Origin of the sequence: Nostoc sp. DedQUE09 (assembly GCF_034530915.1) — a bacterium.
Classification (GTDB): Bacteria; Cyanobacteriota; Cyanobacteriia; order Cyanobacteriales; family Nostocaceae; genus Nostoc.
In genome coordinates, this window is sequence record NZ_JAVRCE010000002.1 from 67,490 (window position 1) to 182,832 (window position 115,343).

At 40.8% G+C, this 115,343-nt stretch carries 68 protein-coding genes and 1 tRNA gene (1 of these 69 cut by a window edge); 47 read left to right on the forward strand and 22 right to left on the reverse strand.

What is annotated here, in order from left to right:
• The 5 genes from RMY27_RS01635 to RMY27_RS01655 all read left to right on the forward strand — a co-directional run.
• On the forward strand, positions 1 to 1,717 hold a 1,717-nt coding region (locus RMY27_RS01635), incomplete at its 5' end, for a DUF4114 domain-containing protein (RefSeq protein ID WP_322659880.1).
• A 542-nt stretch (positions 1,718 to 2,259) separates the two neighbouring features.
• Complete coding sequence (locus tag RMY27_RS01640; protein WP_322659882.1) at positions 2,260 to 4,734, forward strand: putative Ig domain-containing protein; 2,475 nt, start codon at positions 2,260 to 2,262, stop codon at positions 4,732 to 4,734.
• An 815-nt stretch (positions 4,735 to 5,549) separates the two neighbouring features.
• Positions 5,550 to 8,561: a peptidase domain-containing ABC transporter gene (locus RMY27_RS01645; protein ID WP_322659884.1), complete on the forward strand. Its 3,012-nt coding sequence runs from the start codon at positions 5,550 to 5,552 to the stop codon at positions 8,559 to 8,561.
• Positions 8,562 to 8,674: 113 nt separating this feature from the next.
• On the forward strand, positions 8,675 to 10,258 hold the full coding sequence (locus tag RMY27_RS01650; protein ID WP_322659886.1) for an HlyD family efflux transporter periplasmic adaptor subunit: 1,584 nt from the start codon (positions 8,675 to 8,677) through the stop codon (positions 10,256 to 10,258).
• Between the two features lie 108 nt (positions 10,259 to 10,366).
• The gene (locus RMY27_RS01655) at positions 10,367 to 10,864 is read left to right on the forward strand and encodes a DUF427 domain-containing protein (protein ID WP_322659888.1); all 498 of its coding nucleotides are present in this window, start codon (positions 10,367 to 10,369) and stop codon (positions 10,862 to 10,864) included.
• A 319-nt stretch (positions 10,865 to 11,183) separates the two neighbouring features.
• Here RMY27_RS01655 and RMY27_RS01660 read toward each other — a convergent pair whose 3' ends face one another.
• A complete protein-coding gene (locus RMY27_RS01660) occupies positions 11,184 to 12,176 on the reverse strand; it encodes a metal ABC transporter solute-binding protein, Zn/Mn family (RefSeq protein WP_322659889.1) in 993 nt (330 codons plus the stop codon).
• Between the two features lie 763 nt (positions 12,177 to 12,939).
• Between RMY27_RS01660 and RMY27_RS01665 the strand changes: the two genes are divergently transcribed.
• The 6 genes from RMY27_RS01665 (at position 12,940) to RMY27_RS01690 (ending at position 17,984) form a co-directional block, all read left to right on the forward strand.
• Entirely contained in the window at positions 12,940 to 13,275 is a 336-nt protein-coding gene (locus RMY27_RS01665; RefSeq protein ID WP_322659890.1) for a hypothetical protein, read from the forward strand.
• Positions 13,276 to 13,733: 458 nt separating this feature from the next.
• Positions 13,734 to 14,084, forward strand: coding sequence for a YtxH domain-containing protein (locus tag RMY27_RS01670; RefSeq protein WP_099101749.1), 351 nt, complete (start codon positions 13,734 to 13,736; stop codon positions 14,082 to 14,084).
• An 11-nt stretch (positions 14,085 to 14,095) separates the two neighbouring features.
• Positions 14,096 to 14,635 carry a DUF948 domain-containing protein gene (locus tag RMY27_RS01675; protein WP_322659893.1) on the forward strand — a complete coding sequence of 180 codons (540 nt, stop codon included), beginning with the start codon at positions 14,096 to 14,098 and terminating at the stop codon, positions 14,633 to 14,635.
• 286 nt (positions 14,636 to 14,921) lie between these two features.
• On the forward strand, positions 14,922 to 15,731 hold the full coding sequence (locus RMY27_RS01680) for a TPM domain-containing protein (RefSeq protein WP_322659894.1): 810 nt from the start codon (positions 14,922 to 14,924) through the stop codon (positions 15,729 to 15,731).
• A gap of 109 nt (positions 15,732 to 15,840) precedes the next feature.
• On the forward strand, positions 15,841 to 16,470 hold the full coding sequence (locus RMY27_RS01685) for a precorrin-8X methylmutase (protein WP_322659896.1): 630 nt from the start codon (positions 15,841 to 15,843) through the stop codon (positions 16,468 to 16,470).
• A gap of 101 nt (positions 16,471 to 16,571) precedes the next feature.
• On the forward strand, positions 16,572 to 17,984 hold the full coding sequence (locus RMY27_RS01690; protein ID WP_322659898.1) for a right-handed parallel beta-helix repeat-containing protein: 1,413 nt from the start codon (positions 16,572 to 16,574) through the stop codon (positions 17,982 to 17,984).
• A gap of 226 nt (positions 17,985 to 18,210) precedes the next feature.
• On the opposite strand, the gene RMY27_RS01695 is transcribed toward RMY27_RS01690, so the two are convergent.
• From RMY27_RS01695 to RMY27_RS01710, 4 genes are all read right to left on the reverse strand, one after another.
• Positions 18,211 to 18,897, reverse strand: coding sequence for a phosphate ABC transporter permease (locus RMY27_RS01695; protein ID WP_194041464.1), 687 nt, complete (start codon positions 18,895 to 18,897; stop codon positions 18,211 to 18,213).
• Positions 18,898 to 18,929: 32 nt separating this feature from the next.
• The gene (gene dapB, locus RMY27_RS01700; protein ID WP_322659900.1) at positions 18,930 to 19,766 is read right to left on the reverse strand and encodes a 4-hydroxy-tetrahydrodipicolinate reductase; all 837 of its coding nucleotides are present in this window, start codon (positions 19,764 to 19,766) and stop codon (positions 18,930 to 18,932) included.
• Between the two features lie 500 nt (positions 19,767 to 20,266).
• Complete coding sequence (gene panB, locus RMY27_RS01705; protein ID WP_322659901.1) at positions 20,267 to 21,037, reverse strand: 3-methyl-2-oxobutanoate hydroxymethyltransferase; 771 nt, start codon at positions 21,035 to 21,037, stop codon at positions 20,267 to 20,269.
• A gap of 117 nt (positions 21,038 to 21,154) precedes the next feature.
• Complete coding sequence (locus RMY27_RS01710; protein ID WP_322659903.1) at positions 21,155 to 22,261, reverse strand: ligand-binding sensor domain-containing protein; 1,107 nt, start codon at positions 22,259 to 22,261, stop codon at positions 21,155 to 21,157.
• 929 nt (positions 22,262 to 23,190) lie between these two features.
• Between RMY27_RS01710 and RMY27_RS01715 the strand changes: the two genes are divergently transcribed.
• The 5 genes from RMY27_RS01715 to RMY27_RS01735 all read left to right on the forward strand — a co-directional run bounded on the left by RMY27_RS01715 (position 23,191) and on the right by RMY27_RS01735 (position 27,284).
• Positions 23,191 to 24,621 (forward strand): form I ribulose bisphosphate carboxylase large subunit, encoded by a 1,431-nt coding sequence (locus RMY27_RS01715; protein WP_100900845.1) that lies wholly within the window; start codon positions 23,191 to 23,193, stop codon positions 24,619 to 24,621.
• Positions 24,622 to 24,758: 137 nt separating this feature from the next.
• Positions 24,759 to 25,169, forward strand: a complete 411-nt coding sequence (rcbX, locus tag RMY27_RS01720; RefSeq protein WP_322659905.1) for a RuBisCO chaperone RbcX — start codon at positions 24,759 to 24,761, stop codon at positions 25,167 to 25,169.
• Positions 25,170 to 25,214: 45 nt separating this feature from the next.
• The gene (locus tag RMY27_RS01725) at positions 25,215 to 25,544 is read left to right on the forward strand and encodes a ribulose bisphosphate carboxylase small subunit (protein ID WP_322659907.1); all 330 of its coding nucleotides are present in this window, start codon (positions 25,215 to 25,217) and stop codon (positions 25,542 to 25,544) included.
• 422 nt (positions 25,545 to 25,966) lie between these two features.
• Positions 25,967 to 26,512: a photosystem II reaction center PsbP gene (gene psbP / locus RMY27_RS01730; protein ID WP_292857689.1), complete on the forward strand. Its 546-nt coding sequence runs from the start codon at positions 25,967 to 25,969 to the stop codon at positions 26,510 to 26,512.
• Positions 26,513 to 26,687: 175 nt separating this feature from the next.
• Positions 26,688 to 27,284, forward strand: coding sequence for a nucleoside triphosphate pyrophosphatase (locus RMY27_RS01735; protein ID WP_322659910.1), 597 nt, complete (start codon positions 26,688 to 26,690; stop codon positions 27,282 to 27,284).
• A gap of 94 nt (positions 27,285 to 27,378) precedes the next feature.
• On the opposite strand, the gene RMY27_RS01740 is transcribed toward RMY27_RS01735, so the two are convergent.
• Positions 27,379 to 27,609, reverse strand: a complete 231-nt coding sequence (locus RMY27_RS01740) for a hypothetical protein (RefSeq protein ID WP_322659912.1) — start codon at positions 27,607 to 27,609, stop codon at positions 27,379 to 27,381.
• Between the two features lie 201 nt (positions 27,610 to 27,810).
• On the opposite strand from RMY27_RS01740, the gene RMY27_RS01745 reads away from it, so the two are divergent.
• The 4 genes from RMY27_RS01745 (at position 27,811) to RMY27_RS01760 (ending at position 33,028) form a co-directional block, all read left to right on the forward strand.
• A complete protein-coding gene (locus RMY27_RS01745) occupies positions 27,811 to 28,548 on the forward strand; it encodes a phycocyanobilin:ferredoxin oxidoreductase (protein WP_322659914.1) in 738 nt (245 codons plus the stop codon).
• 896 nt (positions 28,549 to 29,444) lie between these two features.
• On the forward strand, positions 29,445 to 30,869 hold the full coding sequence (locus RMY27_RS01750; RefSeq protein ID WP_322659916.1) for an HlyD family efflux transporter periplasmic adaptor subunit: 1,425 nt from the start codon (positions 29,445 to 29,447) through the stop codon (positions 30,867 to 30,869).
• A 168-nt stretch (positions 30,870 to 31,037) separates the two neighbouring features.
• Positions 31,038 to 32,192, forward strand: coding sequence for an ABC transporter permease DevC (gene devC / locus RMY27_RS01755; RefSeq protein WP_322659918.1), 1,155 nt, complete (start codon positions 31,038 to 31,040; stop codon positions 32,190 to 32,192).
• Between the two features lie 128 nt (positions 32,193 to 32,320).
• Positions 32,321 to 33,028 carry a DevA family ABC transporter ATP-binding protein gene (locus tag RMY27_RS01760; RefSeq protein ID WP_322660100.1) on the forward strand — a complete coding sequence of 236 codons (708 nt, stop codon included), beginning with the start codon at positions 32,321 to 32,323 and terminating at the stop codon, positions 33,026 to 33,028.
• 140 nt (positions 33,029 to 33,168) lie between these two features.
• On the opposite strand, the gene RMY27_RS01765 is transcribed toward RMY27_RS01760, so the two are convergent.
• A complete protein-coding gene (locus RMY27_RS01765; protein WP_322659920.1) occupies positions 33,169 to 34,395 on the reverse strand; it encodes a hypothetical protein in 1,227 nt (408 codons plus the stop codon).
• A gap of 367 nt (positions 34,396 to 34,762) precedes the next feature.
• Between RMY27_RS01765 and RMY27_RS01770 the strand changes: the two genes are divergently transcribed.
• Together RMY27_RS01770 and RMY27_RS01775 are read left to right on the forward strand one after the other, a co-directional pair.
• Positions 34,763 to 35,353, forward strand: coding sequence for a chromophore lyase CpcT/CpeT (locus RMY27_RS01770; RefSeq protein ID WP_322659922.1), 591 nt, complete (start codon positions 34,763 to 34,765; stop codon positions 35,351 to 35,353).
• A gap of 232 nt (positions 35,354 to 35,585) precedes the next feature.
• Positions 35,586 to 35,656: transfer RNA gene (locus RMY27_RS01775), tRNA-Cys, on the forward strand.
• Between the two features lie 206 nt (positions 35,657 to 35,862).
• Here the strand turns inward: RMY27_RS01775 and RMY27_RS01780 are convergent.
• A complete protein-coding gene (locus RMY27_RS01780) occupies positions 35,863 to 36,048 on the reverse strand; it encodes a hypothetical protein (protein ID WP_322659924.1) in 186 nt (61 codons plus the stop codon).
• Positions 36,049 to 36,185: 137 nt separating this feature from the next.
• Between RMY27_RS01780 and RMY27_RS01785 the strand changes: the two genes are divergently transcribed.
• The 3 genes from RMY27_RS01785 to RMY27_RS01795 all read left to right on the forward strand — a co-directional run bounded on the left by RMY27_RS01785 (position 36,186) and on the right by RMY27_RS01795 (position 41,636).
• Complete coding sequence (locus RMY27_RS01785; RefSeq protein ID WP_322659925.1) at positions 36,186 to 37,046, forward strand: Tab2/Atab2 family RNA-binding protein; 861 nt, start codon at positions 36,186 to 36,188, stop codon at positions 37,044 to 37,046.
• 375 nt (positions 37,047 to 37,421) lie between these two features.
• Entirely contained in the window at positions 37,422 to 38,735 is a 1,314-nt protein-coding gene (locus tag RMY27_RS01790; protein WP_322659927.1) for a TldD/PmbA family protein, read from the forward strand.
• A gap of 252 nt (positions 38,736 to 38,987) precedes the next feature.
• Positions 38,988 to 41,636, forward strand: coding sequence for a chloride channel protein (locus RMY27_RS01795; protein WP_322659929.1), 2,649 nt, complete (start codon positions 38,988 to 38,990; stop codon positions 41,634 to 41,636).
• An 85-nt stretch (positions 41,637 to 41,721) separates the two neighbouring features.
• On the opposite strand, the gene RMY27_RS01800 is transcribed toward RMY27_RS01795, so the two are convergent.
• The 5 genes from RMY27_RS01800 to RMY27_RS01820 all read right to left on the reverse strand — a co-directional run bounded on the left by RMY27_RS01800 (position 41,722) and on the right by RMY27_RS01820 (position 47,246).
• Positions 41,722 to 42,228, reverse strand: coding sequence for an ester cyclase (locus RMY27_RS01800; RefSeq protein WP_322659931.1), 507 nt, complete (start codon positions 42,226 to 42,228; stop codon positions 41,722 to 41,724).
• 77 nt (positions 42,229 to 42,305) lie between these two features.
• Positions 42,306 to 42,497 carry a hypothetical protein gene (locus RMY27_RS01805; RefSeq protein ID WP_322659933.1) on the reverse strand — a complete coding sequence of 64 codons (192 nt, stop codon included), beginning with the start codon at positions 42,495 to 42,497 and terminating at the stop codon, positions 42,306 to 42,308.
• Positions 42,498 to 42,526: 29 nt separating this feature from the next.
• Positions 42,527 to 43,672: a glycosyltransferase gene (locus RMY27_RS01810; protein ID WP_322659934.1), complete on the reverse strand. Its 1,146-nt coding sequence runs from the start codon at positions 43,670 to 43,672 to the stop codon at positions 42,527 to 42,529.
• A complete protein-coding gene (locus RMY27_RS01815) occupies positions 43,669 to 44,931 on the reverse strand; it encodes an O-antigen ligase family protein (protein ID WP_322659936.1) in 1,263 nt (420 codons plus the stop codon). The genes RMY27_RS01810 and RMY27_RS01815 overlap by 4 nt, the downstream gene beginning before the upstream one ends.
• Positions 44,932 to 45,185: 254 nt before the next feature.
• On the reverse strand, positions 45,186 to 47,246 hold the full coding sequence (locus tag RMY27_RS01820) for a serine/threonine-protein kinase (protein WP_322659937.1): 2,061 nt from the start codon (positions 47,244 to 47,246) through the stop codon (positions 45,186 to 45,188).
• 545 nt (positions 47,247 to 47,791) lie between these two features.
• On the opposite strand from RMY27_RS01820, the gene RMY27_RS01825 reads away from it, so the two are divergent.
• A complete protein-coding gene (locus RMY27_RS01825) occupies positions 47,792 to 49,036 on the forward strand; it encodes a peptidase (RefSeq protein ID WP_322659939.1) in 1,245 nt (414 codons plus the stop codon).
• A gap of 228 nt (positions 49,037 to 49,264) precedes the next feature.
• Here the strand turns inward: RMY27_RS01825 and RMY27_RS01830 are convergent, their stop codons facing one another.
• From RMY27_RS01830 to RMY27_RS01845, 4 genes are all read right to left on the reverse strand, one after another.
• Positions 49,265 to 50,452: a glycosyltransferase family protein gene (locus RMY27_RS01830; RefSeq protein ID WP_322659941.1), complete on the reverse strand. Its 1,188-nt coding sequence runs from the start codon at positions 50,450 to 50,452 to the stop codon at positions 49,265 to 49,267.
• A gap of 128 nt (positions 50,453 to 50,580) precedes the next feature.
• The gene (locus RMY27_RS01835) at positions 50,581 to 50,766 is read right to left on the reverse strand and encodes a hypothetical protein (protein WP_322659943.1); all 186 of its coding nucleotides are present in this window, start codon (positions 50,764 to 50,766) and stop codon (positions 50,581 to 50,583) included.
• Between the two features lie 43 nt (positions 50,767 to 50,809).
• Positions 50,810 to 51,292, reverse strand: coding sequence for a glycosyltransferase (locus RMY27_RS01840; protein WP_322659945.1), 483 nt, complete (start codon positions 51,290 to 51,292; stop codon positions 50,810 to 50,812).
• 34 nt (positions 51,293 to 51,326) lie between these two features.
• Complete coding sequence (locus tag RMY27_RS01845) at positions 51,327 to 51,728, reverse strand: hypothetical protein (RefSeq protein WP_322659946.1); 402 nt, start codon at positions 51,726 to 51,728, stop codon at positions 51,327 to 51,329.
• A 362-nt stretch (positions 51,729 to 52,090) separates the two neighbouring features.
• Between RMY27_RS01845 and RMY27_RS01850 the strand changes: the two genes are divergently transcribed.
• From RMY27_RS01850 to RMY27_RS01860, 3 genes are all read left to right on the forward strand, one after another.
• Positions 52,091 to 52,714 carry a 4Fe-4S single cluster domain-containing protein gene (locus RMY27_RS01850; RefSeq protein WP_322659948.1) on the forward strand — a complete coding sequence of 208 codons (624 nt, stop codon included), beginning with the start codon at positions 52,091 to 52,093 and terminating at the stop codon, positions 52,712 to 52,714.
• A gap of 438 nt (positions 52,715 to 53,152) precedes the next feature.
• Positions 53,153 to 54,169, forward strand: a complete 1,017-nt coding sequence (locus tag RMY27_RS01855; RefSeq protein ID WP_322659950.1) for an iron ABC transporter permease — start codon at positions 53,153 to 53,155, stop codon at positions 54,167 to 54,169.
• A gap of 210 nt (positions 54,170 to 54,379) precedes the next feature.
• Positions 54,380 to 55,777 (forward strand): ATP-binding protein, encoded by a 1,398-nt coding sequence (locus tag RMY27_RS01860; RefSeq protein ID WP_322659952.1) that lies wholly within the window; start codon positions 54,380 to 54,382, stop codon positions 55,775 to 55,777.
• Positions 55,778 to 55,901: 124 nt separating this feature from the next.
• On the opposite strand, the gene RMY27_RS01865 is transcribed toward RMY27_RS01860, so the two are convergent.
• From RMY27_RS01865 to RMY27_RS01885, 5 genes are all read right to left on the reverse strand, one after another.
• Entirely contained in the window at positions 55,902 to 56,120 is a 219-nt protein-coding gene (locus RMY27_RS01865; RefSeq protein WP_322659954.1) for a hypothetical protein, read from the reverse strand.
• A 657-nt stretch (positions 56,121 to 56,777) separates the two neighbouring features.
• Positions 56,778 to 58,235 carry an alpha-amylase gene (locus tag RMY27_RS01870; RefSeq protein ID WP_322659956.1) on the reverse strand — a complete coding sequence of 486 codons (1,458 nt, stop codon included), beginning with the start codon at positions 58,233 to 58,235 and terminating at the stop codon, positions 56,778 to 56,780.
• A 284-nt stretch (positions 58,236 to 58,519) separates the two neighbouring features.
• Positions 58,520 to 59,365, reverse strand: coding sequence for an alpha/beta hydrolase (locus RMY27_RS01875; RefSeq protein ID WP_322659958.1), 846 nt, complete (start codon positions 59,363 to 59,365; stop codon positions 58,520 to 58,522).
• Between the two features lie 396 nt (positions 59,366 to 59,761).
• On the reverse strand, positions 59,762 to 60,583 hold the full coding sequence (locus tag RMY27_RS01880) for an ABC transporter ATP-binding protein (protein WP_416212303.1): 822 nt from the start codon (positions 60,581 to 60,583) through the stop codon (positions 59,762 to 59,764).
• A gap of 998 nt (positions 60,584 to 61,581) precedes the next feature.
• Positions 61,582 to 61,809, reverse strand: coding sequence for an MbtH family protein (locus tag RMY27_RS01885; protein ID WP_322659960.1), 228 nt, complete (start codon positions 61,807 to 61,809; stop codon positions 61,582 to 61,584).
• Between the two features lie 1,078 nt (positions 61,810 to 62,887).
• On the opposite strand from RMY27_RS01885, the gene RMY27_RS01890 reads away from it, so the two are divergent.
• The 18 genes from RMY27_RS01890 to RMY27_RS01975 all read left to right on the forward strand — a co-directional run.
• Positions 62,888 to 63,118: a hypothetical protein gene (locus RMY27_RS01890; protein WP_322659962.1), complete on the forward strand. Its 231-nt coding sequence runs from the start codon at positions 62,888 to 62,890 to the stop codon at positions 63,116 to 63,118.
• 224 nt (positions 63,119 to 63,342) lie between these two features.
• Positions 63,343 to 64,203 (forward strand): aspartyl/asparaginyl beta-hydroxylase domain-containing protein, encoded by an 861-nt coding sequence (locus RMY27_RS01895; RefSeq protein WP_322659964.1) that lies wholly within the window; start codon positions 63,343 to 63,345, stop codon positions 64,201 to 64,203.
• Positions 64,204 to 64,465: 262 nt separating this feature from the next.
• On the forward strand, positions 64,466 to 71,041 hold the full coding sequence (locus RMY27_RS01900; RefSeq protein WP_322659965.1) for a non-ribosomal peptide synthetase: 6,576 nt from the start codon (positions 64,466 to 64,468) through the stop codon (positions 71,039 to 71,041).
• A gap of 27 nt (positions 71,042 to 71,068) precedes the next feature.
• Positions 71,069 to 72,037, forward strand: coding sequence for a cupin-like domain-containing protein (locus RMY27_RS01905; RefSeq protein WP_322659967.1), 969 nt, complete (start codon positions 71,069 to 71,071; stop codon positions 72,035 to 72,037).
• Between the two features lie 35 nt (positions 72,038 to 72,072).
• On the forward strand, positions 72,073 to 77,946 hold the full coding sequence (locus RMY27_RS01910) for a polyketide synthase (protein ID WP_322659969.1): 5,874 nt from the start codon (positions 72,073 to 72,075) through the stop codon (positions 77,944 to 77,946).
• 64 nt (positions 77,947 to 78,010) lie between these two features.
• On the forward strand, positions 78,011 to 78,865 hold the full coding sequence (locus RMY27_RS01915; protein WP_322659971.1) for a 3-hydroxyacyl-CoA dehydrogenase family protein: 855 nt from the start codon (positions 78,011 to 78,013) through the stop codon (positions 78,863 to 78,865).
• A gap of 17 nt (positions 78,866 to 78,882) precedes the next feature.
• A complete protein-coding gene (locus RMY27_RS01920; RefSeq protein ID WP_322659974.1) occupies positions 78,883 to 79,134 on the forward strand; it encodes an acyl carrier protein in 252 nt (83 codons plus the stop codon).
• The gene (locus tag RMY27_RS01925) at positions 79,131 to 80,315 is read left to right on the forward strand and encodes an acyl-CoA dehydrogenase family protein (protein WP_322659976.1); all 1,185 of its coding nucleotides are present in this window, start codon (positions 79,131 to 79,133) and stop codon (positions 80,313 to 80,315) included. The genes RMY27_RS01920 and RMY27_RS01925 overlap by 4 nt, the downstream gene beginning before the upstream one ends.
• A gap of 3 nt (positions 80,316 to 80,318) precedes the next feature.
• Positions 80,319 to 81,389, forward strand: a complete 1,071-nt coding sequence (locus RMY27_RS01930) for an HAD-IIIC family phosphatase (RefSeq protein ID WP_322659978.1) — start codon at positions 80,319 to 80,321, stop codon at positions 81,387 to 81,389.
• Positions 81,390 to 81,425: 36 nt separating this feature from the next.
• Entirely contained in the window at positions 81,426 to 86,192 is a 4,767-nt protein-coding gene (locus tag RMY27_RS01935; protein ID WP_322659980.1) for a non-ribosomal peptide synthetase, read from the forward strand.
• A 14-nt stretch (positions 86,193 to 86,206) separates the two neighbouring features.
• The gene (locus tag RMY27_RS01940; protein ID WP_322659982.1) at positions 86,207 to 92,737 is read left to right on the forward strand and encodes a non-ribosomal peptide synthetase; all 6,531 of its coding nucleotides are present in this window, start codon (positions 86,207 to 86,209) and stop codon (positions 92,735 to 92,737) included.
• A 615-nt stretch (positions 92,738 to 93,352) separates the two neighbouring features.
• Entirely contained in the window at positions 93,353 to 96,016 is a 2,664-nt protein-coding gene (locus RMY27_RS01945) for a TonB-dependent siderophore receptor (protein ID WP_322659984.1), read from the forward strand.
• 84 nt (positions 96,017 to 96,100) lie between these two features.
• Positions 96,101 to 96,439, forward strand: a complete 339-nt coding sequence (locus RMY27_RS01950) for a hypothetical protein (RefSeq protein WP_322659986.1) — start codon at positions 96,101 to 96,103, stop codon at positions 96,437 to 96,439.
• A gap of 896 nt (positions 96,440 to 97,335) precedes the next feature.
• Entirely contained in the window at positions 97,336 to 103,407 is a 6,072-nt protein-coding gene (locus RMY27_RS01955) for a type I polyketide synthase (protein WP_322659989.1), read from the forward strand.
• Positions 103,408 to 103,424: 17 nt separating this feature from the next.
• Entirely contained in the window at positions 103,425 to 106,748 is a 3,324-nt protein-coding gene (locus tag RMY27_RS01960; protein WP_322659991.1) for an amino acid adenylation domain-containing protein, read from the forward strand.
• A gap of 116 nt (positions 106,749 to 106,864) precedes the next feature.
• Positions 106,865 to 108,526: a pyridoxal-dependent aspartate 1-decarboxylase PanP gene (panP, locus tag RMY27_RS01965; protein ID WP_322659993.1), complete on the forward strand. Its 1,662-nt coding sequence runs from the start codon at positions 106,865 to 106,867 to the stop codon at positions 108,524 to 108,526.
• 60 nt (positions 108,527 to 108,586) lie between these two features.
• The gene (locus RMY27_RS01970) at positions 108,587 to 113,284 is read left to right on the forward strand and encodes a type I polyketide synthase (protein ID WP_322659995.1); all 4,698 of its coding nucleotides are present in this window, start codon (positions 108,587 to 108,589) and stop codon (positions 113,282 to 113,284) included.
• Between the two features lie 33 nt (positions 113,285 to 113,317).
• Positions 113,318 to 115,343: the 5' end (the start) of a polyketide synthase gene (locus RMY27_RS01975; RefSeq protein WP_322659997.1), read on the forward strand. Its footprint extends 2,624 nt past the window's final position; 2,026 of the gene's 4,650 nt are visible here — the first part of the coding sequence; the start codon lies at positions 113,318 to 113,320; its stop codon lies off the right edge, out of view.

The window sequence follows — 115,343 nt, forward strand, 5'->3', positions numbered from 1 at the left end:
GGTTGTTGCTAACTCCACTGACAACAATGTGTCGCTACTACTAAATAATTCCAATTTTGACCCCACAGACTTGATGTTGAGTGCTACTAGTGTTGATGAGAATGTAGTTGCAAGTGCTGAAATTGGCACTTTCACCACCACTGACCCAGACACTGATGACCAGCACACCTATAGTTTAATCGCGGGTACTGGCGATGCTGATAACGCCCTATTCAGCATTGTTGACAATAGCCTACAAATAATTAATTCTCCCAACTTTGAAAGCAAATCAACTTATAATATTCGGGTAGCTAGTACAGACCTTGGTGGACTCTCCTTTGAGAAAGAGTTAGTTATCAATGTCAAGGATCTCAACGAAAAGCCCACAGACTTGATATTTAGCGCTATCAACAATGATGATGACGATGACGATGACGATAATAGTAGTGGTGATGGAGATGATAACGACGATGATGATAACAAAATCATTGGTCTTTTCACCACTACTGACTCAGACCAAAACGATAAACACACTTACAGTTTAGTAACGGGTGCTGGCGATACTGACAATAATGCATTCATCATTGAGGGAGATAGCTTAAAAATTAAATCTGACGCGACTAAATCTAGTTATAAAGTTCGTGTCCGCACAACTGACCTTGCTGGACTTTCTTTTGATAAAGAGTTGGATGTTAATATTGATAGCTTTGGATCTACTACAAATACCCAGACAACAACAATTTTCCAGCTTGTCAATATTACTCAGAATATCTTTATTGTCAACAGTAAAGTTAAGGGTAAAAAAGGAAAGCTATCTCTTAAGATTAAAAACAACAACGCTAAAGAGGTGAATGAACTCTGTGTATTTGCCGTTGACGATGAAGAAGGTAAAATCAACGGCATAGCCCCTGGTTCAGAGGGCTATACCAAAGTCGCTCTAGAGCGTTCAAAGGTAATTTTATCCTCCATTGCTAAACTACCCAAGGGTTTTAAGAACGACGACTTGAAAAATATTTTAGAATTTGAGTCTGGTACTAAACTCAGATTCTATCTGGTATCTAACAGTACTACTCAGGCTGTACTGTCTGGAAAAACTTCTTTCTCAAGTGTCGTTTTTTCCTCTGCTACAAGTAACAGCACGCAAGAGGAAGGGTTTTCTCTCAACTTCCAGGATTTCGTTGTGACGGTTCAGACAACAGAAGAAGAAGTATCTTTAGGTACTGGTTTACAAGGTAAATATCAAGGTGAACTGCTTGATTTACGAAGTGTGACACAATCAGTATCAGCTGAGTTTGCAGTTAACAGAGAAGCATCTTACAACAACTTTGTTGGCTTCTATCAGGTAGCTGATGAGAATGGTGGTATTGACACTAATGGTGATGGCACAGCAGATATCCTTGTTGGACAGGCTGGTTACGCTGAAGCCGCTGTGCGTGGGCGTGTTGGAGGCATTGACTTGGCAGTGGACAACCAAGGCACTGCAAATTACACTGGCGCTTTCGGGCCGAACTCTTTGTTTGCACCATTTATTATTGTGGATGGTAAACCCGATGCTATTCTCAATGGCAATGACAACAAGAAAGTTTATTTCTCATTCTTGGGTGCTAACTCAGATAAGCTAGATCACATTCGACTGTTGGGAAATAACACCTTTGGTTTTGAAGATTTAGCCAATGGTGGTGATAAAGATTACAACGATATGATTGTACAAATAAATTTGAGTGTCAATCTTGCCTAGATCAAAGGCGAGTAATTACTTAGAAAAATAATACAACCTCATCCCGGTTAAGGGGTGAGGTTCTTTTCTGCATGGTGATTACATGGACTCATATATGTATAAATGCGATCGCCAATAAAACCTTTGCATCAGTCCTAAACCTGTGCATCAGCGTGTTACAGGCATTTTTTGACGGTGAATAACCAAAAGACAGTTAATTACACTGCAACTTTCAAAGCTGATTCTCTGTTTGCGTCATTTATTATTATTGATGGTATGGTAATATCGAGCCGAAAGTTTAGGCAGTATATTTACTGAAGTTTACCATTAGCTTTTTATATTTATATTAGGATTCCGATTTAATTTTTGAAAACATCCTGAGACTGAAAAGCCGATTTTATCAGGATTTTATCTAAAATCTTGTTCAGATATCAAATATGATTCTTATATCAGTTTAATAATTGACTCCTTGGCTATGCCAAAAAAATCCTGCTTCTACGTGATTTCCAGGATATAGCACACAACGGCTGCAACGAAAAAACTATTAATTAATAAGAGTAATTATGTCAGACACCATCTCGATGGCGATCGCTACCCAATCAACTCAAGATTTGTATGAGCCAATACCTGCTACTCACTTAGTTTTCATCGACTCACAGGTTGAGAACTACCAATGTCTAGTAGCAGGTGTATTGCCGAATACCTCTGTTGTAGTCTTAGACCCTGACCAGAATGGCATTGAACAAATTAGCCAAGTGCTGGCAACTCATCGGGAAATCAATACCCTACACATTGTTTCTCACGGCGCACCAGGGCAAGTCTACCTGGGGAACAGTCAACTCAGCTACGAAACCCTCAACCATTATGCTTGGCAACTCATGGACTGGGCAAATGTTTTGAGTGCAGATGCACAACTACTATTGTATGGTTGTGAAGTTGGGCAAACAGAGCAAGGTAAAGCATTTGTACAGCGCCTGAGTGAATTCACAGGTGCAGTAGTAGCGGCATCTGATAACTTAACGGGGAGTACTGCATTAGGTGGTGACTGGGAACTGGAAGTTTCTACGAAGGCAATTGTTCCTACTCTGGCGTTTCAGCCAAAAGTAATGGCAGCCTACGCTTCAGTACTAAGTGTTCCAGTGGTAGCGAATGCAATTCAAGATCAAGAAGCCACCGAAGAGATACTCTTCAACTTCACCGTCCCAGCTGACACCTTTAGTGATGCAGATGTCGGTGATATCCTCACCTACACTGCAACTCTGCCCGACGATACGCCTTTGCCGAATGGGTTGAAGTTCAATGCTGTTACCAGGACTTTCAGTGGTACTCCTGAGAATCAGGACGTAGGTAGTATAAACATCAAAGTTACCGCTACAGATACTACTGCAAATCAAGCCAGTGATGTGTTTAAAATCACGATCAATAATGTCAACGATCCTCCTGTCTTGGTAAAAGAAATTGCAGACCAACAAGCCACTCAAGGTATTCTCTTCACCTTCACTGTACCAGATGACACTTTCACCGATCCAGATGTCGGAGATACCCTTACCTACACTGCAACTCTGCCCGACGATACGCCTTTGCCGAAAGGGTTGAAGTTCGATACTGCTACCAGGACTTTCAGTGGCACTCCTGAGAATCAGGACGTAGGTAGTATAAACATCAAAGTTACCGCTCAGGATGTTACTGGAGAGCAAGTCAGTGATGTGTTTAAAATCACGATCAATAATGTTAACGATCCTCCTGTCTTGCTAAAAGAAATTGCAGACCAACAAGTTACCGAAGACACACTTTTCAACTTCACTGTCCCAGATGACACCTTTAGTGATGCGGATGTAGGTGACATTCTCACCTACACTGCAACCCTGGAAAATGATGACCTACTACCTACTTGGTTGAACTTCAATCCTACTACCCTTACCTTCAGTGGTACTCCTGAGAATGAGGACGTAGGTAGTTTGAACATCAAAGTCACAGCTAAGGATGTTGCAGGAGAGCAAGCCAGTGATCTGTTTCAACTTGCGGTTGCTGACGATACTCCTGTAGTGACAATTACAGGCGATATCTTTAGTGTCAAGACTAAGTTGAACATTAAAAGTGATAAAGCAAAACTCTCAGTCAATATTAAAAACAACACCTCTTCAGAGGTGAATGAACTAAATGTATTTGCTGTTGACGATGAAGAAGGTAGGATTAACGGCATAGCCCCTGGTGCAGAAGGCTATACGCAAGCGGCTCTTTTGCGTTCAAAGGTAGTTTTCTCCGCTCTTGCCAATCTGCCTAATGGTTTTAATCCTGCCGACCTGAAAAACATTTTAGAATTCGACTCTGATACCAAGCTCAGATTTTATCTGGTATCCAACAGTACTACTCAAGCTGTACTGTCTGGAAAAACCCCCTTCTCAAGTGTGCTTTTTTCCTCAGGTACAAATAACAACATAGAAGATCAAGGGTTTTCTCTTAATTTTCAGAATTTGGTAGTGAATATTCAGCCAACCAATCAAGAGGTATCTTTGGGTACTGGTCTGCAAGGCGAATATCAAGGCGAACTGATTGATTTACGGAGTGTGACACAATCGGTAACAGCTGAGTTTCAAGTCAACAGAGAGGCATCTTACAATAACTTTGTCGGCTTCTATCAGGTGGCTGATGAAAATGGTGGTATTGACACCAACGGTGATGGCACAGCAGACATTCTCGTTGGTCAGGCTGGCTACGCCGAAGCTGCTGTGCGTGGGCGTGTTGCAGGCATTGACTTGGCGGTGGGCAACCAAGGTACTGCAAATTACACTGGCGCTTTCGAGCCGAATTCTTTGTTTGCACCATTTATTATTGTGGATGGCACACCTGATACGATTCTCAATGGCAATGGCAATAAAAATGTTTACTTCACATTCTTGGGTGCTAATTCAGATCGGGTAGATCACATTCGGCTGTTAGGAAATAACACCTTTGGTTTTGAAGATTTAGCAAATGGTGGTGACAAAGATTACAACGATGTGATTGTGCAGGTCAATTTGAGTGCTAATCTTGCCTAGTATCGAAGGCGAGTAATTACTTAGAAAAATAAAACAACCTCATCCCGGTTGCGGCATGAGGTTATTTTATGCGTGGTGATTAAATGGACTCGCTATTAATTAAACTAGTAAATTTACTGAAGGCAGTTATTGTCTTTACTTCATAAATTTAATAGTTGATTCTTCTAGGGTGACAAACAATCTTCCCTTTTACTTTTCCGGTTAATTTTTATTAAATTAAGCTAGCAAAAAAGTGATGGAGAATTATTTCATAATCAGGTATAGGTGATGTTTAACGAGGAAAGCTCCTGTTTGCTGCCATTATTGATATTGTCAATCCTTGTATTTAAGAATTTGTAAAAAATAATTCAGAAAATTAAAGTTTTTTTTATTACATAATTCTTAACTAGGGTATTTACTTAGGAAAGCATCTGTGATACTTTCATGTTGATTATCATAAAGTAAAATATACATCTCTAAATTTAACAGCCATGTTTATGTATTTTAGTTTGATGATGAGTATCGATGTTGCATAGTTGCAATCCTCAATATTGAGTTTAGTTTTGTATAAATTATGTAGCGTTAACCAAGTGATAACTTGTCTTCAATCTATTTACAGTATGCTTTATTTTGAAAAATGCGTAACAATCGTAACCGTGTGATATGAATACAGGCCTGCAATTAGATTCAATTACCCTGTGTGCTGTTACACATTTAAACACCTACATTCCCCAGAAGTCTTGTCACTGCTGGCATAAAACCAAACACTGCCACTGTTAGTAAAAGAGATACTCCCTAATATTTTCGACTTAATTCCTCACTTTAACTTGTTTTATATGACTTATATTAAGAACACTTTTCCCGAATTTCTCACTACCCTAGAAGGGTTTGAGAAATTGCCGGATGGAGCGATCGCTAATCTATCAGAACAACTGCAAGCCTGGCGCTATCGTATAGGCCAGAAAATCATCGGTAAAGAAAGTCTCCCGGAACACATCACCATCATTTATGAGGGACAAGTGCGGCTGTTGGGATACGATCCCCAGACGCAATTGCCAATCACCCTAAAATTACTGCAACCTGGGGAAATTATCGGTGAAATTGGTTTGTTGCGCAATGTCGCCTGTGAAACAGCGATCGCTTCCACCGAAGTAGTATGTTTAACCTTGAGTGCATCAGCATATTTTAGCTTCCTAGCTTCATACCCAGCTTTTGCCGAAGCTCGCAAAAACCGCAGTTATTTGGTAGAAGTTTTCGATATTCTCAGTTCCTATTGGCAAAAACAAGCGATCGCCACTTTAAATTTCAGAGAATTGGCAGAAAAAGCCTTACCCCAAGCGAAAATATATTATCTCCCTTCAGGAAAAACTCCATTTAACCAACTGGATAGCAAAAGCGTTTGGTTTGTGAGTGGCGGTGGTACAGTCACGAATTTTTCACCTGGCGATCGCCTAGAACCAGACGATGACAGAGATAAAATTCAGGTCATCGGTCAAAACCCCGCACGCTTGCTTGGTATACATCCGTCAGATTTGCTCTTAGAAGATAGTCATGAAATAGAACTTGCAATAACTGAAACCAGAGTAGATAGAGATAGCGCTGACGACTTAGATATTATTCCCTACGCATCAGACGAAATAGTTCCACAACCAGCCCCCCAAAACTCAAAGAATTCGTCAAAACAAAAATACCCATTTTTTGGCGGTAAAGGAGAATTAAATTCAACCTTCGCCTGCTTCCAAATGATCGCGAAGCACCTAGAAATGCCGTTTCGTCGCGAGGTGGTTCGCCGCATCTTAACTGAGCAAATCAAACGTCAAGGGACTATATCGTTTCAAGTTACTGCTTACCTGGCAGAGTTAATTGGACTGAAGGCGCAGTTGATAGAGTTACCAGTCGCTTCAGTCACGCGCATTCCGACACCTGCGCTAATTCGCTACGGTGATAATTTTGCCGTTTTATATGAAGTAGATGCCAATACCGTGGTTGTGGGTGTTCCATCCAAAGGAATTGTGCGCTGCAAACCTGCTCAATTGGTTGAACAATTAGATGTCGATCCAACTGACTTTCCGCCCAAAGTTAGGGTATTACTGCTGAGTGCTACCAACCAAACACCCCAAGAACGCTTTAGTTTACGGTGGTTTCTGCCCTATTTGTCAAAGCACCGTCGAGTTTTAATAGAAGTCTTTATCGCTTCCTTTTTCGTGCAGTTGGCAGCGTTGGCAAATCCGCTAGTCGTTCAGTTAATTATCGACAAAGTTATCACTCAAAATAGTATTGGCACACTACATATTTTGGGGATTTTGCTATTAGTAGTTGGGCTATTTGAAGCAGTACTAACTACCTTACGAACCTACTTATTTGTCGATACCACGAACCGGATCGATATGGGTTTAGGGTCGCAAATCATTGACCACTTACTACGTCTACCGTTGCGCTATTTTGAACGCCGACCAGTGGGTGAACTTTCCACTCGTATTAACGAACTAGAAAATATCCGCCAATTCCTCACGGGTACTGCTTTAACAGTGGGGTTGGACGCTCTGTTCTCAGTAGTTTATATCGGTGTGATGCTGATTTATAGTTGGCAACTTACCTTAGTCGGCTTAAGCACAATTCCTGTGTTTGTCGTGATCACCTTAATTGCTTCTCCCACTATTAGCAGACAGTTACGTGCCAAGGCCGAACGCAACGCCGAAACTCAATCTTATTTAGTGGAGGTGATGTCAGGCATTCAAACAGTAAAAGCGCAAAATATCGAATTGCGATCGCGCTTTTCCTGGCAAGAGCGTTACGCCCGATTTGTCGCCGCTGGTTTTAAAACAGTTGTGACTTCTACCCTTGCTAACTCTACTAGCAACTTTCTCAACAAACTCAGCAGCTTACTAGTTTTGTGGGTAGGAGCTTATTTAGTACTGCAACAAGAATTAACTTTAGGCGAATTAATTGCCTTTAGGATTATATCGGGTTATGTCACCAGCCCAATATTACGTTTAGCTCAACTCTGGCAAAGCTTCCAAGAAACTGCCTTGTCTCTAGAGCGTTTAAGCGATATTGTCGATACCCCACAAGAAGCAGAAACAGACCGCTACAATATACCTTTACCTTCAATCAAGGGAGCAGTGAAATATGAAAATGTTTCCTTTCGGTTTGGCACAAGTGGTCCTCTGCAACTTTCTAATGTCAACCTGGAATTTGCGCCAGGTAAATTTATCGGCATTGTCGGGCAAAGTGGATCTGGTAAAAGTACGATGATGAAATTACTGCTGAGACTTTACGAAACTGAGTCTGGCAGAATTTTGATTGATGGTTATGATATCGCCAAAGTAGAACTTTATTCGTTGCGACGACAAATTGGCGTAGTTCCTCAAGAGACATTATTGTTTGACGGCAGTGTTCAGGAAAATATTGCCCTAACCAATCCCGATGCCACAACCGAAGAAATTATCGAAGCGGCTCAGGTTGCGTGCGCCCACGAGTTTATCATGAACTTACCAAACGGTTACAACACGCGGGTGGGAGAACGGGGTTCTGCACTTTCAGGTGGACAACGACAAAGAATTGCGATCGCTCGTTCAGTTTTACAACGACCAAAATTATTAGTTTTAGACGAAGCAACTAGCGCATTAGACTATCCCACAGAACGGCAAATATGTCTCAACTTAGCCAAAGCATTCAAGGGCGATACAGTATTTTTTATTACCCACCGACTGAACACCGTAAGTAATGCAGACATGATTGTTGTGATGGATAACAGCAGGGTTATAGAACAAGGTAGCCATCAAGAATTAATGGCTACCAAGGGTCATTATTATTACCTGTACCAGCAACAAGATGTAAACTTGTAATTAGTCATTCTTGAGGGCAAAGGTTTTTGGCATCGGGAAACATTGCCCACCCTACAAAAAATTCAAAATCGTTCGACTAAACGCTCACGACAAGTCCAAAACCCAAAATCGTTATGACTCAACTTAATGGGAATCATCTCAACGGCAATCACAAAAACGGTAATCACAAAAATGGAGTGAAGCACGATTCACAGGTACTGACAAAACAACAAAAAGCTGCTCAAGAGTCTTTTACTAATTTAAACAATCAGGAATTTGAGCAATCTATTGTTTTGCGCCAATCTCCAATTTGGTCGCGTACAATCATGATGACACTAGTGGGGCTAGCGTGCTTTGGTATTGCTTGGACTTATTTTGCAAAAATTGAACAAGTAGTGCCAGCAACCGGGCAATTAAAACCCCAAGGAACAGTCAAAGAAGTTCAGGCTCCTGTGAGCGGAGTGGTGAAAACAGTTAATGTAAAAGATGGACAAGAAGTAAAGCCAGGTGATTTACTGCTAACTTTTGATTCCATAGCCTCTGTTGCCGAATTAAATTCTTTGAATAAAATTCGCCTTGCATTAATGAAAGAAAACCAGATTTATCGCCGATTGATGAATGCAAGTACTGCCAATGGATCTGAACTGTTATATTTGCGTGGTAATTTGCCGCAAGAAACTGCTTTTCTGTTGAAAAGTCGGGCAGCATTAGTAGCAGAAAATGAATTATTCCGCACTCAATTAAAAAATTCTGGTCAAGATTCTAGACTAGGAATTGATGAACAACAACTTCTACGAGTTGCCAAACAGGAATTAGACTCTCGATCTTCCGCAGCACGATTAGAAGTAGAAAAGATCAAAAAACAACTGATTCAAAATCAAATTAAGCTGGAAGATAGTAAATCAAGTTTAGCCATTCAAGAAGGAATTTTAACTAAGCTGAAGATATTAGCAGAAGAAGGTGGGATTTCTCAACTTCAGTATCTCAATCAGCAACAAGAAGTTCAAAACCGTACAGCAGAAGTAGCGCAGCTAGGTGAGGAACTGAAACGTCTCCAGTTTGATATCGAAAAAGGACAACAAGAGTTAAGCAATACGGTGGCTGTTTCTGATAAAAACATTTTGGATAAGATAGCTGAGAACAAACAGCAGATTGCCACAATTGATAGCCAATTCATGAAAGTTGTGCTGGAAAATGAGCAGCGTTTGGCAGATGTCAATAGTAAAATCTCTCAATCACAGTTAAACGTTAAATATCAAGAACTTCGCGCACCTGTAGCTGGAGCAGTTTTCGATTTGCAAGCAAAAAATCCTGGATTTGTCGCCACTCCAACTACAAAACTGTTGCAAATTGTCCCTAAAGAAAACTATATCGCTGAAGTTTTCATAACTAACAAAGATATTGGGTTTGTGCGAAAAGGTATGAAAGTAGATGTCAGAATTGACTCTTTTCCTTACAGCGAGTTTGGTGATATTAAGGGAGAAGTGACTGGGATAGGTTCAGACGCATTACCCCCAGACGAAACCCATCAGTTTTACAGATTTCCGGCAAAAGTCTCATTAGATAAACAATCCCTAGTCATTAAGGGCAAAAAAGTTAACCTGCAATCAGGTATGTCCATTAGTGCCAATATAAAAGTGCGCGAAGAACGGACTGTGCTTAGTTTATTCACTGAGTTGTTTACCAAGCAAGTTGATGCTCTTAAACAGGTACGATGAAAAGGGTTGAGTTAAAAACCGCAGTGACTTCACGAGAATGGTTGCTGCTTCACTAAGTACATTAGTACTGAGTACTTTTTCCTCTCTCAGAACTCAATACTCTTGATAATGGTTAATTTTCAACGCATCGAACCTGCTCCTGGGCAAGAATCAGTTTGGGATTACCCCCGTCCTCCTCTTTTGGAGGACACAACCAAACATATCCAAATAGTCTTTAACGGAGTAGTAATTGTAGATACTCACAGCGCCAAACGTGTTTTAGAAACCAGTCATCCTCCTTCTTACTACATTCCCCCAGCGGATATCAAAATGGAATATCTACAGATGACTCCGCAATCTAGCTTTTGTGAGTGGAAGGGAAGTGCTGGTTACTACACAATCCGAGTTGGGGATAAAGAAGTCCATAATGCTGCCTGGTTCTACCCCAAACCCACACCAGCCTTTGAATCTATCAAGGACTATGTAGCTTTTTATGCTCATTTAATGGATAAATGCTACGTTAATGGCGAAGAGGTGCAACCACAACCAGGTAACTTCTACGGTGGTTGGATAACCAGTGATATTGTTGGGCCATTTAAAGGCGCTCCTGGTACTTGGGGATGGTAAGTCAATTTTGGATTTTGGATTTTGGATTTTAAATTCAAATTCAAGAATGTTGTTTCTAAATCCAGATGAAAGTAGAAGTAGTACCAATATCCTAACGATATCATCGAATATATAGATGGGAAAGATGGGTTCATCAAAGAGATGCAAAAGAAAGCATTGCTATGGTGGAGACTTAATAAATCTAAATAACACAATCTCTTTTACCCATCTTCCGTAACCTTTAAAACTCCAATTGTGTATTCCAAAAATATACTAATAAACCAAGTTTTATGAAATATCAATAAACCCGATTTCGAGGATTACTGAATTGATGTTATAGCTACCTAGCAGCTTTCGTTTCAAACATCAAATACGTCCCTCCTAGCCCTTCTACAATTGTGCGTGTATTGGCAATCATCATTTTCTGATAAGTGTCCGCGTCGCTTTCTGGTTCACCAAGTCCCTCAGCATACAGCTTTCTGTCAGAAATTTTCACTTTAGCTTCTGTGGCTACAGATTGAATCAAATTAGGATTAATTTCCACTTCAGCAAAAATTGTTGAGACTTTAGCCCGTTTAATATTTGTAGCCAAATTATTGACTCGTTCTGCTGTCAGCTTTTCGTTCGTACTAATACTTTGCAATCCTCCTGTCAATGAAATACGGTATGCTTTGGCGTAATAACTTAGTGCATCCGAGGTTGTAACCAACTTACGTTCTTTGGTAGGAATACTGGCAATTCTTGACTTAATCCAGCTATCTAGTTGAGTGAGTTCATTGGTAATTTTTTTAGTATTACTGCTATAAGCCTCTGCATCACTAGATTGTAATTTTCTCAAATTACTATTAATTACCTGCACCATTCTGATAGCATTTTTGGTATTGTGCCAAACATGAGGATCGGCTATATTCTTACCACCTGCCTGAAATTTTTGTGGCTTAGGCACTGCCAATTGAGCGACGGCTATTTTTGGTGTAGAGTTTTTAGTCGCTTTAATCAACTTGATCAGATTTGGTTCAAAATTGTAACCATTATAAAGAATAAGATTAGCTTGCTCAATCGTTTTACGATCTTCCGGTTTTGGTTTATAAAATTGGGGGTCGGCAGTAGGGGAAATTAAGCAGGTGAGGTTAACTGTATTTCCGGCAACCTGCCTAGTTAAATCACACAGTACGCTTGTAGTCGCTACGACTTGGGGAAGATTCTCATTTACCTGGGTGTTAGTCTGAGTGAATGTAGTGCTTACAGCTTGATTTCTACATCCAACAAATCCAATTGTTAAGGCAGCAAGAATAACTGGGAAGAAATTATTCAATGGTGATTTTTTTGACATCCTCAACTCCTACTGGATGTATAAAAAAAGATAATCATTATTGGTAAAGTATTAGTAAAATACCAGGGGAAAGTCTTCAGCGAGAAGAAGTTAAGGGCTGATGGGGAAGCCTTCGGTAAAAAAAAGGTAAAGGGGAGAGGAATTAATAGACTTTCTCCTCTATCACTTATCTGTTTCCCAAGTCCACACTCAGCAATTTTTGGTTGGTGAACCACTAATGAGGTTTTTGCAGGCAAAATATTAGTTAACTGCACATGACAGACTGGAAAACTGGTAGAGGTAGGAGCACAATAATAAAGGCAATGCTGGGGAGTATCCAAGGAGGGTAGTGTAGTTCTCTCACCATCTGTTGAAGGGTCTATACCATTGTGCTTACATCCCACAAAGCTCCAAATTAACTAGGATTATCAGGTTAAGAAGTGAGAGGTAGTAATGATGGGGCTTATGGAGCATACGGGTTGATTTCGCAAACCGAGTCGTGAATCTAAGGCAATTGTAGCTGTGGTTTTGCGAAGTGTGGACATATCATTGTTACAAAATTGGCAAATTGGCGATTTTTTAACCATCAGCCTTTGTTACACTAATTTTCACCTAGTAAAGCCTCTCAATATCGCTTAGAGCATTATCTAATTACTTTTTATTGCCAGAATCCAGGATGTACTCTGTGGCATAAATTTTATCCTCTAGTTTTTTCATCATTCAATAAGAGCCAAATCGAGTATATAGAACAATTCCTCAAAGCTAATATTGGTCAAGATAAACAATGGTAATTTTAGTTGTCATAATTAACACCCTGATTTCACTAATACTACTCTATGTGGCTTGGCGGGTGTGGCAACTTAAGCAGCAGCTAGCATATATAGCAGATAGGTTAACCACCTATGAAAGTTGTACTAATGCAGCACTGAATAAAGCACCCGAAAATATTTATCTCAGCCAACAGAATATTTATAACTTACGGCAGAGAAATCAAGCGCTACAAATACAAATTCAACAAGTGCGGCAAATTATCAGTCTACTTTTGCTAGGACGGCAAATCTGGCAGCGTTATTTTCCGAAGCTAGAGTTAATTTCTGGGAAAAGAACAGTTGCAAAATGAGTTATGTCTGGTTCAGATGAACATTTATGATTAAGGATGATGGGAGAACACACGGAGAGATCCGTAGTAAGATTCCATAGGGTGCATTGGCTTCTAGCGTAGGCATAGCCCGCACTTCGGCTGCGCCCTTCGGCTACGCTCAGGACAGGCTCAGTGACCACCGCAGGCATCGCTTCCCCTTTCCATACCCTCAAAGCTTGTTAGTCAGAGCGTCTCCATCAGGAGAAGGGTACGGAACTACCCAAGACATAACACAAAGAGATGCCCACTAGAGGTATCAAAACTTTGAGAAATACGGGGAGTTTTGAATAATAAGTAATTAATGCTTTTAGTATTAATGAATAAAAGCAACTTTTCTGGCTGATATTTTGTCACCATAGATTAACTGAATAAAATCAGTTGAGTCTTGCAAGGGGAGAAAACCCACCTAAAATGGGTGTAAGGAGAGAAACAATAAAATGTCTAATAACCGTTCTGGAGTATTTTTTGGCGGTTTGATGCTGGGAGCTACCATCGGTGCTTTGACCGGTTTACTCGTAGCTCCACGCACAGGGCGCGAAACGCGTAAAATTTTGAAAAAATCTGCCAATGCTATCCCAGAATTGGCAGAAGATTTATCAATGAGTGTGCAAATTCAGGCAGATCGTCTCTCTGCTAGCGCACTGCGAAACTGGGATGAGACTTTAGATCGATTACGGGAAGCGATCGCAGCAGGTGTAGATGCCAGTCAGCGAGAAAGCCAAGTCTTGAAGCGGCAAACATCTGTTGAAGACTCAGATTCGCTTCCCCAGCCATTAGAACGCTCATAAATAACATAACCGTGATTGAACCCCTGTTTTGGTTGGGACTTTCTTTACTTTTAGTCGCCACAAGCTTGACTGCGGTTTTAGTGGCGGCAATACCGGCTTTGCAGGAGTTAGCACGCGCGGCTCGCAGTGCAGAAAAGCTATTTGATACTCTCTCGCGGGAGTTACCACCCACTCTAGAAGCCATCCGCGTAACTGGCTTAGAAATCACTGACTTAACTGATGATGTCAGCGAGGGCGTAAAAAGTGCTAGTCAGGTTGTGAAACAAGTAGATAAAAGCCTTGATAGTGCAAGAATTCAGGCTCAAAATCTGCAAGTAAGCACGCGCAGCATTTTTATTGGCGCGAAAGCTGCTTGGAAAAACTTCACGCGCCAAAAACCTGTAAGGCGGACGAGCGATCGCTTGCCAAGTAATGAAAAACCACCACTAACGTTGCGAGAACGGGAAGTGCTGAGGCAAGAAAATCGTCGGAGCAAAGCAGAGGTATACCGCGTTAATGATGGTTATAACGACACTGCTAGCTGGGAAAACAATTTTGATGACGAAGATTGAATTAGGGCATAGGGCAAAACAGTAACGAGTTGTGAGTAAATAAGTGAGATTCCCGACTCAGAACTCAGCATAGGTTAAAAGCCCTGCTAACACTAACAGCACTCAGCCTCCTGAAAGGCATTGGTTATTTCTCTTCATCTACCCCACTCCCCCTTCTCTTAAAAACCTTTTGCTTTGATCCCCTAGATTAGAGTAAAGTAAACAAGTGTAAAGAACTATCATTTTTCTAGTACTCTTTTAAAACAACTTGTTCGCTTTTACCGTTAATATTTGTATAAAAACGTCCATGCAATCTTGTTTTTGGCGACGAATTCTAGTATCTATTGCAATATTTTTCCTGGCTGGGTCAATTTGGGTGATGCATTCTCCCCCAGCGCTGGCTTATGACAATCCTGAGTTACTCCCTGACACCTTTACTCCAGTTGTAGATTTAGCTAAATCTCTGCCTGTGCTGCAAGAAGAAAAGCTTGTCAAAGATTTAGAGCAGTTCGAAGCCGACACAGGCTGGAAATTGCGAGTCTTAACTCAATATGACCGCACCCCAGGCAGGGCTGTTATAAAATATTGGGGTTTAGATGACAAAAGCATTCTACTCGTTGCCGATTCTCGTGGCGGAAACATCCTCAGTTTTAGCGTCGGCGATGCTGTTTATAAACTTTTACCCCGGACTTTTTGGATAGAACTGCAAACCCGCTTCGGTAATTTGTATTTTGTCCGCGAACAAGGCGAAGATCAAGCCATTCTACAAGCCTTAGAATCGGTTAAAGGCTGTCTGCTCAAAGGCGGTTGTAATGTTGTCCCCGGACTACCACGAGAGCAATGGATTCTCACCTTGATTACTTCAGTTATTGGTGGGGTGATTTGTGGATTTGCAGCTCAACCCCGCCAAAAAGGACAAGTTTTTGCTTGGCAATGGGCTTTAATTTTCTCACCTTTGTGGGGAATCTTGTTTATTGCCTTCGGCATTGGACCAGTTGTGACACGTACAAGCGACTGGTTGCCTTTAGTTCGCAATATCTCTGGGTTTCTCATTGGCGTCTTAGTTGCCTACCTATCTCCTATTTTCAGTCGCTCTTCTTCTAGTAATGAGTTATGAGTGAGTAGTTAGGAGCGAGTAGTTTAATTAACTTATAACTCCTAACTCCTAACTGTTAACTCTCTGAAGCTGATAAGCTGAAAGCTAATATTTGAGAAGCTCAACAAAAATGGAATGGCACGTAACTGATGCTCAAAGTTTAGCAATCATTGATAGTGAAATTGGCGACCATGTCTTTTCACCCGCAGAGTATGAGATTGTGCGTCGGGTAATCTACGCCACGGCTGACTTTGAGTATAAGTCTTTGATTCGCTTTTCTGAGCGTGCCTTGCAAGCTGGAGCAGCAGCGCTAGCCGCACGTACCACAATTGTGGTAGATGTGCCGATGGTACAAGTAGGTATTGCCTACGACATTCAAAACACCTTTGCGAATCCAGTGTATTGCAGCATGGAAGCTCTAACACGCCCTCAAAAAGAAAAGACTCGCGCAGCATGGGGAATAGAAACCTTAGCAAAGCGTTATCCAGAGGGCATTTTTGTGGTAGGTCAAGCGCAAACGGCACTGACTGCACTGGTGGATTTAATTGAAGTTGAGGAAATTAGACCTGCTTTAATAATCGCAACTCCAGTGGGATTTGTAAATGTTGATGAAGCTAAGGAGCGTTTACAAGACTCTCTAGTGCCTCACATTATAATTGACAGCCGCAAAGGAAATGCAGTTGTAGCAGCTGCGATCGTTGATGGATTGGTAGACTTAGCTTGGCAAGCCTATGGACAAGATGGAAATCGAGGGAGCTAGGAAAGTCGGCTTTATTGTATTTTGTATCCAAAAGAGTATTCATCAATCATTGAATATCCTGATATTTTGGTTAAGTCGTGCCGTTCAAGGAGCCTTATCTTGTGGTAATTCAAGGTTTCAGTTTAAGCGCATATCTTGCAATTCCTGTGGTATTAAATCTTTTCGCTGATGGAGAAGGAATAAAAATATCTTTAATTAAAAACGTTCGTCAGGTATCTAGTAACAAGGAAATTATCCTATCCAACCGTCAGTTAATCAGCACTAGGGCAACTCCAAAAACATACTATGTTAGTGGTGCTGGCAATGACAAAAATAGCGGACTCTCTACTTCATCCGCTTTTAGGACAATTCAAAGGGCAGCAAATCTGACTAACCCTGGCGATACAGTATTGATTATGAACGGAGTCTACAGGAATGCAAAACCAAGTGGTGACGTAGTATCTATTACTCGCTCTGGAAAAGCAAATGCATGGATTAAGTTTAAAGCATATCCTGGACATCGACCGAAAATTCAACACAATGGATGGCATGGAATTTTGATTCGCAATGGAGCGTCATATATTGAGATAAATGGGTTGGAGGTCATAGGAAACAACGCCAACATAACCCTTAATTATGCGATGAGTCAGAAAACTAACAAACTAAACCCGCTAACGAATGGAAACTGCATTAATGTGGATGGACGAAAAGATGGTCGTAGTCACCATATACGTATTGTCAACAACAAGGTACATAAGTGTGGAGGAGCAGGCATTTCAGCGATTGAATCGGACTATGTGACAATAGATAATAACGAAGTGTTCGATAATGCCTGGTATAGCGTTTATGGTTGCAGTGGCATTTCGATATTGAGCAGTTGGAATTCTGACAACAAGCGGGGATACAAGATGTTTGTTACTAACAACAAAACCTACAACAATCGTATGTACATCCCTTGGATTGCAGTCGGAAAGATCACTGATGGTAATGGTATTATTATCGATACTACAAGAAATGATGAAAACCCAAAACTAGGTCCATATAAAGGATATACTTTAGTTAAAAATAATCTTGCATTTAATAATGGTGGATCGGGTATTCATGCATTTTTAAGCGAGCATGTTGATATTGTAAATAATACAGCTGTTTTAAATAATCAGAGTCCAGAACTTAATGGTGGACAAATATTTGCTCATACGTCATCTGATGTCAAAATTTTAAGGAACATTCTTTATGCTTTTCCTGGAAAAAATATTAATAATAAGACTAAAAATAAAAACGTTATTTATGATTATAATATCTACATCAATAGCTCTAAAATAAATGTTAAGGGGCCTCACGATATTGTCGCAGGCTCACAATTTTTAAGCAAGTATCCCACTCTAGAAAAAATATCTGGCGATTGGAAATCGCGGTTAGATAAACAAAATCCGCCAACACGACCTTATGTAGAACCTAAGTCGGCAGGTTTTGCCTGCGGGACAGTGACTTATCGTTTACAAGGGAAACTCATCAAAGTGGGATGCTCTCGTTAGCAATAAGAAAGGAAATTCAGGGTAGGAGAGATTTATCCCGAATCCGAAAGCTTGAACCTCCTGGGCGACCATCGAGAAGTTTTGCGATTGAGAGCAAACTGCCGAAATATTTGCGATATAAGGTAAGGCTTGTAATTACTAAACGACTCACACGATGCGTAAATGCAGGGTGTGAGTTTATCTCTCTTGGAGGTTTTTGAAAGAGAAGCCGATACGGATTAACTCTTCAATCCTCTACTCTACGACGCCGCCGACGCGGTTTTTGCTGTTGGTCTTCACGCAAACGGCGACCGACTTCGTTAAAGAAATCCCGCCGCAGATAAGGATAATCGCTAACCCACAGGTCACGATTGGGAAAGTATATATCGCTAAATTCTTCAATACTGCTCAAATCTGGACGATTTGACATCACTACCATTTCTGCAATTTGGCCGCGAGTAATAACTTTGTGAGCAGGACGTAATGGTGCTACAAACTCAATGGTAAATCCTGTGTCATCACCCACCTCTAAGTTTATCTGTTTTTCTCGGTTTTCTATAATCACCAATTCGCCTTTGTTGTTGACTGTTTCGGTTTTACCCATCAACTGGTCTGTAATCCACCAATCTAGGACTCGACCACGGAAAAAGCCGCCGTACTTGTAACGGCGGCATTGTAAATTCCGCATACTTGCTTGAAACACTGGATACCACAGCCAAAAAAAAGCGCTAATTACCCCTAGCACAAATACTATTGAAGCAAACTCAAGCTTGAAAATAACTGTTACAAGCAAAATAACAACTACCGCAACTACAGAAATTAACAGCCGTTGCAAAAAATTTGAGAACTTCCCCCAATAGTATTTGTACTGCAAACCAGTAGCAATTAAGGGGACAACTTGTTCAAATTTCTGGCGAGTCAGTGGTACTAACATGAGTGCTAAGTAATGAATGCCCAATTGTGTGTTTAAAGTATCTTTTCTAATCCATATACTAACGACTTTAGCGCTAAGACTTTGCGAATCGCTAGTAGCACTCCTGGCATATAACAAGCGCGATCGCTCGTATCATGTCGTAAAGTATATATTTGTCCTGCTGCGCCAAAAATAACTTCCTGGTGGGCAATCAATCCCGGCAAGCGCACGCTATGAATTCTAATCCCTTCATCTGCGATACTCCCCCTTGCTCCTGTTAATTTTTCCGTTTCTTCTACAAGAGCAGGGTTAAAAGTTTTACCCAACTCTCCTAGTAACTGCGCCGTTTGAATAGCAGTACCACTGGGAGCATCAGCTTTTTGGTTGTGATGCAGTTCGATAATTTCTACATGGTCAAAATATTTTGAGGCGGCGATCGCGGCTTGTTGCAACAGTACCATGCCAATGGAAAAATTAGGAATAATTAGACAACCAGTGCTAGCTTTGTCGGCAAAGTCTGCCAAGTCTTGAATTTGTTCTGGACTTAACCCAGTGGTGCCAACTACAGGACGAATACCGTAAGCGATCGCACTGCGAATATTGTCATAAACTGAATCGGGATGGGTAAAGTCTACAATCACCCCTGGAGGAGACTGTCTATCTCCAGCCACATATCCCAACATCGGTTCTAATTGATTGGTAATTGGTACTTCCAGAGGTTCGCTTAAACCCGCTAACTCCCCAGCGTCTTTATCTTGATGTTCCAAACTGTAGTCAATTGCACCCACTAAGTTTAAGTCAGGCGCTTGCGCCACCGCCTTAACCACCTCACGGCCCATTTTGCCAGCAGCACCGTTGACAATAACCGGGATAGGAGCTTGATTCGTCATAGGTCGAGAAATACTTTTTGAGTCAACAAGGGAATTGTAAAGACTTTGGCGATCTAGTAGCTAGCTTCTCAAATCTCTGGCTTAATTCCACCTACCCTGAATTGTGCAGCTAATCGCTTAGTTTTTCTACTCCCCAAAAGATCGGTTCTCGTTTTCATTGCACTATCTTACCCAGTAACCCATTTTATTGGCCAATCGTACTGCTTTGATAAGTATTTCTTATGAAAAAGATCAGCCTTTGTTTGTCAAGTCTAGTTGACCATTTGTAATATTATTGTTATATTTATTTACATAGCTTAGTAAAGCCCTAAAGTAAGCTGCATAGTTAAAATTGCACCTTGTCTATTACCTACATAGTTTTGGTTGCATTGGGTGTTAACTAAGAAAAACAGACTTCGGTTTTGAAATATCCCATCGACATTTGGACTTCTCCCATTTACCTCGGCTATCAAGTCGGGGTTTTTTATGTTCTCGATTATTTCCTTATTTCTTTAACTTTTCTAAGGAAACTTTCGCTCTCGCACTTCCACGGCATAATCTTGCACGGCTTTGGTAATCGTCTCGCGCAAATTTGTGTAAACTTTGGCGAATGGTGGATGCTTTTGGGCCAGTCCCAGGACATCTGAGGTAACTAAAACTTGTCCATCGCAGTGAATTCCCGCACCGATACCAATTGTGGGAATACTTAATTTTTGTGAAATCTGCATTGCTAAATCTGCGGGTATATGCTCTAACACTAGAGAAAATACACCTGCTTGTTCCAGAGCGATCGCTTCTTGTAAAATCCTCTCACTGGCTTCTTGCGTTTTTCCTTGTTGGCGCAAACCCAGTTGATGTATTGATTGCGGTGTCAAACCCACATGACCCATTACCGGAATTCCAGCTTCTACTAAACGAGCCACAGTTTCGGCCATTGCTGGATAGCCACCTTCCAATTTTACCGCTTGAGCGCCCGTTTCCTTTAGTACCCGCCCAGCTGAGTGCATCGCTTGTTGCAGACTTTCTTGATACGTCAAAAAAGGTAAATCTACTACTACTAATGCCCGTTTAACCCCACGGCGCACAGATTTGGCATGATAGATAATTTCATCTAAAGTAATTGGCAGTGTTGTTTCATACCCTAGAACTACTGCCATAGAATCACCCACGAGGATTAAGTCTACACCAGCTGCGTCGAGGAGTTGAGCGATCGCATAATCCCAGGCGGTCAACGCGACAATTGAACGTCCCTGTTGCTTCCATTGAATTAATTGCTGGGTAGTGATTGCCATTTTTTGAATGCTGAGTAGTGAGTGAGTGCTGAGTTAGAAGTTAAAAGTTAGGAATCAGGAGTTTTGAATTTAAAAAATTTTTTAACTTATAACTCCTAACTCATAACTCTTAACTAATCATTTAACGGCGCGACTGAAAGCAATATGGGGTTTTGCACTGTCGGTTTTGGGCATTAACCAAGCTAGACCTTCACTAGTGCCAATCCATAATTTATTGCCGATATCAGGTGCAAGGGTAATAACCCGACTAGAAGGAAGTCCAGCAACTTCTCCATCTAATACGGCTCCTGTATTTGGATCTAATCGTAACAAACCATTATTAGTCCCGACCCAGACACTACCATCTTTAGCAAAACGTATCGCCGTTACATCACGCCCACGCAGGCGAGTTACAGACCGTAACACTGCACCAGTTTTTGGGTTAATAACTAGCAAATTATTCGGCATTCCTGCCCAAATTAACCCTTCTGGACTAATAGCTAAAGCTTGTACAGTTGTCCCTGGTAAATCGGCTATTCGCTTTATAATCGCAGCACTAGCAGTATTTACCCGCACCAATCCATCCAGAGTACCAACCCACAATTGACCTTCAGCATCTAAAGTCAAGGCATTAGCACTGACACCAGGCAGATTTTTTAATGTTGTCATAATCAAGCCTTGGTCGGGACTAATGAGAGCTAAACCGCTATCGGTTCCAGTCCATAAATAACCTCGTTTGTCAAGTAACAGTGACAACACGCGTTTAGAAGGCAAAAATAAATTTTGTGCGGTAATTTCGTTAGTACGGGGGTCAACTCGAACTAGTCCCTCATAACTTCCTACCCACAAACGTCCTACTTTGTCTTGGGCTAAAGCCCCAATGGCAACATTTGGTAAGCTAACACGAGAAATAATCTTCCCGGTTTTAGGATCGATCCGTGATAGTCCCCGCCAAGAACCTACCCAAAGATTACCTGTAACATCTCCCAATAAATTACCAACACGATAATCAGTTTTCGGTGAATTTTCTTCAACTCCCCGCTCATCAGGCAAAGATTCTACTCGCGGTGGCGGTGCGGAAGATGGGTAAGCGGGGGTTAGATCAGATGAATTAATGTCAGGGGTTTTTTGCGCCCATCCCATATTTGGCAAAGCTATCAACCCCAGCAAGATAGAAGTAATTAATAAACTAGTACGCTTGTAAAACAATACCACGGTGACATTTCCTTTGGAGACAGTACCCATAGCATTTACCTAAACTGCCTTTGGGTTAATTTCAGTGTTCCCCTTGCTGGGATTTTTTAAACATTGTGGATTGGGGACACAACTCTTGGAGAGGCTATGCCAACCACAAGCGGTAGTTGAATCTCGACTTACTTCGACACCGCGGTAGTTGAATCTCGACTTCGCTCGATTACCGCGTAGTCGAAACTCAATACAAGTCGCTCGATTACCGCGCGCTCGAAACTCAGTGTATTGGTGGGAACTGGGGATTTCTCCATCTCCCTAATCTTTTAAGTCCTTTACAGTTCTTAATGACATTTTGTAAACCTTTTGTAACAAAAAGTTTAAATCTTTATGTAATAACAAAATTAAATAGATAAGTTAAAAACTTTCAAAGAATAACTTATCGAATTCTTGATATATTGTGAAACAAGTTACAAATTACGTGGTGTGCAATTCTTTTATCTTTTGCTCACCACTCTGCTAAATCTCTGTCAAGTAAATTCTTTTCTGGTATCTTTTCCATCAAAGGGAAAGATATAAGGAGTGTAAAGGCGGGAATGTGTGCCAGCAAGGCCAATCCCCTGAATACCCTAATTTATGGGGGAATTATCTAAATCAAGCCGCAAAGCGCGGAAGTTTTGGTGAAATTGAGAAGGTTTAGTTGGGTGCGAAGAAGAAGTAAAAAAGAATTTTGATTTTTAGCAAGAGGAAACAGTAGAAGCGCTAGGTGGTGTACCCCTAGAAGGGGAAACACTGGTGAGGAGGGCTACCACCGCTATCCATTGTGTCAGCCGCAAAAAAACTGCTAACCTTTGCCAAAGGCAACTCCTAACATAAAATTTTTCTGATCTTCCCCTCGCTCAAGGGGGGCAAGAGCGGGGTGAGGGGAAGTTGCACAAAACGTGATTTGATAATTAAAAAGAGTGATTTCAGGGAAGGATAAAATTATGTCTTACGCTCAAACGAAGACTCAGAGCAAATCTGGGTATCAAGCCGGGGTTAAAGATTACAGACTAACTTATTACACACCGGATTACACACCAAAAGATACCGATCTTCTAGCTGCGTTCCGTATGACACCTCAGCCCGGTGTTCCTCCCGAAGAAGCAGGTGCGGCTGTTGCGGCTGAATCCTCCACAGGTACTTGGACAACTGTGTGGACAGATTTGCTCACCGACCTCGATCGCTACAAAGGTCGTTGCTATGACATCGAACCAGTTCCCGGCGAAGACAACCAGTACATTTGTTACGTTGCCTATCCTTTGGACTTGTTTGAAGAAGGTTCTGTAACCAACGTATTGACCTCAATTGTTGGTAACGTATTTGGTTTCAAAGCTTTACGGGCACTACGTCTAGAAGACATCCGTTTCCCAGTAGCTTACATCAAGACCTTCCAAGGGCCTCCTCACGGTATCCAAGTTGAGCGTGACAAATTAAACAAATACGGTCGTCCTTTGTTGGGTTGTACCATTAAGCCCAAATTGGGTCTTTCTGCTAAGAACTACGGACGCGCTGTATACGAGTGCTTACGCGGTGGTTTGGACTTCACCAAAGACGACGAAAACATCAACTCCGCACCATTCCAAAGATGGCGCGATCGCTTCTTGTTCGTAGCTGAAGCTATCAACAAATCTCAAGCAGAAACCGGTGAAATTAAAGGTCACTACCTAAACGTTACCGCTCCTACCTGCGAAGAAATGCTGAAGCGGGCTGAGTACGCTAAAGAACTCAAAATGCCCATCATCATGCATGACTACCTCACCGCAGGTTTCACCGCCAACACCACATTGGCTCGTTGGTGCCGCGATAATGGTATCTTGCTGCACATTCACCGTGCGATGCACGCTGTAATTGACCGTCAAAAGAACCACGGTATCCACTTCCGTGTATTGGCTAAAGCCCTACGTTTGTCTGGTGGCGACCACATCCACACTGGTACAGTAGTTGGTAAGTTGGAAGGTGAGCGCGGCATCACAATGGGCTTCGTTGACCTGTTGCGTGAAAACTACATTGAGCAAGACAAGTCTCGTGGTATCTACTTTACCCAAGACTGGGCTTCTCTACCTGGTGTAATGGCAGTTGCTTCTGGTGGTATCCACGTATGGCACATGCCCGCACTGGTAGAAATCTTTGGTGATGACTCCGTACTACAATTCGGTGGTGGTACTCTGGGACACCCTTGGGGTAACGCTCCTGGTGCAACCGCTAACCGCGTCGCCTTGGAAGCCGTTGTTCAAGCTCGTAACGAAGGCCGCAACTTGGCTCGTGAAGGTAACGATATCATCCGCGAAGCTGCCAAGTGGTCTCCTGAACTGGCTGTTGCTTGCGAACTGTGGAAAGAAATCAAGTTCGAGTTTGAAGCAATGGATACCGTCTGATCTGGGTTAACAGTTAAGAGTTAAGAGTTAGAAGTAGAGACGCGATTAATGGCGTCTGTACAAGAGTTAGGATTTGCTTTGCATTAATTCATAACTCGTAACTCATAACTCATAACTCTTCACGGCTGGGGTCAAGCATGAATCTTAAGCAAATTGCGAAGGACACAGCCAAAACTCTCCAAAGCTATCTGACTTATCAGGCTCTAAGGACAGTATTGGCACAGCTAGGCGAAACAAATCCGCCATTAGAACTTTGGCTGCGTAACTTTTCGTCTGGCAAAATTCAAAATGGTGAGTCATTAATTGAGCAATTGTTGCGGGAAAAACCAGATTTGGCTTTGCGAATCATGACTGTCAGAGAACATATTGCGGAAGAAATTGCAGAATTTTTACCGGAAATGGTGCGTACTGGCATTCAGCAAGCCAACATGGAGCAACGTCGCCAGCATTTAGAACGCATCACACAAGTAGTAGACACATCTAACCCCAGTCTGCAACCAGAACAGCAAACAACTTCAGATCAGAATTTGGATAACTTATCCAATTAGTTCGGTCAATCTACTAGTAAAAATCGCAACCCATTATCAAAAGCTATGCAAACTTTACCAAAAGAGCGTCGTTACGAAACCCTTTCTTATCTTCCCCCTCTGTCTGATGCTCAAATTGCTAAACAAGTTCAGTACATCTTGAATCAAGGTTACATTCCTGCGATTGAGTTTAACGAAACTTCTGAGCCAACAGAATTATATTGGACAATGTGGAAGTTGCCTTTGTTTGGTGCTAAATCCACTCAGGAAGTATTGAGCGAAGTTCAAGGATGCCGTTCTCAATTTAACGGCAGCTATATTCGTGTTGTGGGTTTTGACAACATCAAGCAGTGTCAAGTTCTCAGCTTTCTTGTTCACAAACCCAACAGATACTAAGTCTAGTCAGTTGTAATTAATCATGGGATAGTTCAAGTCATTTGTTTGTCCCTGTATAGGAGAGGTAGAATTATCTGCCTCTTTTTTTATCGAACAGAATTCAGTTGGGAATTCTCTACATTTATAGATAACGTCGCGGTCTGAATAATTGGGTTTAAGACCCCCAGCAAATTTCAATTTGGTAGTGCAACAATTCAGTTGCGAGCCTGAATTTCCGCTGATAGCGTTGGCGTTGGCGCAGTCTCTTGTAGAGAAGCGTCTTGATTCTGATTACTGAATTCCTCAAAATTAGGCATTGGGGAACATAAGCATTTATACTTCACCATTTAATGCATTATCCGAAGCGTCCCGCTTGGTGGGAGAATAAAGACGAGAAATGATGCAAGCCTTGTATTATCTCCAGCCCAAAGGAATCTGTAGAAATGTGGAAACGAATTGTATTAATTTTGCTATTGGTGTTGAGCTTTAGTCTGAGTAATTCGGATGTTGCGGCTGCGGCTGGACTCAAAAGCTTTGTAGATAGTAGTGATGGCTATCAGTTTTTATATCCTAACGGCTGGCTGCCAGTTAAAGTTGCCGATGGGCCAGATGTGGTTTTCCACGATTTGATTGAGGTGTCTGAAAATGTTTCAGTTGTGATTAGCCCAGTTCCTGAAGGCAAAACTTTGTCAGAATTGGGAACCCCAACAGAAGTAGGATACAAATTAGGAAAAGCGGCTCTCGCGCCTCCTGATTCTGGTCGTTCGGCTGAATTAGTCAATGCCGCACAGCGAGAAGTAGATGGTAAAACATACTACCTTTTAGAGTATGAGGTTAAACTCCCCAATCAACAGCAACGGCACAACATTGCCAGTGTCGCTGTTAGCCGTGGTAAACTTTTTACCTTCAACGCCTCAATTCCTGAAAAACGCTGGCAGAAAGTTAAACGAATGATAGATGAGGTTGTTAATTCTTTTTCTGTTTATTAATTGGGGAGTAGGGAGACATCAATTAAAAATTAAAAATTAAAAAAAGACTGCGGGAAAAGGGGAACAAGGGAAATAAGCCATACTTCGACTTCGCTCAGTACAAGTGCCCAATACTTCGGCTTCGCTCAGTACAAGTGCCCAGTACCCCATCCGCAATTACCAAGTTGGTCAGATCATGAAAATTCCACCTTTTGTACTTGCTTCAGCTTCTCCAGCCCGACGCCGCTTATTGCAAACTGTTGGTATTGAACCGATAGTTCAACCTAGTGACTTTGACGAATCGCAAATTGAACTAAGTGAACCAGGAGAATTGGTCAAAACTCTTGCCCAGTATAAAGCGGAAACTGTAGCCCCACAGTTTGAATCAGCTTTGATTATGGGTTGTGATTCAGTTTTGTCCATCAATGGTGAAATTTACGGCAAACCAGCAGACTTCTCTGAAGCGATCGCACGTTGGCAGATAATGCAAGGTAACTTTGGCGACTTGTACACAGGTCACGCCTTAATTGACCATGACCAAAACCGTACTTTAGTCAAGTCACAAGTCACAAGAGTTTACTTTGCTCAAATGAGTGAAAAAGCAATTAAAGCTTATGTTGCCACTGGTGAACCACTCAAGTGTGCTGGGGCCTTTGCCATTGAGGGTTTTGGAAGTTTCTTCGTAGAAAAAATTGAAGGTTGTCACACCAATGTAATTGGACTCAGTTTACCCCTGCTGCGCCAGATGTTAAGTGAATTGGGATACGATGTCACTGATTTCTGGCAGCAATAGTCCCTTGTCTAAAGTTATTAACCAATGACAAATACTTCGGCTTCTCTACGAGACGCTACGCGAACGCTCAGTACAAGTGACAAATGACAAATGACTAATAACTAAATTCCCTGATATTGAGTATTGCCTCTCCATGATCTGGAATCCAGGCTAGCCACTCATCTGCCGAAACCGGACACAATAAAAGTGCTTCGTCAAAACTAAAGGGGTTGGGAAGTTGCAAAAGCTTTACCCAAGTAGAAGCTTTGAACCTCTGTAAGCCTTCCAGATTTTTGTGCCTTCTTGCTTGTACAGCAAAATCCGGTTTATAAGAATCTAGTTTCATAGCTTTCTATTAGCCTTCACAAATGGACTAATCTAAAATTATTTCTGTAACCTAGACTACAAAAAAAAGAATCCTTGTGAAAAGTATCTGTCTTATAAATTTACGTTGGCTGGGTGTAAGTGTTTGCTTATATTGCAGACCACAACAGGTATGGCACGACAAGTTGTAGACTGGCCACTAGATCGCATTCCTAACTAGAATATGTCATTTACTTCTATGCCCTCGCTGCGCGAGCAACAACATCCCCTAATTCGTCAGCTAGCTGATTGTATTGAGGCAGCTTGGCATCAGCACCTGGATTTATCCCCCTATCACTTGCCTAATGAGTTGGGGTATGTGGAAGGTAGATTAGAAGGCGAAAAACTGACGATTGAAAACCGTTGCTATCAAACGCCCCAGTTTCGGAAAATGCACTTGGAACTGGCAAAAATCGGCAATATGCTGGATATTTTGCACTGTGTCATGTTTCCCCGCCCAGAATACAACCTGCCGATGTTTGGTTGTGATTTAGTTGGGGGTAGAGGTCAAATTAGTGCTGCGATCGCAGACCTTTCTCCAATTCACGTAGAGCGAACCTTACCAGAATCTTATACTTCTGCACTGACACAGCTAACAGTGCTTAACTTTTCCCAACCCCGTGAATTACCAGAATGGGGAAATATTTTTTCAGATTTTTGTATCTTTGTGCGCCCCAGTTCCCCAGAAGAAGAAACAATGTTTCTCTCGCGGGTGCGAGAATTTTTAGATATTCATTGCATCCAAGCGATCGCCTCGCATCCTGTTTCAGTTGAACAAGTCAGCCAAAATCTCGCCGGACAACACAACTACTGCACCAAACAGCAGCAAAACGATAAAACCCGCCGCGTCCTAGAAAAAGCCTTTGGCCCAGCTTGGGCAGAAAATTACATGACCACAGTTTTATTCGATCTGCCAACTTAATCATCTCTTCTATCACCCTCATCTCCCCCATCTGTAGGCTCTGCTACGTTTTCAGCAAACGGATAAATGTAGAATTCATTCAACGAGAGTTTTATGGAGTTCTAAAACAGCAACAGGGAGAATAGCAAGGTCTTTGAAGCGAATATCACAAAATGGTTTGTTGTCTTGGTAGGTGCAAACAACTAGAGACAGCTAACTCATTGACCAGAAAGTTAAGGAAACTCTGATGTTAGGAATGTTCAAATTGACCCTTCTCTACGAGAGGCTGCACTTCGACTACGCTCAGTGACCACGCCAACGACTTCGTTCAGGGTGAACAGATATTTTTTAGTTAGTTAATCGTTGATTGACTTAAGGAAGACTAACTTTTGTAACAAGATTGTGTCTAACAAAGGCAACAGTCTATTTTTGATGTTTCTTTTCAATTTTGAAATTAACTCTCGCTGTCGTAAATGTAGCAGTAAAGTACCGCATCATACCAATTGAGAATTTTTTATAGAGATGCGATATATCGCGTCTCTATATCTAGATTCATACTGCTTGTGAATTCTGCTAACTCCCATTGCACTGATGTCTCAATATAGCGGTTATCAGTTGAGTGCAATACAGACCTAACCCCCAGCCCCTTCCCTATAAGGGAAGGGGAGTAAGATTCAAAGCCTCTCTCCTAAAAGGAGAGAGGTTTGGAGAGAGGTAAAAGTGTATTGCATACATAATAAGCGGCTATAGAAAACACCATTTTGTAAAGCCATAGTGTTGAACGTTCATCACACAATGGATTTTTAAGCCATACCCAGCTTGAAACCACTGTTGTTTGTCCTAACAGCTGGCTGTTGATTAAAAACCTTTTTATTTTTACTTCCATCAGCACAATTCAGGTAAATGGGCAACATACTATGTCAAGGGTGACTGAAAAGCCGAAGCCAAGTGAACAGACACTAAATCATGAACAACCTAAGATTTGGTGGGGTATCGCTGTAGCCGTGCCAGTAGTAATCGCCGCTGGGATACTAGGTACGGCCAAAATCGAGCAGTTAAAAAAACTAGCTACATCCGCACCCGTAATGCCATCTACCAATAGCATTAGTGCTGTAGGGCGTTTGGAACCGCGAGGCGAAGTTGTTAAATTGTCCGCCCCATCATCAGGATTAGCGCCATCGTCAAGAATTCAGCAACTTTTGGTGAAAGAGGGTGAACAGGTAAAGCAAGGTCAAATTGTGGCAATTTTGGACAACCGCGATACCCAAATAGCCGGACTACAAGAGGCAAAAGCGAAAGTCCAAGAAGCCCGTGCGAATTTAGCGCAAGTCAGGGCTGGCTCTCCCAGAGATATTCAAGCTCAAAGAGCAGTTATTGCTCGCCTACAAGCGCAGTTAATTGGGGAAAGGAATGCAGGGCAAGCAACGATCGCGCGGATTGCAGCTCAGTTAAGTGGTGATAAACTTGTCCAACAAGCAACCGTGAATCGCTTAGAAGCTGAACTTAGTGGGCAAAGAGATGCTCTAAGAGCAACGGTTGTGCGTATTCAAGCCGAACAGCGCAATGCTCAAGTCGATGCCGGACGGTATGATTATTTATACAAAGAAGGTGCTATTTCTCAGCAAGAGCGAGATAGAAGACGCTTAAGTGCAATAACTGCTAATCAGCAGGTGGCTGAAAGCCAAGCTACCCTAAAACAGACATTGGCAACCTTGCGACAGCAACTTGCTGAGGCTAGAGCCAACCAAATACAAAATTTAGCAACTTTGCAACAGCAGTTAATCGAAGCTAAAGTTAACCGCGATAAAACTGTCGCAACTTTGCAAAGACAAATTGATGAAGAAAAAGCCAAACTAAGCAGAATTTTAGATGTTAGTCCTACCGATGTACAAGTAGCACAAGCCCAAGTTAGTAATGCGATCGCAAATGTCAGAAAAGCCGAAGCAGAACTAAGATTAAGCTACGTTCAAGCACCAATCGCTGGAGAAATTTTAAAGGTTTATACCAAATCGGGTGAAGCGATCGGCGCAAATGGCATTGCTGAAATTGGACAAACTAACCAAATGTTTGTAATTGCTGAAGTCGCCGAAGACAGCATTGCTAAAGTCCGTCTTGGCCAAAACGCTATTATCACCAGTGATAACGGCGCATTTGGCGGAGAATTAAAGGGAACTGTCACTGAAATTGGCAGAAAAATTGGTAAAAAAGATGTGCTGAATACAGATCCAGCAGCAGATGTGGATGCCAGAGTTGTAGAAGTTAAAATTGCTCTCTCTCCAGAAGATAGCCAGAAAGTTTCTGGTTTAACTTACGCCAAAGTTATTGTCGATATTAATAATTAATTAAGTTGTCGGTGAGCAGTAATCCTAATCCATAATTTGATATTTTGGATTAAAAATCTTGTTTAATAGTCTGTTTAATCAATTTTAAACATTCTATCAATCCGGTACGGGTGTCACCATAATGGGTTGAAAATTTAAAATCGCTACACTTGTTGAGACGCCTAGAAAATGAATCAAAAAATACCTCTGTCGTGGCTACAACTGACAAGGGAAAAAACTCGTCTAGCTGTGGCTTTAGCAGGAATTGCTTTTGCCGATATTTTAATGTTTATGCAACTCGGCTTTCGGGATGCTCTGTATTATAGTAACGTTCGGTTCCATAACAGCTTGCAAGGCGATATTGTTTTAATTAATAGTCAATCTAACGCTATATTGGCGATGAGAAGCTTTTCTCAACGACGGTTATATAAAGCTTTAGAATTGCCCGCAGTTCAATCAGTACATCCAATATATTTGGACTTTACAATCTGGAAAAATCCTGTAACAGGCCGTCCTCGGAGTATCCTAATCTTTGGAATGAACCCAGAAACTAACCTAGTCAACTTACCTGGAGTTCAGGAAAATTTAGATAAACTTAAACTACCTGATGTAGTTCTATTTGACCGTTCTTCTAGAGTAGAGTATGGCCCGATCGCTGCTAATTATGACCAAGGAAAGCCTGTAACGGCAGAAGTAAGAAGGCGGCGAATTAAAGTAGAAGGACTCTTTACATTAGGTGCATCATTTGGTGCAGATGGTAATTTAATTACGAGTGATATCAACTTTCTGCGAATATTTAGCAATCGTCAAAAAGGGTTAATTGATATTGGGTTAATTAGATTAAATCCGGGAGTAGATGCTAATGTTGTTGCCCAACAATTACGAAAGTATTTACCTAATGAAGTAAATGTTTTAACTAAACAAGAATTTATTGATTTTGAGCGGAGTTACTGGGCAAATAGTACAGCTATTGGCTTTATTTTCACATTAGGGACTGTTATGGGTTTCATTGTGGGTACTGTGATTGTTTATCAAATTCTTTATACAGAAGTTGCAGATCACTTAGCCGAGTACGCTACCCTCAAAGCCATAGGTTACACACAAAACTATTTATTGACAGTCATTCTTCAAGAAGCTTTATTATTAGCAGTTTTAGGCTATTTTCCTGGAATAGTTTTTGCCTTATTTATGTATGACAGCGCCAGAAATGCAACACTATTACCAGTGTTTATGAGTTTTGAACGAGCGGCAATGGTATTGATTTTGACTATGCTGATGTGCATTATTTCTGGTGCGATCGCAGTTAGAAAATTACGCTCTGCCGATCCAGCAGATATCTTTTAATTAATATTGTATTAATTAAAAGATAGGAAAAATAAGTTTAGCTTATGATAAAAAATAAGCAAATTTAGTCTCTGAAAGCCACTACAGTTAAATTTTGAAACTACTAATTTATAACTAACAAAAATATGATGGAAAAAGAACCTGTAATCGCCATTAAAAATCTTAATCACTTCTATGGCAAAGGCGCACTGAGAAAACAGATATTATTTGATATCAATCTAGACATTTATCCAGGTGAAATTGTGATTATGACCGGGCCATCAGGTTCAGGTAAAACAACCTTACTGAGCCTAATTGGCGGTTTGCGGTCTGTACAAGAAGGAAGTTTAAAATTTTTAGGTGAAGAACTTATTGGCGTCAGTCAAAACAAATTAGTGCAGATGCGGCGCAACATTGGTTATATTTTTCAAGCTCACAATTTGCTAGGGTTCTTGACAGCCAAGCAAAATGTGCAAATGGCGGTAGAATTGAACGATAATATTTCTCAAACAGAAGCAGTGGCTAAATCAAAAGCTATGCTGGGGTCTGTTGGTCTAGAAGAACGAGTTGATTACTACCCAGACAATCTTTCTGGTGGACAAAAGCAAAGAATTGCGATCGCTCGCGCCTTGGTGAATCGTCCCCCGTTGGTGCTAGCAGACGAACCAACAGCAGCATTAGACAAACAATCAGGACGCGATGTTGTGGAAATAATGCAGAGTCTAGCCAAAAATCAGGGTACTACTATCTTATTGGTGACACACGACAACCGCATTTTAGACATAGCCGATCGCATTGTCGAAATGGAAGATGGTCTTTTAACCCGTAATTCCCCCAATACAGTTATTCAGTCGTGATTTTAGTCATTTGTCATTTGTCCTTTGTGAATGACCAATACAACTCTTGGAGAGGCTGCGCCAAGGACTATGCTACTTCGGCTGCGCTCAGTACAAGTGACCAATGACCAATGACTATTAAGCGATCGCAGAAATTTCAATTAATTTGCTTTCGACAGTTTTTTAATTTGTCCAGTAAAGTATGCTTCTTCATGTTTGAGTTGTTGCGCCAGTTTTAACCCTTGTTGAAAAGCTGTTAATGCTTGAGGAAATTCTCTGCGTTCTAGATACAATTGCCCAATTTGGTCATAAGCTTGCATCATTCCGTAAAAGTTGGCAGCTTGCGCCTGTATCTGCACCAGAATTTCGCTAGCCTGCAAAGCCTCTTCTGTTTGTCCTTGGGAACGATACAGCGCAATTAACTTCTGCAAAGCATCACCAGCCCGAACATACTGCTTTAATTGCCAAGCAGTAGTATAAGCTTCTTGATAATTATTAAAAGCTTCTAGCAGTAAATTAGGATCTTTCTTAGCTAGAGATTCGTAATCTGAAGCGATCGCTATCTTTAATTCTGGTATTTCCGTAAGCTTATTTTCATTGACATAAATTTCTGCTAGTTTGTTAAGTACATTCAATGACTGCTGTGGTTGGCTTGTCTGCTCGTAAATGTAAGCCAGTTGTTGCAGATATGTTACCTCGTTTACACGATCGCCAACAGATGTAGCTAAACTCAACAATTCCTCGTAAATTGGTGCAGCTTTGCGATAATCAAACCAACTCAAATGCAGTTCTCCAATTGTTTTGAGGGTTTCTAATAGCGCTGCTCGATCTTGTTGTTGTCGCACTACTAGCAAAACTTGGTCGTAAGCTTCTATAGCCAGTTTAGACGATCGCACATTTTTGTAAGCTTCACCTAGCGATCGCCACAATTCTAGATCGATTGGGGCAGTTTTTTTCTGAGATTGCGCTTGCTTTTGAATTGCTTGCAATCGTTCCGTTATATATTGTACTTCTTGTCCGTCGTTTAGCTTCCAAGCGATCGCCCCAACTCGTGATAATGCTTGCACCTCTGCTAATGAACCTAGAAAGCGCCGCAAACGCAGTTCTCGGTTCCAAATTTCAAACGCCGCAACCTGTTCACCTGCTTGTAGTTTCGCAGCCGCTTCTTGATTTAACGCATCCAATGCTGGTTCTAACTTTTGTCGTTCTTGGAGAGTTAAGGGTTGTTTATCCTTGGGCGAACGTGGTGACAGTGGATCGGGTGTGGTAATCTCTAGAGGGCTAGGAGGAAATTGATCAGGTGGTTTCGGCGGTTTAGTCTGTGCCAGTGTTAAGGAATTGCTAAAGAGTATAGTGGCAGTAGCGATCGCAATTAAGTGCCTGAGCATGGGTACTTTACTTTGCCTTGAGTGAGTTACACGAGATAATTAGCAATTATCCCCATGCCTATTATTGACTAACTATTCTCCAGCTTTTCTCCAGCTTTACAAGAAAAGCCTACGTGAGAGCTATGTGGCTTCAGCATACAGATAAAAGAAATTGTGCGGATTTTGTATAAATAAATGCTTAATGAGTTCTAGTTATTATGTACAAGATGTCAGCAGTTTAACTTATAGTAAAGCAGCCTAATTTTCTTCAGTCACAGGATCTATCCTAGATATAATTTAAAAATTGCGATCGCAGCTAAGATTTTTGAGTCAGGGGAGTGTCAAAATAATCCTAGATAATATTAAGCAACTAGTTGATAGTTTTGTAATGACTCATTCTACTGATATCGCCACCTTAGCCCGCTGGATGGCAGCTGACTTTAGCAATCAAGAACAAGCTTTTGAAAATCCACCTTTTTATGCTCATATCCGCGTGTGTATCCGTCCCCTTCCCTTAGAGTTGTTCTCAGGGGTAAGTTTGTTTCTCGAACAAGCTTATGATTTTTTGCTCAATCAACCCTACCGAATGCGGGTAATGAAGCTGATTCCGGCAGAAAACCATATTGCTATTGAACACTACACCGTTAAAGAAGAAGAAAAATTTTACGGTGCATCTCGTGAACCCGAACGCCTCAAAGAGTTGTCTGTTGATCAATTGGAAAAAATGTCAGGCTGCAACATGATTGTAGAGTGGACAGGTAAGAGCTTCAAAGGCAGAGTTGAACCTGGTAAAGGCTGCATAGTGGTTCGTGACGGCAAAAATACTTATCTGGATAACGAATTTGAGATTGATGCTAAAGAATTTTTCAGCCTTGACAGGGGAAGGGATTTAGACACCGATGAACGTCTCTGGGGTTCTATCGCTGGCCCATTTCACTTTGTGCGTTGGAGTAATTTTGCTGATGAAGTAAAGGTGTAACAAGTAAGGAGTAAGAAGTTACAACCTAAAACTCTCTTTAATCTGCTAAGAGTGGTCTGTGGTGTGGTCAACTTGTAATCGCCACTTTTTAGCGATCGCCCAAAGACTACCAAAAACATCCAGTTAACCTACTATCTCTACCTCAGAATCCTATGCTATCATGATTTAACTAGCGCCCTCTGGCTACTAAGATACCTTAGCAACATTAAAGTAGTTCAGAGAATGTTGCTGTGGCGGCATAGCCAAGTGGTAAGGCAGAGGTCTGCAAAACCTTCACCCCCGGTTCAAATCCGGGTGCCGCCTTTAAAGAAATATAAATTACAGAGACAGGAACATAGCCTGTCTCTTGTTTTTTGGGGTAAAACTGGGGTAATTTTGATCTGCCTATCAACTGCTTACTGCCTCGCCATTTTTAGCCGTATCATGTCGAAAGTAGTCACAAAAATCGCTAGATTTTGGCATGATGAATCCAACAATTCCTCCACTTGTTCTATCAGTTCGGAGATAAGCTAATCGTCATTCATTTTTCCAGAATGATTCGGTTGTAGAATCATATCCAGCAGACCAATATAACCCCTTGTTGCTTGATCCAAAGTCTTCAAGATTTTCTTACTGGAGAGATTAGAAGCCACCGACAGTTGCAAAATTTTCTTCTCTGAGATATCCACAGCCCGCTTAAAATCTTCTCTTGACATCTTGCCAAAGCGATGACAAGCCCGAAAACGACACCCTTTGCCCCCGCCCCCTGCCTCTTTTCAATGCCCAATGCGCCCCAACACTCGTATGATCAACATATCAGGAAAACATAACAGCCAGATTTTTACCGCAAAACATGGGCAGTATTTGGGAAATCGATTTTTACTCCCGTCCGATTTTGGACGATAATCAAAAAAAAGTTTGGGAAGTCTTAGTCTGCGAAAGCCCTTTGGATATCGGCACAAAACCAGACTCTTTGTTTCGCTATGCTCAATATTGTCCCAGTACCCAGGTAAATTCGGGCTGGTTGCGGACAGCATTGCAGGAGGCTATTAACCAAGCTGGAAAAGCACCAATTAAAATCCGCTTTTTCCGCCGCCAAATGAACAATATGATTACTAAAGCTTGCCAAGATTTAGGTATTCCCGCCCAGCCTAGCCGCCGCACTTTGGTTCTCAACCAATGGTTAGAACAGCGGATGGAAGAAGTGTATCCTCAAGAGGCAGGGTATCAAGGGGGGACTAATCCCTCAGTCCGTTTGGAGAAACCTTTGCCGCAACGTTTACCAGATGCTTTGGAAGGACAGCAGTGGGTATTTGTTACCTTAGATGCTGCGGATTTTGCTGATATGCCAGAGTGGGAAATTGGCTTTGGTGAGGCTTTCCCTTTAGAGTTGGCGAAAGTTTCACCCGAAGCCCGTATTCCTGGTATTTTGATTTTCTCATCGAGAGCGTTGCCCTTGGCTGGCTGGATGTCTGGTTTAGAGTTAGCTTTCCTAAAATTTGACGCCAGCCAAGAGGCGAGATTGCTTTTAGAAACTGGCGTAACTGAAAGTTGGATTGTGGCAAATATTAAAAAACCTCAAATCTTAGCAGAAGCCAAAGGTTTTGAAGCAGCCAAGCAAAAAGCTAATGGAGTACATTTTATCGGCGTACAGTCCGATCCCAAAGCTGAATCTTTTGCTGGTTTTTGGCTGTTGCAAGAGGTTAATCTGTGAAAATGGGCATGGGGAATGGGGAATGGAGCAGGGGAGCAGGGGAGCAGGGGAGCAGGGGAGCAGGGGGGAAGTTGCAGTAAGTTTTTCCCCTCCGCACCTCTGCCTCTCTGCCTCTTGTACCCACCGACAAATGACAAATGACAAATGACAAATGACTAGATCCGTTGAGACATGACAATGATTTGGGATAATTAACTGCGTCCATCAGTGTCGATCTGCGGTTTTAAATCGTAACTGTAAAGAAACATTGATGATTTTTGGATAGTTATCTGCGTTCATCACTGGAAAGTGCGTAGGCGTAGCCCGTCGTAGACATCGCACTTCTCAAAAGATAGCGTTGATATGCGGTTCAAAATCCACAATTCACTAAGGGTCATGGGTTCTGAAAATTTGTCACAAGATACACTAGCCGAACAGTTGCTGGAACTAGCTATAAAATCTGGAGCAGAAGCTGCTGAGGTGTATCAGTCGCGATCGCTTTCTCGCCCAGTGTTTTTTGAGGCAAACCGACTCAAACAGCTAGAAACTAACCAATCTGAAGGCACAGCACTACGGCTTTGGCGAAACGGGCGTCCGGGACTGACGGTAGCTTACGGTTCTGTCTTAGCCGAAGTAATGGTGGAAAAAGCTCTGGCTCTGAGTCAACTAAATCAACCGGAAACTGTAGAGTTAGGCTCTAACTTTCAGCCTTCCTACCCCGATTTAGGAGAAAGTTTACCGATAGAGGTTTTGGTGGACTGGGGCAAAGAAGCGATCGCACTCATCCGTGATGCCTATCCCGATGTTGTATGCAATGGTGACTGGGAATGTGATATTGAAACCACCAGACTAGTCAACACCAAAGGTTTAGATTGTCACTATACTGACACTACCCTCAGCTGCTATATATCAGCAGAATGGGTGCGTGGTGATGATTTTTTAAGTGTTGCTGATGGTCAAACCAAGCGCGGGGAACTCGATCCAGAGAGATTAGCTAACCAAATTTTACAACGGTTAATTTGGTCGAGTGAAAATATCTCACCTCCTACTGGTCGAGTCCCAATTTTATTCACTTCTAAAGCTGCCGATATGCTTTGGGGTACTGTACAAGCCGCTTTGAATGGCAAGCGAGTTTTAGAAGCAGCTTCACCTTGGGCAGAACGTTTGGGTAAGGAAGTAGTTGCACCTAGTCTCACCATCTACCAAGATCCAGAAGCTGGCCCTTACAGTTGCCCTTTTGATGATGAAGGCACTCCTACTCAATCTCTAGTATTTATCCAAAACGGAACCTTACAGCATTTCTATAGCGATCGCACCACCGGCTCCCAACTGGGTACAAACACCACTGGAAATGGTTTTCGCCCTGGTTTAGGTAGCTATCCTACCCCTGGTTTATTTAATTTTCTCATCCAGCCAGGTTCGGCATCGCTACCAGATTTGATTCAACAACTAGATGATGGCTTGATTGTCGATCAAATGTTGGGTGGTGGCGGCAGTATTTCTGGAGATTTTTCGATTAACGTCGATTTAGGCTACCGCGTCCAAAATGGTCAAGTAATTGGGCGCGTTAAAGATACGATGGTTGCAGGTAATGTTTACACAGCCCTAAAGCAATTGGTTACACTAGGCAACGATGTTGATTGGAATGGTTCTTGTTATACTCCGTCTCTGATAGTAGAAGGGCTATCCACCACGGGAAGAAGCAATTAAATAATTCGTAATTCGTAATTCGTAATTCGTAAGTGGGGACAGTGCTTGTGTAGTAGCAAATTATAGTTTGCCAACGACTTTTAAAACATCCTCTGAAGATTCCATTGAACAGCTTTTTTGTCAAGATTTGTAATAAAAAATCGTTTGACTCAGCGTTCGCGGGTGCTTCTCGTAGATAAGTCGTACCCTTACGGGGAAGCAAGCTACGCGTAGCGTTCCGCAGGAAAGTCCAAAATCTAAAATCCAAAAGGTATGAATCAGCGTTTTCGCACCTGGTGGCAGCCTAGAAGAGGTTTAGCGATCGCCGAAGCCTGTATTATCGGTCTGGTTGCTGCCCTCTCTGCGGTATTCCTGAAAGTAGGATCGGGATGGCTGGGGACATGGCGAGTGCATACTACCCACCTTTTGCCGGCATGGCTGGTACTACCTGCAATTGGTCTTGTTCTGGGATTTTTGGCTGGATGGTTGGTGGATAGATTAGCACCAGAGGCTTCTGGTAGTGGTATTCCGCAAGTCAAAGCTTCTCTTGCCAATGTGCCTGTGACATTATCTTGGCGGGTAGCAGGTGTGAAGTTATTCAGTGCCATCATCGCCATTGGTTCCGGCATGACTCTGGGACGGCAAGGCCCTACTGTCCAAGTGGGGGCTGGTTTGGCAGCAGGAATGAGTCGTTGGGTTCCCACTTCTCCAGATCATCGACGGCAGATGATTGCAGCTGGCGCGGGTGCGGGTTTGGCTGCTGCTTTCAATGCCCCGATCGCAGGTGTATTATTTATCGTTGAAGAGTTACTCCAAGATTTATCAGGATTGACTCTCGGAACTGCCATTATCGCCTCCTTTATTGGTGGCGTGATATCCCGACTTTTGGGTGGTGGCTCTCTTGACCTTAACTTGCAATTAGTAAAATCTTCCAGCCAATTCTCCATCCCAGAAATTCCCTTTTTCATCCTGTTAGGTATTTTGGCAGGCTTGTTTGGTGCATTGTTTAATCACGGTTTAATATTTAGTATTAAATTTTATAAAAGATTACATATCAGCTTACCGTTGCAGGTAGCTTTAGCTGGATTTATATCTGGTATTGTCGTGGCCATGCTCCCTCCATCCTTCCGTGATAATACTGGACTACGGGAGTCATTAATTACTGGAAGTTCCCATCCTAGCGTCGCCGCGATCGCCTTTGCAGCCCAGTTCATCCTCACACTGATTGCATTTGGTTCGGGCGCACCGGGGGGATTATTCGCTCCCAGTCTGATTTTGGGTTCTTGTTTAGGACACATCATCGGTGTATCTGAGTTATATATCACCGGAGTTGGTTCTCCTACGACTTACGCCCTAGCGGGTATGGGTGGATTTTTTAGCGCCGTTTCCAAAGTTCCAATCACAGCAATTGTGATTGTCTTTGAAATGACTACAGATTTCAACCTGGTGCTACCTTTAATGATTGTTTCTGTCGCAGCTTACCTGGTTGCGGATAAGGTAGTGCCTGGTTCGCTTTATGAGAAACTTTTGGAGTTAAAAGGTATTACTCTCACCAAAGAAGTTGCGATGGAAGGAGCATTAAACAAGTTAACTGCAAAAGATGTAATGCAAGAACGGGTAGAAACTCTAGATGCAGAGATGAGCTTGGAAGAAGCAATGCAAGCTTTTGCTCGTTCTCATCATCGCGGTTTTCCTGTGGTAGAAGATAGCAAGTTAGTGGGGATTGTAACGCAATCAGATTTGCTGAAAATCCGCGAGAGTACAAACCACACATTTCGCGATCGCAATTTAGCCGATATTTTCTTAAAAGAAATTATGACATCTGTCCCGATGACAGTATCACCAATTCACACCCTCAGTAATGTACTATATTTACTTGATCGCTATCAAATCAGTCGTTTACCGGTGGTAGATAGGCGAAAACTGATTGGGATTATTACTCGTGCAGATATTATTCGGGCGGAAGCAGATCATCTCAATGGTGAGAATGCGACACCGAAACTGCGACCAGAACCTTCATACATAGTTTACCAGACGCGATCGCCCAGCATTGGTAGAGGTAGATTATTAGTACCCGTAGCAAATCCCGAAACAGCAGGTGTTTTATTACAAATGGCAGCAGCTATTGCCCGCGATCGCCATTATGAAATAGATTGCGTGCAAGTGATGCTGATACCCCGCCACAGTTCCCCATCAGAAACACAGGTAAGAACCGCAAAAAGTCGCCGCTTGCTACGACAGGCAGAAGTCTTAGCAAAAAAGTGGAAAATTCCCTTACACACGCAGATTCGAGTTACCCACGATGTGGCGCAGGCAATTTTGGAGACAATCAACGAACAACACATCGACCTAATTTTAATGGGATGGAAAGGTAACACATCTACCCCTGGTCGGATTTTTGGCAACGTTGTTGACACCATCATTCGCCAAGCCACCTGCGAAGTTGTATTAGTCAAGCTGGGCAAAACTCCCCACTCCCCACTCCCCACTCCCCACTCAGAACTCAGCACTCAGCACTCCTTTAACCGTTGGCTAGTTCCAGTGGCTGGTGGCCCCAATTCCCCACTGGCAATTAAATTGCTACCAGCTTTAATTACATTGGGAAACGATCCAAAAATTCGCTTGACACAGGTGTTTAAGCCATCTGAACTCAAGCCAGATATGTCAATTTCAGAACAAGCCATCCGCCATTTGATGCGTCGTCGCAAATTGTCGAGTACTGTAGTTGCTCTCCCCATACAAGCTAATTCAGTCGCTGAAGGTGTGATTAACCTAGTGGAAACCGAAGGTTACGACGTTGTAGTTTTGGGAGCTTCCCGCGAGGGATTGCTACAGCAAGCGATTCAAGGTAATATTCCCGAAGCGATCGCCTCTGGTGTAGAAAGTACAGTTATTTTAGTTAGGGGTGCGATTCAAAAATAAACTAGATCAATTGCTACCTTCTTGCGATGCTGTTACAAAAGTAATACTTTCACGATATTGTTACTAATAATAAACATCATACTCCTTAGCTATTAATTCCTGTTGGCTTGTTCAACAGCTTGGATAAAAGACTTTTAAAAATATGTGAAAAAAGGGCAGGCCCTGGTAAAAAGACAATACCCAACTGTTGCATTAATCCAAGTGCATCACCTTGCCCCCAATGCTCTACAATTTTACCGTTTTCAACGCGATCAATATGCATGATTGATAACTTAATTTCTTGACCTGTTGCAGGAAGACCTTGAAATTCACCAAGATGCCTAGCTGTAAATGTTCCACAAGTAACAACTTTATCTCCTTCAACAAGCACTTGGTCAAATGTATGTTGACCGTTGGTAAAGGCTAAGTAAAAAGCCATGCCAAACTGTTTAAAACCTTCACCATCAAGAGGAGTAGGTGTACCAACGATATGAGCAACAAAATTGGGTGCGAGAAGTGCCAAGGCTTGGCTAATATTCCGGCTGTCGAAAGCTCCATAGAACTGAAGAACGATATCTTTATTTTGTTCAGTTGGACTTATTTCTCTACACATACAATCTGAAAAATAGCTTATCTAAGTAATTTATTGTCCGTCTATTATGCTGTTTTACCCAGCGATCACCCATTTTATTAATGATAAAATACACCAATAATCAGAGTAATAATTATTGGTATTAAAATTGGAATAGCAACTATAAGCCCCCACTTACCAAACTTAATTTCCTCACCCTCAGATTTGAGAAACGCAATCCAACCGACAACTCCCATCAAAACCCAAAGAAATCCAAAGGCAAGAAATATAACAAATACGGAATCGTCCATTATTTTTACCAAATTTTCTTAAATTGTAACTAATTCCCACTAATTAACTTTGCTAAAATTGTACGAAACTGGCTAAAATCAAAAGCTTCAATAGTTTTTTGTTGTAAGTATTCTGGTTGGTAAATTACTGGATTAGAGCAATCACCTTGCAGGATTTGAATTAGATTATCGGCAATTTCTTCAACGTTATCAGGATCGACCAAACATCCCAACTTCCCGTCAGCCAAGGGATCTATAGAACCATCTTGATTACCCGCCAAGACAGGTTTACCACAAGCTAAAGCTTCTAGAAAAACAATCCCAAATCCTTCTCCTTTACTAGGCAGAGCAAAAACATCGCAGAGATTGTAATGATCGCACAATTCTTGATCTGGAACAAATCCGGCAATTGTCACACAATCTTGTAGATTTAAGTTGGTAACTAAAGCTTTAATTCGAGGTATATCATCTCCTTTCCCTGCAAGAATAAAGTGAACACTAGGGAGATGCGATCGCACTTTAACTAAAGCATGAAGAATTTGGTCATAACCCTTATATTTGGCCGTGCTTCCTAGCCGCGTCACTGTTAAAATTACAGGCTGTTCATCTGTTAAATTATATCGCTTGAGTAAGTAGGTAGGTTTAGAATTTATTGGAAACTTACTAGCATCAAATGTATTAGGTAAAATAACTATTCTTTCTGAATCAATATTTTGATCTTGAAGCAAACGCTGGCGAGTGTAATTACTAACACTAATGATTTTATCTGCTTTTTCTAAAGCAAATTTTGTTGCTTTATTTTCGATATCCCAAACTTCTAAGCCATGAGCAACGACCCAGTAAGGAGTTCCAGTAAAAAATTTGAGAATGTAACAAACAATCCCATAGTTAACATGAGTGGAAATGACTATAACGGGATGTTGAAGAATAGCTAAAATAATTATTTTTGCGGCAAATAAAATTGGTTGCAATAATTTTGGTAAATCTCCAAAATAATGAAATCTTGTTGAACTTAAAAACTCCAATTTATCTGGCTGTTTTAAACTATACTTATCATATTTGAGAAATACATCATAATCAGCTTCAGGATATATATCTTGTAAAGCTTTCAGCAAAAATTTTGAGTAAACTTGAATACCCCCCTTGAAATCAAAGATATTCGGAAATATTAAGTAAAGACGAGGTTTATAACTCATAGTTTTTTGGCATTTTCAATAATTTCAGGTTGTAATTGTGTGACAACATCTTTTCGATAATTGATAGCAGCTGCTATAAAATAAAACTCAAGAGTTGTAAAAGTATAATCTTCAGCAAAAAAATCTGGAATTTGAGACACTAAAAACATAATAATCGGAACACTAATTAAAGGATTAGCATATTTAACTTTCAATGCTATCCTCGCTAAAAAATTAGTAAATAGCAATAATCCAGGAATTCCTTGTTCTGCTGACACATTTAAAAATATATTATGTGCGTGATAACTTTTCTTTCCCCAAACTTTCACTCCTATCTGGTCTGGAAAAACTCCTATGCCTATACCAGTAAATGGTCTTTTAATAGTTTCATTAATAGCTGCCTGCCACATTTGAAACCTTGAAAAACCTGTTCCTGCAAGAGTAGGAATCTTTTTTTGATTTGGATTTACTGAACTTGAATTTTCTAAAAATATATTAGTTAATGGAAATATTTTACTATCAGCCAAACCAATTCTTCGTGTAGAAACTGGTACAGTTACAATCAATAAAAACAACAAGCTGATTAGATAAATCATTTTTCTAAAACTAATAATTTTATATAATAACAAAAGAAACATCCCAATCATAAAAATTACCCAACCATTTCCACTGGCAGATAAAGCTAAGGAAATTATAAAAATTAATTCGCTTATATGTAATTCAATTTTAGAAATTTTATTCTGTTTTTCTAAAATCAGGCTTAAACATAATCCAATGGCGACTATGACCCCAAACTGATTAGGGTTTTGCATAATTGAACCAATCTCAGGATAAAAGCTGGGGAACTTTAATAATTTAAAAATCCAGTTATTAGGAAGTAAAACCTCTAAAAAACCCAAACCTGCAATTATCTGTAGTAAGTACAATATGCAACGATAATAAAATGTTAAAGATGGTGCGGTTATATTCTTAAAGGTTAATACTAAAAAAGCAAAAAATAATATATAATAAGTTGAGTATTTTAGACTATAAGTAATCGCAATATTTGGAAATTCGCTCATTAATGAGGAAAGCCACATCCACAAATACATGAGGCTTATAGATATCACAATTATTTTATGCTTCTTAACAACTTCTGGTATGGATTTTAAAGATAAACTAATGATTCCAAAACTAAATGCAGGAAGTAATAAATAATGAATACCAATATTTATTCCTGGAAATTTAATTCGCCCTAAAAGTGAAGAAAATAGTATGAGTAGAAAAAATATATTAATCATAACCTTTTATTTAAAAATATTTTTTGGCAGAATAACATCTATATAAACCAATTTTTGCCGATTTAGAGATAGATTTTGATATTTTTTTTCCAGCTATAATCCTGAACACGTAGAGGATATTACCATAATATAGTCTTCGCCAATATTATCTTTTGAAGCTATTTAATTTGATATTTTTGCACAGCTAAATGTTCTTTCTGAGGTAGAACCCAAAAAAGTCACAATTTATTCCGAATGTATACTATCAGATATTTTTAATTAATCATTTGCCAAATTTTGAGAATGTTCTCACCACTTCCACCACCGGCAATGGTTTGTCCATCTGGGCTAATTGCAACGGCATAAATATATCCAGAACCTGTCTCCAAAGTGCGGATTTCCTTTCCTGTAACTGGGTTCCAAACTTTAATTGTCTTGTCACTACTGCCACTTACAAGGGTGATACCATTTGAACTTTCGCTTGGCAAAAAGGCGACAGAATTAACTTTATCATTATGCCCTTTTAAGGTGTGGATTAACTTTCCTGTTTTCAGATTCCACAATTTAATTGTTTTGTCTTTACTGCCACTGGCAAGAATGACGCCATCGGGAGCAAAAGCGACTGAAAGAATCGACTCTGGATTTCCCTCTAAGGTGCGGATTAACTTTCCTGTTCCTAGACTCCACAATTTTATTGTTTTATCCCAGCTACCACTGGCAAGGGTTTGACCATCAGGACTGAAAACTACAGATGCAACACCATTGGTATGTCCCTCTAAGGTGCGGATTAACTTTCCTGTCTCCAGATTCCATATTTTAATTTTCATATCCTTACTAGCACAGCCACTCGCAATGGTTTTGCCATCAGGACTGAAAGCTACGGAAGTAACTCCGTCGCTATTTCCCTCCAAGGTGCGGACTAACTTTCCTGTTTCCAGATTCCATAGTTTGATTGTCTTGTCCGCACTACCACTAGCGAGGATTTTGCTATCAGGACTGAAAGCTATAGTCCAAATCCAATTGGAATGTCCTTCTAAAGTGCGGATTTCCTGTCCACCTGTCAGATTCCATAGCTTGATTGTCTTATCATCACTGGCACTGCCAAGGGTTGTACCATCAGGACTAAAAGCTACAGAATTCACGTCACTAGAATGCCCCTTGAAGGGTTTGGGTAGATAAGAATTTTCTGAGACGTTTTTTTGGGACTGAATAGGCTGAGAAATAGGTTCAGTAACCTCGCTGACTGTCTGGGGACGAGACTGAAAATACCAAACTCCCCCTAATCCCAAGACCAAAATGCTAGAACCTAACAGCAGTTGACTTTTCAGATTGTTATTTGATTTTGGTGAAACTGGCACCTTGTTTGCTGAGTTAGCTGCAAATGTTGGTGTAAGTATAGTTGGGGGCACTGATAACAATGGTGGTATTTGCAGTGTCAAGTCATTGATGACTTCATCAGCCGATTGATAACGCTTTTGGATGTCTAGTTGCAACAGTTTATCCAAAACTTCACCCAACTCTAGAGATATAGAAATTCCGTCTCTACCTGAACTGGTTAAATGTTGCCGCCAAGATGCAACCCAACCATAACCCTGATGTATCCACAGTTGAGATGGGCGAACTCCAGTTAGGAGATGAAAACAAGTAGCCCCCAAACTGAATAAATCACTGGCTGGGTAAGCTTTTCCATCTTGCATCTGTTCAAGTGCAGTGTAACCGTGTGAGCCAATAACAGTGCCCATTCTAGTCTGCACTGTTGCTGTCAGCAGCTTGGAAGCTCCAAAATCAATGAGGATTAATCGCCCATCACTTTGACGGCGAATAATATTCTGTGGCTTGATATCCCGGTGAATCACTCCCCGCAGATGGATAAACTTCAGTACCGGCAGTAAATCTAGCAAAAGTTGGCGAATCTCTGTTTCGTTATAGTTTGCCCGCGTTTCCGATTCTTTGAGCAAGTTTTGCCCATTGATAAACTGCTGCACCAAAAAGAGATAGTTATTTTGCTCAAAATAAGCTAATAAAGTTGGAATTTGCGGATGTTCTGCCAGTTCTTGCAGTCGGCTTGCTTCTTGTTTAAATAGTTCAACGGCCTTGGTTAGTGGTCCAGTTCCCTGTAGTTTTGGCGCGAATTGCTTAACAACACAGCATTCATTCAGTTTATGTACATCTTTGGCTAGATAGGTTCTACCAAATCCACCCTCGTCTGATAAAACCTGAGTGGGACGATAGCGACCTCCTAGCAAGGGTATCAATTCCGCTCTACAACTGTGGCAATAGTTGTTTTTATCAGGATTTAAGGGTTTTTGGCAATCGGGATTCACACAACAGAGCATACTGGGAATCCATTTCAGTTGGGGTATATATTCATCTTAAGTCATGCAGTATAATCTCTGTTGTTAGTAAATATCACTGAGACAGCATACAAATCCCCAATTTCCTTACCTCATCAGGTATTGAACAATTTAGATAAATGGAAAAAATTGTGTTTGAGCGATGCCTTTTGACGAATTGATGGGCATCAGGTCTGCTTGTGTATTACATCTGTGTGAGCAATTTAGTCAGGTTTACAAAAATATCTGGGCAAAATTCCGAAAAGCAGTAATTTAAGTTTGTAGCTCAGTATATACCTACGAGATTGAGATTTCCTCTAGTAGTATAAATTGAAAATATAATTTTTCTGATTTGATTGTGGCAAATATTTGGGTATGTAGGATATACGAATTCATTTGATTACGGGCGATCCCTTTAGCAAGCCGCTAAGGTATATACGCTAAATTCCCCTTTCAATTTCAATCACTGCTGCGGTTAAAACAGCAACTAGTATTAATTTTGTCTTTCAGGAAGAGACAAAATTATCAGCAAAATTAGGAGCGTAATTATGCTATTAGACAACACAAACTATCGTCGCAAATTAAGTAATATTTTAATTGGTTGCGTGAGTAGTAGTTTGTTAATCACAAGTAATGTGCTGCCTATAAGTGCTTTGGTTAAATCTCACAGTTCTCAAGACTTCATAATTGCTAAATCACCAGATGAGAGACAACCAGAAGCAGTAAAAAAAGGAATTGAGCAAATTCCTGCTTCTCAGGCACCAATATCTCCAAGACGGAAGATTTCTATTGAGTCACCAATACAGCAAACTCCTCGTGCATCGTCTCATAGAGAAAGTTCTCAACGAAGAACTTCCAGGGTTTCAGATAATAGCTCTGCTCCTAGAGCATCTAGACGTAGGACTTCTAACTCAAATTCTAATCGTTCCAATGGTGGTAGCTCTGCATCTAGATCGTCTAGAGCTAGAATTGCTAACTCAAACGCCAATCGTTCTAATAGTGGCTCTGGGAGAGTTCGCAAGCCAAGTTATAATGTCGCTACAACTAGGAACCAAAATCTCGATAATTCAGCGATTTATTCACCTGCAACACCAACTTACAAAGAGATTAACTTTGTAGATGTTGCATTAGGTATTCTGAGTAAAGGTGACTTTCAATCTGAAGGTAGATATTTTCATTTCTATGAGTTTGAGGGCAGAGAAAATCAATTAGTTCAAATTAGACTGATTGGCAGTAATGATACACGTAGATCGAATAACTTGAGTTTAAAACCCTTGTTGTTTCTGCACGATCCTGATAACAATATCATTGTTAAAAAAGGTGCTTTGGATAAAAGCAGTGGTGGCGATGATGCATTCATTTTTGCGCGACTGCCTAAGAATGGCATTTATAAGATTGCTGTTACTAGTCAAGATCCTGGAGATACAGGGCGCTATAGTTTGGCTCTCAGGAATGATAGAGCTAGCTATACTTTAGATGAATCAGACCAACTAACTGCCAAAAGCTCAACCCTGAAACAAAATGGAGGCGCTTACAATGTTTCTAATTTTCAAGGTAGAAAAAATCAGCTGATAAGTATTCGTGTTGATAGCGTTGATGAAGAGTTTTCTCCTTATGTAGCTTTGCTAAATTCTCAAGGACAGACGATCGCGATCGATAAAGACAAAGACAAAAGTGGTGTCTACAGTGCTTTAATTGACCGAGCTAGGTTGCCTGAAGATGATACATACTATATAGTTATTACTTCTAAAAATCCACAGGAACGGGGTAAATATAGATTGACTATTTTCTGAAGTAATTACCAATTCTGCTATCGAGACTATTGCTATGAGTAGGATCTAGTCCGGAATATTTTTTATTTACCGTAATAGTCTCGATACCATTGCACAAAGTTAAGTTAAGGGTTATTGGTCTTTTAAGACGCGATAAATCGCGTCTCTACACGAGGGTTTTGTTGCTCATTCTGAACTGTTATTTATCTAAAATATAAAAAATGAATATACTCTACTCACTTTCTCAAACTAGGCAATTTTTTGCTTGACTGCTAAAGCTTTTAAAATGTTTGCAGTTTTTTCAACTCCCCCAGAATCAAAGCTAATTTTATTAGGCTGCTCTTTGAGATAATTAATAATATTAATAGCCAGGTAATCAGGTTGCAAATAATTATGATTGATAAATTTTACAACTCCTAACTTGCTTAACTTTTCGGCTCTTATTGTTTGTTCTCGATCCTGATTACCTGTAAAGGGAAGAATCATCGCTCGTACACCTGTGGTTAAAATATTCATTATGGTGTTATAGCCAGACATATTTATCGAAAGGTCTGCTTTTTTCATGTAATTTAGCAAGTAAGGAGTATAGCGTCGAACATAGATGTTTTTACTAAATTTTGCCATTTCTTGCAATTCCTTAAACTTTGAATTTGGGATGAATGGTCCAGTAAAAACCTGAATATGATGTGGCAATACTTTCTCTAAAAAAGGAGCTGTATTAACTACACATTCAAGCAACTCATGACCAAACCTACCACCTCCTACACTGGCTAAAATCAGAGGTTTGTCTGATTTAATAATTTCCCGATCTTCATCAGTTAAAACAGGGTTTATTGGTGGCTCTTGCACTACATATCCGGTGTAATCTACTTGACATTTAAGGTCATTGACTCTCGAAAACGTTGCTTCTAGTGGGACTAATTCTGGGTCGCTGTGAACCAACAGTATATCGAAATACTTGTTAATTAAGTTACATACTTTTTCTTCGTGTTTTACTTGTTTTTCAGGTTTAACAACTACAATGTCTCGCAAGCTAGAAACTATTTTAGTCAATCCTTTATTTGATTTGGCTAATTCTAATAATGGAATTAATTCAAAAGAAAAACGTCTTCTTCCAAAAGGAAATAACTCAACGATCAAAATATCAGGCTGGAATTGCTGAAAGATTTCCAGAAGTCGATTTTTTCTAATTTCTTTGGCTTCATTAAGGCTAAGGGCATCATCTACTACTTGTAGTTCAGCAAATTCTGGGTCAGTTTTAATTGCAGGCAGATTGATAACTTCCACACCAGCAGGAATTTCAAATCCTTGAATTATTTCACCACCATTAATAAAACAAATTTGGAAGTCTTTGGTTAAACCTCGCACAATTTCGCGGCTGCGAACCAGATGCCCCATACCTAAAATATGTTGGCAGTAAAACATAATACGTTTCATGAAAATTTTACCTCTGTCAGTTTGGATGGTTGGAATAAGGCAAACGAAAGATAAAATAAATACTTTTATTACTTTTTACTTAAACAATTTTGGCAATCATCGCTAATTCCGGTAATTGTACAGCTGAGTTATAGCAAAATGGAATCACGCTCTTTTTTTGCTAGTAAGGTAGAGATGTATTGGCTAATTTTTGGCAAACCATTGAGATTAATTGTCGGTTGGGAAACCTGCGGAGTTTGGAGTTGTTGTAATAGCGATCGCAGTAATATATCTGGAATCAGATAATTTGGATGAATCGCTGCTAAAACCCCCAAATTTGCTAAATGTTCTGCACGAATGCACTGTTCTTGTTATGGCTTAATTCTGGTTACTACTACTGCTGGCTTGCTTACCCACTGAGAGAATCTCCCAAGTTGTATTGTAGCCACTCATTGCGACTACGGCATCTGCGACGGCGATGTAACTCATTAAATCATCGGTAAATTCGTCTATCTGCACTTGGGGATATACAGCAGCTTTCAGTTTCAGCGCAGCTTGGTGTTCTAGGGGCATTTCTGGGCTACATATAATTAAACTTCGTAATTTATGGGACGCTGGTAACAATACCAAACTCGATAAATATGTGTCAATTAACCTGTAACCATCTTCCCCACCACCCAGCGTAACTAAAATGAGTTGTTTTTCTGGATTTAATCGCAACTCACTACGGATGAGATTTGGACTTTTACGCCCTAGTTGTTTGCGGATGTAGCTACAAAACTGCACCTTCTGAGCAACCCTTGGCGGTAGTTGATATTCTTGGCGAATGTTGAAAATTTCGGGATTACCAACAACAAGCACGCGATCGTAAAATTTTTATATTGCTTCGTAGTAACTATGCTTTTGCCATTCTGGGATTGTCACATCTGGATGATCCAAAATGTCGCGTAGCAGGAGAATTAAAGAAGTTTCCGGTAAATTTTTTTTTGAGATATTCGATAGCTGCTTTTAATTCATTACGGATATTGTAAGGCTTTTTATCTACTAGAAATATATCAGGTTTAAAATTAGCGATCGCAGATAAAATTAACTCTAAGCGTAATTTCACTGTTTCATTAATTCCTGTCTCTAGATACTTGACAGGCATTTCACCTGATGAGTCCCGATTTAAGCAGGGTAATTTAATATAATCTCGTCTTTTCGGAAGACGAAAGTTGTGCAGCATCGGCGAACCAGGAACAACTAAAATAGAAAGTTTTGGAATCGAATCAAGTAAGTGAGTGCAGATTGCCAGCATTCTGCGAATATTACCAAGACCGAAGCCATTGTGGAATATACCATCAGTCTCATAGTTAAATGTCTCTAAGTTATTCAGTGAATGAATACCATATTAACTTAAGTAGCTTCCCAAAGTTACATGAGTCTTTTATGAAACTTTGATGAGAAAATTTTCATTCTTATGTTTGTAGCAATTGTGTCATAAATTTGATAAAAATCCTACAAGATTCAGTCTAGTAAGTTAAAGCGGATTTTTCCAAAGCGCCAAAAGTTTTTGAGAGATTGCTTATCAATTAAATCCTAGTTATATAACTATTGTCACGATTATATAAGTGGAGATTCGCTATATTTAATAGTTAACGGCTAAAAGGAGTTAAAGAGATGGAAATTAAGCCAACTGACCCATCGCTAGCACTCATAGAAATTCCCCCAGGCTATCTCAATATTATGGGTTACGTCGATCAATCAGAAGTTAATGGTCCTGGTTGTCGTGCAGTCGTCTGGGTACAAGGTTGTCTGCGTGAGTGTCCTGGCTGCTTCAATACTAACTCCTGGTCTTTTGAACCTAACCAATTGATTGCTGTTGATGCTCTTGCCGAAAATATTCTCAGCAATCCCCGCAACACGGGTGTAACATTTTCTGGAGGAGAACCCTTTTGGCAAGCAACGGCACTAGCGTCTTTAGCCCGGAAGGTAAAAGCTGCTGGTTTAAATGTCATGTCTTTTTCTGGGTTCACTCTTAAGCAGCTACAGTCCCAATCTGCACCGCCAGGTTCCCAAGCATTGTTAGAACAACTCGATATTTTGATTGACGGGCCTTTTGTACAATCTCTGGCAATTCATTCTCCCAATTCTCCAGTCTCTTCTAGCAATCAACGGGTTCGGGTGTTAAACCCAGCATTCCAAGACCAGATTACTTGGGCTAGCGACCAGATAGAAATCCACATCCTCAAAGATGGTGGTCGCATTGTCACTGGCTATCAAGGTGGACTAGAACTAACGTAAGGGCAGGGGAGCAGGGGAGCAGGGGAGCAGGGGAGCAGGGGAGCAGGGGAGCAGGGGAGCAGAGGAGCAGAGGAGCAGAGGAGCAGGGAAAGAAAAGGGAGTTAAAACTTAAAAATTGAGCTTTTGAGGGTCAACGTTGAGCTTCTGAGGGTCAAAGTTCACCTTTTGAGGGTCAACTTTCACCTTCTGAGGGTCAACTTTCACCTTCTGAGGGTCAACTTTTACCTTCTAAGGGTCAACTTTCACCTTCTGAAGGTCAACATTGAGCTTCTGAGGGTCAACATTGAGCTTCTGAGGATCAACTTCCACCTTCTGAAGGTCAACTTTCATCTTCTGAGGGTCAAATTTTTAGATTTCTCTTCCCTTATCGAAAAGCTATCTTTAAAGTGCAGCTTTGTTTGGGACAGATTATATTAAAAAAAAATACATATCATAAATTTGACTAGACCATTTCAGAAAATTTTTACTGAACACCGCGTATTTTGGGCTGTTTTACTTTTTGGTACAGCACTGGTGGTAACGCTAGCGCTGTCACTTTCTCAAGGAGCAGTACCTTTAAATATGTCGGAATTTTGGCAAGCCATTTTCCACAAAGGTGATCCGGTTAAACAGATAATTCTTTGGGATTTACGTCTCCCACGCATTACTGCTGCGATTATTGTCGGCGCAGCTTTGGGAATGTCAGGAGCGTTGCTGCAAGGAATGTTACGTAATAGTCTCGCCGATCCATTTATTTTGGGTATTTCAGCAGGTGCGGGACTACTTGTAATTCTGATGATTGTGTGCCAAATATTCCCGATCGCAATTCCTTTAGCAGCATGGATAGGAGCAATTTTAACTGCCGCGATCGTTATTTTACTCGGTCGTTCAGGTTCGGGAATTTCTGTTGAGCGGTTGATTTTAGGCGGAGTAGCGGTAAGTTCTTTATTTGGTGCTGTACAAAGTACATTGCTGCTTTTAGCTGAAGATGGGCAAATTCAAGTTGCGCTCAGTTTCCTTGTTGGTAGTCTCAATGGACGGGGTTGGCAAGAAATTGCTACGACTGGCCCTTACATTATTGTTGCATTGATTGGGGGATGCTTGCTGGCGCGATCGCTAAACATACTGGCTTTGGGAGATGATTTGGCTGTGAGTTTAGGGCTTTCGTTGACGCGATCGCGCCTGTTAATTGGTGGTGTCGCCACTCTATTAGCTGCAAGTGCAGTCAGCATCAGTGGCTTGGTTGGATTTGTTGGTCTTGTTGTCCCTCACGGTGTCCGCCTCATTGTTGGTACAGATCATCGCTTTGTTTTACCACTTTCCGCCCTTGCCGGTGCATGGTTACTCACTTTTGCAGATTTACTCTCTAGACTAGGAGCAGTAGAACTACCAGTAGGTTCCGTCACTGCCTTGCTGGGTTCACCCCTGTTTATCTGGTTACTTTATCGTCGTTCTGCTGGTTTTAATAAATTTTGAGCAACCAGACCGCCATTCATCCCCACCGTATATACGGATCGGGTTTTTTGCGCATTCTGATAAACTCATACAAAGCCTTCTTCAACTATTTAAGCCAAAATTCTCCATAGAGAAACCCAGATCTATAACCTTAGTTTCTTATCCCCCCTGCTCCCCTGCTCCCCTGCTCCCATGCCCCCCTGCCCCCTGCCCTCTCAAGGAGGTTAATTGATGTTGTGTGTTGAGGAATTAATCAACTTAGACCCATTTCAACAGCTACCGGAAGAGCGATTGCAGTGGGTTTGCGATCGCGCTCAAACAGTTGAACTTTCCCCCGGAGAAGTGTTGTCCCATGAGGGAGACCCTGTATGTCGCTTATTTATCTTGGTCAAAGGTAAAATCAACATGACCCGCCGCAGTGAAGGAGCGGAAATTCCCATCGGGCAGCACGAAGCCCCATCCTTTTTTGGTGAAATTCCAGTACTCACAGATGAACCTGCACCTGTGACAATGCGGGCATTTTCAAATTGCCACCTCTATGAAATGAAGGGAGAAGACTTCCGCAAACTGCTGCATGAATGTCGTGATTTTGAGCGGATGGTCTTCCGAATTATGCAACGTCGTGTCCGGGGGCTAGAGTCTTTCATTCGTGGGCGGGAAAAGATGGCAGCTTTAGGGACACTTGCTGCGGGTCTTGCTCATGAACTCAACAACCCAGCCGCAGCCTTGGTTCGGACTTTAAAAGAAATGCCAGCCGCCATCTTAGAGTTACAACGAATGAACTTAGTTTATGGGCAACGCAATGTTGACGAAGCCCATACTCAGCACTGGTTGAGAGTACGTGATCAAGGCTATGATGCGATTTTGAATAATCGCCTAGATCCGGTAACACTAAGCGATCGCGAAGACATATTGCTGGAATGGTTAGAAGACTATGGTGTAAACCAAGCCTGGAAATTAGCAGAACCTTTAGCCGAAGGTGGTGTTGAGGTTGAAACCCTAGAACAACTCATGGAACGTTGGCGCAACGACGACACAGAATTGCGAGAAATGGGATTGCACTGGCTAGCGCTTTCCTTTGAAGTCATGTCGATGATTAAACATGGTTTGCGAGGATCTGAGAGGATTTCCGAACTTGTGCAAGCGATGAAGTCTTATTCTTACCTCGATCAAGGCACTCAGCAAGAAGTAGATATACATCAAGGCTTGGAAGATACCTTGCGATTGTTTGCTCATAAACTTAAGTGCGGTGTCCAAGTGCAACGCAATTATGATCGAAGTCTTCCAAAAATCCTCGCCTATGGCAGCGAACTGAATCAGGTGTGGACAAACTTAATTGACAACGCCATTGATGCAATGGATGGTAAGGGACTGCTAGAAATTACAACACACCATTGCGATCGCTATGCCCATATTGACATCATCGATTCTGGCAGTGGAATTCCACCTGAAATTAAAACCCGCATTTTTGAACCTTTCTTCACCACCAAATCAGTGGGGCATGGTTCAGGACTTGGTTTAGAAGCCGTTCGCCGGATTGTAGAAAATCGCCATCACGGTACGCTTTCATTTGAGTCGCAGTCAGGTAGAACTTGTTTCACCATTTGCCTACCCTTATCAAATCAATGAATCAATAAGCAATGGGATTAAAAATAAAATGGGAACCACTGGTTCCCAAAATCTAGCAGCAAATGAATATTTTCGTCAGACTTCTAGTTTCTTATTAGCTCCTACACTAGAATTCGTTTTGTAGTTATAAAGAAAATATTGGGGTAGAAGAGCTTTTTGGAGGTAAGGGTTGGGGATTAAGTGCTACCCAATCAAAAGAAAATAACAAAAATCTACCATTACTAGGTGGTGGCAGTGGTAAAGTCGGTGAACCACCATTAATAGATTGAGCTTCAGTGCCTGTCAGTTCGCTCTCTTGAAGATAGATATCTTCAATGACTATTTTTTTTGAGGCTTGTATCATAAGTTTAAGTTAAAATTTCTATTCAGCTACTAAATAAATTGATAAAAGTTGCCTTGAGTTATTTCATGGCAATCTCTTAATTGTCCTCGCATAAATTTCTGTATGGATTAATTAGGGATTACTGGCAATACGCTTGCTTAAGCCTAAAGAATCACTTCGGTGTAGGTTGAATTGAGGAACCAAACCCAACATTTTCAAGGCTTTGTTGGGTTTTACTCCGTTCAACCTAACCTACAAATTTTATTAACCAAGTAGTATTGGGATTATTCCTGGTCAATTAATATCTGATAATTTTTGTGTTTTAGATTGTTGTTCGGAGTTAATGAATTCAGTTTTAGGTGGTTTTCCTATTGTATTAGGAGGTTGTTTTTTGGTTGGGGGTTGTGAGTTCTTATTATCGCTCATCTTAATTTATCTCCTTAATAGTTTTAATTATTTGGCTGTTTTCAGATTTTTTGCTTGGAGTTAGTCAAGCAAAAAATTTAGTGAACGCAGCCAGTTTGTGTTCTGATGATTATGACTTCAAGCTATGTCATCGCCATTCCGTAATCCTGTTGAAAATTTTGCTTCCTTCTATGTTGAATGCTATTGTCAAAGAAGTAGATAGGGGAAAAATTCCTTACTATCTACCTCTTTAACCTTAGTTTTCTATTCAAACTATTTTTGCAGCCAGACCGATATTGAACCACCAGGACATGGGAAATTTCCCCATCCGTCGTTATTGGTGTAAATGATATCGTTTATATGTCCCGTGGCATCGTAAAATGCCTGATTGGGTCGGAACACATTCATCCACTTGTTCCCTGGTGAGCTATTGGTCAGCACTACAGCCATTGCACCCGGATGTTCCCTATTACCCAAGCGCGTCCAACCGATAGTATTGGGATGGTCAAAATAATCATGCTGGTCGCCAAAACCGTATTCTCTACGCGCTTTCAAGAACTTGTCAATCAAGAAACGGTGGGAGTAAAGGGTAGTATCGCGTCCTTTATCTTGATATTGTGCCCCGTAATAATCTGCATAGAAAACACAAGGATAGCCTTCGCGGCGCAATAAGATTAGTGCATAGGCTAAGGGCTTAAACCAAGGTTCAACAGGCGACTCTAGGGATTGACAAGGTTGGGTATCATGGTTTTCGACAAAGGTAACAGCTAGAGCAGGTTGTTCTTTAACTAGGGTTCTATCAAAAATTGATCGCAAATCGAAGCTACTACCCTGGCGACTAGCTTGGTGAAATTTGAAATGTAGAGGCACATCAAATAACGACAAACGCCCATCACTAGAGGCAATATAAGCGTGTAAGGCATTGATATCTTGAGACCAGTACTCGCCAACGCTAAACAGTTCCCGCCCACCAAAATGAACTCGCAGGTGATTTAACCAATCACGGAAAAAAGTAGAGCGGATATGTTTAACAGCGTCAATGCGAAAGCCATCTACACCTGTGGTGTCAACAAACCAACGTCCCCAATACATCAACTCACCCCGCACGAGGTTATTACCTGTATCCAGGTCGTTGGCCATTAAATAATCGTAGTTGCCGTGTTCGTGGCTAACTTCCGTCTCAAAATATTTATCTTTAAGGCGGTAGAGCTTGTCTGCATTTTTGGTATCTGCGTTATATGATAATGAATCAAAGCACCACCAATACCATTTCATACTGGAGTATTTATCTCCACGGCCAGAAAAATTGAACTTTGTATAAGCTCCAATTTCGTACCAATCGCTGACTGGGCGGTTGCGGTCATTCCAATCCATTTCTTGGGCAAAGATGCGTTCTATTTCATCCCCACCATCTTTGTGGTTGAAAACCACATCGGCATAGATTTGAATACCTGCACGTTGTGCCGTTTTGATAGCTCTCAAGTATTGCTCGCGTGTTCCATATTTTGTCCGAACAGTATTTTTTTGATCGAACTCACCTAGATCAAACAAATCATAGACTGCGTATCCAACATCCCATGTTCCACCACTGCCCTTATAAGCTGGCGGCAGCCATAAGGCAGTGAAGCCTGCATCAGCTAGCTCATTGGCTGTTTTATCCAGCTTGTCCCATAACGTACCATCATTGGAGATGTACCAATGGTAATACTGCATTATTACGCCATTAGTCATGCGATCGCCTTTGTAGAATCTTTGATTTTACAGATTTCGGTCAGAAATCTCTGATGCTAGGATATGTTACTTTTGTCACACATCATAACTTCATCCGAATTTATTTAGGTTTCAATGACGACTTCACAAAGGACAAATGGCAAAGGTGTTAAACCTAAACCGCCAGGATTCACTATCTGAGCAAATTCTTAGAAAAGCCGATTTGACCTTCTCCTTTGCTAGCTAGTGATATCGGAGGTTATCGCGTGTAGTACTACTGTTCGCACAGAGGTAGCTTTGAGCAATTACGAATTACTGGGACGGGATAATTGCTGATTTGCCTTGACAAGGTTAGTAAACTCCTGCAAAGTTTGACGATACTTTTCTTCAGCTATCGAGAATAAATCGTTATGATTTGCCTCTTCAACCCACAAATAAAGTTTTGGGGATCTTGCAGCATTAAACAACTTTTCTCCATGAGTAAAAGGAATTATGTTATCTGCTTTTCCATGAATCACCAATATCGGACATTTGACTTTTTTGATATTCTTCAGATTGGGAAACTTATCAAAAGGTAAAATCCGAAAAGGTACTACTACTTGAAAAGCGGAAATAAACGAACTTTCAATAATTAAACCAGCGACTGGTTTCTGCATTGCTAAATTTACCGCAGAACCACCGCCAACCGAACGCCCTAAAACTATAATTTTTTCAGATGGAATTTTTAAATTGTGTATCAAATAATTGTAAGCGCTATTGATGTCTTCGTATGCATGACTTTCTGTCGCTTTTCCTTGACTTGTACCATAACCGCGATAATCAAAAGCAAAGACACTAAAACCCCACGCGTATAACTTTTCTAGGATCTGTTTGATATCTCCTAAATCTTCAGAATTACCATGAGAATAAAGAATAGTATATTTAGCTTGATTGTTCAACAAATATGTAGCTGAGATATTTGTATCCCCACTCCTTAACTTCAGAATTGTTGGGTCATCCCGATAGCTAGAAGGTTGAGACAGAAAAATCATGCTATCTGCCCGAAAATATACAAATGCAGCAAAAAATAGATAGATAAAGATTAAAGATTTAACCAGCCGTTGCCAAGTCAAATCACCAATTAGCAGTTTTATAATTTGCTGTTTATCCATTAGTTTTCATTTATCGGGTAAAACTTTATTTCCAGGTTTCCCAATTTCTGATGTTTTATAACTACAACTAATACAACTTCATCAAACTTTATGCTTTTGTCACAAATGAGTATCTGGAATGAAGCAACTGAGTAATTTACTGACACCAGTCAACTAAGACGGGGACTAGGGAGTGGTGTAGTCAATTACTTGAAAACTGCTGTAATATTTTGGATCTATTCACAATCTAGATCAAAGGCGATCGCTCTCCACTGTATTAGATATCTGCAATAAATATAGCAATTTCATTTCAGAAGAGAGCATTGCATATTTGCAAGATGTTTTTTCATCACTGCTAGTAAAAAAACTTATTCCCTACTCTCCAAGACCAGAAGGAAGAAATGTTTTTATTTATTTCTATTTTCTCCCCTTTCTTCCCACTGGTATACACATCGGTGTACCTGAAACTGGGTCTGGGATAATCCGACATTCCAATCCAAACACCTCCCTTACCATCTTCTCAGTGATCACCAAATTAGGTTCGCCAACAGCAAAAATTTCACCTTCTTTCACCGCTACCAAATAATCAGCATAACGACAGGCGTGATTCAAATCATGTAACACCATCACAATCGTTCGTCGCTGGTTTTGGTTCAAATCATACAATAAATCTAAAACTTCTATTTGGTGCGCCAAATCTAAAAAAGTAGTTGGTTCATCTAACAATAAAATATCCGTATCTTGAGCTAATGCCATTGCAATCCAAGCGCGTTGTCGCTGTCCGCCCGAAAGAGTATCTAACTCACGTTCTGCCAGGTATTTAATCCCAGTAATTTCTAACGCTAGTTCTACTAATCTTTCATCTTCTTTTGTCCACTGCTGCAACCAGCTTTGATAAGGAAACCTTCCACAAGCTACCAAATCTCGAACGGTTAATCCTTCTGGTGCAACTGGCCCTTGGGTAAGAATTCCTAACTTTTTAGCAACATCTTTTGTTGATAGCTTAAATACATCTGTTGCATCTAAATAAATTGTGCCAACACGAGGTTTTAATAATCTTGCTAACCCTCGTAATAAAGTTGATTTTCCACAACCATTTGCACCAACTAAAGCAGTTATTTTTCCCGGTGGTATATCTAAATCTAAATGCTTAATAATATTTATATTATCATAACCCAAAGTCAAATTTTTTGCTGACATTTGGGAATGCATATTATCGTGCAATAATGATATTGACATAATTCAACTTAAGATAATCTTTGATAATTTTGTAAGTATGTAATATCATATGCGCTTAATTACTTAATTAAACCCAAAGAACCCCACCCCGCTAAATCAGCACTTTGTTTCCCATTCCCGCAGGTAGATAGGAGATTAAGGGGAGCCAGCGAGGCTATGGCATGAGCAACTGGCGCATAGGGTGCAAGTACTATGGGAATCATCACTAATTACCCTGACATGATATATCACACTATTCGCTTTTATTAATGCTACACCTAAACTAGCTTTTTTCTCTACCTACTGAATATTAAGTATACTGAATTAGGTCTTAATTTTTCAATTTTTAATTAATAAATAAAATATAGAGCAGCAATCACAGCAGTAAAAATTCCGCAAGTAATTTAGATAGGAGCAAAAATAATTCTGCCGATAAAACTAGATGAAACCACAATTATTGCTCCTGTCATCCCAGCTACTGGAATCAAACCCTGATGATTTCCACCTACTAATCCAAGTCTGGAATGTGGTTTTAAAAATTGCTAATACTTTCTTAAATACTGCTTCCTATTCTGCAAAATTGCTTGACCTTAACTTACCTAATGATTCAAAATATATAGGATGCTTCCCAAGAATAAAATGATTTAAAGAGTGTTAACTAGGTATTGAAATAAGTCAGCAATTATTATATTGATTAATAAGATATCAATTTCATGCCAGCGCAACCTGTCTAAAAAATAAACTTGATTCTGTTAAACCGCTTTAAGTTATCGCCACAAAGGTTTTTGTTGGAGCTTTTCTAAAGTCTCTTTACCCGGATTTCTCACTTGTGAGAAAAAATCATTAACTTGAGCAAAATTTTAGAGTATTTAATTGATACATTCCACCTTGCATTGTCCCAGAGCGTTAACAGTTGTAGTGCTTATAGTGCATAGCTTAGAGCTTTTATTAATCTCTTAGGTTAGTCTTGGTAGCCGCTTATACTTATTTTGACTACCCCGACTTATTGAGCCGATACGTTATGATTTACCTCCAGCAGCTTCTTCCATTTTTTTGCGAAGACTAAGTGGTCTCATATCAGTCCAAACTTCTTTGATGTAATCTAGACATTCTTGTTTCAAACCACTTTTGCCAGCATCTTTCCAGCCGAGTGCGTTTTCTCGGTCAGCAGGCCAAATGGAATACTGTTCTTCATGATTGACTACAACTTTGTAAATTGCTGTGTCTTCTTTGTTGTCTTGGTACATAATTTCTCTCCTGCTATTTAATTTAATTAGCTATGCTTTGGTGTTGCACCATTAGTTAGGAATATTACTTAAGTCAAAGTATGCATAATTTTGGTATTAGAAACTAAAGAAGAATCCGGGTTTGTGCCGATGTTTGGGAAACTGACAATCATCAGTGGTTGCGATGGCGCAAAGCACCTGCAATATGCGCATAACAAGGTTAATCCAAAAGTTAGACTATAAGCTGCTTTTAGAGAATTGTATTTTTCATCTCAAGTCAAGGACTAGTAAGACTTTTGGAAACTTTTTGAACTACTAAATTTATTTAATAATAAAGATTATCATTAATTGGGTAACAAATCAAGGTATTCTCTTGACTTAACTCTTGGACTTCAACAGCAGTAACGGTAATTGTTACTGAAGCTAGATTTTTTTGTTGAGCAGTATCTTTATTTGCAGAGTGTTCTGATGCTTCTGAATCGCTAGAGCCGCAGAGGTGGCTCTTTGGCGCTAAATAGGTGAGCGTTTGCGGTAGATCCTATTATTGAGCGTTGTCGTCAGGCGAGCGCACACTCCCAATTAACAACTGAGCCATTAGTTAGACTATCTTTAGACTACGGAATTTCATCGTCAGCTAAAATCAGGTTGTTGAAAGCGATGGGCTTTTTCCATGCGTTGACATCTATCAAAAGTTATAAAATATTTAGTAATAGTCTCAAACGGCATATATTTTCAATATTGATAATTATTCGCTATTAATACAGGATTGCCAAAAGCCACAATCCCTAGTAATGTAAGAAAGTCTAAATGAAAATAACTAGCAATACAGAAGCTTGCATGGCTGACTTACTAATTTCGCCCTGTCTTACCTAAAGCAACATTCAGGTCTATTCAAGAGTTTCTTAATAAAATTAAATAATCCTGTAAAGGCAGTACTTTGAGTCAGAAAAAGGTATGTATGTTTAAGGTTTGCTGTATTAAGTGGATTTTTAAACTAAGATACCCACACAACTGACTCCAACCCTTCTTCAGCCAGGAGGAAGTGTGGATTAATTTTGCCACTATTGTTTGCCTGTATCTGATTAACTAAGGCATAATAATGAATCAAATTGTCAATAAATTCCCAGAAATTCCCTCTCAATGTGCGACTATCCTGGATATTCTGCGCGATCGCAGCTGTAATATACCGCATAAACAAGCTTTGACTCTCCTTGAAGATAGAGAAACTCAGGAATTAACACTGACTTCCGATGAATTGGAAAACTTCTGCACAATAAATTCTCTTGCCAATTTAATTGAACGTAAAACTACTATTCTCATGCAGTATTAAAACAGAATTTTCCATTCATCTTGAGGAGTATCTTAAACGATACTCAAGCATTTGTTTACTAACTTCAGTAGCATTAAAAGTCAAGATACGGAATTTATGCGCATTTTTCACAAGATAAGCGTTCGCAGTCGTAAAACATGGTTAAGGATAATCCTTAATTTTGTAGAGAAATAAAATACTTTTATCACTCAATCAAAGCAAATTATTAATGGAGGAAAATAAAAATGACTAATTTGCAAGAAAATCAAGAATATAAGGAATCTTTCCACAATGAGAAAATATTGCCTGATTCGGATAATATAAAGATAAAAATATTTTTTTTGCTCCTTAAATTATTAATTTTTTTGTTTCCTAAAGGTAATGTTCAGAGATTTGAAAGGTCTCTAAAATTTTATTTGGGTTTGACAAATATTAATGATTCTAATCAACAACAAAAACCAACATTGTTTTTATATCTTGGGCTTCCTTCTAAACCTTGGTATGAGCCTAATGATTACGAAGTTTTCACAATAGTGACAAATACACTTGAAGAGGGTGCTAAAGATATAAAAAGTGAGTTATTAATGAATATCCATAATAAAAATAATTTCACTCCAGTCATTGATCCAAGTGATGCTTCAATGTATCAGCATTTAACTGACATTGAGCTACCTCCATCTCACAAAAAAGATGACTGGTCCCTATTTAGATTGTGGTTAGATGGGAAATTTACTCAAGAAGCTAAATATTTATTTCCAAAAACTGTAAATATTTTGTCTAAGTTGAAATCCTTTATAGATCCTTTTGAAGATGTTTACTTTCTTGTTTTAAAACCAGGAGTTGTCTTACCTCCACACCATGATACTTCAAATACTTATATTACCTGTCAGTTGGGATTAATAATTCCAGAAAATTGTGGAATTAGAGTCGGAAGTGAAACGCGGAGTTGGACTGAAGGGAAAACTTTATTTTTTGACCAGAGCTTTGAGCATGAAGCCTGGAATAAAAGCCAGAAAGAGCGAGTAGTTCTGTTAGTGCATTTACGTCACCCAGAATTGTCAAAGTTGGAAAATTTTTTATATGAGTTTGTTTATAAGTTATTATAACTTTGACTTCCTAGTTTCGCCCTATCTTCTCTAGAGCAATTTAGGTCTGTTTAAGAGTTTTTCCAACCAATTGAATTAAATAATTCTGTAAAGACATCACCTTGAGCAGGAAAAAGGTATGTGTGTTTAAGCTTTGCTGTATTAAGTGGATTTTTAAACTAAGATACCCACAGCTGACTTAAACGATTGTTCAGCCAGGAGTGAGTGTGAGATTAATTTTGCCACTATTGTTTGCCTGCATCTGATTAACTAAAGCGTAATAATGAATCAAATTCTCAATAAATTCCCCGAAATTCCCTCTCAATGTGCGACTATCGTTGATATTCTGCGCGATCGCAGCTGCAATATACCCGGCACACAAGCTTTTACTTTCCTTGAAGATGGAGAAACTCAGGAATTAACACTGACTTACCATGAATTGGATCGGCGTAGTCGGGCTGTAGCAGCTCAACTCCAAGCTCTTGGTTTGAGTGGAGAACGTGCCATATTACTGTATCCTCCTGGATTGGATTATCTAATCGCATTTTTTGGTTGTCTATATGCTGGGGTAGTGGCAGTTCCAGCTTATCCGCCTCGCAACCAGCGTAAAACCCCCAGAATACAAGCTATTAGCATAGATGCACAGGCAAGTGTTGCTCTCACCACAACAGCAATGCTCCCCACACTACAATCAATAGTCACACTCCTAACAAAAGAGGGAAATTTTCACTGGCTGACAACTGACAACATCGCACAGGGTATAGAAGATTCTTGGCAACAACCTGCAATAAATGCCGATACTCTAGCTTTTCTACAATACACATCAGGTTCTACAGGCACACCAAAGGGAGTCATGCTCAGTCATGGCAATCTGCTGCACAATGCCGCCGTAACCTACCAACTGATGGAACATTCACCCAGCAGTAAGTTTGTATCCTGGCTGCCTGTTTACCATGATATGGGGTTGATTGGCGGGATTTTACAACCTTTATACGGTGGTTTTCCTTGCATCTTAATGTCGCCAGCATCTTTTTTACAACGACCTTATCGCTGGTTACAGGCTATATCTCACTACAAAGGCACTACCAGTGGTGGTCCCAACTTTGCTTATGAACTATGTGTTCAAAGGATTACTCAAGAGCAAAAAGAAACTCTTGACTTAAGTAGTTGGAGTGTTGCGTTTAACGGTGCCGAACCAGTCCGACGAGATAGTCTTGAGCTATTTGCAACTACCTTTGCTGAGTGTGGCTTTCGTGCAGAAGCATTCTACCCTTGTTATGGCATGGCAGAAGCAACTTTAATAGTTTCTGGTGGGATCAAAACAGCTTTAGCCCAAGTAAAAACTGTAGACAAATCTGCACTTTCACAGAACCAGATAGTTGAAAAAACTAGCCAAAGTCAAGATATTCAAAGCTTTGTCAGTTGTGGTGAAACTATTCCTCAACAGCAGATTGTTATTGTTAATCCTGAAACATTAACACGTTGTTCATCCGATGAGATTGGGGAAATCTGGGTATCTGGCTTCAGTGTAGGTCAGGGTTATTGGAATAGAACAGAAGAAACAGAGCAAACATTCCACGCCTATCTGAAAGACACAAAAGAAGGGCCGTTTTTACGGACTGGTGACTTAGGCTTTTTGGACAATGGTGAGCTTTTTATTACAGGTAGGGCAAAAGATTTAATTATTATTCGCGGTCGTAATCTTTACCCGCAAGATATCGAATTAAGCGCAGAACGCAGCCATCTATCCTTACGTTCTGGTGCTAATGCAGCATTTACAGTAGAGATTAATAACGAAGAAAGGCTAGTAGTTGTACAAGAATTAGAGTTTCGCGCCAAGCCAAATTTAGCAGAAGTAGCTAGTGCAATTCGGCAAGCGATCGCCCAAGAACATGAAGTACAAGTTTATGGTGTAGTTTTAATTAAACCAGGTAGTATACCTAAAACTTCTAGCGGTAAGATTCAACGTCGTGCAACTCGCACTCAGTTTGAAAATGGCGAACTGAGTGTAATTGAAAGTGACATTCTCAAGATTAGTGATATTTTTGCCAGAAAGGAAACTCAATTACAGCGTTTTGAACTTTTGGCGCTTTCCCCAAGAGAATGTCAACCGATTCTAGAATCATATCTGATTGAACTTTTGGCGGGAGTACTTTCAATTGCAACAGATGATATTAATCCACAAGAAGCATTAAGCGCTCTGGGACTTGATTCTTTAAAAGTATTTGAATTGAAAAACCGGATTGAGGTTGATTTAGAAGTAGAAGTATCCGTAGCAGACTTTTTTGAAGGGATGAGTACGCGATCGCTCATCACCAAAATACTGGCTCAAATGACAAAAGAAGCTTTCATCCCCTCAAAGTCTCTTAGCCAAGTTCAGCCAGCCGAAGTATATCCCCTATCTTTTGCCCAGCAGCGATTATGGTTCCTTGACCGATTAGAACCAGGCAATCCAGCTTACAATATTTCCTTAGCTGTGAATCTCCAAGGTGAGCTTGAGGTTACTCTACTAGAACAAAGCCTAAATGAAATTATCCGGCGGCATGAGACTTTAAGAACCACATTTACAACAGTCAATGGACAGCCAGTACAAATTATTGCTTCTTCCCTAAAATTATCTTTATCAGTAATAAATATAGAATCACAGAGTGATGTCACAGTCCAACAATTCTTGACTCAAGAAAGTCAACGACCTTTTGAGCTAACCCAAGGGCCATTGTTACGTGCTAAACTTTTGCGCCTAGCACAGCAAGAGCATATTCTTTTGTTAGAGATGCACCACATCATCTCTGATGGCTGGTCTACTGAAGTCTTTTTACAAGAGATTGGATTACTTTACAAAGCATTTTTAACCAGAAATGCTTCACCTTTAACGGAAATCTCGATCCAATACAAAGACTTTGCACATTGGCAGCGGCAATGGCTACGAGGGGAAATCCTGCAAACTCAACTCTCTTATTGGAAGCAACAACTTGAGGGTATACCAGCGGCATTAAAATTACCTACTGACCGCCCACGACCGACGGTGCAAACTTCACACGGCGCTCAACAATCTATCGAGTTGTCCGAAGCAGTCATTAAGCAACTGAAGGCGATCACTCGTCAAGAAGGTGTAACTGTATTCATGTTGCTATTAGCAGCATTTCAGACTTTTCTTTATCGTTATACCGGACAAGATGATATTGCTGTCGGAACACCCGTCGCCAACCGTAATCGTGATGAGATTAAAGGGTTAATTGGCTTTTTTGTCAATACCTTAGTGCTACGTACAGATATGAGCGGCAACCCGACTTTTGATGAGTTGCTGACGCGCGTAAAAAAGGTAGCTTTAGGGGCTTACACACACCAGGATTTGCCCTTTGACCAACTGGTAGAAGCAGTGCAACCAGAGCGGGATACAAGTCGGACACCGCTGTTTCAAGTCATGTTCAATGTCCAAGATTACTCGCAGTTACCAGAAATGCCTGGTTTGGCTTTGAGCTTGTTAAAAATAGAAACAGAAACAGCGCAGTTTGATTTGAGCTTGTCTATTGAAATTACAGAGCAAGAAGTGGCGGCATCCTTCTATTACAATACTGACCTATTTGATACTGCCACCATCAACCGAATGCTGAGGCATTTCCAGAATTTGCTCTCAGGCATTGCTGCTAATCCTCAAGCTCGGCTATCTAACTTACCACTATTGAGCGCGGCAGATTGTCAGGAGTTACTACAACTTAGTAGAAATCAATCTCCAATTCCAAATTCCTCCGAACAATGCATTCATCAACTGTTTGAGGCACAAGTAGAAAAGACACCAGATGCGATCGCGGTGGTATTTCAAAACCAGCATTTAACTTACAGAGAATTGAACCAACGTGCTAATCAAGTAGCACATCATCTGCGATCGCTAGGAGTTGGGCCAGAAGTGCGAGTTGGTATTTGTATACAGCGCTCCTTAGAGATGGCGATCGGAATCTTGGCGATTCTCAAAGCCGGAGGTGCTTATGTGCCTCTAGATCCGGCCTATCCAAAAGAACGCCTCGCTCTAATCTTGAGAGATGCTCAAGTGTCAGTCCTTCTGACTCAGCAATCACTGCTGGCTGTTCTACCTCCACTTCAGTCGCAAGTCGTGTGCCTTGATACAGACAAGAGCGCCATTGCCCAAAAAAGTCAGGAAAATCTTGTCAATCAAACGCAACCAGAAAACCTAGTCTATATTATTTACACCTCTGGCTCTACGGGAACTCCCAAGGGCGTGACTATTCAGCATCGCTCTTTGGCGAGTTATGCCGAAATTGCCTGTTTAGAATACGGACTAGAAGCAAGCGATAGAGTGCTGCAATTTGCTTCCATCAGCTTTGATGCTGCTGCGGAAGAAATCTTTCCCTGTCTGATCTGCGGTGCTACTCTTATACTGCGTACAGATGAGATGTTAAGTTCGACGCCTCAATTTTTACAGCATTGTCGTGATTGGGGGATAACAGTCCTAGATTTGCCTACCGCCTTTTGGCATCAAGTTACTGCTGAATTAGCAACAGCCAATTTGGTACTTCCCGATTCTCTGCGATTAGCGATCATTGGTGGCGAAAGAGCTAATAGAAAACACCTCACTACTTGGCAGCAGCAGGTTGGTCAACGAGTACGCCTTGTCAACACTTACGGGCCTACAGAAACAACAATTGTAGCTACACTGTGTGACTTATCAGTATCGACAGCGGACGAAGTGCCGATTGGCAAAGCTATTCCCCAAGTCCAAACTTACGTCCTCGATCCTGATCTACAACTCGTCCCTGTAGGCACCCCTGGCGAATTGTACATTGGAGGTGTCGGTGTTGCCAGGGGCTACTTCAAGCGATCAGACTTAACAGCAGCAAAGTTTATTCCTAACCCTTACAGTTCAAAACCTGGTGAGCGTCTTTATCAGACAGGCGACTTAGTTCGCTACCTTCCTGATGGCAACCTGGAATTTCTCGGACGCATCGATCATCAAGTTAAAATTCGGGGTTTCCGGATTGAATTAGGCGAAATAGAAGCTTTACTCAATCAACACCCAGGCGTTCAAGAAGCGGTGGTCGTTGCTCACAATGACGACTTAGACCATCAGCGCTTGATTGCTTATGTTGTCGGACAGTATCAACTGGAAACGGTAGAAACGTTAGACACTCAGCAAACCTTGCAGTGGCAAACGGTCTTTGATAGCCTCTACAAAAAGTTTGATGCCACTCAAAACTCCGGCTTCTATATCAAAGGTTGGGAAAGTAGCTACACAGGGGCATCGATCGCAGACGAAGAAGTGCGCGAATGGATGGAGCAAACCATCGGGCGCATTTTAGCTTTGCAACCCAACCGGGTTTTAGAAATAGGTTGTGGGGGTAGCGGCCTAATGCTTTTGAACATTGCCCCTCATTGCCAGCAGTACTGGGCAACAGATCCCTCAGAAAATGCCCTGCAAATTCTCCAACAGCAGTTGGATACTTTAGAGCAGCCATTAGCAGGAGTTACACTCAGCCAGAGAAGCGCTTTAGATTTTGAAGATGTGCCAGAGAATAGCTTTGATGCGGTGTTAATTGTCTCTGTGGCTCAGTACTTCCCAAGCATTGACTATTTGCTCCAGGTTCTGGAAAAGGCAGTCAATGTTGTAGAACCAGGTGGCTTCATTTTTCTAGGAGATGTTCGCAGTCTGCCCTTATTAGAAGCATTCCATGCCTCAGTTCAACTTTATCGGGCAGCAGATACTCTTTCGAGAGAAACATTACAACAGCGCGTGCAAAAACAGTTGTTTGAGGAAAAACAATTAGTTATTGATCCTGCTTTCTTTACTGCTCTCAAACAGCATCTACCTAAAATTAGTCATGTTGACATTCTGTTAGAGCGTGGTTGTTCCCAAAATGAATTAACCAAATTCCGCTACGATGTCGTTCTCTATCTGGACGATAAAGCAGTTCCGACGATAGAGATCCCCTGGCTGGATTGGAACAAACAAGAGGTAAGCCTCTGTTATGTCCGCCAAATGCTCGAAGAAACTGCACCGCAATTTTTAGGTGTTAGCGGTGTGCCGAATGCCCGTGCGATCGCAGATATTCAGCTCGTACAGTGGTTGAAAAATAGTGAAACGCCAGAAACTGTCGGTGAGATGAAGCAGGTTTTAAGCTCCTTTGAAGATCAAGGGGTAGAACCGGAAGTATTCTGGACATTAGAAAAAGACTTTCCTTACTTAGTCCAAATTACTTGGTCAGGTAATGGTGCAGGCGATCGCTATGACGTGATCTTTAAACGCTCTACACCCAATCCTGCTCGGTGTTTCTGTTTACCTGCTGCTGTGCCTCCTTTGTCTCGTCCTTGGCAAGATTACGCTAATACTCCTTGGCAAGGAAGTTTAGCACGTGAACGAGTACCTCAACTCCGAGATTTCCTCAGAGAAAAATTACCTGAATACATGGTGCCAACGGCTTTTATATTCTTAGACGCACTCCCTTTAACCCCCAATGGCAAAGTCAATCGTCGCGCCTTACCCTTGCCAGAAAGTTACTCTACCCAAAACCAGCTTTATGTTGCTCCCAAAACAGAGCTACAGCAGACAATTGCTAATACGTGGCAAACAGTACTCGGTATCGAGAAAGTTAGTATTAACGATAACTTTTTTGATTTGGGCGGGCATTCTTTGCTGATCTCTCAGGTAAACGCGAAACTACGAGAAAAATTACAACGTGATATCTCAGTAGTAGAAATGTTTCAATATCCTAGTATTAGTTTGTTAGCTAAACATCTGAGTCAAGAACAGCAAGAACAACATTCCTTTAAAGAGATTCATAACCGTTCTGAAAAACAGAAATTGGCTCTCAACCGACAAAAACAAACTCATAAGTCACGCAAATAGGCCAGAGCAATTACTCTCAGCAAAACTATGCAGGCATCAAACTTTAACACCAATCTTCTTTTATTATCAATACTTGCAATATTTGTGTTATTTATAATAACAATAACGAGTGTATACTTTCTTAGAAGAATATGGTTCAAAAAGAAACGTAAATTAGTCTGGACACCAATTTCTTGTATTGAGCGTCGCAGCAATCTTTCCTACAATGAATTTGTTCAAGAATACGCATCTATTGGAAAGCCAGTGATCATCACTGATGTTGTTAAAAATTGGAAAGCTTCAACTAGATGGACTATAGATTTCTTTCGAGACAAATATGGATCAGTCTTGACTGATGGTGTAAGAGATAAGAATAGTGGCACTAACATCTCAATGACTATTAGGGATTACATGGATTATCTAGAGGCAGGCGAGACAGACAAATCACTCTACCTGATAGACTTTCCTCTGTTTGACCATCCCGAACTGTACGAAGATTGTGAAGTTCCAATTTACTGCAATAATTTATTAGAAAATTTGCCAGAGAAATTATTGAATAAATATGGTTTTCACCAATATATTTTTCTGTTTATGGGTCGTAAAGAGTCATCAATAGGTCTTCACGTCGATAATTTTTATACGCAAGCATGGCTGGGAGTAATTTATGGACGGAAGCGATTCATTTTAATGCCACCTGATCAAGAAAAATTTATATACGGCGGAAAAGTTGATGCTTTTAACCCAGATTTAGAAAAATTTCCATTGTACGCCAATGCAAAACCAGTGGAATTTATCCTTAACCCAGGGGAAATCATCTATATTCCGTCTATGTGGTGGCATCAAGCGGAAAACCTTGATAGCACTATTGCCTTGGGCTTCAACACAGTCAATGAGTGGAACTTAGAGATAGTCTTACATGCGGCAAGTCAGACAAATCCAATAATAGGTAATCTTTTAGGATTGTTGGTGGAATTTCCTTGGTTGGGTAGAGTTGCATTGGCCACCCGTTTGCTCTAATCAAATGTCTAATTGATGAGGTAGGAGTAGGATTAATGAATAGTTATGACTCAATACAAGCGATCGCAATTATTGGCATATCAGGACGTTTCCCCGGCGCTAATGATATTAAAGCTTTTTGGGAAAATTTAAGTTCTGGAGTAGAATCAATATCTACTTTTACAGATGTCGAATTAATTGACGCTGGAATTGATCCAGAATTACTGCATAATCCTAGTTATGTGAAAAGCCTTGCTATATTAAAAAATATAGATCTATTTGATGCTTCATTCTTCGGCTTTAATCCTAGAGAAGCAGAAATTACAGATCCCCAGCATCGTTTATTTTTGGAGTGTGCATGGGAGGCATTAGAAAATGCTGGCTATGATTCCCAACGTTGTGAAAGTCGGGTTGGAGTTTATGCTGGTGCTAGTGCAAATAATTATTTATCATTGGATTTAAAGAGCGATGCCTGCGGCAGGCTGCGCCAACGCAATGGATTAGCTAGCATTTTCCAAAGGGGAATTGGTAACGATAAAGATTTCCTAGCAACTCGCGTTTCCTATAAATTAAATCTTACTGGCCCAAGTCTGACAATACAAACCGCTTGTTCTACTTCCTTAGTTGCAACTTCTCTCGCTTGCCAAAGTCTATTAAATTACCAATGCGATATGGCTTTAGCAGGTGGAGTATCTATTAATATTCTCCAAAAAACTGGGTATTTGTATGAAGAAGGCGGTGTTTTATCACCTGACGGGCACTGTCGCGCCTTTGATGCCAAAGCCAAGGGAACGATTATTGGTAATGGTGTAGGAATTGTAGTTTTGAAGCGGTTATCTGAAGCGATCGCTGATGGTGATCATATCTATGCTGTGATTAAAGGTAGCGCCATCAATAACGATGGTTCTGGGAAAATCGGTTACACAGCACCCAGCGTTAACGGACAAGCAGATGTAGTCGCAGAAGCACTGGCTTTGGCTGGAGTGGAACCTGAAACCATCAGTTATATAGAAGCTCATGGTTCAGGAACTGTCTTAGGCGATCCCATTGAAATTTCTGCTTTAACTAACGTTTTTCGTGAAAGTACCGACAAAAAAGGCTTCTGTGCGATCGGTTCAGTCAAAACAAATATTGGTCATTTAGACGCAGCCGCAGGGGTTACAAGCTTAATTAAGGCAACTCTGGCTCTCAAACATCAGCAAATACCGCCCAGCTTAAACTTTGAAGAACCCAATCCTGAGATTGATTTTGCCAATAGTCCTTTTTACGTCAACACCAAGCTGAGAGAATGGAAAACTACTCATACCCCTCGCCGTGCTGGTGTGAGTTCTTTGGGTATAGGTGGAACTAATGCTCACGTAATTCTAGAAGAAGCGCCAACCCTTGCAGAATCTGGCCCTTCTCGTCCGTGGCAATTATTAGTACTTTCAGCCAAAACAGACACAGCATTAAAAAGTGCTACTGTCAATCTGATAGATTACTTAAAACAGCATCCTGATTTAAAGCTCGCAGATGTTGCTTATACATTACAGTGTGGACGACAAGCTTTTGAGCATCGGCAGACAGTTGTTTGTCAAGATATTGCAGATGCGATCGCTGCACTTGAAGATCCAAAGCGCTTACTTACCAGTGTTCAAGAAACTGAAGAACGTCCTCTAGCCTTCATGTTTCCAGGGCTTGGTACTCAATATGTCAACATGGCTGGTGAACTTTACCACGTTGAACCGACATTTCGGCAACAAATTGACTACTGTTGTGAATTTCTCAAACCGCTTCTTGGTCAAGATTTGCGAGATGTCATATATCCCACCAGAAACAGTGAGAATGACACTCAGCAAAAACAAAACACTGTTGCTGCTGGGTTAGATTTGCGAAAAATGTTAGGTCGTGGGGCAGAACAAGCAGATGTAGCTACTGAAAAGCTCAATCAAACTTATCTCACTCAGCCAGCTATTTTTGTGATTGAGTACGCCTTGGCTCAGTTGTGGATGTCATGGGGAATTCGTCCGGCGGCAATGATTGGCTACAGCATTGGTGAATATGTCGCGGCTACGCTAGCAGGGGTATTGTCTATTGAAGACGCTCTGACTCTCGTCGCCAAAAGAGCGCAAATGATTCAGGAATTACCAATTGGGGCAATGTTGGCTGTCCCCCTTTCAGAAGAAGAGGTGCGTCCGCTATTAAATGAGAATCTTTCATTGTCAGCAATCAACGGTTCGCAACAGTGCGTGATTGCTGGCGTCATAGACGCTGTGGATGAATTAGAAAGCAAGTTAACTCAAAGGGGATTAGCCTGTCGGCGTTTGCAAACTTCCCATGCCTTTCATTCAAAAATGATGGATGCGATCGCACAACCCTTCACTGACTTGGTAAAAACTGTCAGCCTCCAGCCACCCAAAATTCCATATTTATCTAATGTCACGGGAACTTGGATTACAGCAGCCGAAGCTACAAATCCCACATACTGGACAAGGCATCTATGCGAAACTGTGCGTTTTGCAGATGGAGTTCAACAATTGTGGAAAAAACAAAATCCGATTCTGTTAGAGGTGGGATCGGGACAGACATTGAGCAGTTTAGCTTTACAGTGTTTGGATAACGGCTCCTCTACAGATCGAGTTGTACTACCCTCACTCCGGCATTCCTACGAGCGACAGTCAGATTTGGCTTTCTTGCTTAAGACATTAGGTCAGTTGTGGCTCTCAGGAGTCCAAATTGATTGGTCAGGCTTTTATGCTGCGGAGCGCCGTCACCGCCTTCCCTTACCAACTTATCCCTTTGAGCGCCAACGTTACTGGATTGAACCACAAAAACCATCACCCTCACCCAGACAATTCCACCCAAAACCAACAGCATCAGAGCTTTGGAAATCTCTGGTAGACGCTGCTCAGATGCAAGCGATTCAAGGCAGCTTAGAATTTGACGATCAAGCTTATCGAGCCAACGAACAATGGTTAGATCGTTTATGTACTGCTTACATGAGCCTTGCCCTGAAGCATTTAGGTGCATTTAGCGATCTAGCCAAAAAGTATTCTATTGAGGAATTATTTGAGCAATGTTCTATCATTCCTAAATACCGTGAATTGTTGTGTAGATGGCTGGAAGTACTGGTAGAGGAAGGTCAGTTACAGCAAGAGGAAGGCCTATTTACAAACTTTTTGCCATCGTCAACAGACGAGATCGACACTCTTCTAGAAGAAGTCAGAGTCAGATGGGCAGATACACCTCAAAATATAAACCTGATCCAGCTCTTTGGTGAAAATCTGGTAGCTGTGCTGACTGGTCAAAAAGAACCGTTGGAATTGTCTGTTGCTACATTAGTCCAGCAAGGAGAAATTTCTCGACAATACTTACCCTCTGAGGTTTACTTCAGAGGCATTATGCGGGCAATGGTGGAAAAGCTGGCAATGACTTTACCACCAGACGTAAACCTCAGAATTTTAGAAATCGGTGGTGGAACTGGGATTGCTACGGCGGAATTACTACCTGTGTTCTCATCCCAGCCAACAAACTATACTTTTACCGATGTGGGCGGTTTTTTTGTCAAAGAAGCCAAAAATAAGTTTAGTGCCTATCCTTTTGTCCAATATCGCTTACTGGACATTGAGCGATCGCCGCAAAAGCAAGGGTACAATAGCCACAGTTTTGACGTAGTGGTAGCTGTCAATGTATTGCACACAATCCGCAACATCAAAGAAACTCTTCAGTATGTTCACTCTTTATTAGCTCCAGGAGGCTTCTTACTGCTCTGGGAGATCACTCAACCTAAACGAGAGTTTGACATGATTGATGGTCTGCTTATGAATCCCATAGAAGATGAAAAAGGCAGCCGCAATATGGGTAATCCATTTTTATCAAAACAGCAGTGGCAGGAAGCATTAAATTCCTGTGGTTTTGTTGAGGTGGCGGCTTTATCTGAATTTGAAGCCTTTGGGGAACATGTCTTTATTGCTCAGGCTTCTTGGTCAGCAGCATTATCAGCACCAGCAGCATTTACAGCTTTAGTCGATCAAAAAGATGTTGACAAGATGCCTCAAGTCTTGTCAGATAAAAAGCGGGACATTGCTGACTGGTTTTATATTCCATCCTGGAAACGCTCAATGCCGCCCCAGCCTTTGAAATTGACTCAGGAAAGTTGTTGGTTAGTCTTTATCGATGAATGCGGCTTGGGTTCCCAAGTAGTGAAGCGACTCAAACTTGAGAACCAGAATGTTATTACTGTCAAGATGGGAGAGCAATTTCATCGTGAGAACAAATCTTCTATAGATGGACTCGATCAACACGTATACACGATCAACCCTCGACAAAGGGATGACTATTACACCCTGCTTAAAGAACTTTGCAACCTGGACTTGACTCCAAAAACAATTGTTTATTTATGGAGCGTGACACCGCCGGAACGCACAGAATTAGGACTTGAATCGTTAGACTCTCAAGATTTAGACTTTTACAGTCTGCTGTTTCTAGCTCAGGCAATTGGAGAACAAAATCTTGCAGATTCCCTTGAAATTGGCATTGTTTCAAATAATATGCAGGAATTAACAGGCGAAGAGGTGCTGTCTCCAGACAAAGCACTAATTCTTGGGTCCTGTAAAACTATTCCGCTAGAGTACCCAAATATAAACTGTCGTAGTATTGATGTTGTTATTCCCGAACTAGAAAGTTGGCAAGGGAATAAACTAGTAGACCAGTTACTGACAGAACTCACTACTGAATCATCCGATCAGATTATCGCCTACCGTGGCAATCATCGGTGGGTACAGACTTTTGAACCAGTCCGACTGCATGAAACTGTTGAAGGAAAACCACGCTTAAGGGAAGGGGGAGTCTATCTGATTACAGGTGGATTAGGAGGCGTTGGTCTAGTGCTGGCTGAATATCTGGCACAGACCGTAAAAGCAAAACTGGTACTGACTGGGCGTTCAGCTTTTCCCGATCGCAACGAATGGTTACAATGGCTATCCACTCATGATGAATCCGACAGCATCAGCTGTAAAATCCGAAAATTACAAGCGATCGAGGCGTTGGGTGCAGAGGTATTGGTAGTCAGCGCCGATGTTACCAAGCTTGAACAAATGTCAGCAGCGATCGCTCAGGCAAATAATCGATTTAGTCAGATTCATGGCGTGATTCATGCCGCATTAGTTCTAGAGGGAGGTCTTATTCAACTAAAAACAAAACAAGCAGCAGCCAGTGGTCTTGCGCCGAAAGTAAAAGGAACACGAATCCTTGATATTCTCTTTAAAAATGCCAAACTAGATTTCTTCGTACTTTGTTCATCAAGTAGTGTATTTAAACCTGTAGTGGGTATGGTAGACTACATTGCTGCAAATGCCTTTATTGACACGTTTGCTCATTACAGTGTCTCTAAACATGGCAGATTTACCAGAGCCATTAACTGGGATAGATGGAGCGATATAGGGAGAGCAGTAGGTGTTGACTTACTATATAAAGCGAAAACAGGAGAAGAAATTGCGCCAGGAATGACATCAGAAGAAGGCATTGAGGCATTTAGACGGATTCTGTTCAGTAGCACAGTGCCTCAAATAGTTGTATCAACGCAGGATTTACTAACTGAGGTTGAGCAGAAATTTTCCTTAGAAGTCCTAGAGAAGGCCAACATATCTAAATCGGTATACCAAAGACCCCAACTGAAAAATGCTTATGTTGCTCCTACCAATGAGAGCGAGTCTAGGATTGCTGATATCTATCAAGAATTACTAGGGATTGAGCAGGTAGGCATTCATGACAACTTCTTTGAGTTAGGAGGAGACTCCTTAATAGGAACTGTACTAATTTCTCAGCTTCGTAAAAACTTCCAGGTAGAACTATCTGTTCGTTCCCTCTTTGAAGCACCTTCTGTATCTGAATTGGCTGTAGTTATTGAAGAAACCATCATAGAGGAATTAGAAAAATTATCTGAAGCTTAAGCTAATTTTAATTTTGAAAAGCTTAACGTAAAACCAGAAAAAATATTCGCTTTCAGGATTATTTATGAACATTCAAACAGTAGGCGTAGTTGGAGCAGGAGTTATGGGAGTAGGGGTTGCACAAAACCTCGCTCAAACAGGTCATCAAGTCATTTTAGTAGATATTTCTGAAGATATCCTGGACAAGGCTAAACATGAAATCAGGAATAATATCCGCTTTCAGGGTTTTTTCAAAAAAAGTGACACTACAGAAACTCCAGATAGTGTCCTTAACCGAATTGAGTTTTCGACAAACTATAAATTTCTAGAAAAAGCAGATTTTGTAGTTGAAAATGTCACCGAAAAGTGGGATATTAAAAAGCAGGTGTACTCACTGCTAGATTCTATTTGTCCAGCAGATAGTGTATTCGCGGCTAACACATCAGCAATTCCCATCACCCGTATTGCTTCAGTCACTAAACGTGCCGATAGAGTTATCGGTATGCATTTTATGAATCCTGTCCCCATGAAGTCAATGGTGGAGATGATTCGCGGTTTTCATACTTCTGAGCAAACAATTGAAATAGGCAAAAAATTTCTGGCTCAGATTGGAAAAGAATGCATAATCGTCAATGATTCACCGGGTTTTGTTTCTAATCGCGTGTTGATGTTAACCATTAATGAAGCTGTTTTTCTGTTGCAAGACCAAGTTTCTACAGCAGAAGATATAGACAAAATATTTAAAACTTGCTTCGGGCACAAAATGGGGCCTTTAGAAACAGCAGATTTGATTGGATTAGATACCATTTTATTTTCCATTGAAGTTTTGTATGAAAGCTTTAATGATAGTAAGTACAGACCATGTACTTTACTGAAGAAAATGGTAGATGCCGGATTGCATGGTAGAAAAAGTGGGAAAGGATTTTACGTTTATCAATAAATAGGATTTGTGCAAAAATGAACGAAATAAAAACTAAAACTAAAGCATTCTTGTCACGATTTTTCGGTAATCATGACTTACAGCCAGACGAAGACATTTTTGCACTAGGTTTTGTAAATTCTATGTTTGCTATGCAACTTGTTTTGTTTGTAGAACAAGAGTTTCAAATTACTATTGAGAATGAAGACTTAGAGTTTGAAAATTTTAGAACTATCAATTCTATTAGTAACTTAGTTGAACGAAAAAATACTGTATTAGCGCCGAGATGAAACTAGAATTATCTGCTCAACAAAAAAATTATCAAGCTGAATTTAGAACATTTGTCAATGAGGAAATATATCCTCATGCGAGTGAATGCGATCGCAATGAATTTACCCCGCCAGAAATCATTAAAAAATTAGCTGAACATGGCTTTTTAGGTGCCATATTACCCAAAGCATTTGGTGGTCAAGCAATGGACATGATCACCTATGGCATTCTCAACGAAGAAATTGGCCGGGGATGTTCTTCTGTACGGAGTTTGCTGACAGTTCATAACATGGTTGCTCATGCTTTATGTAAATGGGGTAGTAAGTCTCAAAAAGAATATTGGCTTCCCAAGTTAGCATCTGGTGAAATCATAGCCGCTTTTGCATTAAGTGAACCGAGTGTAGGTAGCGATGCTAAAAGTGTAGAAACAACAGCTAACCATACTGGAGATACTTATATCTTAAACGGGCAAAAGAAATGGATTACCTATGGACAAATAGCAGATGTATTCTTGGTATTTGCCAAATGTGAAGATAAGCCCACCGCCTTTTTAGTTGAAAAAAATAGCCCAGGATTTTCAGTTAAACCAATGTCTGGCATTTTAGGTGTTAGAGCTTCAATGTCAGCAGAATTGCAGTTTAATAATTGTCAAATTCCTCAAGAAAATTTAGTAGGAAAATTAGGCTTTGGATTTTCTTACGTTGCTGCTACTGCGCTTGATTACGGTAGATATAGCGTCGCCTGGGGTTGTGTCGGTATTACCCAAGCTTGTCTAGAAGCTTGTATTAAGTATACAAGCGAGCGAAAACAGTTTGGTGTTTATCTCAAAGAGCATCAATTAATTCGGCAAATGATTACTCAGATGATAGCCAATGTGAAAGCAGCAAGATTGCTATGTTATCAAGCTGGTTATCTCAAAGATATTAACGATCCCAACTCTATTATAGAAACTTCAATTGCTAAATACTTTGCTTCCATAACAGCTACAAAAGTAGCAAATGATGCTGTTCAAATTCATGGTGGTAATGGGTGTAGTAGTGACTACCCGGTTGAAAGGTATCTACGAGATTCTAAAATTATGGAAATAATCGAAGGTAGCACTCAAATTCAAGAAATTACTATCGCTGATTCGGGTTATCAAGAGTATTTTTTCTCAACTGTACCTAATGTTATGGTCAAGAAATTGGCAGAGAGGATTTAAAATATGATTAGTAGTACAAGCCAACTTACAAATCTCCAACAAGAAGATAAAAAAATTATCAAATGTGTAGTTTGGGATCTAGATAATACATTATGGGATGGAGTTTTATTGGAGGATGATAAAGTTTGTTTGCGAGAAGGGATAGCAAATATTATTCATAGTTTGGATAGTCGCGGTATTTTACAATCTATCGCCAGTAAAAATGACGAGTTTACAGCTATAGCTAAACTAAAAGAATTGGGTTTAAAAGAGTATTTTTTATATCCCCAGATTAATTGGAATTCTAAAGTTAGTTCTTTGCAAGAAATTGCTAAGTCACTTAATATTGGTATTAATGCGATCGCCTTTATTGACGATCAGAGATTTGAACTAGAAGAAGTCGAGTTTTCTTTGCCAGATATTCTTTGTATCAACGCAGATAAAATAGCACATATTTTAGATATGCCAGTGATGAATCCCCGTTTTATTACGGAAGATTCTAGCATGAGAAGGTTGATGTATATTAGCGATATCAATCGCCAGCAAGCAGAAAAAGACTTTGTAGGAACTACAGAAGAATTTTTAGCTACTCTCAATATGAATTTCACTATATCTTCTGCAAAAGAAGAGGATTTGCAGCGAGCAGAAGAATTAACTCTCCGAACTAATCAATTAAACACAACTGGTTATACCTACTCTTATGACGAACTAAGTCATTTTTGTCAGTCGGAAAACCACAAACTGCTAATTGCAAGTCTAGAAGATAAGTATGGAAGCTATGGTCAAATAGGACTAGTTCTGATCGAGCGCCAAACAAACCTATGGACAATAAAACTCTTGCTGATGTCTTGTCGCGTCATGTCTAGAGGAGTTGGCACAATCATGTTGAACTATGTTATGAGTCTAGCGCAAAACAACAATGTCCGCCTTCTAGCAGAGTTTGTGCCAAATAATCGCAATCGGATGATGTACATTGCTTATAAATTTGCAAATTTTAAGGAAATTGAAAAAAGTGATAATTTAGTAATTTTTGAAAACGATTTAACTCGAATTCAATCAGTACCTTTATATGTGAAATTTCAGGCAATTGATTAAGTAAGTTATTTCTAAAAATTTTTAATTTCAATTTTTATGAATATCAAAAAAGATGATATATCTAAACGGCGTTCTCAACTGTCACCAGCTAAACAAGCAATTTTAGAAAAGCGTTTACGGGGTGAATCTGATACTCCACAAATAGTTATTCCTCAACGTTCTCAACAAAGTCCTGTTCCTCTCTCCTTTGCCCAACAAAGGTTATGGCTTTTCCAGCAGCTAGAACCCGAAAGTTCTGCTTATAACGAATTAGTAAATATACACCTAAAAGGTGTGTTGAATTTGGTGGCACTCAGGAAGAGTCTCAATGAGATTGTTAAACGGCATGAATCTCTGCGTACCACCTTTGAGTTGTGCGAGGGGCAACCAGTTCAAGTGATTAATTCGATGACTGTAGCCCTGCCAGTGGTGAACTTAAGCGAACTACCGACAGCATTGCAATCATCTGAAGTTGAAAGATTGACTGCTGATATAGTCAAAAAACCTTTTGATTTAGCATCTGGCCCTTTACTGCGAGGGGCATTATTGCAGACAAGCGAAGAGGAACATCTACTTTTATTCGTCATCCACCATATTGTCTGTGATGGTTGGTCAGTACAAATTTTTACCCAGGAATTAACAGCATTATACGCAGCTTTTTCAGCCGGAAAACCCTCCCCACTCTCAGAATTGCCCATCCAGTATGTAGACTTTTCTATTTGGCAGCGTGAGTGGCTGCAAGGCGAGCGAGAAAAAACTCAACTTTCCTATTGGAAGCAGCAACTTGCAAATGTTCCAAGCACTTTGTCCCTTCCTACAGAACGTCCTCGATCGCCAGTACAAAGCTTTAGAGGAGCGATCGCTTCTTTTCAGCTATCAGCACCCTTGACTAGTATGCTTAAGTCTTTAAGCAACCAGCAAGGTGTCACCCTGTTTATGACCCTATTAACGGCATTTCAGGCACAATTATACCGCTATACAAACCAAGAAGACATTTGCATTGGCTCCCCAATAGCTAACCGCAACTATCCTGATATTGAAGGATTAATTGGTTTTTTTGTCAATACCCTTGTACTGCGTACTGACCTTTCTGGGAACCCAAGTTTTCTAGAATTACTTGGTCGAGTGCGCGAAGTATGTGTGGGTGCTTATGCTCATAGTGATATACCTTTTGAGCGAGTAGTAGGAGAACTGCATCCTGAGCGGAATCTTAGTCATACACCCCTGTTTCAAGTCATGTTTGCTTTGCAGGAAGATAGCAAAAAAGATTTGGTACTGCCTGGTTTGACTCTGAAATGGCTTCACAACCATAGTGAAACAGCGAAGTTTGATTTAACGCTGTCTGTGGTGGATGCCAAGTCAGAACTTTGGGGGTTTTGGGAGTATAATACCGACCTGTTTGATGCTGCCACTATTGACCGCATGAGCGGGCATTTTACTAATTTGCTAGAAGGTATTGTTACCAATCCAGATCAGCGCTTATCAGATTTGCCATTGTTGACAATTGCAGAGCAGCAGACTCTATTAGTTAAATGGAATGATACCGCCACAAATTACTCTGAAGATAAATGCATTCATGAATTGTTTGAAGCGCAGGTAGAAAGAACACCGAACGACGTAGCGGTGGTTTTTGAAGATGAGCAATTGACCTATTCTGAACTTAACAAGAGAGCCAATCAGCTAGCCCACTACTTACGCACTTTGGGAGTAAAACCAGAGGTATTGGTGGGGATTTGCATAGAGCGATCGCTTTCGATGGTCATTGGACTGTTAGCCATCCTGAAAGCTGGTGGCGCATACATACCATTAGATCCAAGCTACCCCCAAGAACGCTTGGCTTTCATGTTACAAGACTCTCAACCAAAAGTCTTGTTAACACAACAGCAACTAGTAGAAAATTTACCAACTCACACAGCTAAAGTAGTTTGCTTAGACAGCAACTGGGAAATCATCACCCAACACAGTAAAGAAAATCCAGTTTGTAATCTCACCTTAGATAACCTACCTTACGTCATCTACACCTCCGGCTCTACAGGTCAACCCAAGGGGGCGATGAATAGTCACAGGGGAATCTGCAATCGCCTACTGTGGATGCAATCCACATACCAATTAACAGCAAGCGATCGGGTTTTACAGAAAACACCATTCAGCTTTGATGTTTCAGTCTGGGAATTTTTCTGGCCATTAATTATCGGTGCGCGTTTAGTAGTCGCGCAACCAGAGGGACATCGAGACACCAACTACTTAGTGAATGTAATTAGAGAACAACAAATATCCACTATCCATTTTGTGCCTTCGATGCTTTCAGTGTTCCTAGAAGCAAAAGGATTGGAAAATTGTCAATGTCTCAAGCGGGTGATAGTCAGTGGCGAAGCCTTACCTCTTCAACTTCAACAACGCTTCTTTCATCGACTTGATGCCCAACTGCACAATCTCTATGGGCCCACGGAAGCCGCCGTTGATGTCACCTTTTGGGCGTGCAGGCAGCAAAGCAGTCTGGAAGACAATAATATCAGCCAGCAAAAGACAGTTCCCATTGGTCGCCCAATTGATAATATCCAGATTTATCTGTTGGATAAGCATCTTAACCCTGTGGCTGTAGGCGTCACAGGAGAATTATATATCGGTGGTGTGGGAGTAGGTCGGGGGTATTTAAACCGCCCGCAATTGACTGCTGAGAAATTTATCCCTAACCCCTTCCAAACAGGCAGGGGAGCAGGGGAGCAGGGGAGCAGGGGAGGGAAAGAAGACCAATCCTCAAATTCCGAACGTTTGTATAAAACTGGCGATTTAGCCCGCTATTTACCCAATGGAGAAATTGAGTATATTGGTCGGATTGATTACCAGGTGAAGATTCGTGGCTTCCGCATTGAACTTGGAGAAATTGAAGCAGTCATTAGCCAACATCCAGCAGTGCGCGAAACTGTAGTTGTAGCAGATGCTCAACGAATAGTCGCCTATGTCGTCCCACACGCAGAAGAAACACTGACGATTTCTCAATTGCGTAACTCCCTGGAGTCAAAGTTACCAAACTACATGGTTCCAGCAGCTTTTGTGATCTTAGATCAACTCCCTCTGACTCCTAATGGTAAGGTTGATCGTAAGTCATTGCCAGAGCCTGACCGTATCCGCCCAGAATTTGAAGAAAGCTATATTGCACCTCAGACAACTGTTGAAAAACAATTGGCTGCGATCTGGGCGCAAGTACTTGGCTTAGAAAAGGTAGGTATAAATGACAAATTCTTTGAATTGGGTGGAGATTCTATCCTCAGTCTTCAAGTCATATCCAAAGCAAACCTTGCAGGACTAAAGCTCACACCCAAACAATTGTTCCAGCACCAAACCATTGCCCAACTAGCAACAGTTGCTAGCACCAACATCTCAATTTCAGCCGAACAAGGTTTAGTAACTGGCTCATTCCCTTTAACACCCATCCAGCGCTGGTTCTTTGAGGAAAATTTTTCCAATTATCATCACTACAATCAGGCTATTCTACTAGAGGTACAACAAGCACTCAATCCAGTACTTCTGGAGCAAGTAATACATTATTTGCTACAACACCACGATATGTTGCGATCGCAATTTATCCAACAATCATCAAAATGGCAGGCAAAGATTACGGAATTTGAGCAGGTAGCACCAATTACAGTCATCGATTTATCGACATTACCTCCAGAAAGCCAAAGTGCCGCCATTACTGCAACTTGCAGTGAACTCCAAGCCAGCCTTAACCTATTTTCTGGACAATTATTACGAGTCGCTTTATTTAATCTTGGTGTCAATCAGCACAGCCGCCTGTTTATCGTGATTCATCACCTGGTTGTAGATGGAGTCTCTTGGCGGATTTTATTGGAAGACTTGCAGACAGCTTATGCACAGCTAACTCGGGGTGAGGATATCAAATTATCACCAAAAACTACTTCTTTCAAACAATGGGCTGACCAACTGCAACAATATGCTCAATCAGCAGCAGTACAAGCAGAAATGGATTATTGGTTGCAAATACTGCGTCAACCCTGTTCCTCCCTACCTCTAGATTATCCAGGTGGAGATAATACAATCAGTTCTGTTGCGAATGTCACAGTTACCTTGAGTGCCCAAGAAACCCAAGCCCTGTTGCAAGATGTACCAGCCGCTTACCGGACTCAAATAAATGATGTGTTGCTTGTAGCATTCATACAAGCTTTTGCCAAATGGACTAGACAAACCACACTGTTATTGGACTTGGAGGGACATGGCAGGGAAGAAATCTTAACAGATGCAGACATCTCGCGGACAATAGGTTGGTTTACCAGTGTATTTCCGATTGTATTGAGTGTAGAAGAGACTAACAACCTTGGAGAATCGCTAAAGATAGTAAAAGAGCAACTGCGACAGATACCAAATCGGGGTATCGGCTACGGAGTGCTGTACTACCTCAATGAAGATAGGAGAATGGCTGAGGCATTGCGTTCTCTGCCCAAAGCAGAAGTGATTTTTAATTACCTGGGTCAACTAGACCAAGTATTAAATACATCTTCAATGTTTAAATTTGCTAGTGAATCTGAGGGTAGTAACCAAAGCGATCGCAATCATCGGTCATACTTGCTAGAAATTGACGGCAGTATTATTTCAGGTCAGCTGAAATTGCAGTGGCGTTACAGTCAGAACTTGCATAAACAATCTACAGTGGAAACTCTAGCACAGAGGTTTATCGAGGCATTGCGCTCTATAATCGCCCACTGTCAATCTCCCGAAGGAGTTGGTTTTACGCCTTCTGACTTCCCTTTGGTGCAGTTAAACCAAATGGAACTCGATTTAGCTTTGCAACAAATTTCATTTTAAGGGAGAGAAACAAGATGAGCTTAAAAAATATTGAAGATGCTTATCCCTTATCTCCAATGCAACAGGGGATGCTGTTCCACAGTATTTATGCTCCCAACTCTGATGTTTACGTAGAACAGAGATGCTTTGAGTTACATGGAGCATTAAACATTACTGCCTTTAGTCAAGCTTGGCAGCAAGTGATAACTCGTCATCCCGTGTTAAGAACCGCCTATGTGTGGGAAAACTTAGAAAAACCTCTTCAGGTAGTCTGTCGGGAGGTCAAATTCCCTTGGCAACAGCTAGATTGGCGGGAAATATCTCGAACTGAGCAACAACAACGCTTAGAAACCCTTTTGCAAGCAGAGCGCCAACATGGTTTCTTATTCTCTCAAGCCCCACTGATGCGCTTCACACTAATTCGCTTGGCAGAGCAAGTTTATCAGTTCTGTTGGAGCCACCACCATCTCTTACTTGACGGATGGTCGGGGTCTAATGTATACGAAGAAGTTATTGCTTACTACAGAGCTTTTTGTGAAGGTGAAAATCTTTACTTACCTGTACCCCGTCCCTATCGGGATTATATCGCTTGGTTGCAACAGCAGGATATTTCTCAAGCGGAAGCTTTTTGGCGAAAGACACTTTCAGGTTTGACATCTCCCACTCAACTGGGGATTAATCCACTGATTGGATACCAACCCAATCAAGAACAGGATTATAAGGCACAAGAATTGAAATTGTCTCCTACGACAACTGCTGCTCTTAATTTTTTTGTCAAACAGTATCAACTCACACTTAATACCTTAGTGCAGGCAGCTTGGGCACTGCTACTGAGCCGTTACAGCGGTGAAGAAGATATACTTTTTGGAGCTACAGTTTCTGGCCGTCCTCCTGCCTTAGCCAATGCAGAATCTATGATTGGGCTATTTATCAACACTTTGCCAGTCAGGGTGCAAGTAAGTCCCAAGCAAGAATTGCTCTCTTGGCTGCAACAACTGTTTGCTCAACAAGTTGAGGCGCGTCAGTATGAGTACGCGCCGTTAGTGGATATACAAAAGTGGAGCGAGATTTCGTCTAATCTGTCCTTATTTGACAGTATTGTGGTGTTTGAAAATTACCCTCTAGATGAAACATTGGCACAGCCGGATTTAAACTTCAAAATTCAAAATATACAGGTATTTGAAAAAACTAATTATCCGATAACTCTAAGTGTTATTCCAGGCAGAGAGTTGTTATTTAAAATTGCCTATCAAGAGAACGATCGCTTTGATGCTTTCAGCATCAACCAGATGTTGGGACACCTGCAAACACTGCTGGAAGGCATGGTTGCTAATCCCTATCAGCGCTTAGAAAAATTATCACTGTTAACCTCAGCAGAACAACAGCAATTAGGAGAGTGGAATAATACACAAACCGAATATCCGCAAGAAAGATGCATCCACGAGTTGTTTGAGGCACAAGTAAAAGAAACACCTGATGCAGTAGCAGTAGTATTTGAGAATGAGCAGTTAACTTATTGTGAACTCAACAAGAGAGCCAACCAGCTAGCCCACTACTTACGCACTTTGGGAGTAAAACCAGAGGTATTGGTGGGGATTTGCATAGAGCGATCGCTTTCGATGCTCATTGGACTATTAGCGATCCTCAAAGCTGGTGGTGCATACATCCCACTAGATCCAGCATATCCCAAAGAACGATTAGCTTTCATTCTAGAAGACGCTCAAGTGCCGTTATTGCTGACTCAAGCTTCGCTCTTGTCAGCAATGCCCCAACACCAAGCTCAAGTCATTTGCTTGGATACTGATTGGCAAGCAAATAGCTACAAAACAGCTTTAGCGATCGCCCAACAAAGCCAAGAAAATTTATTCTGTGAGCTAACTCCTGAAAACCTAGCTTACATCATTTATACCTCCGGTTCCACAGGCAAACCAAAAGGCGTACAAATTCCCCACAGCGCTTTGAGCAACTTCTTGTTTGCGATGAAGCAAAAGCCAGGGTTAACCGGGGAAGACACTTTACTAGCAGTCACTACTTATTCATTCGATATTGCCGCATTAGAACTATTCCTGCCAATCATAGTCGGTGGTCGGTTAGTAATTGTCAGTCGGGAAGTGGCCTCAGACGGAATGCAGTTGTCAGCAACACTGGCTAATTCAAAAGCTACAGTTATGCAAGCCACACCAGCGACATGGCAGTTACTTCTAGTTACAGGCTGGGGTGGCAATGATCAATTAAAAATCCTCTGTGGTGGCGAAGCCTTACCTGTACATATAGCCAATCAATTACGGCAACGATGTCACTCTCTATGGAATATGTATGGTCCCACCGAAACCACCATTTGGTCAGCAGTGTCTCAAATAGAAACTGATCGCAAAGTTGTACCCATTGGTCATGCGATCGCTAACACGCAATTTTACATTTTAGACCAATACAGCCGATTAGTTCCTGTAGGTGTAGCAGGGGAATTGCATATAGGTGGCAAAGGATTGGCACGAGGCTATTTAAACCGCCCGGAACTGACCGCTGAGAAATTTATCCCTAACCCTTTCCAAACAAGCAGGAGAGCAGGCGAGCAGGGGAGCAGGGGAGGGAAAGAAGACCAACCCTCAAATTCCGAACGTTTGTATAAAACTGGCGATTTAGCCCGCTATTTACCCAATGGAGAAATTGAGTATATTGGTCGGATTGATTACCAGGTGAAGATTCGTGGCTTCCGCATTGAACTTGGAGAAATTGAAGCAGTCATTAGCCAACATCCAGCAGTGCGCGAAACTGTAGTTGTAGCAGATGCTCAACGAATAGTCGCCTATGTCGTCCCACACGCAGAAGAAACACTGACGATTTCTCAATTGCGTAACTCCCTGGAGTCAAAGTTACCAAACTACATGGTTCCAGCAGCTTTTGTGATCTTAGATCAACTCCCTCTGACTCCTAATGGTAAGGTTGATCGTAAGTCATTGCCCGTGATTGGTCTGACACAGCTAGTACCTGAATCATCTTTTGTACCTCCTTCCACACCAATTGAGCAGATGCTAGTTAGTATTTGGCTTCGGGTACTTGGTATTGAGAAAATTAGCATTGATGATAACTTCTTTGAAGTGGGCGGACACTCCCTATTAGCAACCCGTCTAATTTCCCAGATCCGGCAGGTTTTTCAGGTAGAGCTTCCTTTACATTGCGTATTTGAAAAACCAACAATAGCTGGGCTGGCTAAAGACATTGAAAAAGCCACCAAGATAGGCTTAGGAATTGATACACCAGACATTGAGCGAATTTCACGTTCGCAAGAGTTACCCCTGTCTTTTGCCCAGCAGCGGTTATGGTTTCTTGCCAAGCTAGATCCAAACAGTTGCTTTTACAATATTCCTGCTGCTGTTCGGCTACAGGGGCAATTGAACATCAAAGCACTACAACAAAGTTTCAACGAAATTCTCTGTCGTCATGAAGCTTTGCGAGCGAACTTTCAGACAATCAAAGGGCAACCTGTAGCAATCATCTCATCGGTAACGTCGCTACCATTGTCCGTATTTGACATCAGTGAATTACCTGCAAATCAACAAGAAGCTCAAGTCAAACAGCAAGCATTAGCAGAAGCACAACAACCCTTTGACCTGAAAAGCGACCTCCTGCTGCGGGTGAAACTACTACGGCTAAGTGAACAAGAGCATGTAGTGTTATTCACGATGCACCACATTGTCTCTGACGGTTGGTCGATAGGTGTGCTGGTGCGTGAATTGGTAGCACTTTATCAAGCCTTCTGTGATGAACAATTTTCTCTGCAAGACGCTACGCGAACGCCCTTAGCTGAACTACCTGTTCAATATATAGACTTTGCAGCTTGGCAACGAGAATGGCTACAAAAAGAGGCGCTACAATCTCAGCTATCTTACTGGGTTCAGCAGTTACAAGGGGCACCCAGAGTACTAGAATTACCCACAGACCACCCACGTCCCCCCGTTCAGACCTTCCGGGGTGCAACCTATTCATTTGAGCTATCTAATGAGTTATCCGTAGCTTTGAATAAACTCAGCCAGCAGCAAGGAACCACTTTATTTATGACCTTGCTGGCAGCTTTCCAGACTCTGTTATGGCGCTACACTAGCAGTGAAGATATTGTGGTTGGTTCACCCATCGCTAACCGCAATCGCGCAGAAGTAGAAGGGTTAATTGGACTTTTTGTCAATACTTTGGTACTGCGAACTAATTTGGCAGGTAATCCTACCTTTGAAGAAGTACTCACTCGTGTCCGGGAAGTGGCATTAGGAGCCTATGTACATCAAGACTTGCCTTTTGAACTGTTGGTAGAAGAACTACAACCACAGCGAGACTTGAGCTATGCACCACTATTTCAAGTGATGTTTGTGCTTCAAAATGCACCAATGTCAGATTTAAAGTTGCCTGGTATGACTTTAAGTACTCTGGCAATTGAGAGTGGTAGTACTAAATTTGATTTGACCCTAGAGATGGCAGAAACAACACAGGGACTATTTGCCACTTTGGAGTATAGTACCGATTTATTTGAGGAAAGCACTATTAGCCGGATGGCAGGACATTTGCAGTCCTTGCTTCAAGGTATTGTGGCAAATCCCCAACGGAGGCTTTCGGAGTTACCACTGTTAACAGAAGCTGAAAAACACCAGTTATTAGTGGAATGGAATGATACTAAGAGTGAATATCCGCAAGAAAAATGCATCCACGAATTGTTTGAGGCACAAGTAAAAGAAACACCTGATGCAGTAGCAGTAGTATTTGAAAATGAACAGTTGACCTATTCTGAACTCAACAAGAGAGCCAATCAGCTAGCCCACTACTTACGCACTTTGGGAGTAAAATCAGAAGTATTAGTAGGTATTTGTGTAGAGCGATCGCTCTCGATGGTCATCGGACTCTTAGCCATCCTCAAAGCAGGTGGCGCATATGTACCTCTTGACCCAGCCTATCCACCAGAACGTTTAGCTTTTATATTGCAGGACGCTCAGGTGTCAGTGTTATTAACGCAGCAGCACCTAAAAGAGAATTTGCCGCAACATCAGACTAATATTGTCTGTTTAGATACAGATTGGGAAATTATAGCTCAAGAAAGTCAACAAAACCCAATCAGTGAGTGTACAACTGATAACTTGGCTTATATCATCTATACATCAGGCTCAACAGGTCAACCCAAAGGGGTGTTAGTCAATCACAGGAATGTTGTTCGTTTATTGGCAGCAACTGAATCCTGGTATCACTTTAACCAACATGATGTCTGGACGTTATTCCATTCCATAGCCTTTGATTTCTCAGTTTGGGAACTTTGGGGTGCCCTACTGTATGGAGGGAAATTAGTCGTAGTCCCGTACTGGGTGAGTCGTTCACCAGAAGACTTCTACAAATTGTTGTTAACACAACAAGTGACAATACTCAACCAGACACCTTCAGCTTTCTCCCAACTCATACAAGCAGAAAAATCCTTCGGAAATACCAACAAATTAAGCCTGCGAAAAGTCATTTTCGGTGGAGAAGCATTGCAACTTGAGAGTTTAAGACCTTGGTTTGAACGTCATGGCGACCAGTTTCCCCAGTTAGTCAATATGTACGGAATTACGGAAACAACCGTGCATGTTACATATCGTCCGCTAACGATGAAAGATTTAGAAGTAACATCAGCAAGTGTGATTGGGCGTCCCATTGGTGACTTACAAGTTTACTTATTAGATAAATTTCGACAGTCAGTACCTATTGGCGTACCAGGTGAAATGTATATTGGTGGTGCTGGTGTAGTACGGGGTTATTTAAATCGACCAGAACTAACACCTCTTAGATTTATTCCCAATCCCTTTAGTAATAAACCAAATGCACGTCTTTATAAATCCGGTGATTTAGGTCGATATTTACCGAATGGAGATATTGAATATTTGGGTCGTATTGACCATCAAGTCAAAGTCCGTGGTTTCCGCATCGAACTCGGAGAAATTGAAGCACTCATTAGCCAATACCCAGCAGTTCGAGAAACTGTAGTTGTAGCAGCAGATACTCAAAGTTTAGTAGCTTATGTCGTTCCAGAAAAAGAACAAACACTGACAATTACGGAACTGCGTCACTTTTTAGGATCAAAACTACCAAACTATATGGTGCCAACAGCTTTTGTGATGTTGTCAGCACTACCACTCACGCCCAATGGTAAAATTGACCGCAAAGCTTTACCAGCATCTGATACAGCACGTCCCCAATTAGAGGCAATTTATCAGCCACCCGAAACTGATGTAGAAAAAACTATTGCCGATATTTGGCAAGAAGTACTGAATATTGAGAACGTAGGAATCTATGATAATTTCTTTGAATTAGGTGGTCATTCGCTGCTTTTGGTTCAAGTTCATAGCAAATTGCGTGAAGTAATTCAGAGTGATTTATCTATGCTCGACCTGTTTAGATATCCGACTATAAACTCTTTAGTAGATTATTTTAATCAAGTCAAAAATGGAAACCCATCTTTTCGCGTAACAAATATTGTCAGTGAAAAAATTGAAGCTGGTAAAGCTCAACAGAAAAAGCGTCTGCAAAAAATGAAATCTATTGAAAATATTTAAGGATGGATCGAATGGTCTAGTTAAAAGCATCCGAAAACCTGTACCTAAACTAGAATTATTACCTTTTCCTGACGTGAATTCGACAGATCGTGTAGTGTCCAAATTAGCTCAATTAAAAAACCTCTTCCTAGTATTTTTATGCAAAACCGTCCCTCTTTGAGTCGGAGAGGGAGCAATACGGTTCGGATAAGCATTTTGAACTCAGAATTACCTTTGGGGAAAGGTTAAAGATTAAGGGTTAAAAGTTTTTCCCCCTTTCCCTTTCCCCTTTAACCGAACCGTATTGGGAGAGGGAGAGGTTCGTGGAACTCACGCTTTCCTGAAAGTCATCTGCCAACAGAAAATTTTCATGTTTCCAACCTCTTGACAAACTGCTCATCATCTGAAAATTCACGAATCATGACGAATAAAAATATCTAAACAATCGTGATATTCAGAGATTGTTTGCTCGGCACTCTTTGTGAAGAAAAGCTGATAAATACTTGCAATTAATTATCGATTAGTTGTAATATTTCTTTTCAACTTGATAGTAATTTATCTCAATAATTCAGCTATTTGCTGCCTTATTGACGTTATTTTCAGTCAGATGATGGTGACGGGTGTGTGGAGTAGTAAATGAAGCCAAAGCAGTTATCGAAAATCTTCTTAGTAGCAAGTTCTGTTTCGTTTTGGGGTGCAATGAGCGCCACTGCTCAAGAAATACCCAGGCAAGAAGTACAAAGTAAATCTGTCGCATCGGTACTACGCAATTCCAAGTCAATTAGAGAGATTCGCCAGATTAGTGAGATAGAGCATCCCCAGACTAGTGCCCAAATGCTAGTGCAGTCGCCAGCACCCTCATCAGAAATTGTGCAGATTACGGGAGTTAAAGCTACTCCCACTGAAAAAGGTGTAGAGGTAATTTTACAGACATCCATTGGGGCGCAACTGCAAATCACAAATCGCAGTACTGGGAATAACTTTATTGCTGATATACCTAACTCACAACTCCGTTTACCCAATGGTGATGCTTTCACATTTCGTTCCGAAAAACCACTTCCGGAAATTACTGAGATCACAGTTACGAATCTCGATGCAAATACTATCCGGGTGACAGTGACAGGTGCAGCAGCATTACCAACTGTTGAATTATTTGATGATGATGCAGGTTTGGTTTTTGGGGTAGTATCTGCTGCAACTGCGATGCAGCCACCGGAGAAGCCGACGACTGAGACGAAACCGGAGGAACCCACAGCGCAGCAGGAACCCACAACACAGCAGGAACCCACAGCACAGCAAGATGAACCGATTGAGTTGGTGGTGACGGGTGAACAGGATGGGTATCGCGTTCCCGATACCTCATCTGCTACGAGAACCAATACGCCGTTGCGTGATATTCCCCAGTCGATTCAGGTCATACCGCAACAGGTCATTAAAGACCAGCAAGCAACTCGCCTAACAGACGTGTTAAAAAATGCGCCGGGTGTAGTGGTAGGAAGTAGAAGCCCCCGCGATCCTCTCAATGTCATCAAAATTCGGGGCTTTGATGCTTTTGGAGAGACTCTACTCAATGGCATACAAGACCGTTCAATCAGTGAGGTCGGATTTGGCTCAAATATTGAGCGGGTTGAAGTCCTCAAAGGGCCCGCTTCGGTTCTATTCGGTCAAGGCGGACTAGGTGGCAAGGTCAACTTAGTCACGAAGCAACCATTAAGCGATCCGTTCTACTTCGTGGAAACTTCTGTTGGTAACTACAATACCTATAGCGGTGCAATTGATTTATCTGGCCCGTTGAATGATAGTAAAACAGTGTTGTATCGCCTGAATGCTTCTGCTGGAACAAACGAAAGCTTTGTTGATTTCTTTGAGCAACAGCAATATCTAATTGCACCTACTTTAAGCTGGCAAATTAGTGACAGAACAAAGCTGACTCTAGAAGCAAGCTATTCCCTTGCAGAGGGTCCCTATGATTTTGGGATACCCGCACAGGGAAGCATCCTGCCTAACCCCAATGGCAGAATTCCTCGTAATCGTTCTGTGAGTGAGCCTAATCTTAATGATGCATCTAACAGTGCATTTCGGATTGGCTATAATTTTGAACATCGCTTTAGCGATAACTGGCAAGCCCGGAGCGTTTTTCAGACTTCTTTGTTTCGCCTCAGACGAGATATTGTGTTTTCTTTCGGATTACAAGATGATTTGCGTACCTTGGAAAGAGGCGTTGAGAATTTTGACTATGATCAAAATAATTATAATCTAGACAATTATGTGGTCGCTAAGTTGACAACAGGTAGTATCAAGCATGAGCTAGTCGCTGGATTTAACCTGAGCAAAACAGACACTAATTCCGACGCTCTTTTCAATGACACTACTCCTCTCGATGTTTTCAATCCTGTGTATGGAACTGCTACAGGAGCTAGTGTTCCAGATTTTGATATCAAAAATACGGCGCAACAATTAGGTTTTTACCTTCAAGATCAAATTACCCTAACAGAAAACTTCAAAGTACTTTTGGGTGGACGCTTTGATATTGCTAATCAAGAGGCTGAGGATTTATTGAACCAGACAACCGACTTTAAGCAGACAGAAGCTTTTAGCCCTCGTCTTGGCATTGTTTACCAGCCTATTAAACCAATCTCACTCTACGCTAGCTATAGCCGTTCATTCAATCAGGCGGTAGATCTATTCGGTCCAGCTCTGCCGGAACCGCAGCGAGGAACGCAGTATGAAATCGGAGTGAAAGCAGATTTGACCGATCGATTAAGTACAACCTTGGCATTTTATGATTTGACTCGCACCAATCTCTCAGCCGACAATCCAGATCCAAATGATCCACAACGAACTATTCAAGTTGGGGAACAGCGCAGTCGTGGGATTGAGTTTGATATTTCTGGCGAAATCTCGCCAGGGTGGAACATCATTGCTGGTTATGCCTACACTGATACAGAAATCACAAGAGACAATATATTGACACAGGGTAATCAACTGAATAATGTGCCGAGACACGCGCTCAATCTATGGACAACTTACGAAATTCAATCTGGCAGTTTAAAAGGATTAGGCTTCGGTTTAGGAGCTTTTTACTACGGAGATCGGCAAGCCGACTTAGCCAACACGGTTGAGTTACCTAGTTATGTACGCACAGATGCAGCTATTTATTACAAGCGGGACAATTACCGAGCTGCGATCAATATTAAGAATTTGTTCGACACTGATTATTTTGTCTCTGCACAAAATATAAATCGGATTATACCTGGCGATCCCTTGACAATACAGGGTACAATTTCCTGGCAGTTTTGAGCAAACCCACTGGTATCCTACGCTTCTATCCGTGAGGATGAAGCGTAGATAATTCACTTTTTCTATTGTGTGAAGTAGGTGTTCGTGAAAATATCTTTACGTCACCTTACTTATTTATTATTGGCAGTTTTAACCTTTACACTCGCTTCGGCTTGTAGTTTAAATGATATTGGATTACAACGCCCATCAGGACAAAGGGGAGATTTTTACTATACAAACTCTATTTCTGAAGAACAGTTGTCTAATATTGATGATGATGTTCTCTTCTTTTTAGTTCGGGGACAGAAGGGTGCTAATGAGTTTTTAGAGAAACTCCAACAAAAACCTTTGTGGCGACAACTCAAGGTAGTTGAAAAAAATCAGATTTATTTTGTAGATCGGGGAAACTGGGGCGGTTTTGATATTTTAGCAAGAATGCAGTAATCGATGACTTATGTAAATATCTAGTCAACACACCTTGAACTCATGCCTAAATACATCATATTCGTCTGCGAATCCTACAAATTTAATATGCGTTATCCAGAACCCTTGTAGAGACGTAGCAGTGCTACGTCTCTACATTCTTGTTCGGAGATGTCTAATGTATATACAGCGGTTCTCAGTTGAGTGAGGTACAAGAACCCCACCCCCAACCCCCTCCCCGCAAGCGAGGAGGGGAATATGATGTACCTCATGTGATTAGTAAACGCTATATATGACACACTTTTAAAGCAGAATGAGAATAGGTCTCATCACCTTGAAAAGGATCGTCCTATGTCTAAATATAATATACCTTCTTATAAGTAACGCTGATAAATATCAATTTTTTCATATTTAATCACGATGGTTCCTCTGTTGCTAATGCTACTAATTGTCGTTAATATATTTGAGACTAATTAAAAAATACTTGCAATAAAAATGATAAACAAGAAGGGGAAAGGGAAAATGGATGAACACAGGTTGTCCCTCCTATTGGCTCGGTTTTCACCTTCTCTATCCTATAATAATGCAGATCATTTCCCCCACCAAGAGCGAGGTTTTTAGCTTTCCCCCCTTCCCCTTATTGATAAATTAGCTCTACAAATCACTAGTAATTAGCATTAAAGTAAAGAATCACGTTTTCTGCCAGAGGCTTCCGCGATCGCCTAGCGTCTCGTAGAGAAGAAAGAAAAGCTTTTACATAAAATTTAGGATTGTAATCTCATATCTTTAGCTGGTTATTTTAATAAAGTTAAAGTCAAAAATAACCTTTTTATACTACAAATATCGTCAAATGAAAAAGATATTCTCGTAAAAATAAACAAAAAACGTCTTCCAAAAATTAAGGATTAACTGAAACTATGAGTATTTCGACAGTACCAAATTCTAGAAATGGTTCAGAAATAGCAATTATTGGCTTAACAGGGCGTTTTCCTGGGGCCAAAAATATTGATGAATTCTGGAGAAATATTCAAAATGGAGTAGAATCGGTATCTTTTTTCAGCGATGAAGAATTATTGTCATCAGGTATAAGTTCATCTATATTAAATGACCCTAACTATGTCAAAGCACACGCTATATTAGAAGACGCAGAATTATTTGATGCTTCATTCTTTGGCTTTAATCCCAGAGAAGCAGAAATTACCGATCCGCAACATCGGCTTTTTCTAGAGTGTGCTTGGTCAGCTATGGAAAGTGCTGGATACGATTCACAAAATTATAAAGGTGCTGTAGGTGTTTATGCTGGATCTAGTTTGAACACCTATTTACTTAATATTTATTTAAATCAAAATATTATCAACTCTGTTGATCCTCAGCAACTCGTAATTGCAGGTAATAAAGATTTCCTAACCACGCGCGTCTCTTACAAACTCAACTTAGAAGGCCCCAGTTATGCCGTTCAAACTGCCTGCTCAACTTCATTAGTTGCTGTTCACTTGGCTATCATGAGCTTGCTAAATGGTGAATGTGATATCGCTTTAGCTGGTGGGGTAGCCATAAGCGCGACAAGAAAAGCTGGATACCTCTACACAGAAGGGGGAATAGCATCTCCTGATGGACATTGCCGTGCATTTGATGCTGGGGCAAAGGGATCTGTGGGCGGTGAGGGTGTGGGCATTGTGGTGTTGAAGCGATTAGAAGATGCTCTTAGCGATCGCGATACGATTCATGCTGTAATCAAAGGATCGGCAATCAATAATGATGGTTCATTCAAAGTAAGCTACACAGCACCCCGTATCGATACCCAAGCAAAAGTAATTAGAACAGCCCAAGTAGTTGCCGAAGTAGAACCGGAGACAATTACTTACATTGAGGCTCACGGTACAGGAACAGTCTTAGGAGATCCCATTGAAATTGCTGCCTTGACACAAGCTTTTCGCTCTAGTACCCAGAAGAAAGGATTCTGCGCCATTGGTTCCGTCAAAACCAATATTGGACATTTGGACACTGCGGCTGGTGTGACGGGATTAATCAAAACCGTCTTAGCCCTCAAGCACAAACAGATACCACCCAGCTTACACTTCACTTCGCCTAATCCAGAAATTGACTTTGCTAACAGTCCTTTCTACGTCAATACCACACTTTCGGAATGGCAGACTAATGGCACTCCTCGACGTGCAGGAGTTAGTTCCTTTGGACTTGGAGGAACCAATGCCCATCTGATTCTTGAAGAAGCTCCAATTCTCGAAGCTTCTAGTTCCTCTCGTCCTTGGCAGTTGTTGATGCTATCTGCCAAAACCGATTCAGCACTGGAAACGGCTACCACAAATCTAGCTAATTACTTCCAAGAGCATCCCGATTTAAACCTTGCCGATGTGGCTTACACATTGCAGGTTGGGCGTAGAACTTTCGAGCATCGGCGCACAGTTGTCTGTCAGGATATTCAAGATGCTATCAATGCACTTCAAGAACCAAAGCGAGTTCTCACCAGTACTGAAAAAACGCAACAACGTCCTGTTGCCTTCATGTTTTCTGGGCTAGGAACTCACTACGTTAATATGGCTCTTGAACTTTACCAAACTGAGCCAACATTTCGCACCTGTGTTGACCAATGTTGCGAACTCCTCAAACCCCACCTTGGTAATGATTTGCGAGATGTTCTGTATCCCAATAGAAACAGTGAGAATGGAAATAAACCAAGCACTCTCTCTGCTGGGCTAGATTTGCGAAAAATGTTAGGTCGGGGAACAGAACAGGCAGATCTACGCACTCAAAAGCTGAATCAAACCTTTCTCACTCAACCAGCTATTTTTGTTATTGAATACGCTTTAGCTCAATTGTGGATATCGTGGGGAATTCGTCCAACGGCAATGATTGGCTATAGCATTGGTGAATATGTAGCAGCCTGTCTGTCCGAGGTTTTGTCTTTGGAAGACGCTTTAACTTTGGTAGCTAAAAGAGCGCAAATGATTCAAGAGTTGCCAGAAGGAGCAATGTTGGCAATTGGGCTTTCTGAAGAGGAAATACAGCCCTTCTTGAATGAGAAGATTTCTCTGTCTGCAATCAACGGCTCATCGTTGTGTGTGATTGCAGGTGCTACAGATGCTATCGAAGAAGTAGAACGACAATTGAGTGAAAGAGGTTTAGTTGGTAAGCGTTTACAGAGTTCTCATGCTTTTCATTCGGTGATGATGGAGGCGATCGCACCTACCTTTCACAATTTAGTGCAAACATTCAGCCTCAAACCACCGAAAATTCCCTATTTATCCAACGTCACCGGAACTTGGATTACAGCAGACCAAGCAACAGATCCCAGTTATTGGGTGAAGCACCTCTGCCAAGCAGTACGCTTTGCTTCGGGGGTGCAAGAGTTGTGGAAAAAAGATCATCCGATTTTATTGGAGGTTGGCCCTGGTCAAGCATTGAGTAGTTTCGCACTGCAATGTCTAGAAAGTGATGATACCAAATCAGTGATGTTGTCTTCTCTGCGGCATTCCTATGAGCAACAGTCAGATGTCGCCTTTTTAATGAATACATTGGGTCGCCTTTGGCTGGCAGGGGTAAAGGTAGATTGGTCTGGTTTTTATGCTGATCAACAACGCGATCGCCTGCCCTTACCTACATATCCTTTTGAACGTCAGCGTTACTGGATTGATGCTAATCCTGAAACTAATTTGGCAACACCATCGCCGCAAGCATTACAGAAAAAACCGGATATTGCTGACTGGTTTTATATCCCTTCCTGGAAACGTTCTCCACAGATAGGAGCGAAATCAGCACACAAATTAAATTATTTAGTCTTTATTGATACTGCTGGAGTAGGTTTACAAGTTGTCAAACAGTTGGAATTAGAAGGACATGATGTGATTAGGGTGACTGTTGGAGAGCAGTTTACACAACTAGGTGATCGCTCTTACGCAATTAATCCCCAAGCAGGTAGTGACTATGATGCCTTGCTGAAGAAAGTATGGGATTTAAAATCAAATGCGATCGCGGAGCGCGCCGGATGGCATTTCGCTCATTTTTGGAGTCTCATCCCCAACACACAACCAGAATCATCCCATCACTTCTTTGAAGAATGTCAAAATAATGGTTTTTATAGTCTACTTTTCTTAGCACAAGCGTTGGGAAGACAAGAAATTACTGATACTATCCAAATTTCAGTTGTTACTAACAATGTGCAAGAGGTAAACGGCGACGAAAACTTGTGCCCGGAAAAGGCTACTGTCATGGGAATCTGTAAGGTGATTCCCCAAGAGTATCCCAATATCACCTGTCGTAACATTGATGTAGTCATTCCTCAATCAAGAATATCCCAAAACAGTCAACTCATAGACCAGCTCGTAACAGAACTGACTCAAACAACATCTGAGAATATGATTGCCTACCGTGGCAAACATCGTTGGGTGCAAACTTTTGAACCAATACAACTTGAAGAGCCAAATCAAGAAACAATTCCCATCAGGGATGAAGGAGTGTACTTAATTATTGGTGGTTTGGGAGATATTGGCTTGCTGCTGGCAGAATATCTTGCCCAAACAGCACACACCAAACTAGTTCTCACAGGGCGTTCCAATTTTCCGGCAAAACAAGATTGGTCGCAATGGCTAGCAAATCATGATGATAACGATCATATCAGTCGCAAAATTCAGAAAGTGCAAGCATTAGAAGCATTAGGTGCTGAGGTTCTAATTTGCCGCGCCGATGTTGCGAATCTCGAACAAATGCAAGCAGTAATGATTCAGGCATCGAACCGCTTTGGTGAAATTCATGGTGTCATTCATGCAGCAGGCATAAAGTTGTTTAGCAATATTCAACAGATAACTAAAACTGAGTGTGAAAGCCAATTAAGCTCAACAGGCTATGGATTATTTGTATTAGAAAATATCCTAAAAGGAAAAGAGCTTGATTTGTGTGTAGTAATATCCTCATTAGCATCTGTTTTGGGGGTAATGGGCATAGCTGCTTATCCAGCAGCGCATATATTCACTGATGCTTTTGTACATAAACATAATCAAACAAGCCTTTTCCCCTGGCTGAGTATCAATTATGGCGATTGGATTACTCAAGAATCTTCGGAATCAGTAACCTTAACCAAAGGTGCAGATTCGGTTATGACAAGCCAAGAAGTACTGGAGGTTTTTAAACGTGCCTTATCTGTAAATAAATTCCCTCAAGTAGTCATATCAACGGTAGATTTGCAAACTAGCATCAGCAGATGGATAAAACTTGAATTTAGTCAAAATTCTCAACTAACATCAAAAACCACTTCCGCTTCATCTTATTTAAGACCTAATTTAGATAATGACTATGTTGCTCCTAGAAATGAGGTAGAGCAAACCATTGCCAATATCTGGCAAGAACTTTTGGGAATTGAGCAAGTAGGTATTGATGATAACTTTTTTGAGTTAGGGGGAGATTCTGTACTTGGCATTCAAGTTAGCGCCAGAGCTGCGAAAGCAGGTTATCGGCTTGCCCCTCAACAATTGTTTGAGCATCAGACAATTGCTGAACTGGCAGAGGTGACAAGTACAAAGCAAATTGTCCAGACTGAGCAGGGTTTAGTAACTGGTTCGCTACCTCTGACGCCTATCCAGCACTGGTTCTTTGAACAGAATTTATCAAAACCGGATCACTGGAACATGGCATTTTTTGTAGAGATAATGCAAGCTATCAATCCAGTTTTGTTTGAACAAGCATGGCAGCATTTATTCATCCACCATGATGCACTTCGCCTCCGGTTTATCCCCTCTGAATCTGGCTGGCAACAAGTGAATAATGGCTTGGAAAAACAGGTGAATTTGATACATAGAGATTTATCAGCATTGTCACCTGATGTTCAAAAATCTTTGATGGAAGCAACCGCCACGGAACTACAAGCTAGTTTAAACTTATCAGATGGGCCAATTGTGCGGGGTGTTCTTTTTGATTTGGGTGTCAATAAATCAAGCCGCTTGCTAATTATCATCCACCACTTGGCAGTGGATTTCGGCTCTTGGCGAATCTTACTAGAGGATCTTGAGACTGCTTATCAACAGCTTCGTCAAGGTAAAGCCATTCAACTGCCCCAGAAAACAACCTCTTTCAAACAGTGGTCTGAACGACTAAAGGAATACGCTCAATCAGCAGAGTTACAAAAAAGGCTAAATTCCTGCCTCAGTGAACGTTACAAACAGGTTTATCGCTTACCAATCGATTATCCAGGAGGCATTAACACTGTAGCATCAGGTGAAAGTGTCTCAGTAGCGTTAACCGAAACAGAAACTCAGGCATTACTTCAGGAGGTTCTAGCAGTTTATCGAACTAATACACAAGAAGTTCTACTGACTACTCTTGTACAAGCTTTTAAACAATGGACAGGCATAAAATGGCTACTGTTTAATACCGAAGAAGATGCACGGGACGGAAATACCATTATAGAAAATGTGGATGTATCACGGACAGTAGGTTGGCTGACTACTCTTTATCCTGTGCTGTTGGATTTAGAAGGGGCTGAGAATCCAGGGGATGCATTGAAAGCCGTTAAAGAGCAGTTTCGTAACATTTCTAGTAGAACCATTGATCATGGAGTATTACGCTATTTGAGCGAGGATACAACACTTACAGAGAAAATGCGATCGCTTCCCCAAGCAGAAGTGTTTTTTCTCTACCTTGGTCAATTTGGTAAAAGCTTTGATCAATCTTCTATGCTCAGACCGACTGAAGAATCCACCGGATCAGCGTACAGTCTCCAAGGAACTAGTCCTCATTTACTAGGCGTGACCGCATGGGTTAATGAAGAAGGTCAATTGAGACTAGAATTTGGCTATAGTACGAATCTGCATCGACGCGAGACTATAGAGAAACTATCTCATAGCTTTGTCGAAGCGCTCAAATCTCTTATCACCCATTCTCGCTCCCTAGAAGCAGTAGAGTATACCCCTTCAGACTTTTCGGCAGCAAACATCAATCAAGAAAATTTGAGTAACTTGCTGGCTCAGATTGGTCAGTGATCTAGGAGTAATTTTCCATGAACCAAAACAATATTGAAGATATATACGAACTTTCACCCTTACAGCAGGGTATGCTTTTTCACACACTGGTTACACCTAATTCGGGGATGTACTTTGAGCAGTTTTGCTACGCCTTACAAACTCAAGTTGATGTTCCAGCTTTCCAAAAAGCATGGCAGCGAGTTTTAGATCGGCATCCGATTTTGCGTACCTCCTTCTACTGGGAAAATCTTGATAAGCCATATCAAGTGGTATATCGACAAGTCGATTTGCCTTGGGATTTTCAAGACTGGCGCGAACTTTCTTCGCAGGAACAAGAAAAGCACTTAGAAGCTTTTTTAGCAGCAGATTGCAAACAAGGCTTTACACTTTCCCAAGTTCCACTAATCCGTCTGGCATTAATTCAGGTAGCTGATAAAGCTTATCAATTTGTCTTTAGCTATCACCATATATTGATGGAAGGGTGGTCTTTAACATGGCTATGGAAAGAATTTTATGAATTCTATAATGCCTTTTACAAAGGTCAGGATTTATATCTAGAACGCCCTCGTCCTTTTAGAGAATACATTTCTTGGCTACAGCAACAAGATATATCAAAGGCTGAAGTTTACTGGCGCGAGACGCTTAGAGGATTTACGGTACCGACACCACTAATGATGGACAAAGCTACCGATACTTTGTCTAACGAAAACGAAGACCATGATTGTCAAAAAACTCTACTCTCGGTAACAACTACAGATGCCTTAAATTCCCTGACGCGAAAGTATCATCTTACTTTAAATATCCTACTCAAAGGAGCCTGGGCTATACTTTTAAGCCGCTATAGTGGTGAGTCAGATATAGTTTTTGGTGCCACATCTTCAGGCAGACCTACTGAATTGGCAGAAGCAGAGTCCATGATGGGACTTTTCGCCAACACATTGCCGCTACGAGTACAAGTAGAAAGTGATGCTTTACTTATACCTTGGTTGAAAAAGCTGCAAGTTCAAGAAGTGGAAATGCGTCAGTATGAGTATAGTCCACTGTTACAGATTCAACAGTGGAGTGAAATTCCTCGTGGGTTGCCACTATTTGAAAGCATTTTAAGTTTTAATAATTACTTAATAGATAGTACTAAAGAAAAGCTAGCTGAAAGTCTGGCACTTGGTGAAGCTCGGGTATTTGAAAAGACGAATTATCCTCTGACTATACAAGTATATCCAGGTTCAAATTTATTACTGTCGATTGGGTATGATACCCGTCGTTTTGATAGTGCCACGATTAACAGAATATTAGGACATTTAAAAACTTTACTGGAAGGTATAGTTGCTAATCCCGAACAACAACTTCGAGACTTGCCGCTACTGACTGCACAAGAAAAATATCAATTGCTGTTGGAGTGGAATGATACAGAAGTTAAGTATCCTCAAGAACAGTGCATCCATGAATTGTTTGAAGCGCAAGTAGAACGCACACCTGATGCAGTAGCAGTAGTGTTTGAATCGGAGCAGTTAACTTATCGCCAACTAAACACGAAAGCTAACCAATTGGCGCATTACTTGCGTTCATTGGGAGTAAAACCAGAGGTATTGGTGGGAATTTGTGTAGAGCGATCGCTCTCTATGGTCATCGGACTATTAGCCATCCTCAAAGCAGGTGGTGCATATGTACCGTTAGATCCAGCATATCCACCAGAACGTTTAGCCTTCATATTGCAAGATGCTGCTGTATCAGTACTACTAACACAGCAGCAGATGATAGAGAATTTGCCACAACATCAGACTAGGGTTGTTTATCTAGATACAGATTGTGAAATTGTAGCTCAACAAAGCTCACAAAACCCAATTAGTGAATGTACCACTGATAACCTAGCTTACATCATCTACACCTCTGGCTCAACAGGTCAACCCAAGGGCGTCTTAGTCAATCACAGCAACGTTGTTCGTTTGTTAGCAGCAACTGAACACTGCTATAACTTTAACCAACATGATGTTTGGACACTATTCCACTCCATAGCCTTTGATTTTTCCGTTTGGGAAATTTGGGGAGCATTGCTGTATGGTGGAAAATTAGTGGTAGTACCGTATTGGTTGAGCCGTTCACCTCAAAAGTTCTATCAATTATTGTTAACACAGCAAGTGACTGTACTTAATCAGACGCCTTCTGCTTTCCGACAACTGATACAGGTAGAAGAATCCCTAGAAAATAGTAACAACCTAAGCCTACGAAAAGTAATTTTTGGTGGAGAAGCATTGCAAATTGAGAGTTTAAGACCTTGGTTTGAACGACATGGCGACCAGTCACCCCAGTTAATTAACATGTACGGGATTACAGAAACTACTGTGCATGTGACATATCGTCCATTAAAAATGGCAGACTTAGAAGTAGCATCAGCAAGTTTAATAGGTCGTCCAATTGGTGACTTACAAATTTATTTACTAGATAGATATGGGCAGCCAGTACCCATAGGAGTACCAGGTGAAATGTATATTGGTGGTGCTGGTGTAGCCAGGGGTTATTTAAACCGACCAACACTAACTTCCGAAAGATTTATTCCTAATTGCTTTAGTAATAAACCCAATGCACTTCTTTATAAATCCGGCGATTTAGCTCGATATTTACCAAATGGAGACATTGAGTATTTAAGCCGCATTGATAACCAAGTAAAAGTACGTGGTTTCAGAATTGAATTGGGAGAAATTGAGGCAATCATTAGCCAACACCCAGCAGTACGAGAAACTGTAGTTGTAGTCAGCGAAGCTTCAGCAGACTCCCAACGAATAGTCGCCTATGTAGTTGATCAAAGAGAGCAAACACTAATAATTCCTGAACTACGTAACTTTTTAGAGTCAAAGTTACCAAACTACATGATGCCAACAGCTTTTATCACACTGGAGGCACTACCACTAACACCAAATGGAAAGGTCGATCACAAAGCGCTACCTGCACCTGATACAGCACGCCCCGAGTTGGAAACAGTTTACCAGCCACCCCAAACTGAGGTTGAAAAAACTATTGCCGATATTTGGCAAGAAGTACTTAATCTTGAGAACGTAGGAATCAATGATAACTTCTTTCAACTCGGTGGTCATTCGCTGCTTTTAGTTCAAGTTCATAATAAATTGCAAAAAATATTTCAAAGAGATTTTCTCTTGGTAGAAATGTTTCAATATCCAACCATCAGCCACCTAGCTAGATATTTTAGCCAGGAAGCAAGAGAAGAAACATCTTTTATCAAACATTCTCATGTTTCTCAAGGTAGGACAGCTTCATTACAGCGTCGAAAACAAGCCAGAAAAGAACATCGAACAGCAATCAAGGAAGGCAGAGTTTCATCTCAATCAGATGAACAAAATTTATAAAATTAAAAAAACTAGCTACAAAGAACACAGATAAATGAAAAAATGAGAGGTTTTTTGCGTAAATCATAAGTAGTATTAGCAATACAGAATAAAAATCACTTACCAAAGGAGACAAAATGACATTAATTGAAAAAAAGTTTTTATCCACAAATAATTTTTCTCAACCTGAGCGAATATTACATTCTGAAATTGGTGAGTATATAAAACAAATGTTTGTACCTACTCTGGAAAAATCTATTGAAACCCAGATAGATGAGATAGTTAATGATTATTCTGAAGAGTTTTTAATTACAAAAAATGCAAATACTGATATTGAGATTGATTTGATAATTAAGAATTTTAGTGAGAGCAAAATACCTTTAGAACCTATTGACTTTGAAAGCTATTTCCAATACTTAGGTGATAACGTTATTTCCCATTCTATACATACATCTTCGCCACAATTTATCGGTCACATGACCTCGGCGCTTCCTTCTTTTGTACGACCTCTAGCTAAACTAATGACAGCAATGAATCAAAATGCTGTCAAAATAGAGACTGCTAAAGCTTTGAGCTTTTATGAACGTGAAGCTTTAGCAATGATGCATCGACAAATTTATAGTTTTTCTGAGAATTTTTACAACCAGCATATTCAAAATAATCAGAGTACATTAGGAATTTTAACTTCTGGTGGTACAACAGCCAATATCACAGCACTGTGGTGTGCCCGAAATAGATCTTTGGGAGCAAAAAATAAGTTTTTAGGCGTAGAAAAAGAAGGTTTAACAGCAGCTCTAAATTTTTATGGCTACAAAGGAGCAGTTGTGATTGGCTCCGAATTGATGCATTTTTCTTTTGATAAAGCTGCTGATTTAATGGGCATTAGTACGCAAAATTTGATTAGAGTGGCCGTTGACTCTAACAATCGAGTTAACATACAAGCATTACGCCAAGCCGTTGCAGATTGTCGCCAGAAAAACCTACATATTATAGCTATTGTTGGTATTGCTGGAACTACAGATTCTGGTAGTGTCGATCCCTTAGAAGATATTGCGGAGATAGCCCAAGAGAATAATATACATTTTCATGTAGATGCTGCTTGGGGTGGGCCAGTTCTCTTTTCCCGAAAACATCAACAAAAGCTTGCTGGTATTGAAAAAGCTGATTCAGTGACTATTGATGGACATAAACAATTGTATTTACCAATGGGTATTGGTATGGTCTTTTTCCGCGATCCTTATCTAGCTTCTTCAATCGAAAAACATGCTAGTTATACCATGCGTAAGGGATCGTTTGATTTAGGTAAACGTGCTTTGGAAGGTTCTCGGCCTGGCATGGCTTTATTTTTACACGCTGCTCTAAAGCTAATTGGGCTTAAGGGATATGAGTTTTTGATTGATGAAGGAATTCGGAAAACTCAATACATGGCTGCTCGGATTTCGGTGATGACCGAATTTGAACTGTTAGCAGATCCTGATACTAATTTATTAATTTATCGCTATATTCCAGAACAATTTAGAGAGATAATTGCGAAAAAACAGTTAACAGAAATAGATAACCAAATTATTAATAATTTTAATGAATGTTTACAAAAGATGCAGCGTCAGATTGGCCGCACTTTTATTTCACGAACAACAAAAACAACCATCATCTTAGATAAACAATTTCCTGTCATTGCCATGCGTGCAGTCATTGCCAATCCATTAACTACTGAAGAAGATATTGATGCAGTTTTAAATGACCAGATTCAGATTGCTTCTGAAATTTCAATTTCACATTTAGCAAAAATGAATAATTAACTAAGTCTGCTTGAGTGCTTTGAAGTTAGACAAAAAATATTGAACATTAAGGCTTGACTTATGGATATAGCAAATAATTTTATTCCTAATTTAAATGATAAAGACGAAATCGCTATTATTGGTATGGCAGTTCGTTTTCCCGGAGCAAATCAAGTTGATAGCTTTTGGCAAAACCTGCGGGATGGTGTAGAGTCAATTTCTTTTTTCACAGACGAGGAATTAATATCTGCTGGGATAGATTCAGCATTACTGAATGATCCCAATTATGTGAAAGCAAGTGGTGTATTAGAAGATATAGATTTATTTGATGCTTCCTTTTTTGGCTTTTCTCCCAGAGAAGCTGAAATTACAGATCCACAACACCGCCTTTTTATGGAATGTGTTTGGTCATCTCTAGAAAATGCTGGTTACAACTCTGAAACTTATAGTGGTAAAATTGGTCTTTTCGCTGGTGTAGCAACAAGTTACTATCTGCTTTCAAACTTATATCCCAACCGAGAGTTCATGGAATCAGTAGACAGCTTCCAAACTTTGATTGGAAATGATAAGGATTTCCTGCCTACCCAAGTTTCTTACAAGTTAAATCTAAAAGGGCCAAGTATCAATGTACAGACTGCTTGCTCCACATCATTAGTGACTGTCCATTTAGCCTGCCAAAGTTTAATGAATGGCGAAAGCGATATTGCTTTAGCTGGTGGCGTTTCTATTGCAGTGCCACAAAAAACTGGCTATCACTATCAACAAGGAGGAATTCAATCTCCTGACGGTCATTGCCGAGCTTTTGACGCTCAAGCTAAAGGAACTAATGGTGGCAATGGTTTAGGTGTATTAGTCTTGAAAAGATTAGAAGATGCTATTGCCGATGGTGATTTTATCCATGCAGTAATCAAGGGTTCAGCTGTTAATAACGATGGTTCTTTAAAGGTTGGATATACAGCTCCTAGTGTTGATGGTCAAAGGGAGGTAATTTTAGAAGCGCTTGCCCTAGCTGGTGTCGAACCTGAGACTGTTACTTATGTAGAAACGCACGGTACAGGAACCGTCTTAGGAGACCCGATTGAAATTAAGGCTCTTACACAAGCTTTTCGTGCTAGCACAAATAAAAAAGGCTTTTGTGCTATCGGTTCAGTAAAAACTAATATTGGGCATCTGAATACAGCAGCGGGTGTGGCAGGATTAATTAAAACTATACAAGCATTAAAACATAAACAAATACCTCCAAGCTTGCATTTTCAGGAGCCAAATCCACAAATAGATTTCGCTAATAGTCCCTTCTATGTCAACACCAATTTATCAGAGTGGAAAACCGACGGTACACCCCGTCGAGCAGGTGTAAGTTCTTTTGGCATCGGTGGGACTAATGCCCATGTTATTTTGGAAGAAGCGCCAGCGATTGAGGCTTCGAGTCCCTCGCGTCCTTGGCAATTGTTACTGTTATCAGCCAAAACCAGTACGGCTTTAGACACTGCAACAGCGCAACTGCGTGATTATTTAGAGCAAAACCCCGATATTCCCCTACCAGATGTCTCTTACACCCTACAAGTAGGTCGTCGAGCTTTTGACTATCGCCGTATCATGATTTCCCACGATCTAGATGATGCGGTGAAATTGCTTAACAGACAAGACCCACAACGCATTTTTAGTTACCACTATGAGCCAGGCCATTGTCCGGTTATCTTCATGTTTTCAGGACAAGGGTCACAATATGCAAACATGGGTCGGGAACTATATGAAGTAGAACCGACGTTTAAAAAACACGTAGATAGTTGCGCTCTAATTTTGCAACGCCACCTCGGTGTTGATATTCGCTCTCTACTGTATCCCAAGGAACAAGACACAGAGACTGCTTCAAAGCAACTACAACAAACAGCCCTTACCCAAAGCGCGTTATTTGTTACAGAGTACGCCCTGGCTCAGTTATTAATGTCATGGGGAGTAAAACCAGAAGCGATGATTGGTCATAGCATCGGGGAATATGTTGCCGGGGCGATCGCAGGTGTATTTTCCCTAGAGGATGCCCTATTGCTTGTGGCAAAAAGGGGAGAGTTAATGCAACAAGTACCCAAAGGAAGTATGCTGGCAATTAGGCTTCCAGAAAAAGATGTGCGATCGCTACTCTCTGCACAGACGTTGGATAAAAACTCTCTAGAAATCGCAGCAATTAACAGCCCATCTTCGTGTGTAGTATCTGGAACAAACGAGGCAGTTAGTACACTCAAAGATCAATTATCCTCTCAACAAGTTGAATGTCGGCTGTTACATACATCTCATGCCTTTCATTCACAAATGATGGAACCAATACTAAAAGCATTTATTGAGGCTGTCAAAAAAGTCAAACTGAATCCACCACGGATTCGGTTTATTTCTAATGTTACTGGTACTTGGATTGCAGATGCACAAGCCACAAATCCCGATTATTGGTGTCAACATTTGCGGCAAACTGTGAGGTTTTCAGATGGGATATCTCTACTGTTAAAGCAGTTTGAAGGTGTTTTTCTAGAAGTGGGACCAGGGCGAACATTAAGCACATTAACAACACAGCATTTAATTAAAAATAGTCAACAACAAGTATTTACTTCATTACGCCATATTCAAGACCAACAATCTGATGTTAACTTTTTATTACATACATTAGGTCGGTTATGGCTGGCTGGTGTAGAAATAGATTGGTCGGGATTTTATACCCACGAGCAGCGTCATCGTCTGCCTTTGCCTACTTATCCTTTTGAACGACAAAGATACTGGATTGATGCTAAAAAGCAAGGACAAGATAGCGATGTCTACGACGGGCTACGCCTACGCACACCAGTATCACTGACTAAAAAACTTGATATAGGCGACTGGTTTTATATTCCTTTTTGGAAGCCTTCTTTACCCCCAGTACAACTAAAATTTCAAGAATTAGCAGTTCCTAAATCCAGCGCTTTGGTGTTTCTTGATGAGTGTGGCTTAGGTATCAAATTGGTAAAAGAACTAGAAAAAAACAACCACGATGTAATTACCGTAAAACTCGGTGAGAAATTTACGAGATTAGGTAAGTCTGAATATACGATTAATCCTCAAAATCATCATGATTATGATATCCTCATCGAGGAAATTATCAACCAAAACCAGTTACCCAAAACGATAGTTCATCTGTTGAGTATTACACCTAGTAGTGAAGAAGAATTAGAAATTGAACAAGTTGAACAAGCTCAAATAAGAGGATTTTACAGTCTCCTATTTCTTGCCCAATCTTTGGGAAGACAAGAAACTACTGATAATTTTAACATTACAGTTATTTCTAACAATTTACAGCCAGTAACTGGAACAGAAGTACTTTCTCCAGAGAAAGCAACTTTACTTGGAGCAGTTAAAGTTATTTCTCAAGAATATTCAAATATTAATTGCCGTAGTATTGATGTTATCCTTCCCGCCAACGGTAGTTGGCAAGAAGAAAAACTTCTAGAAAAAATACTAGCAGAACTAACGGTTGATGATTCCGAAAAGTTAATTGCTTATCGAGGTTTAAATCGTTGGGTGCAAAGTTTTGAGCCTGTGCGTTTTGAGCAAGCTAAAATCAAAAAGCCTCGACGACTAAGAGAAAAAGGAGTCTATTTAATTACAGGTGGACTTGGAGGTATTGGACTTGTTTTAGCAGAATACTTAGCTCGAACTGTACAAGCAAAACTACTGTTAGTAGGACGTTCTGCTTTGCCAAAAAAAGATGAGTGGGAAAAATGGCTTGCTACTCATGATGAGGCTGATAGTACTAGCTGCAAGATTCGCAAAGTTGAAGAACTCGAACAGTTGGGTGCAGAAATTTTGGTGATGAGTGCTGATGTCAGCAACATCGAACAAATGCGGAGTGCTGTTGCTCAGGCTCAACAGCAATTTGGTCAATTAAACGGTGTCATCCATGCTGCGGGTGTTCCTGGAGGCGGTGTAATTCAGCGAAAAACTCAACAAGAAGCAGAAAGTATTCTGTCTCCTAAGGTCAAGGGAACACTAGTTATTGATGCAATTGTTAAAGATATTCAGTTAGATTTCTTTGTGTTGGCATCATCAATGAATTCAATTTTAGGAGGATTTGGACAGGTAGATTATTGTGGTGCAAATGCTTTTCTTGATGCTTTTGCTCACTCTAATGCTTTAAAAAAAGGTAGATTTACTACAAGTATTAACTGGGATGCTTGGCAAGAAGTTGGCATGGCGGTAAATACACAATTGCCTCAACAACTCCAAGAATTGCGAACTGAAAATCTTCAAAAAGGTATATTGCCGAATGAAGGTGTTGATGCTTTTCTCCGGATTTTAGGAAGTACAATGCCTCAAGTTGTAGTATCTAATTCTGATTTATTGCATTCTCTCAAACAGCATAATTCTTATAATGAAACACAAGTTATAGATTTTTTAGAAACGGCAAATCTATCCAACTTAAAATATCCTCGGCCGCAATTGAGTAATGATTACGTTGCTCCTCGAAATGAAATAGAAGAACAGCTTGCCGATATCTGGCAACGAATCCTGGGAATTGAAAAAATAGGGATATATGATAATTTCTTTGAAATTGGTGGTGATTCTCTTATAGGTATTCAACTTATTGCAACCTTCAATAAGGTATTTAATCTAAATATTTCTATTGCCAAACTTTATGAATGCCCAAATATCGGCTCTATGGCAAAAATATTAACTCCTGATAAATCTTCGGAAAATATTTTTGAACAAAGGTTAAGCCGAGGAGAAAGAAGAAGGCAGAATAAAATACAGAATAGCTAAAACCTAAAACTAATTCATCGGATTTATAAAATTATGGATACCAACACAAAACTTAAAAAAATAGCAAATTTAGATATAGCAATAGTAGGAATATCTGGTCGCTTTCCGGGTGCAAAAAATATCGATGAATTTTGGCATAATCTTCAAAATGGAGTTGAGTCTATTTCATTATTATCCAATAATGATTTACTAGATATAAATATTGAAGAGGCGGTTTTAAACGACCCTCAGTATGTAAAAGCAGCACCTATACTAGAAGATATTGAGTTGTTTGATGCTAGGTTCTTTGGTTACAGTCCTAGAGAAGCTGAAGTTGTAGATCCCCAACATCGCCTATTCATGGAATGTGCTTGGTCATCTCTGGAAAACGCTGGATACGATCCAGAAACATATAATGGTTTGATTGGGGTTTATGCTGGTATTGGCACAAATACTTACTTTTTTAACAATATATATAAAAATATTAACTTAATAGATGTTTCCAATAAATATACTCTTAATAAAGATTTCTTGACTACAAATATTTCGTATAAATTAAATTTAAAAGGTCCAAGTGTCGGTATCCAAACTTACTGCTCTACTTCATTAGTTGCTGTACACTTAGCCTGCAAAAGTCTACTTGATGAAGAGTGTGATATCGCTTTAGCTGGCGGGGTTACAGTTACAGTCCCACAAAAGTCAGGTTATTTCTATGAAAAGGACGGAATTTTGTCTCCTGATGGTCACTGTCGTGCTTTCGATGCTAAAGCACAGGGTACTATTTTCGGCAGCGGACTTGGAATAGTTGTCTTAAAAAGATTAAAAGATGCTATTGCAGATAAAGATTATATTCATGCAGTTATTAAAGGTTCAGCAATCAACAATGATGGTTCCTTAAAAGTTAGCTATACAGCACCTAGTGTAAATGGCCAGGCTGAAGTTGTTGTAGAGGCTTTGGCAAATGCTGGAATTAATGCTGATGATATTTCTTATATAGAAACTCATGGAACTGGAACTGCTACTGGAGATCCAGTGGAAATTGCAGCGCTCACTAAAGCTTTTCGTGCTTTTACACAAAGAAATGGCTTTTGTGCTATCGGTTCAGTAAAACCAAATATCGGACATCTAGATATAGCATCTGGTATAGCAAGTCTGATCAAAACTGTTTTAGCATTGAAATATAAACAAATACCTCCTAGCTTAAATTTTGAAGCTCCCAATCCTGAGATTGATTTTGCAAATAGTCCCTTCTACGTCAATACTAGACTTACTGAGTGGAAAGCTAATAATACTCCCCGCCGAGCAGGAATTAGTTCCTTAGGTTTTGGTGGAACTAATGCCCATATAATTCTGGAAGAAGCTCCTGAAATTAAATATTTTGATGACTCTAGACCTTGGCAGCTACTCTTATTATCAGCTAAAACTACTTCTGCGGTTGAAACTGCGGCTATAAATCTGGTTGACTATTTAAAACAATATCCAGATATAAATCTAGCTAATGTGGCTCATACTTTACAAGTGGGTCGTAGAGCTTTTAACCATCGCAAAATCTTGGTGTGCCAGAACATTAAAGACGCTGTAATTGCTCTGGAAATACAAGACCAACAACGGGTTTTTAGTGCATATCAAGAGCATAGAGAACAGCCAGTTATCTTCATGTTTTCAGGACAAGGGTCACAATATGCAAACATGGGTCGGGAACTATATGAAGTAGAACCGACGTTTAAAAAACACGTAGATAGTTGCGCTCTAATTTTGCAACGCCACCTCGGTGTTGATATTCGCTCTCTACTGTATCCCAAGGAACAAGACACAGAGACTGCTTCAAAGCAACTACAACAAACAGCCCTTACCCAAAGCGCGTTATTTGTTACAGAGTACGCCCTGGCTCAGTTATTAATGTCATGGGGAGTAAAACCAGAAGCGATGATTGGTCATAGCATCGGGGAATATGTTGCCGGGGCGATCGCAGGTGTATTTTCCCTAGAGGATGCCCTATTGCTTGTGGCAAAAAGGGGAGAGTTAATGCAACAAGTACCCAAAGGAAGTATGCTGGCAATTAGGCTTCCAGAAAAAGATG

Excerpts from the sequence above, each read along its gene's own strand:
- RMY27_RS01655 (WP_322659888.1), top strand. The coding sequence starts at position 10,367 with ATGGTTAATTTTCAACGCATCGAACCTGCTCCTGGGCAAGAATCAGTT.
- RMY27_RS01865 (WP_322659954.1), bottom strand. The coding sequence starts at position 56,120 with ATGATACAAGCCTCAAAAAAAATAGTCATTGAAGATATCTATCTTCAA.
- RMY27_RS01650 (WP_322659886.1), top strand. The coding sequence starts at position 8,675 with ATGACTCAACTTAATGGGAATCATCTCAACGGCAATCACAAAAACGGT.
- psbP (WP_292857689.1), top strand. The coding sequence starts at position 25,967 with ATGTGGAAACGAATTGTATTAATTTTGCTATTGGTGTTGAGCTTTAGT.
- RMY27_RS01695 (WP_194041464.1), bottom strand. The coding sequence starts at position 18,897 with ATGTTAGTACCACTGACTCGCCAGAAATTTGAACAAGTTGTCCCCTTA.
- RMY27_RS01850 (WP_322659948.1), top strand. The coding sequence starts at position 52,091 with ATGGAAATTAAGCCAACTGACCCATCGCTAGCACTCATAGAAATTCCC.
- RMY27_RS01905 (WP_322659967.1), top strand. The coding sequence starts at position 71,069 with ATGCAGGCATCAAACTTTAACACCAATCTTCTTTTATTATCAATACTT.
- RMY27_RS01765 (WP_322659920.1), bottom strand. The coding sequence starts at position 34,395 with ATGCTCAGGCACTTAATTGCGATCGCTACTGCCACTATACTCTTTAGC.
- RMY27_RS01760 (WP_322660100.1), top strand. The coding sequence starts at position 32,321 with ATGGAAAAAGAACCTGTAATCGCCATTAAAAATCTTAATCACTTCTAT.
- RMY27_RS01860 (WP_322659952.1), top strand. The coding sequence starts at position 54,380 with ATGTTGTGTGTTGAGGAATTAATCAACTTAGACCCATTTCAACAGCTA.
- RMY27_RS01915 (WP_322659971.1), top strand. The coding sequence starts at position 78,011 with ATGAACATTCAAACAGTAGGCGTAGTTGGAGCAGGAGTTATGGGAGTA.
- RMY27_RS01955 (WP_322659989.1), top strand. The coding sequence starts at position 97,336 with ATGAGTATTTCGACAGTACCAAATTCTAGAAATGGTTCAGAAATAGCA.
- dapB (WP_322659900.1), bottom strand. The coding sequence starts at position 19,766 with ATGACGAATCAAGCTCCTATCCCGGTTATTGTCAACGGTGCTGCTGGC.
- RMY27_RS01870 (WP_322659956.1), bottom strand. The coding sequence starts at position 58,235 with ATGACTAATGGCGTAATAATGCAGTATTACCATTGGTACATCTCCAAT.
- RMY27_RS01845 (WP_322659946.1), bottom strand. The coding sequence starts at position 51,728 with ATGCTGGCAATCTGCACTCACTTACTTGATTCGATTCCAAAACTTTCT.
- RMY27_RS01960 (WP_322659991.1), top strand. The coding sequence starts at position 103,425 with ATGAACCAAAACAATATTGAAGATATATACGAACTTTCACCCTTACAG.
- RMY27_RS01875 (WP_322659958.1), bottom strand. The coding sequence starts at position 59,365 with ATGGATAAACAGCAAATTATAAAACTGCTAATTGGTGATTTGACTTGG.
- RMY27_RS01805 (WP_322659933.1), bottom strand. The coding sequence starts at position 42,497 with ATGGACGATTCCGTATTTGTTATATTTCTTGCCTTTGGATTTCTTTGG.
- panB (WP_322659901.1), bottom strand. The coding sequence starts at position 21,037 with ATGGCAATCACTACCCAGCAATTAATTCAATGGAAGCAACAGGGACGT.
- RMY27_RS01710 (WP_322659903.1), bottom strand. The coding sequence starts at position 22,261 with ATGGGTACTGTCTCCAAAGGAAATGTCACCGTGGTATTGTTTTACAAG.
- RMY27_RS01680 (WP_322659894.1), top strand. The coding sequence starts at position 14,922 with ATGCAATCTTGTTTTTGGCGACGAATTCTAGTATCTATTGCAATATTT.
- RMY27_RS01785 (WP_322659925.1), top strand. The coding sequence starts at position 36,186 with ATGGGCAGTATTTGGGAAATCGATTTTTACTCCCGTCCGATTTTGGAC.
- RMY27_RS01795 (WP_322659929.1), top strand. The coding sequence starts at position 38,988 with ATGAATCAGCGTTTTCGCACCTGGTGGCAGCCTAGAAGAGGTTTAGCG.
- RMY27_RS01885 (WP_322659960.1), bottom strand. The coding sequence starts at position 61,809 with ATGTACCAAGACAACAAAGAAGACACAGCAATTTACAAAGTTGTAGTC.
- RMY27_RS01825 (WP_322659939.1), top strand. The coding sequence starts at position 47,792 with ATGCTATTAGACAACACAAACTATCGTCGCAAATTAAGTAATATTTTA.
- RMY27_RS01880 (WP_416212303.1), bottom strand. The coding sequence starts at position 60,583 with ATGTCAATATCATTATTGCACGATAATATGCATTCCCAAATGTCAGCA.
- RMY27_RS01895 (WP_322659964.1), top strand. The coding sequence starts at position 63,343 with ATGACTAATTTGCAAGAAAATCAAGAATATAAGGAATCTTTCCACAAT.
- RMY27_RS01925 (WP_322659976.1), top strand. The coding sequence starts at position 79,131 with ATGAAACTAGAATTATCTGCTCAACAAAAAAATTATCAAGCTGAATTT.
- RMY27_RS01725 (WP_322659907.1), top strand. The coding sequence starts at position 25,215 with ATGCAAACTTTACCAAAAGAGCGTCGTTACGAAACCCTTTCTTATCTT.
- RMY27_RS01665 (WP_322659890.1), top strand. The coding sequence starts at position 12,940 with ATGGTAATTTTAGTTGTCATAATTAACACCCTGATTTCACTAATACTA.
- RMY27_RS01800 (WP_322659931.1), bottom strand. The coding sequence starts at position 42,228 with ATGTGTAGAGAAATAAGTCCAACTGAACAAAATAAAGATATCGTTCTT.
- RMY27_RS01790 (WP_322659927.1), top strand. The coding sequence starts at position 37,422 with ATGGGTTCTGAAAATTTGTCACAAGATACACTAGCCGAACAGTTGCTG.
- RMY27_RS01645 (WP_322659884.1), top strand. The coding sequence starts at position 5,550 with ATGACTTATATTAAGAACACTTTTCCCGAATTTCTCACTACCCTAGAA.
- RMY27_RS01640 (WP_322659882.1), top strand. The coding sequence starts at position 2,260 with ATGTCAGACACCATCTCGATGGCGATCGCTACCCAATCAACTCAAGAT.
- panP (WP_322659993.1), top strand. The coding sequence starts at position 106,865 with ATGACATTAATTGAAAAAAAGTTTTTATCCACAAATAATTTTTCTCAA.
- RMY27_RS01770 (WP_322659922.1), top strand. The coding sequence starts at position 34,763 with ATGACTCATTCTACTGATATCGCCACCTTAGCCCGCTGGATGGCAGCT.
- RMY27_RS01970 (WP_322659995.1), top strand. The coding sequence starts at position 108,587 with ATGGATATAGCAAATAATTTTATTCCTAATTTAAATGATAAAGACGAA.
- RMY27_RS01820 (WP_322659937.1), bottom strand. The coding sequence starts at position 47,246 with ATGCTCTGTTGTGTGAATCCCGATTGCCAAAAACCCTTAAATCCTGAT.
- RMY27_RS01810 (WP_322659934.1), bottom strand. The coding sequence starts at position 43,672 with ATGAGTTATAAACCTCGTCTTTACTTAATATTTCCGAATATCTTTGAT.
- RMY27_RS01830 (WP_322659941.1), bottom strand. The coding sequence starts at position 50,452 with ATGAAACGTATTATGTTTTACTGCCAACATATTTTAGGTATGGGGCAT.
- RMY27_RS01745 (WP_322659914.1), top strand. The coding sequence starts at position 27,811 with ATGTCATTTACTTCTATGCCCTCGCTGCGCGAGCAACAACATCCCCTA.
- RMY27_RS01715 (WP_100900845.1), top strand. The coding sequence starts at position 23,191 with ATGTCTTACGCTCAAACGAAGACTCAGAGCAAATCTGGGTATCAAGCC.
- RMY27_RS01750 (WP_322659916.1), top strand. The coding sequence starts at position 29,445 with ATGTCAAGGGTGACTGAAAAGCCGAAGCCAAGTGAACAGACACTAAAT.
- RMY27_RS01735 (WP_322659910.1), top strand. The coding sequence starts at position 26,688 with ATGAAAATTCCACCTTTTGTACTTGCTTCAGCTTCTCCAGCCCGACGC.
- RMY27_RS01910 (WP_322659969.1), top strand. The coding sequence starts at position 72,073 with ATGAATAGTTATGACTCAATACAAGCGATCGCAATTATTGGCATATCA.
- RMY27_RS01930 (WP_322659978.1), top strand. The coding sequence starts at position 80,319 with ATGATTAGTAGTACAAGCCAACTTACAAATCTCCAACAAGAAGATAAA.
- devC (WP_322659918.1), top strand. The coding sequence starts at position 31,038 with ATGAATCAAAAAATACCTCTGTCGTGGCTACAACTGACAAGGGAAAAA.
- RMY27_RS01945 (WP_322659984.1), top strand. The coding sequence starts at position 93,353 with ATGAAGCCAAAGCAGTTATCGAAAATCTTCTTAGTAGCAAGTTCTGTT.
- RMY27_RS01780 (WP_322659924.1), bottom strand. The coding sequence starts at position 36,048 with ATGTCAAGAGAAGATTTTAAGCGGGCTGTGGATATCTCAGAGAAGAAA.
- RMY27_RS01815 (WP_322659936.1), bottom strand. The coding sequence starts at position 44,931 with ATGATTAATATATTTTTTCTACTCATACTATTTTCTTCACTTTTAGGG.
- RMY27_RS01940 (WP_322659982.1), top strand. The coding sequence starts at position 86,207 with ATGAGCTTAAAAAATATTGAAGATGCTTATCCCTTATCTCCAATGCAA.
- RMY27_RS01670 (WP_099101749.1), top strand. The coding sequence starts at position 13,734 with ATGTCTAATAACCGTTCTGGAGTATTTTTTGGCGGTTTGATGCTGGGA.
- rcbX (WP_322659905.1), top strand. The coding sequence starts at position 24,759 with ATGAATCTTAAGCAAATTGCGAAGGACACAGCCAAAACTCTCCAAAGC.
- RMY27_RS01920 (WP_322659974.1), top strand. The coding sequence starts at position 78,883 with ATGAACGAAATAAAAACTAAAACTAAAGCATTCTTGTCACGATTTTTC.
- RMY27_RS01740 (WP_322659912.1), bottom strand. The coding sequence starts at position 27,609 with ATGAAACTAGATTCTTATAAACCGGATTTTGCTGTACAAGCAAGAAGG.
- RMY27_RS01890 (WP_322659962.1), top strand. The coding sequence starts at position 62,888 with ATGAATCAAATTGTCAATAAATTCCCAGAAATTCCCTCTCAATGTGCG.
- RMY27_RS01685 (WP_322659896.1), top strand. The coding sequence starts at position 15,841 with ATGGAATGGCACGTAACTGATGCTCAAAGTTTAGCAATCATTGATAGT.
- RMY27_RS01900 (WP_322659965.1), top strand. The coding sequence starts at position 64,466 with ATGAATCAAATTCTCAATAAATTCCCCGAAATTCCCTCTCAATGTGCG.
- RMY27_RS01660 (WP_322659889.1), bottom strand. The coding sequence starts at position 12,176 with ATGTCAAAAAAATCACCATTGAATAATTTCTTCCCAGTTATTCTTGCT.
- RMY27_RS01935 (WP_322659980.1), top strand. The coding sequence starts at position 81,426 with ATGAATATCAAAAAAGATGATATATCTAAACGGCGTTCTCAACTGTCA.